The sequence below is a fragment of the Streptomyces sp. NPDC056480 genome (assembly GCF_042795405.1).
Classification (GTDB): Bacteria; Actinomycetota; Actinomycetes; order Streptomycetales; family Streptomycetaceae; genus Streptomyces.
Map to the genome: position 1 here is coordinate 1 of NZ_JBHTSA010000003.1, position 111,643 is coordinate 111,643.

The following is a 111,643-nucleotide window of genomic DNA, read 5'->3' on the forward strand; positions in this document are numbered from 1 at the left end:
GCCTCACGCCAGAGCGTGGGCGGCCGGCGCCGTCGGAGGCGAGGGCCTGCCGCAGCGCGGCGCCGCCGCTACGCCCGGACCCTGCGCAGCGAGCCCTCCGCGCGAAGGTCGGCGAGCGTCGGATAGCCGTCGACAGCCATGATCAGGTCGGCCTCGGCGAGCAGGGCGCGGAGGACGTGGACGATGCCGTCGGTGCCGCCGAGAGCGAGTCCGTACGCGTACGGGCGCCCGACCCCCACGGCCGTGGCCCCGAGCGCGAGGGCCTTGACGACGTCCGCGCCGCTGCGGACTCCCGAGTCGAAGAGCACGGGGAGGCCGTCGGCGGCGGCGACCACGTCGGGCAGGGCGTCCAGGGCGGGCAGCCCGCCGTTGGCCTGACGGCCGCCGTGGTTGGAGCAGTAGATGCCGTCCACACCGCCGTCCCTCGCGCGGCGGACGTCCTCGGGGTGGCAGATGCCCTTGAGGACGATCGGCAGGTCGGTGAGCGAGCGGAGCCAGGCCAGGTCGTCCCAGACCAGGGGCTTGCCGAAGACGCCCACCCACTCCAGGACGGCGGCGCGCGGGTCCTCCTCGGGGCTCTTGGCCAGGCGGGCGCGGAAGACGGGATCGGAGGTGTAGTTCGCGAGCGCGTGTCCGCGCAGCTGGGGGAAGTTGCCGGTGGCGAGGTCCCTGGGCCGCCAGCCGGTGATCCAGGTGTCGAGCGTGACGACGATGCCCTTGAAGCCGGCGGCCTCGGCGCGGCGTACGAGGCTCTCCGCGAGGTCACGGTCGGTGGGCGTGTAGAGCTGGAAGAAGCCCGGTGTGTCGCCGAGCTCGGCGGCCACGTCCTCCATCGGGTCGACGGTGAGCGTGGAGGCGATCATCGGGACGCCGGTACGGGCGGCGGCGCGGGCCGTCGCCAGGTCGCCGTGCCCGTCCTGGGCGCAGAGGCCGATCACGCCGACCGGCGCCATGAACAGCGGGGACGGCAGACTCAGGCCGAACAGGTCGACGGTCAGGTCGCGCTGGGCCGCGCCGACCATCATGCGCGGCACGAGCCCCCAGGTGCGGAAGGCCGTGGCGTTGGCCTCCTGGGTGGACTCGTCGCCCGCGCCGCCGGCCACGTACGACCGCAGCGAGGGCGGGAGCGCGGCCCGCGCCCTCGTCTCCAGTTCGGCGAAGGTCATCGGCTGGGTGGGCAGGACGCCGAAGAGCCCGTCGAAGTAGATCTCGTGCTGGTAGTCGCCGTAGTGCTGGGGCATGGGGTGACGTGTCCCTTCCGGTTTCTTCCGGCGCGCTCGGGGGCGCCCCGCCGTGGTGGCCCCCATCGTGCCCGCCCCGTGCGCCCGTGACCATGGAACGGCGGACGGGAACGGGCACGTACCGGTTGCGACCGGCCGGTGGTCAGGAGCGCGACGCGGTCCTGCACCCGTCGTCGGGGCTCGCCGGACCGTCGAACGCCGACGTGCTGCGGTCGTACGGGTCGACGGTCTCGCCGTCGGTGGAACCGCCGTCCGCCCCCTGCGTACCGAACTCCGGGGTGAAGTAACCGGTGTGGATGTCGCAGCCGCCGTTGGTCATGTCGACCTTGTACGAGACGAGGGACAGGGTGCCCGCCTCGGTGATGATCTTCGAGGGGTCGTCCCAGTTCACCACGACCTCGCGCCGCGCGATCGTGCGCACGACCTCGTCACCGCCGGCCCCGGCCCGTACGACCGGGTAGACGTAGGTGACGTCGGTGGTCACCTGGAGGGCTCCGCGATCGCCCTCCCGGAACGTCATCCGGCCCCGGGTCTTGACGATGTCGCCGGCCGGGCGGGCGTACGAGGGGTCGAAGCGGCTGAAGAGGAGGAGCGGGTCGTTCTCCTCCGTCGGCGTGCCGAACGCGGCGGCCAGATAGTCCTGGACGTCCTTCTGGTGCGGGTTGATCAGGGCGATCGCCCGGGTGGGACGCTCACCGCGCAGCACGGACGGGTCCAGGCTGGTCGCGACGAGGAAGTCGCGCGTCTGCCGGAGCGCCTTCTCCACCTGTTCCTTGCTCATCCACCCGGTCGCCCGGGCGGCGGGGACGGTGATGCCGGCCGTGCCGTCCGCCCAGCGCACGGCCGGCGAGCCCCTGAACGGTTCGGCGAGCGTGGGGCGTCGGGCCGGCTCCTCGGGCGGGGCGCCGGTCGGACGCCCCGACTCCTGGGCGAGCGGCGGTCCGGACGCCGCGCTCCCGCCGGAGGTGCCGATCATGTCCCACGGGTCCAAGGCCGCGACCAGCAGCGCCCCGGCGGCGAGCAGCCCGACCAGGTACCAGCCCTTCTTGCGCCGGGCAGGGGCGGCGGGCGTGTGGGTACGCCAGCCTTCGGTGCCCGCAGGCTCGTTGCGCAGTCGCTCCGTCACCACCCGGGCCCGCGCGGACGGCTCCTTGGGCGCGTCCGGGACGCCTTCCACGGAATCACGCAGGAACTGCTCCCACACGTCGTCCGGCACCGAGGAATCGCCCTGGTCCCCACCCGTTCTCACACCGCGCTCCTCACATCGCACACGCCCGCGACGGGCGGCCCACCCCCGGGGCAAACGCATGATCCCATGCCGGACTTCGGTGCGTTGAGGCAGGTCAGGCAGTCCACGACGCCCGGTGGCCGCCGCCCGGGCCAGGTTCGGGAGAGGGCGCCGCCGCTCGCGCGATCGGGGTGCCCGGGTGCGACTCAGGTGGTGGGGGCGGGCCAGGGGACGTCCGTCTCGACGGCGACGGTGTAGTCGACCCCGGGGACGGAGAAGCCGTAGAGGCGGCGGACTTCGTCGCTGAACCAGTCGAGGTCGGCGAGTTCGGTGATGGTGTCGCTGGTGGCGTCGTTCCAGCGTTCGGCGACGGCGTTCTGCACGGCGGGGTCGAGTTCCCAGCGGTCGAGGCGGACCCGGCCCTCGTCGTCGGTGTCGAGGGGGCGGGCGCCGGTCAGCTGGTCCCACAGCTCCACCAGTTGACCGATCGGGGCCGTCATGGCCTCGCCGAGGACGCCGCGCAGCAGCCCGACGTACAGGGCGATGCCCGGGATGGCGGTGGAGGACTGGGTGACGGCAGCGGCGTTGACCGAGGTCACGGCCCGACCGCCCAGGGTCTTGCCGAGGCGCTCGTCCAGCGTGCGTGCGGTGGCTTCCAGATGGGCCTTCGCGGCGCCGATGGTGCCCTGCCGGTAGATCGCCGCGGTGAGCGGCGAACCGATGTAGGACAGGGCGACGGTGGCGAACCCGTCGGCGAGCAGGGACCGGTCGGCCAGGAAGGTGATCCACCGTTCCCAGTCGGCGCCGCCCATCACCGCCGCGGTCTGCTCGATGTCGTCGCCCTCGGCCGGTGCCGTGGTGACGTCCTTGACCTCCGGGGCGCCGTGCTCGTCGAAGACGAGGGTCTTGGTGGTGTGGGGCGCGCCGACCGGCTTGAGGACGGAGGCGTACACCTCGCCGGTGTCAGGGTCGGTGCGGCGAGGCGCGGCCACCGAGTAGATCAGGTAGTCGAGTCGTCCGCCGAACCGTTCGGTGAGGAGGTCGGCGACCTGCTCCTTCATGGTGTCGCCGAACGCGTCGCCGTTGAGGAAGACCATGTCCCGCCCGTGCTGTCGGGCGAGCCGTGCGGTGGCGGCGGTGCGATACCAGCCGGCCGTGCCGGTGCGGCGCGCAGGTGCCTTCTCGAAGCACACGCCGATCCCGCGGATGCCGACGCGGGCCAGGCCCGCGATCGTCGCGGCCAGGCCGTACCCGGCGGACGAGCCGATGACCAGTGCCACCGGCCCTTCGCCTCCGGCGGCGGCCGGGGCGGGGACGGCCTCCCACATCTCGTCCACCAGCCGCCGGCAGCCGGCCGGATGGGAGTCGAGGAACAGAAAGCCCCGGTTCTTGGGCGTGATGACGCGTTCGCTCACGTGTGGTGTCCCAGGTGTCGATGCGGACGAGGCCGCGGCGGCGGCCTCGTCCTGCAAGTCTGCGGTCGCGCGGACGAGCGTGGTGATCTTGACCTGGCACAACGATGCGCAGCCCGGCTTGGAGGGTTTCCACTGCCTCAGACGGGGCCGGGACGACCAGGGCCGACAGACGTGAACCGGTCTGTCGGCCATCGGCCGCCGGGGCCCCGGGCCCCTGTCGGGTCAGGCGTACGGGTCGAAGGGGATGCCGGCCGGCTTGGCCTTGGCCAGGTGGGGGGCGAAGTTGCCGTCCTTCAGGCCGAACACCGCGCTGCCGAAGTCGGCCTGGCTGAGCTTGTCGCGCAGGCCGGCCGGGTAGCCGTTCCAGCCGACCAGGCTCGGGAACTGCCAGGCGTGCTGGTGGTTCTCCGGCGGCTCGTCGTTGGAGTTGGCGGGCCGGAAGCAGTGCGTGCCGATGCCGTCCTTGTGGTAGACGACCTTCGGGTGGGTGCCGTCCCAGCGGATCGCGTCCCGGCCGTAGGTGTTGAAGTTGCCGTGGGCGGACGTGGAGACGTACTGCGCCTGGTTGTTCTGCACCCAGACCACGACGTGCTCCCAGTCGTGGCGGTGTCCTCCGAGGCCGCTGCCCCAGACGGCCTGGTCCTTCTCGAAGTACAGGCCGTAGAGGATCGCGCACCAGCCGTTGTTGCACTTGGCGCGCGAGTAGCCGTTGGTCTGGGTGAGGTCCCAGGAGTCACGGCACTGGCCGCTGACGGTTCCGGACGGGTTGAGCCCGCCGTTGACAGTGCCGTCGGGTCCGATCGCGGCGGTGGAGTAACAGCCGTCCGTGTCGTAGTCGTAGGCCGGCTGGAAGGTCTGCTCCAGGCCGTCGGCGTTGGCCGGGAGCGGCGGGGGCGGCGCGGCGAACGCGCTGCCGGGCAGGGCGATGGTCATCGTGAGGGCGGCGGCGAGGGCGAGCGCGCCCCTGGTGGCGTACACCTGTGTCTTCACTGTGTCCCCTGGGTCGGGCGGCATGATTCGACAGGCGTCATCTTGGCATGGACAGTTCATCCCGAGTGGCGTCCGGCCATGAACTCGACGCGTCGCGACGGTGACCGGCCGCCCCGCTCACCGGTCGATGTGCGGCCCATGAGATAGACGAGACGTCTCGTCTCATCTAGAGTGGCCGTCATGACCACCACCGCGTCGCCCGCACACATCGCCATGTTCTCCATCGCCGCGCACGGCCACGTGAACCCGAGCCTCGAGGTGATCCGCGAGCTCGTCGCGCGCGGCCACCGGGTCAGTTACGCCGTCCCCGCCTCCTTCGCCGAGAAGGTCGCGGCGACCGGGGCCACTCCCGTCGTCTACACCTCGACCCTGCCGACCGACGACGACCCGGACGCCTGGGGGACGGAACTGATCGACAACCTCGAACCCTTCCTGAACGATGCCGTGCAGGCGCTGCCCCGGCTCGCCGAGGCCTTCGAAGGCGACCGGCCGGACCTCGTCCTCCACGACATCACCTCCTACCCGGCCCGCGTCCTCGCCCACGGCTGGGGCGTACCGGCGGTCTCGCTGTGGCCGAACCTCGTGCCGTGGGAGGGGTACGAGGAGGAGGTCGCCGAGCCGATGTACGCCGAGCTCAAGGCCTCACCGCGCGGCAAGGCGTACTACGCGCGGTTCGAGGCCTGGCTCGCCGAGCACGGGCTCGACACCGACCCGGACAGGTTCGTCGCCCGCCCGCGTCGCGCGCTCGTCCTCATCCCGAAGGCACTGCAGCCGCAGGCCGACCGTGTCGACGAGTCCGTCTACACCTTCGTCGGCGCCTGCCAGGGCGAGCGCGCCGAGCAGGGCGGCTGGGAGCGGCCGGCGGACGCGGAGAAGGTGGTCCTGGTCTCCCTCGGCTCCGCCTTCACCAAGCTGCCCGGCTTCTACCGGGACTGCGTGACGGCGTTCGCCGGGCTTCCCGGCTGGCATGTCGTCCTGCAGATCGGGAAGTTCGTGGACCCGGCCGAGCTCGGCGAGGTGCCGGCCAACGTCGAAGTGCACTCCTGGGTTCCCCAGTTGGCGATCCTTCGGCAGGCGGACGCCTTCGTGACCCACGCGGGCGCGGGAGGCAGCCAGGAGGGCCTGGCCACGGCCACGCCCATGGTGGCCGTTCCGCAGGCCGTCGACCAGTTCGGGAACGCCGACATGCTGCAGGCGCTGGGCGTGGGGCGGCACCTGCCGATGGACGAGGTCACCCCGGAGCGTCTGCGGAAGGACATGCTCGCGCTCCTCCACGATCCCGAAGTGCCGCGCCGCGCCCGGGAGATCCAGGAGGCGATGGCCCGCGAGGGCGGCACGCGCCGGGCCGCCGACCTGATCGAGGCCGAGCTCACGGGGTCCTGACCCGGGGACGGCCCGTCAGCCCTCGCACGGGGAGACCGTGCGAGGGCTCCGTACGGGAGACCGTGCGAGGACTCCGCGCTGAGAGGCGTACGAGCGCTCCGCACGGAGAGGCGGTACGAGCGCTCCGTACAGGAGACCGTACGAGGGCTCCGTACGGAGAGGCCGTACCGTGCGGGTGACGGGTCGCCGGCTCCGACGGAGGGACTCCGGACGCGCCGCTCGCTCCGCCCGGGTCAGACCACCGCGCCCGAGCGGTCCCGGTCCGCGCCCGCACCGCCCGCCCGCTGCCGCCTCCCGGAGCCGGAAGAGCCGCCCGCCGAGCCGGTCGCGGCCGGGGCCGGGTTCCTGGTCTCCAGGGCCACGGCCAGCGGCATCGCCGTGAACACCGTGGAGGCCATGCCGAGCACGACTCCGGCGAGCAGCGCGACGGAGAAGTCCGTGAGCGAGTCGCCGCCGAGGACGGCGAGCGCCACCAGGACGAAGAGCGCACCCATGCCGGTGTTGACCGTACGGGGCAGGGTCTGTGCGACGGCCCGGTCGGCGAGGTCCGCGAGCGGAACGCCCCCACCGCGCCGCCGCAGCTCCCGCAGCCGGTCGAGGACGACCACGGAGTCGTTGACCGAGTAGCCGACGACCGTCAGGAGCGCGGCGAGGAAGACGCTGTCGACCGGCTTGCCCAGCCAGGCGAACAGGCCGATCACGAGCAGCACGTCCTGGGTCATGGCGGCCACCGCCGCCGTCGCGTACGTCCAGCGGAACCGTACGGTCAGATAGAGGAGTTGGGCCGCGACCGCCAGTCCGAGCGCGAGCAGGGCGTGGGTGCGCAGCTCGCCTCCCAGGCTGGGGCCGATCAGGTCGTCGCGCTCCACCTCCACCGGGCCCGCGACCCGGGTGAGTGCCTCCCGGATCTCCCGCTGTTCGCCGTCCCCGCTCTCCCGGACGCGTACCGACACGTCGCTGTCGCCGGTCGTCTGGACGACGGCGTCGGGGAAGCCCGCCGACGTGATCGCCGCGCGCGCCGCGTCCGCGTCGACGGGCCGCTCGGCCGTGTACTGGACGACCCGGCCGCCGGTGAACTCGACGCCGAACTCCACGCCCCGGACGCCGATTCCGGCGAGGGCCGCCATCAGGAGTGCGGCGCAGGAGAGCAGCCAGCGGCGCCGGTGGGCCATCAGGCGCGGCACCCGGCGGGTCAGCCTGGTGCGCAGCCGGCCGAGTCCCGCCATGCCGGTGACCGCCGGCCGTCGGCGTACGGCGGGCAGACGCAGGGCGAGGTCGGCGAGGAGGCGGGTGATGACCATCGCGGTGAGGAGGGAGGTCACGACGCCGATCGCGAGGGTCACGCCGAAGCCCTTGACGGGGCCGGTGGCGAAGACGAACAGCAGGCCCGCCGCGAGCAGGGTGGTGACATGGGAGTCCGCGACGGCGCTCCACACCTTGCCGAAAGCCGTCGTCAGCGGCCGCCGCAGATCGCGCCCGGCCGTGCCCCTGCCCAGGGCCGCGTACTCCTCCCTCGCACGTTCGAAGACGAGGACGTTCGCGTCGACGGCGATGCCGATGGCCAGGACGAACCCGGCGAGGCCGGGGAGGGTGAGCGTGGCGCCGAGGGCGACGACGGCGGCGTACGAGATCAGGCCGTAGAGGAGGAGCGCGGCGGTCGCGAGGACGCCGAGGAGCCGGTAGACCACCATCACGAAGAGCCCGGTGCAGGCGAGGCCGATCACGGCGGCCCAGGCGCTGGCCCGGATCGCCTCGGCGCCGAGCGTCGGGCCCACGGTGCTCTGCTCGATCGTCGTGACGGGGACCGGCAGGGCGCCGCCCTGGACGAGGGCCGCGAGGTCGCGGGCGTCCTGCGCGGAGAATCCGCCGGTGATCTGCGCGGAGCCGCCGCCGATGCCGGAGCCGCACGGAACGCCGGTCTGCATGGCGGGCGCGGAGACGATGCGGTCGTCGAGGACGATCGCGACCCTTCGGGCCGGGTCCCCGGGCGCCGCGCAGGCGGCGGCGCCGGTCAGCCGGGCCCAGCTGTCGGCGGCGCCGTCGCGGAAGGAGAGGTCGACCGTCCAGCCGCGGCCGCTCGTGGTGTCGAGCACGGCCTCGGCGCTCTTGACTCCGTCGCCGGTGAGGACGGGTGCGGCGAGGTCGAGGAAGCGGCCGGGCGCGTCGGGGTCGGCGAGGACGCGCGGCGTCCCGCTCTTCGCGACCGTTCCGGCCTGCCCATCCGATCCGCTCGAACCGTGCGACGCATCCGGTCCGGCCGGGGGCTGCGCCTCGCCGGTGACGGCGTGGAAGGTGAGCTGGGCCGTACGGCCGATGACCTCGGCGGCCTGGCGCGGGTCGCGGAGTCCGGGGAGTTCGACGACGATGCGGCGTTCGCCGGAGCGGGCCAGCGAGGGTTCGGCGACGCCGAGCCCGTCGACGCGTTTGCGGAGCACCTCCAGGGCCCGGTCGGTGGCCGCGGCGTCGGCGCGGGCGGTGGGTCCGTCCTCGGTCTGGAGGACGATGCGGGTCCCGCCGCGGAGGTCGAGTCCGAGGCGGGGCGGGGTGGTCAGGGTGATCCAGAGGGACAGGGCGACGACGGCGAGCGCGAGCAGCGCACGCCAGAAGGCGGAACGAGAGGACACGGTTACTCCACGGGCGGCGCACGGCGACGGCACGCGTCCACGCGGAGGGTGGGAGCGCGCGCCGGCCGTGCCGGACGTACGGGTGGATCCGCGTCGTGGACCGGTCCGAGGGCATGCCGATGGCCCGGACGGCGACGCGGGGGAACGTCAGCTGTGCCGGGTGGAGGGAGGGCCGCGCGGGGCCCGCGGGTCGTGGGCCGTGCCGGGCGGTGCGCGCTCCCGGCGGGGGTCGCCTGCGAGGACGCCGCGCGCCGGGAGGGAGAGGTCGACGGGGACGACGGCCGTGCCCGCGGGCGTGACGGGGATCCGTGCGGGGTTCTCGACGGCGGCGGGGAGCCGTACGACGGCGGTGGGCGCGAAGTGCGGCTCGGGAGCCGAGGCGCGGGGTCCGGCGCCCTGGGACGCGGCGGGAGCCACGGTCCTGGTCGGGGCCGGTCCGGCCGCGGCCGTGCGGTCGGCCGGCTGCTCCGTCGCCGCGGGAAGGACGAGGAGGGACCAGACCGCGCAGAGCATCGCGGGCAGGAGGGCCACGAGCTGTCGTGTCGAACGTCCCACCGTCGCCCCCTCCCCTGCCGAGTCTGTCCGCGCCCCGGCGTCCCCGGGCCCGGCTGCCGGTTCATCAGAGTAGTCCGCCCCGCGAGGCGTCCCGCCACCGCTCCCCGCACTCATGCGCTTCGGGTACGGGAGCTGAGTACGCGTGCTCATGTGAGGGAACGCCCGGTCCCGCACGATGAGCGGGTCAGCGCCTCGTCCTCGGAGCCAGGGGGCCCTTCGTGCTCAGCCGTCTCGCCGCCCGCGTCGTCCCGTTCTTCGGACGACTGTCCGTCACCGCCGATCCCGGGGCACGTCTCGAACCCGGCAGCATCCTGGTCGTGAACCACACCTCGACGGCCGACCCCGCGCTCGTCCTCGCCGCGCTCCGCAAGCGGCTCGCCGTCGAGCCGGTGCTGCTCGCCACCGCGGGGCTGTGGCGGATCCCCCTGCTCGGCCGGGCCCTGACCCGCGAGGGCCATGTGCCCGTCCACCGCGGCTCGGCCCACGCCGCGGCCGCCCTCGACCACGCGGCCGTGGCCCTCGCCTCGGGGCGACACGTGATGCTGTACGCGGAGGGCCGCATCCCGACGCGTCCGGACTCCGCCGAGAACCCGCCGGAGGCGTTCCGTACGGGCCTCGCGCGGCTCGCCGGGGCCACGGGGCGTCCGGTCGTGCCGATCGGCCAGGCGGGTGCCCGTCGGATCACGTCGGGCGGGCGCGTGAAGCAGATCGCCGGCGTGCTCACCGCTCCGGTCCGCAGGCCGTGTCTGCACGTCCACATCGGGGCTCCGCTGCGGCTGCCCACCGATGTGACCGCCGCGACGGAGCTGGCCCACGGTGCCGTCACCGCGGCGTGGCGGACGGCGGCCGGGGCGCTCGGCGAGCCGGCGGCGACGGCGGACCGGCGGCTCTGACGAGGGACGCGGGTCCGGCCGGAAGGGGCGCGGGGCCCGGCGGAGGGGCGGGCGTTCACCTCCGGGTCCCCCGAGAGTGGCCCCGAGGACTCCCGTTGTCACCGATCAGCGCTCTACCATGCGGTGGTTGTGCGTGAGCACGCACAACGGGCGTCAGGGGGAGGCGCGATGGCGGTACGACCCGTACGACAGGCACGAGCGCAGGACCGGATACCGGACGACATACCGGACCGGGTCCCGAAGGATCTGCCCGGTGGGGTGGAGCTGTACCACCTGAGGCCCGACGGCGGCATTCTGCTCGCCGACCGGGAGGGCAGCCGGGAGCTCGGTCCCGAACGTGAGTTCCTGCGGTTCATCGACGACGGGCAGTTCGCGCACTATCTGGTCGGGGACGCGGGGACCTCTCCCGAACGGCCGTCGAACGCCACCGTCAAACTCGGGGTCGTGGGCCCGCGCAGCGCCTTCACCCCGCACGCGCACGGCGGCGAGCACTTCGTCCTCAGCCTCGGACATGCCTCCTGCGGGCTGTACGACGAGGCCCGCGGGCGCGTCACCGACGTCCCGCTCGCGCCGGGCATGCTGATCCGGATCCCGGAGATGATGCCGCACTCCTTCGCCAACCGCGGTGACTCCCCGCTGACGATCCTCGCCGCGAACACCGGCTACGGGATCGACCACGAGGACTACGCGATCACCGCGGCCGAGGCCGAACGGCGGGCCCAGTCCCCCGGCGGGCCGCCCGCAGGGGGCCGGACGGCCCTGGCCGCCGAGCCCGTCACGGACTACCGGGCCCTGGCCGCCGAACTCCGCGACATCGAGCGCGCCCAGCGGGTCCACGGCATCGCCGCCACCACGGTCCGCGAGCGGCTCGCCGCCCGGCTGCGCCGGGTGGCCGCCGCACTGGAGGTGCCCAGGTGATCTGTCCGCACTGCGAACGCAACCTGCTCCGCAAGGAGCGGACCGGCAACCGCTGCACCCACTGCAAGCGCTCCTACGCGCTGGACCCCAAGACCAACCCGCTCCGTCTCAACGACCTCCGGGTACGCCGGATCACCGCCGCCCTCACCGACGGGGGCCGGATCGGGATCGTCCCCGACCAGCTCTGGTACGCCCTCTCCCGCAAGCGCCTCAGGGACAGCGAGTTCGGGCAGGGCTGCATGGGCGCCGCGTTCGTCGTGGCCGGCTTCGTCACCGTCATCGCCTTCTTCGCCGAGGCACCCGTCCTGCTGATCGGCTCCGCCGTTCTGCTGCTCGTCGGTCTGGGCATCTCCGTGGCCCGGGCCCTGGGGGCGGGCAAGGGTGTCCCGCCGGTCGTCCGGGAGGGCTTCCCCGCCCTGGTGCTCTCCCCCTGGCGGTCGGTGTACGGGACGCTCCCGCCGGGTGTGCTCGACCCCGCCGGCCCCGAAGCCGGCCCGCCGGACCCGGCGGGTGCGGCCGGCCCGACCGGGGTGCTGGTCTGCCCCGACCGCGCCGTGGTCGCGTTCCTCGTCGCCGACGGACTGCCCGCCCGCCACGGCCTCGCGGTGGTCCGGAGCGCGGCCGAGGCCGCGGCGCTCCCGTCGAAGGGGCCGGTGCTCGTCCTCCACGACACCGACGCGGACGGAGAACTGCTCGTACGGGGCCTCAGGGACGCGCTGCCCGGCCGGACGGTCGTCGACGTGGGACCGCCGCTGCGCACCGTACGGGCCCTGCCTCAGGCCGTTCCCTACCGGGACCCGCGGCGGAGGCCGAGCCCGGCGGACATGCGGATCCTCACCGCACTCGGGACGTACACCCCCGAGGAGCTGAAGTGGCTCGGGCAGGGCTGGCGGTTCCCGCTCGTCGGACTGCCCCCGGCCCGGCTGCTCGCGGTCGTCGACCGGGTCGCCCGGCAGGTGTCGCACGGGGTCGACCCCGACCGGCGGCGCGCCGCCGACCTGGGTTTCCTCACCTGGCCCGAGGCCGCGGAACCGGACCCGGCGGGTGGCCGGTGATCTGCCCGCACTGCGCCGCCCAGCTGGCGGCCAAGGAACGGACCGGGCAGACGTGCTCGCGGTGCGAGAGCCGGTTCGCGCTCGACCCGAAGCTCCACGGCCGGGGCATGCACGACCTGCGGATCCGGCGGATCGCCGAGCGCGCCACCGACGGCGGACGACTGAAGGTGACCCTCACCCAGCTCTGGTACCTCTCCCGGGTGTCCACCTACGTCTGGGACGCGAAGCCCGCACGCGGGATCCGGCCCGGCGTCCGGTGGCTCGTCGCCGCGCCCCTCGCCGTTCTCCTCCTCGTCGTCGGCAATCTCGTCCACGGCGTGGTGGGCGCGATCTGCGTCCCCGCCGCGGTCGTCGTCGTGGTCGTGGCGTCGTCCCTGCGGTACAGGCCCGCGAGCAAGGCATGGTGGAGCATCACCCCCTCGGAGTCCGCGTTCCGGCAGGCGATGACCGGGCCCTGGCGAACCGTGTACAAGCGGCTGCCACCGGGTGTGGTGGACGACGACCCCCGCAGGCCCGCACCCCGGGAGTCCGCCGGCGGCCGCCGCGAGGCCGTCCTCCTCTGCACCGACCACGCGGTCGCCGAGTTCCTCCGGGTCAACGCCGTCCCCGCGCGGCTCAAGGCACGGCTCGTCGAGGCCGAACCGGCCGCCGCGCACGAGGCGCTGGCGGACGTGCCCGAGGGGCTCCCGGTGGTGGTGCTCCACGACGCGAGCGCTCTGGGGGCGCTGCTCGCCCCGCTGCTGCGCCTCGCCCACCCGGGCCGGGTCGTGGTGGACGCGGGCCTCCCGGTCTCGGCGGTCAGGACCCGCCTGGGTGCCGTGCACCGGGTCTCGACCACGTCCACGGTGGACGCCGCGGACCTCCGTTCCGTCGCCGGCCTGTCCGAGGAGGACGCCGCGTGGCTGGCCGGGGGCCGCTGGAGTCCGCTCGCCGCCGTCCCGCCCCCCGTCCTGGAATCGGTCGTCACGGCGGCCGTGGAACGTGCCCTGTCCGCCCGCCCCGCCGAACTCCGCTCCACCGACGGCTTCCTGACCTGGCCGGCCGAGGCGCCGGCGCGGGCCGGCGGCCCGTCCCGTACGAAAGGCGCCACGGCCGGATGAGCCAGCGACACCTCCCGTCCCCGCGCACCGGCCCGACCACCGGGACCGGACAGCACGCCGGACAGCACGCCGGGGTCAGCCGGGCCGCCGGCGACGGACAGGCCGCCCGCACCGGCGGTCGCCCCGTCCTGGGGTTCGCCGCCCGCACCACGGTCGGGGTGGCCGACCGGGCGATCACCGCCGCCGCGGCCCGAGCAGGGGCACCCGGCGGGCTGCGCTTCACCGAGCGCCAGCTGTACTACGAGACCTGCCGCGTCCTGAGCCCCGGCTCGACGCTCCTGAGGGGCCGGGTGCCCGGCACCCCCGCCCCGGTCCTGCGGCTGCCCGTGTTCACCCGCGCCCTGGAGGCGCGCGGCCGGGAGACCGTACCGGGACTGCTTCCGCCGCTGCCCGCGCGGGTGGACCCGCCCCGGTCGCACGGCCCGTCGGGGTCGTCGCGGTCGCCGGAGTCCTCCGAACCCGACCTCTACGCCTACGGGCTGCCCCGGCTGCTGCTGTGCCAGGACCGCTCGATCGCCGGGATGCTGCTCGCCAACCACGTCCATCTGGAGGCGGCCTGCCCGGTCTTCGCCGCCGCGGACGCCCTGCCTCTCGACCCGCTGCTGCTCGCCGCCCTGCAGCGGGCCGAGGGCGCCACCGTGTACGTCCTGCACGACGCGAGCCCGGCCGGGCTCGCGTTCCCCGCCCTGGTGCGGGCCGGTCTGGGACCGGTGCCCGGAGTGCGGGTGGTGTCCCTCGGCCTTGCGCCCCGCCACGCGGCAGCGCTGCGCCTGCCCACCGGGCGGGGCCGTACGCCCGGTCCCGCCGCCCTCGCCGCCCTGCCCGCCGCACTGCGGCCGCGGGAGGCCGACTGGCTGGCGGAGGGACGGTTCGCCGAGGTGGCGGCCGTGCCCCCCGACCGGCTGCTGCGCACGGTCCTGCGCCTGACGCGGGGGCCACGACCGCCCCGCGACTCCCTCTGGAGCGGACTGCGCGGACTGCGCGGAACCGGCTTCATGACCTGGCCCGCCGCGTGACCCGTCCCGGCGCTCCCTCCCACCGACCCGAGGTACGCACACCATGAACCGTCCCGAAGAGATCGGCTACGCGGACGAACTGCTCGCCGACGGCACCGTCCACCGCCGCTACGAGAACGGCCTGGAGGAGTGGCGCCGCCGCACCTCCGGCCACCCGCACCTGGTGCACTGGCACGACAACCGCGGCGCCTCCGGCACCGACGAGCTGCTCGGCGACCGCATCATCAAGCGCAGCCTCGCCGACGGCACCGTCACCTACGCCCGGGACATCGGCTACGGCCGCACCCTGTGGGCCCGCGGCGAGAAGGTCCTGGTCAACCGGAGCTCCTTCGGCGGCCGGATGGGCGTGCTGCTCGCGGGCCTCGGGGTGGCGACCCTCGCGATCACCGCCGCCCAGCTGCCGCCGCTGAGCATGTCCCCCGAGCAGGAGGAGGCGCTGCGGCAGCAGCAGGCGCAGGCCCAGCAGTCCGGCGGAGGCGGCGGCGACAGCGGTGGCTCGGGGTACTCCGACGACGGCTCGGAGGGGTCCGAGGGGTCCGGGGACGGGTCCGGGGACGGGAACGACTGGGACGCGAACTGGGACGGCGAGGGGGACGCCTGGAACGACGACGACTTCGGCTGATCCACGCCCCGGCGCCCCTTCGCGACCGGCACCACCGGCACCACCCGCACCACCGGCATCACCCGCGCCACCCGCACCACCCGCACGACCGGCAACACCAGGAGAAGGAGCAGTTCGTGGCACGTCTGTGCGCCTGTCTGGCCGCCACCACCGGGCAGGCCCGCGCCCATCTCGACACGATGGGCGCCCTCGGCCCGGGCCATGTCCCGGCCGAGGTCCCCGGCGCCGAGCTGTCGCTGCTCAGCGGTGAACACGGCCGCGCCGAGGGCCCGTTCACCGCGCACGGGCGGACGGCCGTCGGAGAGGTCACCCTGCACAACCGCCCGGTGCTCCTCGCCGCGCTCGCGAAGAGGGCCGCTCCCCCGCCGCCCGACTGCCCGGACGGCGAACTGCTGCTCCACTGCTGGGCGTTGCTCGGGGACGCCGGGGTGGCCCTGGCCGAGGGAATGTTCGTGCTGGCCGTACTCGACGGCCCCGACCTGGTCCTCATCCGTGACCACGTCGGTGCCCGCACCCTGTTCTACGCGCGGGCCGAGACCGCCTGGGCGGCCTCCACCTCGCTGCGTGCGCTGCGCCGCTGGCCCGCGCTCGGCACCTCGATGAACCTGTCGGCGGTCCGTTCCTTCCTCACCTTCGCGTACCTGCCGGGCGAGGAGACCCTGCTGACCGGCGTACGGGAGGTGCTGCCGGGCCGGGTGCTGCGGCTGCACCGGGACGGGACGTCGACCGAGACCGTGCACTGGGAGCCCCGGGAGCGGATCGAGGAGCCTCCGCCGGAGGACCCGAGCGGCCATGTCACCGCGTTGCGGGACCTGTTGGAACGGGCGACGGCGAGCCGGCTGCCCGCCGGCGAACCGGCCGCCGTGCTCCTCTCCGGCGGGATCGACAGCTCCCTGGTCACGGCCCTCGCGGCGAAGCTCCACAGCCACCCGGTGCACACCTACTCGATCAGCTTCGGCGACGACCTGCCGAACGAGCTGGGCTACTCGGGTCTGGTGGCCGCGCACTGCCACACCCGCCACCGGGTCCTGAACGTCTCGGGCGCGGCCGTGGCCGCCCGTCTCGCCGAGGCCGCCGCCCTGCTCGACAGCCCCGTCGGCGATCCGCTGACGGTACCGAACCTGATGCTCGCCGAGGCCGTGGCCGCCGACGGCGCCTCCGTGGTCCTCAACGGCGAGGGCGGGGACCCCGTCTTCGGCGGGCCGAAGAACCTGCCCATGCTGGTCCAGGAGATGCACAGGACTCCGGGCGCGCCCTGGGACGAGGACCGGGCGACCGCGTACCTGCGCGCGTACCGCAAGTGCTGGACGGACCTGCCGGACCTGCTGACGGCGCCGGCGCTCGACGCCCTGCGGGAGGCCCCACCCCTGGAGCGGCACGTGGCGCCGTATCTGACGGCCGCCGGCGGCAGCCCGTACCGGATGGGACACCTCCTCAACCAGCTGCTCCACTGCAACCTGCGGACCAAGGGCGCCCACCACATCCTCACCAAGGTGGAGCGGTTGACGTCCTCCCAGGGGGTGGAGGGCCGTTCGCCGCTGTTCGACCGGTCGGTCGTCGACCACGCCTTCGCGACCCCGCCGGCCTTCAAGCTCCGGGGCACGGCGGAGAAGTGGATCCTCAAGGAGGCGGTACGCGACCTGCTCCCGGGCACGGTGGTCGACCGGCCCAAGAGCGGGATGCGGGTGCCCGTCCAGCAATGGCTGACGGGCCCGCTGCGCGATCTCGGCCAGGACCTCCTCCTCGGTCCCAGGTCTATGGAGCGCGGTCTGTTCCGGCCGGAGACGGTCCGGGCCTGGCTGCGGGGCGAGGGCGCGCTGCTGCCCCGGCAGGGCGGCAAGTTGTGGCTGGTGCTCACCCTGGAGCTCTGGCTGAGGTCGTACGACGTGTGAACCCGCACCACCCCGATGGACGAAAGGCCCCCGCATGACCAGCGACGCAACCGGCACACCCGCCGTGTCCGAACTGACCGACCCCCGTACCGGGGCGCCGCGGGGTACGGCCGCGCTGTCCCGGCTGCCCGAGGTCCGGGCGGCCGTGACCGGCGCGCGTGCCGCCCTGCCCGGCTGGAGCGCCCTCACGCCCAAGGACCGGGGCCGGCGCCTCGACCGGCTCGCCGGTCTGATCGAGGAGCACGCGGCGGAGTACGCGGCCCGCGAGGGGGCCGGGACCGGCAAGCCGGTGGCGGAGACGGCGGGCGAGATCGAGCAGGTCGCGGACCTCTTCCGCTTCTTCGCGACGGCGGCCAGGACCCGCACGGCACCGGCCGCGGGCCTGCTGGTGGCGGGCCACGAGAGCTGGGTGCGCTGGGAGCCCGTCGGCGTGGTGGGTGTGGTCGTGCCGTGGAACTATCCGCTGCTCATGGCGGCCTGGCGGTGTGCGCCGGCCCTGGCGGCCGGGAACACGGTGGTGGCGAAGCCGGCCGAGACGACCCCGGACAGTCTGGAGCTCCTCGCGGAGCACGCCGTGCTCGCCCTGGGCCCCGGGGTCCTCACGCATCTCCCCGGCGACCGGGAGACGGGCCGGCTGCTCGTCGAGTCGGCGGTGGACATGGTGGCGTTCACGGGCAGCGGCCGGGCCGGGGCGGACGTGGCGGTCCGCGCCGGGACGCGGCGGGTGAGTCTGGAACTGGGCGGCAACGCTCCGGCGATCGTCCTCCCGGACGCGCCCGGCGACACCTGGGAGTCGCTCGCCGACGCCGCCACGTACAACGCGGGGCAGAGCTGCGCCGCTCCGGCACGGGTCATCACCCTGCCGGAGAACTACGAGGCCGCCGTCGCCGGACTGTCGGCGGCGATGGCCGCCCGGGTGGCCGGACGGGACTTCGGCCCGCTCAACAACCCCGGCCAGACGGAGCGTTACGACCGTCTCGTAGCCGCGTCCGACGCCAAGCGCGACATCGTCGCGGACATCGCCCCGGCGCCGGGCGAGGAGGCGGGGCACTGGCGGCCCGCGCGGGTGCTCGCCGACCTCCCGGACGACGACCCGGCGGTCACCGAGGAGGTGTTCGGCCCGCTCCTCACCGTGCAGCGGGCCGACGGGGTGGAGGCCGCGCTCGCCCTGGCGAACGGAGTCCCGCAGGCCCTCGCCGCGAGCGTGTGGACCACCGACCTGACGACCGGTCTGGAACTGACGGCCGCGCTGGACGCGGGCGAGACCTGGGTCAACTGCCATCTCGTGCAGACGGCGGAACTCCCGCACGGCGGCCGCGGCGCCTCCGGCCACGGCACCGACCTGAGCACGCTGGCACTCCAGGAGTACCAGCGGCCGAAGACGGTCACGGTCCGGGTGGGACGCCGGGCCTAGGAGTCGTACCACTCGGAGACCGGAGCCGTCCTTCCCGGAGACCGGAGTCGTCCTTCCCGGAGACCGGAGTCGTCCCTCGCAGAGACCGAAGCCGTCCCTCGCGGAGACCGGAGCCGTCCTTCTCGGAGACCGGAGTCGTCCCTCTCGGAGAAGACCGGCGATTCTGCCGATGCCCGTGGGACGTGGCGGCCGGACAGTGGCCGGGCCAGTTCACGGCGTGGCCGCCGTCCGGACGCCCGGGCGGCCGTCACCCCACGACACGAGAGGACGACTCCGTCGTGACACGACACTTCGGCGCGGCCATGGCCGCCGCCTGTCTGACCCTGCTGCTCGCCCCCGGCGCCCAGGCCGCCGGCTCCGCTCCCGCGAGCACGGCGGCGGCCGCGGGCAATCCGTACGAGCGCGGCCCTGCGCCCACCCAGTCGAGCATCGAGGCGCTGCGCGGCTCGTACACCGTCGGCGAGACGACCGTCTCCTCGCTCGCCGTCAGCGGCTTCGGCGGCGGAACCGTCTACTACCCGACGTCCACGAGCGACGGCACGTTCGGCGCCGTGGTGATCTCGCCGGGGTTCACCGCCTACCAGTCCTCGGTGGCGTGGCTCGGGCCGAGGCTGGCCTCCCAGGGCTTCGTGGTGTTCACCATCGACACCCTGACCACGGTCGACCAGCCCGACAGCCGTGGGCGGCAGCTCCTGGCGGCACTCGACTACCTGACCCAGCGCAGTGCCGTGCGGGGCCGCGTCGACGCGAGCCGGCTCGGTGTGATGGGGCACTCGATGGGCGGCGGCGGCACCCTCGAAGCTGCCAAGGCCCGGCCGTCGCTCAAGGCCGCCGTTCCCCTCACCGCGTGGAACACGGACAAGACCTGGCCCGAGATCACCACGCCCACGCTGGTCATCGGCGCGGACGGCGACACGATCGCCCCCGTCGCCACCCACTCCGAGCCGTTCTACGAGAGTCTGCCCGGCTCCCTCGGCAAGGCGTACCTGGAGCTCAACGGCGCCACGCACTTCACCCCGAACTCGTCGAACACGACGATCGCGAAGTACAGCCTCTCCTGGCTCAAGCGGTTCGTCGACGACGACACCCGCTACGACCAGTTCCTGTGCCCGCTGCCGCGGCCCGGTCTGACGATCGACGAGTACCGGGGCACCTGCCCGCTCGGTTCCTGACGCCCTGTGCACCGTCACAGAGCCCGGTTCCCGGGTCTGGGCCACTGCCCAGACCCGGGAACCTACCGCCGTTCCGTACGGCTCGGTAACGTGACCGCCGTGAGCGGAGCGACGCACCCCGCAGGCGGCCCGCGGCTCTACGACCGGACGGCCGAACTCGCCGCCGTGGCCCGCCTGTCGGCCCGTGCGGCGGCCGGACGGGGCGGCGTCCTGTTCGTCACCGGCAACCCCGGCGAGGGGCGCACCGCCCTCCTCGCCCGGGCGGCGTACGACTTTCCCGGCAGGGCGTACCGGGTCTCCGCGCCCCACCACCGGGGCCCGTGGAGCGCGGCGCGGGCGCTGTTCACGGAGCTCGCCGCCACCCCGGCGGCCGGACGCCGGGCCCTGCGGCTCGCGCGGAGCGAGGGCGGGTTCGCCCGGGCCGTGGCCGCCTTCGCCACCGAGGTGGAAGCCGTACTGATCTGTGTGGACGACCTCCATCTGTGGGACGCGCATTCACGGGCCGCCCTCGCCGCGGCCTGGCGGGAGACGGGCATGCGGAGGCCGGGCCGGGTGGGGTGGCTGGTGTCGGCCGCGCGCCACCACCGGTTCCCCGAGGTGTCGGCGGCGGAGACGGTACGGCTGGGCAGACTGACCACGTCAGGGGCGCGGGCGCTGCTCGACGACCTGTGCCCGGGGGCCGCCGCGGCGCCGGTCGGGGAGCGGCTGCTCGACGAGGCGGCCGGGCATCCCGGCGTCCTGGCCGCGGCGGTACGGCGCCTGACCGCGCCTCAGCTCTCGGGGGCCCGGCCCCTGCCGCGGCCGGCGGTCGACGACACGGTCCTGACCGAGGTGTACGGAGGACTCCTGGAGCGCCTCCCCGCGGCCTCGCGTCGTCTGCTCGCCACGGTCGCCGTGGTGGCCCTGGCGGGCCGCGCGGGGGCCGGGGCCGACGGTCTGAGCACGGTGGCGTACGGGGTCGGTGGCGGTGGCGGGTCGGCGCCCGTCGGGGCGCGCGGTACCCGTGCCCCGGCCGAGCCGCTGGAGGGGCTGGTGGCGGACGGGCTGCTGCGCCGCCGCAGGGGCGGGGCGGTCGGCTTCGAGGACCCTTTCCTCGGGCGTGCCGCGCTCGCCTCGGCCCGGCAGCCCCGGCGGGGCAGGACCGGGGGGGGGGGCGCCCGCGCGGCGGGGGGCGCGCCCCGCGGCCACAACGGCCGGGGGCACCGCCGAGATGCCTACGGCGGACGGCCCGGTCACGGGCGCGGCTCCCCTCTCGGCCCACCCGCCGGCAGGGGCTGCGCTCGCGCGGGGGGAGGGGCACCGTGCCGACCGGCTGGGGCCGTCCGCCGCCGTGCGCGCGCTCTCGCCGGTCGCCCTGGGCCGTGCGCAGCTGGTCCGGGGGCTTGCGGCGCTGGCCGGCGGCCCGGTCATGGACGCCCATGAGGCGCTGCTGCAGGCGGCGGAACTGCTGCGGGGGCGGGCGCCGGTGGAGGCCTCCGACGCCCGGTTCCTGGCGATGGAGGCGGCGTGGGCGGGCGGCGACGTGGAGGCGTGCCTGGCCGCCCTGGACGGCGGTGAGGACGTGAGTGGCCTGGAGCGCGACTTCGCCGACGGGCTGAGCGCCGCGTTGACCGTACGGCTGGACGACGCCCGTACGGCTCTGGCGCGGGTGGTCGCCGGCGACGGAGGCGCGGACGATCCCCGGCTGCTCCTCCGGGCCGGGGCGGCGGCGCTCGTCCTCGGCGACACCACCGCGGCGGCCCGGATCCATGCCCGCGCCCTGGTCCGGGCACGGGCGGAGCACCGTACCGCGCTGCTGCCCCACGCGCTCGAACAGCTCGCGTACGCCGAACTGCGGGCCGGCCGGTACAGCCGGGCCGCGCGAGCGGCGCGGGAGGGGCTGCGGACGGCGGAGGCGACGGGCCAGCACAACGTGGCGGCCCACCAGCACGCCGTACTTGCCCTGGTGGCATCGGTGGAGGGCGACGGGCCCGCGGTGACGGAGCACGCCGGCCGCGCGCTCGCGACGGCGGGACCGCACGGGCTCGTGCAGGCCGCGACGCTCGCGGAGTGGGCGCTGGCGCGGGCCGAAAGGGGCCGGGGTCTGGCCGCCCAGGCGGCCGCGCGGCTCGTGCCGTTGGTCCGGCCGGGTCCCCGGGGCGGTCACTTCGCGCTGCGCATGCTGGTGGTCCCCTGCTTCGTGGAGACCGCGGTCGCGGCCGGCCGGGACGCGGAGGCGCGGGACGCGGCCGAGGAGTACGCGGCGTGGGCCGCGCTGGGCGTCGACGGTCCCGCGCGGGCGCAGTCGGCACGCTGCCGGGCGCTGCTCGCGGAGGGCGAGGCGTCGGCGTACTGGTTCCGTGAGGCGGTGCGCCGCCACGACAGCTGCGGGAACGACTTCGAGCGGGCCCGCACGCTTCTCGCGTACGGCACGTGGCTGAGGCGCCGCCGTAGGCCCGGGGACGCGCGCGGTCCGCTGCGCGACGCCCTGGTGACCTTCGAGCGGGCCGCCGCCGAGGGCTGGGCCGAGCACGCGCGCTCCGAACTCCGTGCCACGGGAGGCGCATCGGGCGGGGCGGCGGACCCGGCGGCGCTGCGCGAGCTGACCCCGCAGCAGCAGCGCATCGTCCGCCTCGTCGCGCGGGGCGCCACCAACCAGGAGGTCGCCGACCATCTCTCCCTCAGCCCCCGCACCGTGGACCATCATCTCCGGGGCGTCTTCGCCCGGTTGGGCATCCGGTCCCGGGTCGAACTCCCGGGCGTGGTGGACGGGTGGGACGCGGACCGGGAGGACCCTGCGCCGGCGGCCGCGCGGCCGCCGGGCCGGTGACCCGGCCCCCGGCCGGGCGGCGGGTGATGATGAGGGGATGACACCCTCCTTCGAAGAACTCGTCGCGGAGGCCTCCGAGGCGTCCGTCGACGGCTGGGACTTCTCCTGGCTCGACGGCCGTGCGACGGAGCAGCGGCCCTCCTGGGGTTACCAGCGGATGCTCGGCGACCGGCTCGGGCGGGCCTCGGCCGGCCTCGACGTGCAGACGGGCGGCGGGGAGGTCCTCGCCGGTGTGCCGACGCTGCCGCGGACGATGGTGGCCACCGAGTCGTGGCCCCCGAACCTCGCGCGGGCCACCGCGCTGCTGCACCCGCGGGGAGCCGTCGTCGTCGCGGATCCCGACGAGCCTCCGCTGCCCTTCGCCGACGCCGCGTTCGACCTCGTGACCAGCCGGCACCCCGCCACGGTGTGGTGGGCGGAGATCGCCCGCGTCCTGCGGCCCGGCGGCACCTACCTCGCCCAGCACGTCGGTCCCGCCAGCGTCTGGGAACTGGTCGAGTACTTTCTGGGCCCGCAGCCGGAGGCGGCCCGGCACCGGCACCCCGACGACGAGAGCGCGGCGGCGCGCGGCGCCGGTCTCGAGATCGTCGACCTCCGCTCCGAGCGGCTGCGGATGGAGTTCCACGACATCGGCGCCGTCGTGTGGTTCCTGCGCAAGGTCGTCTGGATCGTGCCGGGGTTCACGGTGGAGTCCCACCTGCCGCGGCTGCGCGCACTCGACGCGCAGATCCGCGCGGAGGGCCCGTTCGTGGCGCACTCCGCGCGGACCCTGATCGAGGCGCGCAGGCCGGAGCAGGTCTAGCGCTCCAGGTACGCGGCGCGGGGGACGGCGCCGGACACCAGGGGGGCCATGTGCGCGCGGTAGCGGGGCGACAGGGTCTCGAGGGAGGTGATCTTCTCCAGCGGGATCCAGTCGAGGCCGATCTGGTCGATGTCCTGCTCGGTTCCTCCGACGAGTTCGGGGCTGCCGTCCACGGTGCAGAGGAAGACGACTTCGACCCGGTGGAAGTTCTCGGAGCTGAGCGTGCCGGGGTCCTCGGTCCAGCCCTCCAGGACCCAGAGCAGCGGGCCGACCCGCACGGTGAGCCCGGTCTCCTCGTGCACCTCGCGGCGGAGGGCGTCGGGCAGCAGCTCGCCGGTCTCCTGGCCCCCGCCGGGGAGGAAGTGGCACTCCCGGCCGTTCCAGAGGTTCCGGGTGAGCAGGACGGACCCCTCGTGCAGGACGACGGCCTTCGCGGAGGTGCGGATGCGGGTGGGGACGGTCATGGGGGTCTCCTCGGTCCGGGCGGTCGGCCACCCCGGCAGCATGCCCACCCCGGACGACGGCATGCCGCGCCCCGATCGGCCGCGGCGGCGGAGGCGCGCCGTCCGGGAGGGTCAGAAGACCGACAGGCCCGTGATGGTCGTGAAGCGGTCGAGGGCGGTCACGCCGGCCACCGAGTTGCCCCGGTCGTCGAGACCCGGGCTCCAGACGCAGAGCGTGCAGCGGCCCGGTACGACGGCGACGACCGCTCCGCCGACACCGCTCTTGCCCGGGAGGCCCACCCGGTAGGCGAAGTCACCGGCCGCGTCGTACGTGCCGCAGGTGAGCATGACGGCGTTGACCTGCTTGGCCTGGCTGCGGGTCAGCAGCCGTGAGCCGTCGGCGCGCAGGCCGTGGCGGGCCAGGAAGCCGGTGGCGAGGGCCAGGTCGGCGCACGACGCTTCGAGGGAGCACTGGCGGAAGTACTCGCGGAGCAGGTCGGGCACCGGTCCCGTGATGTTGCCGTAGGAGGCCATGAAGTGGGCGAGGGCCGCGTTGCGGTCGCCGTGGGCGGCCTCCGACGCGGCGACGCCGGTGTCGAAGGCCAGGTCCGGGTTGCCGCTCTCGGCGCGCAGGAAGGCGAGCAGGCTGCCCGACGCGTCGCCGGTCAGCCGGTGCAGGCGGTCGGTGACGACGAGCGCGCCGGCGTTGATGAACGGATTGCGCGGGATGCCGTTCTCGTACTCCAGCTGGACCAGGGAGTTGAACGGGTCGCCTGAGGGTTCCCGGCCGACGTGGGCCCAGAGCGTGTCGCCCTCTCCGGCGAGGGCGAGCGCGAGGGTGAAGACCTTGGTGACGGACTGGGTGGAGAAGGGCCGCCGCCAGTCCCCCACCCCGTAGACCGTGCCGTCGAGTTCCGCCACGGCCATGCCGAAATCGGCGGGGTCTCCGGCGGCGAGCGCGGGGATGTAGTCGGCCGGGGTGCCCCGGTCGGTGAGTGCGGCGATCTCCTCGGCGATGCGGTCGAGGACGGGCTGGAAGGAGGTGGTCGCGTTCGTGGTCACGCGCGGTCCCGTGGTCCCCGGGCCTCGGTGGCGGCCCGGAGGGAGGTCCCGTCGTCGGCGGCCTGCCCGGCGGCCTGCCGGTTCGCCTCGTCCTGCAGGGCGGCGGCGAGGCCGAGGTCGCCGCCTGCCGGTACGGCGAAGGCGCGGGCGACGGCCTCGTCCGTGACCTCGGGGAGCGTGGCCGGGGTCCAGCGGGGGTTCCGGTCCTTGTCGACGACCTGGGCGCGGATGCCCTCGACGAGGTCGGGGCCGGTCAGGGCGGCGCAGGAGACGCGGAACTCCAGGTCGAGGACCTCTTCGAGGGTCGCGAGGGCCCGCGAGCGGCGCAGGGTGGCCAGGGTCGTCTTGAGGGCGGTCGGGGACTTCGCGAGCAGGGTGGTGGCCGCCTCCTTGGCGGCGGGCAGGCCGGTGTCGAAGAGGCGCTCCACGACGGTCTCGACGGTCTCGGCCGGGTAGCAGGCGTCGATCCACGCCCGCTGCTCGGCGAGGACGCCGGGCGGCGGCGTGGCGGTGTGCCGGGCGACTGCCTCCGCGGCCGGGAGCCGGGCCAGGTCCCGGACCAGGGCGGGCAGTTCGGCGGAGGGGACGAAGTGGTCGGCGAGGCCGGTGAGGATCGCGTCGGCGGCGCCGACGTGGCCGCCGGTGAGGGCGAGATGGGTGCCGAGCTCGCCGGGGGCGCGCCCGAGGAGGTACGTACCGCCGACGTCGGGGACGAATCCGATGCCGGTCTCCGGCATGGCGACCCGGGAGCGCTCGGTGACGACACGGACGGATCCGTGCGCGGAGACGCCGACGCCGCCGCCCATGACGATGCCGTCCATGAGGGCGACGTACGGCTTGGGGTAGCGGGCGATACGGGCGTTGAGCCGGTACTCGTCGCGCCAGAAGGCCGCGGATGCGGAGCCGCCGGCGCGTGCGTCGTCGTGGATGGCGCGGATGTCGCCGCCGGCGCAGAGCCCGCGCTCGCCCGCGCCCTCGATGACGACGGTCGTGACGGCCGGGTCGTGCTCCCAGTCGGTCAGGGCCGCGTCGAGGGCGAGGACCATGGTGTGGGTGAGCGCGTTGATGGCGCGGGGGCGGTTCAGGGTGAGGAAGCCGGCCCGGCCCTCCGTCCGGAGGAGTACGTCGGCGGTTCCGGTCGGCACGTTCACTCGGTCCCTTCGCTGGCACGGGGCGCTGTCGCGATCACCGTACCGGGCGGGCCGGGAGGCGGCCCAGGTGGATCCGGGGATCACCGCTGGTCATCCGCCCCGGCGGACGCCCGGGGTGTCGTGCGGGCGGCGAGGACCGGCGGCGCGGTCCAGCCGGTGGCGCCGGCGAAGCAGACGTTGATCATGCCGGTCACCGCAGGCGCGGGGAGACGCCGGAAGCGGGAGGCAGGGGGACCCGCCGCGCGGAGGAGCGCAGGGGGGACGAGCGGGGGGGGACGAGCGGGGGGGGACGAGCAGGGGGGCAGGGCGCGGGAACAGGGGGCGGGAAGGACTCATCCGCTTCTCGCGGATCCTGATTGCACGGTGCGCGGTTATGTGACGGCCGCTACCCCGCGTCCTCATATGTCGAGTCCTCCCCGTCCCTTCCATGGAACCACCGCTCCGGCGGGGGCGCGAGCGCCCGCCGGAGCGGTGCCGGAAGGGGTTCAGGCCGGGAGCAGATCCTGCGGAACGCGCACCTGGCGGGGTGTGGACATGCGGAGTTCGACGATGTCCCGGACGGTCGGCCATTCCTCGTCGAGGATCGAGTAGAAGGCCGTGTCGCGGACGGCTCCGTCGAGCCCGCGGGAGTGGGCGCGGCGGACCCCTTCGCAGCTCGCTCCGAGGCGCTCGATCGCGATTCTGGAGCGGGTGTTGCGGGCGTCCGCGCGCATCGTGATGCGGCGCACGCCCCAGGCTTCGAAGGCATGCCGGAGCATGAGGTACTTGGCCTCGGTGTTGATGCCGGTACCCCGGGCGTCGCCGGCGATCCAGGTGTTGCCGATCTCGGCGGCGTCCGGCACGGAGGTCAGCGGATCTCCGTGGGGCATGCCGGGGGCGGGCGGCCAGACCAGCGGCCCCCGCCAATAGTCGAGTTCGAGGAACCGGGTCGAACCGATGACTCGCTCGTCGGCCGTACTGACCAGGGCGAAGGGCAGGGATCTTCCTGCCGCCTGATCGGTCAGGGCACGGGCGATGTAGTCGAGGGCCGATTCGAAGCCGTCGGGTACGGGGGTGAAGGCGTAGGCCGATCGGTCCGCCCCGCCGGCCCGGGCGAGGGCTTCGGCGTGCCGCATCGCCAGCGGCTCCAGGCGCACGGAGCGCCCGGTCAGGAGAACAGGTACTGGCACGGAACCTCGGGTCTTTCACGGGCAGGGAAAGCTTCCGCCGAGGGGTCGCCGCGGCGGCAGCAGGAGGGAGGTTCTCGCCGGTGCCGACCACGTCAAGAGAGCGACAAATGAGCAGGTAAAACGGTTCGTCACCGGTGGCGAGGAGGACAGTATGCAGCCACAAGCGCTCGGAGAACAGAACCTCCGGCGAACCCGGGTACACGCCTGGGTGAAGGCTGGCGCGCGCCCGGGTGGACCGGTCTCAAGCAACGGACGGAGCCGCCCGCCAGTCGGACGGCCGGAGGGTCCGGAAGGGGATCAGACGCAGGTGGGATGGCCCCAGCCGTCGGGGTTCTTCGCGATGGTCTCGCCCTTGTCGTAGGCCTTGCCGCAGCGGCAGCGGCCCGAGAATCTCGCCTTCAGCGTGCCGCCGGACGGGCGACTCCGGCGGGCGGCCGAACCGCCGCCCGCGCCACCGGAGGAGCCGGCCGTCGAGGCGTCGGCGGAGCCGGACGGCGCTGAGGAGCGCGCGCGGGGCGCGGAGGCGCGTGTCGGCGCTTCGGGGGGCGGCAGCGGGGCTCCGGCGGCGGAGCCGATGGGCTCCTGCGTCCGGGCGGTGTGGCTGGCCGCGCGGTCGGCCGCGTCGTTGAGGGGGTCGCCGTCGACCTGGTGCGCCGGGACGTAGACGAAGTCGACGTCCCGGCCGGTGAGGAGCGCGTCGATCCGGACGACCAGCTCCTTGTTGGCCACGGGGCTGCCGGAGGACGTCTTCCAGCCCTTGCGACGCCAGCCGGGCAGCCAGGTCGTGACGGCCTTCATGGCGTACTGCGAGTCCATCCTGACCTCGACCGGCACCGCCGGGTCGAGGGTTTCGAGCAGCCGTTCCAGGGCCGTGAGTTCGGCCACGTTGTTGGTCGCGCGGCCGAGCGGGCCGGCCTCCCAGCGGTCGATCGCTCCGTCGGCGCGGCCGATGACCCATGCCCAGGCCGCGGGCCCGGGGTTTCCCTTCGACGCGCCGTCGCACGCCGCGATGATCTTTTCCACCATCCCACGATCCTGACACGGCGGCGGGGGTGGGCGGTCCCACCCCCGCGACGCCGGCCGCCGTGGGTCAGAAGTCGCCGTAGTTGACCTGCCAGGTGGGCAGGCCCATCCGGCGCCAGAGGGCGACGACGCGGTCACGGTCGTCGAGCGAGACGCGGACGTTGTACCGGTGGCGCACCTGGGCGTCGAAGAGCTCGGCCTTCACGAGGTCGTCGCCGCGGCCGTCGCCGGACGCCCGCATCCACAGCTCGTCGTACGGCACCTCGTGGTGGGCGAGCCAGGACTCGGTGATCGCGCGGTGGTCCTCGCTCCGGCCGGACAGCAGCACGATCCGGTCCTGCTCGGTGTGGCGGAAGGCGCGCAGGGCGTCCCGCACCGGGACGTTGAGCAGGTCCTGGTCGCAGGACCTGAAGTCGTACGGGCCCCGGCTCACGCGCAGGGCGAGGGTGCCGTCGATGTCGCACATGACGGCGGTGGGGAGGCTCGGGTCGGGGACGTAGGGCTCGCCGACCGTGGGGCGGTCGTTGAGCCAGTCCGCGGTGAGCCGCCAGCCGCCCCGGGTGGCCTTGGCGTGCTTCTCGGCGAGGATGCGGATGATCTCCTCGCCGACGGGTCGCTCGCGGGCGGCGTCGCGGCGCACGCACTCGTCGACGGGGACGTCGGTGAAGTCGTGGACGGCGAAGGTGGCGAGGCCTCCCACGGCGGCCTTCAGCCGCTTCGGGATGTGCGGGGTCAGATGGGTGTTGTCGACGACGACGTCGAAGCCGTCGTCGACGGCGGCGCGGACGGCGGCGTCCTGGATGCCGAGCACGGTCTGCTCGTGCTTGTGGGAGCGGCCGCGGTCCGGCGAGGGGACGTCGAGCATGGAGCGGAGGTCGTCGAGGTTGACGCGGCGCACGCGTCCCTCGGCGGCCGCCTGGAGGGCGCGGGCGGCCGTCGTCTTCCCGGAGGCCGGGAGGCCGGTCATGACATGGACGACAGGCACGGTCAGTTCTCCTGGTCGTGGGCGAAGGGGTCGGTGGCCTCGGGGCGCAGCTGGCGCCAGAGGAGGAGGTCGGTGGGGCGCCCGTCGAGGCGCAGGAACAGGGCGGCGCGCAGGCCGCGGTCCGGCACCCCGGCCACGGCGCGGGCGAAGGCGCCCCGGTCGCCGGCGAGGTGGGCCAGGCCCGCGTACGCCTCGTCGACCGCCCGCTCGCGCTCGGCGGCCGCGGCCTCGAGGCCGCCGATCACCTCGCGCACCCAGGCGTCGAACTCGTCCGGCACCTGCTCCAGGAGGGCGTCGAGCGGCTTGCCGCCGTCGGCCTCGACCTCGGCCAGGGAGCAGCCGAGGCCCTTGGCGAGTTCGCCGGCCGGGAGGGCGGCGAAGCGCTGGATGCCGTGGCCGCGCCAGATGTCACGCTCGGTGACACCGGTGAGCACCTTGTGGAGGCGTACGTACTCGGCGAGCTTGGCCTTGGCGCGCAGGCCGGAGGCGAAGCGCAGGACGAAGCCCTCGGCGTCGGTGCCGGTGGCCCGGTGACCGCCGGGGAGGGTGTTGGACTCCGTCAGGGCGACGAGCTCGGCGATGCCCATGGCGGGCCAGGTGCGGACGACTGAGCCGACCGGCTGCCAGCCGGTGGCGGCCTCGGCGAGCGGGACCTCGGTGCCGTCCCGGCCGAAGGCGGCGAGCAGGACGAGGTCGCGGCGCTCGCCGTAGTTCACGACGATGCGGTTGCCCGGGTAGAGGATCTCGGCGAGGTACGTGACGCCGGGCGTCAGGCCCGCCGTGTCGGCCGCGTCGAGCCGGCGCTGCGCCCAGGTGGCCTGGGTGCTGGTGAAGGAGCCCTTGGAGGCGACGTGCCAGCGGCCGTCGTAGTGGAAGACCACGCCGAGGCTGCCGTCGACCTTGTCGTACACCTCGAACGGCTCGTCGGGCAGCGGCGGCGCGTAGGGGCGGCCGGCGGCGTGTTCGGAGACGTTGAAGAACTTGGGGAGGGGGAGCGCGACGATCCGTCCGGTGGCGTCGTCGGCGACGAGTCCGCGGCAGCGGGTGGTCGCCTCGTTCCAGTGCTGGGCGTATTGGCACGCGCGCGTGTACGTGTAGATCGACAGCGGCAGCCGAGGGTGCCGCTTGCGCGTGACGTGCCCGTCCGTGAGTGCGGCGGTGAGCTCGTCGGACGGCATCAGGTCGTGCAGAGTCAGGGTCGCCTGGCTCATGGGGTCCCTCCCGGGTGTTCGGTGATCCATTCTCTGTGGTGGGAGGCGTGGAGGACAGCGAATTTCCGGTGCGGCGGGGGTGGTGTGCGGGGACTCGCTCCGGGGGGTGTCGGTGGTGCCCCGTAGACTCGCCGTCTCCCCGTCGGTGACGTCACCGGCGCAGACGAAGGAAGCGAGCCCCATGAACCACGCGGACGGCACGGCACCGATCTACGCCGAGCTCATACGGGAGCGGGGGGATGTTCCGGGTGACGTCCGCCAGGTCGCCGAGGAGGTTCTGCGGGACCTGAGCCGGGTCATCCAGGTGCCGCCGCAGGGGGTCCAGGGACCGCAGCAGGGCGTCGTCGCGCACGCGGGGGCGGGCGCGCATCCGGGGGCGCACCAGGGCGCTGTCGCCGTCCATCAGGGGGCCCTCGCCCTCCACCAGGGTGCCGGCCAGCACTCCGGTGCCGGCCAGCACTCCGGCGTCGGTGGCCCGATGGGCGTCGGCGGACCGGCGGGTGTCGTGGGTCAGGCGGGCGCCGTCCTGCCGCACCGGCCGATGCGCTAGCCGACCGTTCCGGGGCCGTCCGTCACGCTTCCGGCCGGCCCCGGCCTCTCGGCCTCGTCCCCGATCCCGCTCGGCGCTCCGGCCCGTCCGCCCGTTTCCGGGCGTTGTCGGTGCCGTAGGTCATGCTGCTGCGATCGGCCCGTGCCGCAGTGGGGGCGGGCCACGTACGGACGACTGGGGATGACGACATGGCCGAGGTTCTGCTCTTCCACCACGCGCTCGGGCTGACCGAGGGCGTGGGCGCGTTCGCCGAGGAGCTGCGACGGGCGGGGCACACGGTGCACACGCCCGACCTGTACGGGGGCCGGACCTTCACCGATCTCGAGGCCGGCGTCGGGTACGCCCAGGAGATCGGCTTCGCCACCCTCGTGGCGCGCGGCGAGCAGGCGGCGGCGGACCTGCCCGAGGCCCTCGTCTACGCCGGGTTCTCGCTCGGCGTGCTGCCGGCCCAGAAGCTGGCGCAGACCCGGGCCGGGGCGCTCGGTGCCCTGCTGTTCAGCGCCTGCGTGCCGGTGTCGGAGTTCGGCGCGGCCTGGCCGGAGGGCGTCCCCGCCCAGGTGCACGGGATGGACGCCGACCCCTTCTTCGTCGACGACGGGGATCTGGCGGCCGCCCGCGCGCTGGTGGCGGACGCGGCGGACCGGAGACTCTTCCTGTACCCGGGGAGCACGCATCTGTTCGCCGAGCGCGGGACGCCGTCCTTCGCGCCGGAGGCGACCGCGCTGTGCCTGGAGCGGGCGGTCTGCCTCCTGGACGCCGTCAAGCGCTGAAGCGGCGGACGTAGCGGCGCTGCCACGGGGTCTCGACGGCGTGCCGGTCGTAGTGACGCCGGACGTGGTCGACGGCCTCGTCGGCCGGAACCCCGTCCAGGACGGCGAGACAGGCCAGGGCGGTGCCCGTGCGGCCCCGCCCGCCTCCGCAGGCGATCTCGACCCGCTCGTCCGCAGCGCGTTCCCAGGCGTCGGTGAGGACGGCTCGGGCCGCGTCACGGTCCGCGGGGAGGCGGAAGTCCGGCCAGCGGAGCCACACCGATTCCCACGGGACCTCGGACGGCCTCTTGCCGAGCAGATGGACGGCGTAGGTCGGCCGGGGTCCCCCGGGAAGCGGGCGGCGCAGGGCGCGGCCGCGCACCAGCAGTCCGGAGGGAAGTCTCAGGACGCCGGGGGCCGACTCCTGCCAGGGTTCAGTCATCCCGTCACGGTAGGGGCAGACGGGGCTCCCGGGGGCAGCATCGGGATCGCCGCGGCATCAGCCGATCGGTCGACCCCGGTGTCGTCCGTCCCGCCGTCGGGCCGGGGCCGGCTGTCGGACCGTGCACGGCCGTGTGCGGGCGGAGGATCGGTGCAGGGTGCGGCCCGTCCTCGGACGGGGCCGCCCGTGTCCGCCGTACCGAGGAGTCCGTCATGACGAAGTACCGCCGTGCGTCCCGTACCGCCCGGGTGCTCCTGCCCGGGGCCGTGGCCGTGGTCCTGCTCGCCGGGTGCGCGCAGGGGTCCGGAGGGGCGGCTTCCGCGGCGGGACCGACATCACCGGCCGGGGTGTCCCCCACCGGCGCGCCGCCCACCGCCGGCTCCTCCGGCACCGTGCCACCCGCCCCGACCGGCAGGCCGGCGCCGGGCACCCTCCTGGTCGCCGACTTCGGCTCCGACACGGTGACCTTCGTCGATCCCGCGCGGGGTGCCACCGGCTCGGTCGAGGTCGGCACCGCTCCGTACGGTCTCGTCCTCGGCGAGGACGGGCGGGCCTGGGTGGCGACCGCCGAGGGCGTCGCGGTGGTGGACACGAGGACCCGGCAGCGGCTCGCGCTCATCCCGTACGAGACGGACGCCGGTCCCGTGACCACGGGCGAGTACCGGGGCGGCGGCATGGGCATCGCCCTCGCGCCGGACGGCCGCCGGGTGTACGTGGGGGTCAACGTGCCCGGCGGGAACGGCACCCTGGAGGTGATCGACACGACGGCGCTGCGGGTCACGGACACGGTGCCGGTCGGCCGGCGCCCCTTCGACGTGGACGTCTCGCGTGACGGTGCCGAGGTGTACGCGACGAACCACGACTCATTCGACGTCACGGTCGTCGACGCGGGGACGTTGGAACCGCGCCGGGTGGAGGTCGCCCCGTACGGCACGGAGGGCGGGCTCGGCTCCTGGCTGAAACCGCACTACACGGCCGTGCGCCCCTCGGACGGCAGGCTGCTGCTGCCCTTCGAGGGCGAGCGGCTCGCGGTCGTCGACCCGCGGACCGGCCGGACGACCATCGAGCCGATGACCGCGAACACCCACCAGCACGGCACCACGGTGACCGACGACGGCACGCTCCTGACGGTGGGCACGGGACCGATCGACCCGGACGAGGACGAGGGGCCCTCCCTGACGGTCAGGACCCCCGGCGGCGCCGAGCGGGTGTATCCGCTGGAGGGGCCGCACGAGGACGTGGCGGTCTCCGCGGACGGGCGCACCGCCTATGTGACCGGCGGTTTCACCCGCGACGGGTACTGGGACGGCCTGAGCGTCGTCGATCTCGACACGGGTGACGTCCGCCGGCTGGAGGCGGGTTCGCGTCCGCTGGGGGTCGTGGTCCTCTGACCGCCGCGTACCCGTTCAGCGCTGGGGCAGGACGGTGAGGACCCGCTCGATGAAGGTCTTGAAGTCGGCCATGAAGTCGGTCAGGAACTGCTGGGTCGTCGGGTCGGTGACCTCGCCGTCCGGTGTGAAGAGCCCCGGGACGAACTGGATGTAGCCCTCGGGGGCGTTCATCTGCGGGGAGTTGCAGAAGCTCAGCACCGAGCGGAGGCTCTGCTGGGCGACGGCGGTGCCGATCTTGCCGGGCGAGGCGCCGATGACGGCCGAGGGCTTGTGGGTGAAGGAGTTGGTTCCCCAGGGGCGGCTGGCCCAGTCGATGGCGTTCTTGAGGCCGCCGGGGATGGAACGGTTGTACTCGGGGGTGACGAAGAGGACGGCGTCGACGGCGGCGATGGCGTCCTTGAGCGCGCGGCCCTCGGGCGGGTAGTCGGCGTCGAAGTCGTGGTTGTAGAGCGGCAGGTCCTTGATGGGGATCTCCTGGAACTCCAGCTCCGGCGGCGCCACGCGGAGGAGGGCGCGGGAGAGGGTCCGGTTGATGGAGTCCTTCGACAGGCTGCCGACGAAGTAGCCGACCTTGTACGTGGTCATGCGTGGTGTTCCGCCTTCCGGGAGGGGGTCCGGCCGCCGCGCCGGGCCTTCGGCAACGTAACCCGGCCGCGGCCGGGCTGCGACCGGAGTCCCGCCGCGGGCCTCAGAGCCCCACGATCAACTGGATGCAGACGATCTTGACGAGGATGGCCAGGGCGAACAGGGTCGCGTAGCCGGTGTTCACCCGGCTGTCGGAGACGCGGCTGTTGGCGTACGCGGTGATGGCCGGGTTGCCCACGTACCCGGCGAGGAGCCCCATGGTGCGGGGCCTGCTCTGGCCGAGGAGCCGGGCGACGAGCACCATCAGGGCGTAGCTGAGCACGGCGCCGATCACGAGCACCGCGAGGAGCTTGAGGCCGAAGAGGGAGAACGCCTCGCGGCGGAAGGCGTAGCCCGAGGTCAGGCCGACGCAGGCGAGGAAGATCAGCAGGCCGATCTGGCGGAGCGTGAGGTTGGCGCGGGTCGGCAGGACCCAGACGAGGGGGCCGGTGCGGCGCAGCCGGCCGAGGATCATGGCCATGACGAGGGGTCCGGCGGCGGTGCCGAGGGACAGGACGGTGGAGCCGATGGTCAGCTTGGGGATGCCGATGAGGAAGCCGGCGGCGAGGCCGAGGCCCATGCTGACGGCGCTGACCTCGCTGACCTTGGCCTCGGTGTCGCCGAGGAAGCCGGTGACCTCGGCGGTGCGTTCCCTGGGCATGGCGACGCGGACCCGGTCGTCGAGCTGGAGCAGCAGGTCGTCGTGGGCCAGGAGGTCCTGGTCGCCGCGGCGGACCCGGGTGGCCTTGGCTCCGTAGCGGTCGCCGAGGCCGAGTTCGGCCACGGTGTGTCCGGCGAGGTCGGGGTTGGTGAGCAGGATGCGGCGGTAGTCGACGATGTCGCGCCGGTCGAGGAGGTGGGTGGCGGCCTGGGTGCCGAGGGCGGCGATGCCGGCGGCGACGGCCTCGGGTCCGCCGACGAGGACCACCTGGTCGCCCGGGGCGAGGGCGTCGAGGTCGCGGGCGACACGGGGCGTGCCGCCCAGGGGCCGGTGGGCGCTGGCGAGGAGCCGTCCTTCGGCGGCGCCGGGGACGTCGGCCCAGCGGAGGGGCCGGGTGACGTCGACGGTGCGGGTGATCAGTTCCTTGGGGAGTCCGGAGCCGGGGTCGCGGCGGCCGGGCCAGTTGCGGGCGGCGGCGACGGCCGAGACGAAGAGGATGGTGAGGACGACGGCGAGGGGGTAGCCGATCGCGTAGCCGGTGGCGGGCTGGGCGGGGTCGGGCGAGGAGGCCTGGGCGGCGGCGAGGCCGGGGGTGGTGGTGCCGATGCCCGCGAAGCCGCCCGCGAGATACGGGCCGTCGATGTCGAAGGCCTTGCTGCCGAGGAGGCCGACGGCGACGGCGGTGACGACGAGGGCGGCGACGGCTCCGGTCATCACGGCGAGCTGGGGGCGGAGTTCTCGGAAGAAGGCCGGGCCCGCTTCCAGACCGACGGTGTACACGTACAGGGCGAGGCCGAGGACGGAGAGCCCCGCGGGCACGGCGGGGCCGATGTCGGGATCGAGCGCGCCCAGGAGCAGGCCGACGAAGAGGACGCCCGCGGGGCCGAGCTTCACCGGACCGAAGCGGACCATGCCGAAGAGCGATCCGGCCGCAATGACGATAAAAAGGGTGAACCACGGATAGTCAGCGAAAAATTGCCACATGCGGCTTACTCAGCCATATCCGATGGTTTCTTGCACGCTCATACGGAAGGGCGGACAGCGTGACGCGACCGAGGATTCTCGTGGTGGGCGCCGGATTCGCCGGAGTGGCCTGTGTACGGCGGCTCGAACGACGCCTCGCGGAGCGGGAGGCGCAGCTCGCGCTCCTCTCACCGTTCTCGTACCAGCTGTATCTGCCCCTGCTCCCCCAGGTGGCGGCGGGGGTCCTGACCCCGCAGTCCGTCGCGCTGTCGCTGCGCCGCAGCGAACGGCACCGCACCCGGATCGTGCCGGGCGGAGTGGTCGGCGTGGACACGGCGGCGAAGGTCTGCGTGGTGCGGACGATCGCCGGGGAGTACGTGACCGAGCCGTACGACCATCTCGTGCTCGCGCCCGGCAGTGTGACCCGCAGCTTCGACATCCCCGGGCTCGCGGAGCACGCGCGGGGGATGAAGACCCTCGCCGAGGCCGTGTACATCCGCGACCACGTCATCGCCCAGCTCGACCTGGCGGACGCGAGCACCGACGAGGAGGAGCGGGCCGCGCGGCTGCGGTTCGTGGTGGTCGGCGGTGGTTACGCGGGTACGGAGACGGCGGCCTGCCTCCAGCTGCTCACCCACAACGCGGCCAAGCGCTATCCCCGCATCGACCCGAAGCTCATCAAGTGGCACCTGGTCGACATCGCGCCGAAGCTGATGCCCGAGCTGGGCGACAAGCTGGGCGCCGCCGCGATGGACATCCTGACCAAGCGCGGCATCGAGGTCTCCCTGGGCGTGTCGGTGGCCTCCGTGGACGACGAGGCCGTGACGCTCACGGACGGGCGGGTGCTGCCGAGCCGGACGCTGATCTGGACGGCCGGGGTGGCGGCGAGCCCGCTGATCGGCACGCTCGGCGCGGAGACGTTCCGGGGGCGGCTCGTGGTCACGGCCGAGATGAACGTGCCGGGGCTCGACGGGGTGTGGGCCCTCGGGGACGCGGCGGCGGTGCCGGACCTCGCCAAGGGCGAGGAGGGCGCGATCTGTCCGCCGACCGCCCAGCACGCGATGCGGCAGGGCAAGGCGCTCGCCGACAACCTGGTCTCGACGCTGCGCGGCGAGCGGACCCATCCGTACACCCACAAGGATCTGGGTCTGGTGGTGGACCTCGGCGGGCTCGACGGGGTCTCCAAGCCGCTCGGTGTGGAGCTGCACGGGGCGCCCGCGCAGGCCGTGGCCCGCGCCTATCACTGGGCCGCGCTGCGGACCAATGTGGCGAAGACCCGGGTGATGACGAACTGGCTGCTGAACGCCGTGGCCGGGGACGACTTCGTACGGACCGGGTTCCTGGCGTCGAAGTCGGGCACGCTGCGGGACTTCGAGTACACCGACGCCTATCTGACCCCGGAGCAGGTACTCGCCCACACGGGCGCGTTCCGCGGGGCGGTCGGGACCGGCGGAGGGAACTGAGGCACACGCGCGCGTACGTGGCGGGAAGAGGGCCACGACGGGCGCACGGGGCCGGCGGCGACGGCGAGCACGGGGCCGGACGGCGAAAGCGCGTCCGGCCCCGTCGCTGTGCTGTCGGGCGTGCCCGGGGGGTGTGCCCGGGGGCGCGGCCGAGGACTATCCGGCCTCGTTCAGCGGGTCAGTTCGGGCGCCGGGCCCATGACGACGACGGGCTCCTTGGCCGGGTCGAGGGCACGGATGAGTTCGCGCAGCGGCTCGCGTTCGAGCGCGATGCAGGCCTGGGTGGGGCCGCCGTGGTCGACGTGGATCCAGACGCCGCCGCCCTTCTCGTCGCCGAGCGGGCGTTCCCTGTCGAGCGGGGTCCGGCCGGGGACCCGGTTGTAGTCGATGGCGACCACATGGTCGAAGGACCCTTCGAGGGGCTCGCCGAGGAAGCCGGTGCCGCTGATGGCGAACTGGTCGTCCTGGTCGTACGGGAGGCGGGAGCCCGGGTCGGGCAGCCGGCCGCCCGCGTCACCGAGCCGGAAGACCCCGATGGGGGTGCGCAGGTCGCCGGCCGTGTGGTCGGCGGTCCAGCCCCGGAGCGCGTTGCGGGTGGGCCACGGCCCCGCCGACTCGGTCCAGTGGCCGCCGGGGCCCTTCTCGTAGAGGGTCGCGGTGGAGTAGTTGTCGTCGGCGGTCGCGCCGGTGACGACCAGGGCCTGGGTGGTGCCGTCGGGGACGAAGGCCTGGGTGGCGGGGCCGACGCCGGGGAGTCTGGGCGCCGGAGCGGGCTCGGAGGCGATGCTGCTCGCGGGCTCCCCCGGCCCGGCGGCCCCGTGGGCGGCGCCGGGTGGGGCGCCCGCGGGGCGGGAGTCCCCGGCGGTCGCGGCGGCCGCGGCCGTCCCTGCGGGGGCGGCGGGGGCGGGGCGCGCGGTGTTCGCGCAGCCGCTGAGCAGCAGGGCCGCGCACAGCATGCCGGCGCTCAGCAGCGCGGGGGCGCCCTTGTGGACGGGCATGGAAGGATCCTCCTGGCCGGGGGGCAATGCGTGGATGCGTACCCGTTCGGCGGGCGGCGCTGCGGAGGTTCCGGTGGCCTCACCCGTACGGCCGCGTCCAGCGGTGGCGAAGGCCCTCGGCGGCGTACCCGTCCGAATGCGGTTGACCGGCCGGGCGGGGCACGCTTTCCTGCACGCATGAACGATCTTCACATCGAACCGGCCCGGGGCGAGGAGCGGCTCGCGCACTGGCGGGACGTCCACAACACGATCATCCCGACGGCCGTGCTCTCCCCCGACGAGGTGCGCGAGCGCGCGGGGCGGAACCGGCTCGAGGTCGCCTATCTCGGGGAGGTGGTGGTGGGCTGTTCGACGGTGCGGCCGCCCGACGAGGAGACCCCGGCGGCGACCGTCATCGCGCGGACGCTGCCGGAGTTCCGGGGGCGGGGCGTCGGGACGGCGCTGTACGAGCGGGGGCTCGCGCACGCGCGGACGCTGAGCGACGAGGGCGTGGAGACGGTGGTGCTGGCCTCGAACGAAGACGGGCTGCGGTTCGCGCTCGCTCGCGGTTTCGTCGAGGTGGAGCGGTACGTCCTGCCGGGTGACACGGTGCCGTTCGTGACGCTGCGGCTGGCCTGACCCGCCCGGACCCCGACGGTGATCTGACGATTCGTCAGATCATCGCGTCACGGGTCTGGGAACCTTCGGGGCCCGGCGCTACCCTCCGCGCATGATTCGGACGGTGGTGTGGGGTACCGGAAATGTCGGGCGCGCGGCGATCCGCGCCGTGGACGCCCATCCAGGGCTTGAGCTCTCGGCCGTGCTGGTCTCCGATCCGGCGAAGGTCGGACGGGACGCGGGCCGGCTCGCGGGGCTCGGCCACGACCTCGGGGTCGTGGCCGTGGACGATGTGGGCGCGGTGCTCGACGGGCGGCCGGGGGCGGTGGTGTACGCGGCTTCCGGCGACACCCGGCCCGACGGGGCGCTCGACGACGTGGCGCGCGCGGTGCGGACGGGCGCGGTGGTGGTCACCCCCGCGCTGTATCCGCTCTATGACCAGCGCAACGCGCCGCCCGAGTTCCGGGATCCGGTGCTCGCGGCGGTCGCCGAGGGCGGTGGTTCGCTCTTCGTGTCGGGGGTCGACCCGGGCTGGGGCAACGACGTGCTGCCGCTGCTCGTGAGCGGGCTCGGCAGCACGGTGGACGTGATCCGCTGTCAGGAGATCTTCGACTACTCGACGTACGAGCAGGAGGAGTCGGTCCGGGACCTGATCGGGATGGGCCGGCCGCTCGACTACGAGCCGCCGATGCTGCTGCCGTCGGTGCCGACGATGGTGTGGGGCGGACAGATACGCCTGATGGCCCGCGCGCTCGGCGCCGAGCTCGACGAGATCCGCGAGACGGTGGACCGGCGTCCGCTGGAGTCGACCGTGAAGACCCGGACGATGGGCGTCTTCGAGGCGGGCACGCAGGGCGCGATCCGCTTCGAGGTGCAGGGCGTCGTCGCCGGGGAGCCCCGCATCGTGATCGAGCACGTCACCCGCATCCATCCCTCGTGCGCGCCGGACTGGCCGGTGCCGCCGGACGGGGCGGGGGCGCACCGGGTGATCGTCGAGGGCAGTCCCCGGATCGAGGTGACGGTGGCGGCGACCGCCGAGGGCGAGAACCGCTCGGCGGGCGGGAACGCGACGGCGGTGGGCCGGCTGGTCGGGGCGATCGACTGGCTGGTGGCCGCGGAGCCGGGACTGTACGACGCGCTGGACGTGCCGTTGCGGCCGGCGGTCGGGAAGCTGGGAAGGAGACCACGGTGATCATCGACATTCCCGAGGGCCAGGAGCCGATCGGGTACGTGTGGGGCGACATGGTCCCGGAGATCGGGACTGCGGCGGCGAACTTCTCGCTGTCGGTGTACGCCCATACGACGCTGGGGCTGCGCGAGTTCGAGGCGGCGCGGCTGCGGATCGCGCAGATCAACGGCTGCGGTTTCTGTCTGGACTGGCGTACCGACCGGGACGGGGTGAAGGTCGAGGAGGGCTTCGACGAGGTCGTCGCGGCCTGGCGGGAGACGCCGGTCTCGGAGGGCTTCGACGAGCGGACGCGGCTCGCGGCCGAGTACGCGGAGCGGTACGCGCTGGACCATCACGGTCTGGACGAGGAGTTCTGGGAGCGGATGACGGCCCGGTACAGCCAGGCGGAGATCGTGGAGCTGACGATGAGTCTGGGCTCGTGGCTGGCGTTCGGGCGGCTCAACCGGGTGCTCGGGCTCGACGAGGTGTGTGTGCTGCCGACGCACTGACCGCGTGCGGAAGGGCCGGCCGGGTGGTTCCCGGCCGGCCCTTCCCCGTGCGGCGTGCGCGTGCCGCGCCGCGGGCTCAGAAGTCCTCGGCGACGATCCGCTCGATGTTGCGTTCGGCGAGGGCCGTGATGGTGACGAACGGGTTGACGCTGGCGTTGCCGGGGATCAGCGATCCGTCGATGACGTACAGCCCGGAGTAGCCGTGGAGGCGTCCGTGGTTGTCGGTCGCCTTGCCCAGGACCGCGCCGCCGAGCGGGTGGTAGGTGAGGTGGTCGCCCCAGATCTTGTACACACCGAAGAGGTCGGTGCGGTAGATCGTGCCCTCCTTGGAGTTGATCTTGTCGAAGATGGTCTTCGCGGCGTCGATGGACGTCTGCTTCCAGGCCCTGTCCCAGCTCAGGTCGACCTTGCCGGTGGCCGGGTTCCAGGTGAACTCGGCCCGGTGGGGGGTCTTGGTGATGGAGAGGTAGAAGGAGGCGTAGGTCTCGATGCCGGTGGGCAGCGGGGCGACCTCGGCGAAGGCGCCGCCCGCGTCCCAGTTGTCGATGCCCGCGGTGGGCATGGCGGACTGGAGCTTTCCGGTCGGGTCCCACATGTGGTTGGCGCGGCCGCACATGACGTTGCCGTTGTCGCCCCAGCCCTTGCCGATCTCGTTGTTGAGGGCGGGCAGCGCGCCGGTGGCCTTGAGGCGGGTGAGGAGCTTGCTCGTGCCGATGCTTCCGGCGGCGAAGAAGACCTTGTCGGCGGTGACGGTCTTGCTCGCGAGGGTGGCGCCCGTGGTGTCGATCTGGTCGATGGCGACCGTGTAGCCGCCGCCGGCCGCCGGGGTGACGGAGGTGACCTTGTGCAGGGCGGAGACGGTGACCCGGCCGGTGGCGGCGGCCTGGGCCAGATAGGTCTTCTGGAGGGTCTTCTTGCCGGCGTTGTTGCCGTAGATGACCTCACCGTCGAGGGCGGACTTCGGGACGGCCCCCGCGGCCTCCTGCTTCATGTAGTCCCAGTCGTAGACGTTCGGGACGAACACGAAGGGGAAGCCGGAGCGCTGGGCGTGCTTGCGGCCGACGCGCGCGTACTGGTAGCAGGCGGCGCTCTCCCACCAGGACCGGTCCACCTCGGTGACGCCGAGTCCCGCGTTGGCGCGCGGGTAGTAGGTGGCGTACATCTCGGCCGCGTCGACGGTCGGGAGGATGGCCGCGAAGTTCTCGCGGCGCGGGGTGACGGCCATGCCGCCGTTGACGAGGGAGCCGCCGCCGACGCCCCTGCCCTGGTAGACGGTGATGCCGGCGAAGTCCTCGGCGTCGAGGATGCCCGTGTGCCGCGGGACGTCCTTGTCGAGGGGGAAGCCGAGGAAGTTGCTCAGCGGCTGCTTGGTGCGGGTCCGCAGCCAGAAGGAGCGGTAGTCGGGCCGGGTGGTGTTGGCGAAGATCTTGCCGTCGGGTCCCGGGGTGTCCCAGGCCATGCCCATCTCGACCATGTGGACGGCGACGCCCGCGCGGGCGAGCCGGAGGGCGGCCACGGAGCCGCCGTATCCGGTGCCGATGACGAGGGCGGGCACGTGGGCGCCGGTGGGGATGGGGGTGTCGGCGAGGCGGGCTTCCGCGTGGGCCGGGGTGCCGTGGCCGACCAGGGCGGCAGCACCGAGAACAGAACCTGTTCCCGCGAGGAATCGGCGACGGCTGACGCCACCGATTCCCCTTGCGGGCAGGGGGAGTTCGCTCATGTGATGTCCCTCACTCAGGGGCGAATGGGAACATGTTCTACTGTCGGCCATCGGGGAAGTCACGAGAAACCGACGGGTAACTTCAGGTCGGGTACACCTCTCGAACGGATTCCGTCAGATACCGGGCGAGTGCACGGACTTCCGGCCGCCTTTCCGTCCAACTCCCGTACTCCCCCGCCACATAGAGCGCACGCGCCTCGGCGAGGGCCGGGCGGTGGATGGCCGGAAGGCGCTCAAGGACCCAGTCGGCGGCGGCGTCCTTCGAGCGGATCTCGCCGGTGGCGAGGGTGCTGAGGACCCGCGCCAGGGTCAGCAGGACGTTCCGGGTGTCATCGTCCAGGTCCTCGAGGAGCTCGGGGACCCCGGCGACGATCGCGGCGCGCAGGTCGTCCTCAGGGACCGGGTCGAAGACCTCCGCGGGAGGCGGACCGAAGAGCGGGGCGTTCCCGGCCCGCGCCATGGTGATCAGCGGAGCGAGATCCGGGCACGGCGCGGGCACGGGGGTGCCGCCCGCCTCGAACCCGTCGCGGAGCCACTCCCCGTAGAGGAAATCGCAGACCGGCGGGTACCGCCAGGGACGGACCTCGGAGTGCACCACGACGCTCAGCTCCACGGGCCGGGCCGGTCCCTCGTACGCCCGCTCCCCCGAGACGGCGAGCAACGCCTGGACGAGGGACCGCCGTTCGGCCCCGGTGGTGCCGCGGCGCACGGTCACGAGCACGTCGATGTCGCTGCCCGGCCGCAGTCCGCCGAGCACGGCCGAACCGTGAAGACAGGCGGCGAGCACCTCGGATCCGAGTACGTCACGGACCAGGCGTACGACGTGCTCGGCCCGGTCCCTTCCCTCCGCGTGGGTCATGCGTGGCCTCCTCGGCTCCGGATACGTCGGGCGTGAGCCCGTCACCGTACCCGGGGCCGAGGAGACGGAGAGGTCAGGCCAGGGCCGGGCCCGGGGCGCCGGTGAGGCGCTCGGGGGTGAGCAGCTCGGCGAGGCGCTCCGCGGGCAGCAGGCCCTTCTCCAGGGTGAGTTCGACGACGCCGCGCCCGGTGGCGAGCGCCTCCTGCGCGATCGCCGTGGCCGCGGTGTAGCCGAGGTGCGGGTTGAGCGCGGTGGCGAGACCGATGGAGTTCTCGACGGCCGCCCTGAGCGCCTCGGTGTTGGCGGTGATGCCGCTGACGCAGCGGTCGGCGAGGGTCAGACAGGCGGCGCGCAGGGAGAGGAGGCTCTTCGACAGGGCGTGGAAGATGACCGGCTCGAAGGCGTTGAGCTGGAGCTGCCCGGCCTCGGCGGCCATGGTGATGGTGATGTCGTTGCCGATCACCTCGAAGGCGACCTGGTTGACGACCTCGGGGATCACCGGGTTGACCTTGCCGGGCATGATGCTGGAACCGGCCTGGACCGGCGGCAGGTTGATCTCGTTGAGCCCGGCGCGCGGTCCCGAGGACAGCAGCCTCAGGTCGTTGCAGGTCTTGGAGAGCTTGACCGCGATGCGCTTGAGGACCCCGGAGAGCTGGACGAAGGCGCCGCAGTCCTGGGTGGCCTCGATCAGGTTGGCGGAGGTGACGAGCGGCAGGCCGGTCAGCTCGGCGAGGTTGCGGCGGGCGGTCTCGGCGTAGCCGGGCGCGGCATTGAGGCCGGTGCCGATGGCGGTGGCCCCGAGGTTGATCTCGTGGATGAGCTCGACGGCCTCGGCGAGCCGGCTGCGGTCCTCCTCCAGCATCACGGCGTAGGTGGAGAACTCCTGGCCGAGGGTCATGGGCACCGCGTCCTGGAGCTGGGTGCGGCCCATCTTGACGACGTCGCGGAACTCCAGGGCCTTGGCGGCGAAGGCGTCCTGGAGCACGGCCATGGCGAGGAGGAGTTCGCGGGCGGCGCCGATCGCCGCGATGCGGATGGCGGTCGGGTAGACGTCGTTGGTGGACTGGCCGAGGTTGACGTCCTCGTTGGGGTGGAGGCGGTCGTAGTCGCCCTTCGCGTGGCCGAGGAGTTCCAGGGCGCGGTTGGCGACGACCTCGTTGGCGTTCATGTTGGTGGAGGTGCCGGCGCCGCCCTGGACGACGTCCACGACGAACTGGTCGTGGAGCCGTCCCGTACGGATCTCCCGGCACGCGCCGGCGATGGCGGCGGCCTTGTCGGCGGGCAGCAGCCCCAGTTCCTCGTTGGCGCGGGCCGCGGCCTCCTTGACGGCGGCGAGCGCGTCGATCAGGAGCGGGTAGACGGAGATGGGCGTGCCGGTGACGGTGAAGTTCTCGGTGGCGCGCAGGGTGTGGACACCCCAGTAGGCGTCGGCGGGAACGTCCCGGTCGCCGAGCAGATCGTGCTCGCGGCGGACGGGGACGGGGTGCGGGGCCGGTGCGGGAGCCATGGGGTCCTTGGGGTGCGTGGCGCGCCCAGGGGGCCGCCGGGGTTGCGGTGGGGTGGGGTGTTGCCCGTGGGGTCCGGGCCGGGAGGTCGGCCCGGCCGCGTGCGCGGTGGGGCTCCGGCCGAGGGGGTGGCCGTCCCGCGTGCGCGGTGGGGGCCTGGCCGAGGGGGCGGCCGTCCCGCGTGCGCGGTGGGGGCCCGGCCGAGGGGGCGGCCGTCCCGCGTGCGCGGTGAGGGCCTGGCCGAAGGGGTGGCCGTCCGCGTGCGCCGTGGCCCGGCCGAGGGGGGCGGCCGTCCGCATGTCCCGTGGCCCGGCCGACTTCGTGGCCGTACGACGACGGGGGCGGGCGGCAGCGCCTCGCGAAGCTTGGCTCCGGCTCGCGGACGGGCGGGGGGGGTGCGCCGCCCGCGAGCCGGGGTTCTGTGGTGCGCCGGGTCAGGCGCGGGCGGCGACGGCCGAGGCCGAGCGGGAGCCGCCGGTGGCGAGGGCCGGTTCCGCGCGGACGGGCCCGTCGAGGAGGCGGCGCAGCAGGGCGGTGCTGCGGACGGGGTCGCCCGCGCCGTTGCCGCCTTCGGCGAGCAGCGTCGCCAGGACCGCGATCCGTGCCTGCGCGGCGCGGAGCGTGCCGGTGAGCAGCGCCCCGGCGGCGACGAGGTCGACGGCCCCGCCGCCGGTGTAGATCTCGGCGAGCGGCCCTGCGGGGACACGGGTGGTCACGGCGACCAGGACGCCCTGGGCGACCGCGTCGGCCACGGCGGCGGCGATCTCGGGGGTGGCGTTGCCCGCGCCGGTGGCGACGAGGACGACGCCCTGGGCGCCGGCGGCCACGGCCGCGTTCAGCAGGAAGGGATCGCCGTCGGAGTGGTGCGTGACAATGGCGACGCGGGGCACCGGGACGGCGTCGGGGAGGTCGGGGTCCGCCTTGTCCGCGGCGACGGGCAGCGGCAGTGGCGTCGGGCGCTCCGGCTGCCGCTCGATGTCGACACGGGAGAAGCCGACGCGGCCCAGGCGCTCGGCCGAGGGGTCGGAGAAGGCGTCGGCGGCGAGCGTCTGCGTCTTGACGGTGCCGCGGGCGGCGTGGACGCGTCCGTCGAAGACGACGAGGACACCGAGGTCGCTGACGGAGGAGGCGACCTGGAGCGCGTCGTACAGGTTGCCGGGGCCGTCCCCGTCGCCGGTGCCGAAGGGGCGCTGGGCGCCGGTGAGGACGACCGGGCGGGCGTCGCTGTGGTGGAGGTCCAGGAAGAAGGCGGTCTCTTCGAGGGTGTCGGTGCCGTGGGTGATCACGATGCCGTCGACGCCGGGGTCGGCGAGGGTCTCGTGGACCGTCCTGAGGAGGGCGAGCTGGTGCGCCGCGGTCACGCGGGAGCTGTTGACGTTGAAGAGGTCGACGACCTCGACGGTGACGCCCTCGGGAAGCGGTGCGGTGGCCAGTACGTCGTCGCCTGACGCGTCGGCGGCGTAGCCGGTGCCCTGCCAGCGGCTGGCGATCGTGCCGCCCGTGCTGATGACGACGATCCGGCGCGCTCCCCCGTCGTTCGTCCGCTTCATGCCTGCCGTCCTTACTCCGTGCCGAAATCGCCCTGCATCGCAACGATAGGACAGAAGGCACGCAAGGCGATTGCTAAATCAGCCGCCGTATCGTTTCAGCGTGGTAGATAATTGCGCCATGGACCGAATCGATCTCCACATCTTGCGCGAGCTCCAGAACGATGGCCGGCTGAGCAACCAGGAGCTGGCCCAGCGGGTGGGGCTGAGCCCGTCGCCCTGTCTGCGCCGGGTCCGTCAGCTGGAACAGGACGGGGTGATCCAGGGGTACCGGGCGATCATCGATCCGGAGGCGGTCGGGCGGGGCTTCGAGGTGCTCGTCTCGGTGGAGGTGCGACGGGACCGGGAGACGGTGGAGGCCTTCGAGGAGGCGCTCCAGGACGTGCCGGACGTCATCGAGGCGTACCGGCTGTTCGGGAGCCCCGGCTGCCTGCTGCGGATCGCGGTCGCCGACCTCGCGGCGTACGAGCGGCTGTGGATCGAGCGGCTGACCACCCTCACCGGGGTCACCGAGGTCAACTCGCAGATCATCATGAAGCGCATCAAGGAGCCGAAGGGGATGCCGGTGGACGTCCGGGGCACCTGAGGACACCCGGGACCGCCCCGATCCGACGGGGCGGTCTCCGCGACAGGCTCTGGAGCGGACCCCCCGTTTCGGCCATATGCGAACTCGTCATGGAACAGCCTTCTCCTCGTTACATGACAGGTACCTGCCGTGTGCCACTCTCCCGATGACACGAAGTCAACACGCGTAGACAGCGGAATCGTTGAGCCGACGCCCGCCGTCCCGCGCGTACCGTCCCCGGGAAAGGGCCCCCCATGTCCGTTGTGCGGATCGGCAGATGGAAGGTGTGGGCGGCGGCCGTCGCCGCCACCCTCGTCGGCGTCACGCTCCCCACGGTCGCCGCTACCCCCGCCGGCGCCACCACCACCGCGTACGACAGCACGTACTACAAGAACGCGATCGGCAAGACCGGCACGAGCCTCAAGTCCTCGCTGCACACCATCATCGGCAGCCAGAGCAAGATCTCGTACGACGCGGTCTGGAACGCGCTGAAGGTCGCCGACCAGGACCCCAACAACACCAACAACGTCATCCTGCTCTACAGCGGGACCTCGCGGAGCAAGAGCCTCAACGGCGGCGACGTCGGCGACTGGAACCGCGAGCACACCTGGGCCCAGTCCCACGGCAACTTCGGCACCTCGGCCGGCCCCGGCACCGACCTGCACCACCTGCGCGCGGCGGACGTCCAGGTCAACAGCATCCGCGGCAACAAGGACTTCGACAACGGCGGCAGCCCGGTCAGCGGCGCGCCCGGCAGCTACACGGACAGCAACTCGTTCGAGCCGCGCGACGCCGACAAGGGCGACGTGGCCCGGATGATCCTGTACATGGCCGTCCGCTACGAGGGGGACGACGCCTGGGCCGACCTGGAGCCCAACGAGTCGACGACCAACGGCAGCGTCCGCTTCCACGGCCGACTCTCGGTCCTGAAGCAGTGGAACGAGCAGGACCCGCCGAGCGCCTTCGAGGAGCGTCGCAACGACGTCATCTACACCACCTACCAGGGCAACCGGAACCCGTTCATCGACCACCCGGAGTGGGTCGAGGCGATCTGGTAGGCGGAACGCCGCACGAGGAAGGGAGCCGGGCCGGGGTCGTCGTACCCGGCCCGGCTCCGGCGCGTTCCGGACCGGGCGCGTCGGGGGCGGTTCACGGAAAGACCTCTACGCCTGACCGCTGAAGCCCCCTTCAAACGTGGAATGGCGGATGTTCTCACGCTCTTGGCGCGAAGGTCGAGCGCACCGCAGAGGCGTTATCCATCCGTTATAAACGGTGATTCTGCCCCGCTTTCGGCGTCTTTTCCGTGCGACTTGGCGCACATTTCCGCCCCCGGAGGCCGGCGCCTCATCTATCACGGCCGGGTGTCCGTAACAAGCCCTCCGGACCAGGAAGTTCCGAGATCCACTCGGTAGCTTCGGCGCCCATGACCCCGTTGACCACTGGCCTGACGACCACGACTCCCCGCACGACCCCCCCGACCCTCGCGGATGGCGCCGAGCTCTGGCGGATCGCACGCGGCTCGGGCGAACTCGACCTCAACTCGCCGTACAGCTATCTGCTGTGGTGCCGCGACTTCGCCGGCACGACCACGGTCGCCCGTGACGCCTCCGGACGCCCGATCGGCTTCGTCACCGGATACCTGCGCCCCGACGAGCCGGAGACCCTCTTCGTCTGGCAGATCGCCGTCGAGGGTTCGCACCGCGGAAGCGGGGTAGCCGGGACCCTGCTCGACGCTCTGTCCGCGCAGGTCGCGGCCGAGCACGGGATCAGCCGGATCGAGGCGACCGTCACCCCGGGGAACCTCGCATCCGACCGATTGTTCCGGTCGTTCGCACGCCGACACGGTGCGGAGGTGACGCAGGACGTCCTGTTCCCGGCCGCCGCGTTCCCGGCGGCGGGCCACGAGTCCGAGGTGCTGTACCGCATCGGCCCCCTCGGCCCGCCGGCCTCCTGAGCCGTCGAGCGCGCACGCCACACCCCCGAACAACACTCTGGAGAAGAGCTTCGTGACCCTGACCGACATCGCCACGCCCTCCGTCTTCGAGACCGTCGAATCGGAGGTCCGCAGCTACTGCCGCGCCTGGCCCGTCGTCTTCGAACGCGCCAGTGGCAGCAGGCTGTACGACGAGCAGGGGCGTCCGTACCTCGACTTCTTCGCCGGGGCCGGCTCGCTGAACTACGGCCACAACAACCCCGTGCTCAAACGGGCCCTCCTCGACTACCTCGGCAACGACGGCATCACCCACGGCCTCGACATGTCGACCACCGCCAAACGCGACTTCCTCGAGACCTTCCACACCACGGTCCTGGAGCCCCGCGCCCTGCCCTACAAGGTGATGTTCCCGGGGCCCACCGGCACCAACGCCGTGGAGGCGGCGCTGAAGCTCGCCCGCAAGGTCACCGGACGGCAGACGGTCGTCTCCTTCACCAACGCGTTCCACGGCATGTCGCTCGGCTCGCTCGCCGTCACCGGGAACGCCGCCAAGCGGGCCGGCGCGGGCGTCCCGCTGCACCACGCCATCCGCATGCCCTTCGACGACTACCTCGACGGGCAGCTCCCCGACTTCCTCTGGTTCGAGCGGCTCCTCAACGACGCCGGCTCCGGCCTCGACCACCCGGCGGCCGTGATCGTCGAGACCGTCCAGGGCGAGGGCGGCATCAACGTCGCACGGGCCGAGTGGCTGCGCGCGCTCGCCGAGCTCTGCCGCCGGCACGAGATGCTCCTCATCGTCGACGACATCCAGATGGGCTGCGGCCGCACCGGCGACTTCTTCTCCTTCGAGGAGGCGGGCATCACGCCCGACATCGTCACCCTGTCCAAGTCCATCAGCGGCTACGGCCTGCCCATGGCCCTCTGCCTGTTCCGGCCGGAGCTCGACGTCTGGCAGCCCGGCGAGCACAACGGGACCTTCCGCGGCAACAACCCCGCCTTCGTCACCGCCACGGCCGCCCTCGACGCCTACTGGCGCGACGGCGCCCTGCGCGGGCGCACCCTGAGCCGGGCGGACCGGGTGGAGCGCGCCCTCCTCGACCTGTGCGGGGGCGACAAGCGCAGCGGCCTGTCCGTTCGCGGCCGCGGACTGGTGTGGGGCCTGGAGTTCGCCGACGGGGAGCGCGCCGAGGCCGTGTGCCGGCGCGCCTTCGAGACCGGCCTCCTGGTCGAGACCTCCGGCCCGATCGGCGAGGTGGTCAAGCTGCTGCCGCCGCTGACCGCGACGGACGACGAACTCGACGAGGGCCTCGGGATCCTGGCCCGCGCCGTCCGTCACACCGCCTGACTCCCCCTCCCGAACCGGCGTTCCGACGCCGGCCGACCGACCGGCCCACTGACCGACTGGCCGACTGGCCGACCCGGCCGACCGGCCGGCCCGACGACCTGATGACCCGATGACCCGAAAGGCAGTCGTACCCCATGATCGTCCGTACCTTCGACGAGCTGGAGAACACCGAGCGGCACGTGAGGGCCGCCTCGGGCACCTGGGAGAGCAAGCGCATCGTCCTGGCCCGTGAGCGGGTCGGCTTCTCCCTCCACGAGACCGTGCTGTACGCCGGCACCGAGACCGCCATGTGGTACGCCAACCACGTCGAGGCCGTCGTCTGCACGGCCGGCGAGGCGGAGCTCACCGACCACGAGACGGGCCGCACGTACACGATCGTGCCCGGCACGATGTATCTGCTCGACGGGCACGAGCGCCACACCCTCAAGGTCAAGGCCGACTTCCGCTGCCTGTGCGTCTTCAACCCGCCCGTCACCGGGCGCGAGGACCACGACGAGAACGGCGTCTACCCGCTGCTGACGGAACCCGAGCCCGCGTCCGACGACGTCTGAGCCCGGCACGTCACCCGGCATCCCCACGCGAACCGACATCCTTACGCGAAAGGAAGCGCGCTCCCCCATGCCCTCCGCACCCACCCGCCCCGTCGACCTCTACCCCACCCGTGGCCCGAAGGAGGAACTGATCGGCCGCAAGGACCCCGTCGTGTGGTCCGGGCCCGGCACGGCGGGCCCCTTCTGGGCCCGCGAACTGGAGGAGTACGACCGCGACGGCTTCATCACCGTGGACGAGATCGTCACCCCGGACGAGGTCGACGTGCTCCGGGCGGAGCTGGACCGGCTCGTCTCCGACCCGGCCGTACGGGCCGACGAGCGGGCGGTCGTCGAGCCCCGTTCCCAGGAGATACGTTCCGTCTTCGAGGTGCACCGGATGAGCGAGGTCTTCGGCCGGCTCGCCGCGGATCCGCGGATCGTCGGGCGCGCCCGCCAGATCCTCGGCTCCGACGTCTACGTCCACCAGTCGCGGGTCAACGTCAAGCCCGGCTTCGGGGCCAGCGGCTTCTACTGGCACTCGGACTTCGAGACCTGGCACGCGGAGGACGGTCTCCCGAGGATGCGGACCGTGTCGGTGTCGATCGCGCTCACGCCGAACCACACCACCAACGGCAGCCTGATGATCATGCCGGGTTCGCACCGCACGTTCCTCGGCTGCGCCGGAGCCACCCCGAAGGACAATTACAAGAGGTCGCTCCAGATGCAGGACGCCGGTACGCCCTCCCACGAGGCGCTGACCACGTTCGCCGAGGCCTGCGGCATCCGCCACTTCACCGGCCCGGCCGGCTCCGCCACCTGGTTCGACTGCAACGCCCTGCACGGGTCGGGCGACAACATCACCCCGTACCCCCGGAGCAATGTGTTCCTCGTCTTCAACAGCGTCGAGAACCAGCCGGAGGCGCCCTTCGCCGCCCCGGTCCGGCGGCCCTCGTTCATCGCCGCGCCCTCATGGGATCGCACGTGACCGGCACGGCGCGCCTGGACCGACGAGGCTTCCTCGGCAGAACGGCGCTCCTCGGCGGCCTCGCCCTGACCCCGGGGCTCCTTTCGGCCTGCACCCGCACCCAGGTCGGCTCGGGCGCGCCCGAGGACGACGGCGCGCTCCTGGCCCGGCTGCGGAAACAGGGCTTCGTGCGGGTCGGGTTCGCCGGTGAGGCGCCGTACGGCTTCCAGGACGGCGGCGAGCCGGCCGGGGAGGCCCCGACGCTGCACCGAGAGGTGTTCACGGCGCTCGGGGTGCGCGAACTGCGTCCGACGCTGACCGAGTTCGGGGCGCTGATCCCCGGGCTCCTCGCCGACCGCTTCGACGTCGTGAGCGCGGGCATGTCGATCACGCCCGAGCGCTGCGCCAAGGTGATCTTCTCCGAGCCGGAGTTCGTCTCCCCCACCGCGCTGATGGTCCGCAAGGGCAATCCGAAGGGGCTGAGCGACCTGGCGTCCTGCGCGGCGAAGAACGTGACCGTCGGCGTGCTGACGGCCGCGGTGGAGGCTTCGTTCGCCAAGGCGGCGGGCGTTCCCGACGGGTCGGTGAAGACGCTGGCCAAGCAGCAGGACGGTCTCGACGCCCTGCTCGCCGGGCGGATCGACGCCTTCGCGCTGACCGCCATCTCGCTGCGCTGGCTGGCGCGGACGAACCGGGACGCCGCGGTGGAGGTGACCGAGGCGTTCGTGCCGGTGGTGGACGGCGTACGGCAGCTGGGCGCGGGCGGAGCCGTGTTCCGGCCCGGCGCGACCGGGCTGCGGGACGCGTTCGACAAGGAGCTCCTCAAAATCACCGGATCCCCGGACCGGTTCGTGGACCTCCTGGGCCGCTACGGCTTCACCGCCCGCGAGGTGCCGCCCCGTTCCCTGCGTACCGCCGACCTGTGCGCCGGGTGAGGGGCGGCACGGCTACGGGCGGGCCGGTGGTTGGCGTCACGGTTGCGGGCGGGCCGGTGACAAGCGGCGCGGTGACAGGCCGCGCGGTGACCGGCGGCGTGTCCGGGGGCGACCGGGTGGCGGGCCTGGGGCGGGAGGACGGCCGGAATGGCTGAGTTCCTGCCCGAGCTCCGCCGGGCGATGCCCCGGCTCGGCGAGGGCCTCCTGACGACGGTGGAGGCCACGGTGCTCGGCGCCGCGCTCGCCCTGCTCCTCGCGTACACCCTGGGCCTGCTGTCCCGCTCGACGCGGCTTCCGGTGCGCGGAGCGGCGCGGGTCGTCGTCGAGTTCTTCCGGGGCACCTCGCTGTACGTGCAGCTCTTCTGGCTGTTCTTCGCGCTGCCGATGGTCGGTTTCCGGCTGGAACCGCTGGCCTGCGGCGTGCTCGCGCTCGGCCTCAACTTCGGGGCGTACGGCTCCGAGGTCGTGCGGGGCGCGGTGACCGCGGTCCCCCGCGCCCAGACCGAGGCGGCGATCGCGCTCGGCATGGGACCGGTCCTGCGGCTGCGGCGGGTCGTCCTGCCCCAGGCGCACGCCCTGATGGTGGCGCCCTTCAAGAACCTGCTCGTCCAACTGCTCAAGGCGACGCCGCTGCTCTCTCTGGTCACGGTCCCCGATCTCACCTTCCAGATCGACCAGTTGCGCTCCTCGACGGGCGCGACGGCCGCCTCGTACCTGCTGCTCCTGGGGCTCTACTTCGGCATGGCCGTCGTCCTGAGCCTCCTCATGAACGCCCTGGAGCGGGCCGCGAAGGCCCGTCTCGGGCAGGAAGGCGGCGCATGATGTGGGACGGGGAGGCGGCCCGGGCCGCTCTGCCGACCGTTCTCGAGGGCTTCGGCGTCACCCTGGTCGCGACGGTGCTCGCCTTCGCCGTCGCGACGGTCCTGGGGCTCGTGCTCGCCCTCGTCCAGCGGACGGGTCCCGCGTGGCTGGCCCTCCCGTTGCGCGGGGCGGCGGGGTTCGTCCGCTCGACGCCGCTCCTCGTGCAGCTGTTCGCGGCCTGGGTGCTGATCCCGGGACTCGACGCGCCGACGCTCGGCGTCCTGGTCCTGGGCGTGCACTACGCCACGTACCTCTCCGAGGTCTATCGGACGGGCATCGACGCCGTGCCGAAGGGGCAGTGGGAGGCGTGCACGGCGCTGTCGCTGCCGCGCCGGCGGGTCTGGCGGGCGGTGGTGCTGCCGCAGGCCGTGCGCAACGTGCTGCCGCCGCTGGGCAACTACGCGGTCTCCATGTTCAAGGAGACACCCCTGCTCTCGGTGATCACGGTCCACGAGATGGTCCACGAGGCGAACACCTTCGGCAGCACCCACTTCGCCTATCTGGAGAGCTTCACCCTTGCCGCCGTGGTGTTCCTGCTCGCGAGCTGGCCGACCTCGGTGCTGATACGACGACTGGAGGCACGCCTTGCCCATTGAGGAGCTGTCCGAGGACCTCGCCAAGGCCCCGACCGCGCACCCGGCGGTCCGCTTCGACCGGGTCACGAAGCGGTTCGGGGACCACTCGGTGCTCGACGGACTCGACCTGGAGGTCGCCCGCGGGGAGCGTGTGACGCTGATCGGCCCGAGCGGCTCCGGGAAGACCACGATCCTGCGGCTGCTCATGACGCTGGAGCGGGTGACCGACGGCGTCATCCACCTGGACGGCGAGCCGTTCTCCCACATGCCGGGCCGGAAGGCCGGAACGCTGGTGCCGGCGAGCGAGCGTCATCTGGCCACGCGACGGCGGCGGATCGGCATGGTGTTCCAGCAGTTCAACCTCTTCCCCCACATGAGCGTCCTCGAGAACGTCGTCGAGGCGCCCGTGCACGTGCTCGGCGAGAGCCGGGAGGAAGCCGGGGGCCGGGCCCGGGACCTGCTCGACCTGGTCGGGCTCTCCGACAAGGTCGAGGCGCGGCCGACCAGGCTCTCCGGCGGCCAGCAGCAGCGGGTGGCCATCGCCCGCGCGCTGGCGATGCGGCCCGAGATCCTGCTCCTGGACGAGGTGACCTCGGCGCTCGACCCGGAACTCGTGGCGGAGGTGCTGGACGTGCTGCGGGACGTCGCCCGGCGGACCGACATCACGCTGCTCTGCGTGACGCACGAGATGGGCTTCGCCCGGGACGTCTCGGACCGGATCCTGATGTTCGACGGCGGCCGGATCGTCGAGTCGGGACCGGCGGACGAGCTCCTGGACGCGCCCGCGGAGGAGCGCACCCGGGCGTTCCTGAGCTCGGTCCGCTGACTCCACCGACGCGCGGCGCGTGCCGGGGCGGGCGTGCCTGGGCGGGGCGGACCGGGGCGAGGGCTGAGGGGGCCGCGCGTTCTCCCGGCCCCCTCAGCCCTCGTCACCGTCCCAGGCGCCCTCGTCATCGTCCTCGACCGTCGTCACCGTCCTAGGCCCTCGTCACCGTCCTCGACCATGCCGTCCCGCAAGCGGTCCAGGCTTCGGGCGAGCAGCCGTGAGACGTGCATCTGGGAGACGCCGATCCGCTCGCCGATCTCCGTCTGGGTGAGCTCCTCCACGAAGCGGAGGTGCAGCAGCAGCCGGTCGCGCGGGGCGAGTGCCTCGACGAGCGGGGCGAGGGTGTGGAACTCCTCGAAGAGGGCGAGCGCCGGGTCCTCCTGGCCGATGAGATCGGCCAGGGCCGCGTCCTCCTCCTCGCTGTCGCCGCCGGCCAGCCTGGCGTCCAGGGACGTGGAGTGGTAGCCGTTGGCGGCGACCTGAGCCTCGACCACCTCGTCCTCGGTCAGGTCCATGACCGGCGCAAGCTCGGAGAGGCGCGGGGCCCTGCCGAGCCGCGAACTCAGCTCGTCGGTCGCCTTGGCCAGCTCCACCCGCGCCTCCTGGAGGCGGCGCGGGACGTGCACGGCCCAGGTGGTGTCGCGGAAGAACCGCTTGATCTCGCCCACGATGTACGGCACGGCGAAGGTGGCGAACTCCACCTCGCGCGACAGGTCGAAGCGGTCGATCGCCTTGATCAGGCCGACCATGCCGACCTGGAGGATGTCCTCCCGCTCGTCGCCGCGCGACCGGAACCGCCCAGCCGCGTACACCACCAGTGACATGTTCATCTCGATGAGGGTGTTCCGGACGTACTGGTGCCCCGCGGTGCCCTCCTCCCGCGCCGCCAGCTCACGCAGGAACACCTTCGACAGGGCGCGCGCGTCCCGGGGCGGAATCGCGTGCGGAACCTCGGGAAAGGGCAATTCCTCTGCCACGCCGTTCGTCGCGTACGCCGTCGTCGCCTCGGCCGGATCGGTCCGCACAGGAACAACCTCCTCTGGCTCGCGGTCCGTTCAGCGGTCCCGGTTCACGTACCCCCGCTTTCCGGACGCACTCCTCGTCCTCTCCCGGCCGATTCCACCCGGAAGAGACGCATCACCCCGGTTCGAACGGGCAGACGAACCCCATCACCTGCTGAGGTACCGGCCAGAACAGGAAGAAAGGGATGCGCGATGAAGACCTGGAGCGACACCCGGCCCCCGGCCCCCGGGGCGGACCCGCGCGGCGCCTGGAGCGCCGGTGCGCCCCCGGTCCGTACCCCGGCCGACGCGCGGCAGCTCGTCCGCCACACCCTCGCGGCGCTCGGCCCCCTGCCGCCCGCCCAGGTCGAGGACCTGCTGCTCGTCACCTCGGAGCTGGTCACGAACGCGCACCGGCACGCGGGCGGCGTCACGGGCTTCGGGATCGGGGTCGACCGCGACCGGGTGACGGTGTCGGTGTCCGACGCCAGCGGGCAGGCACCGCTGTACGAACGCCACGAGGATCTGCGCCCCGGTGGCTACGGCTGGCCGATCGTGCTCCGTCTGTGCCGCGAGGTGACCGTGGACGCGGGCCCGGAGGGCAAGACCATCCACGCGGCCGTGACGGTCGACCGGCGACCGGTGACGTGCGACCGGTGACCGGCGAAGAGGCCCCCGAGGATGCCGGCGATCAGGCCGAGCTCGGCGGGCACGCCGGAGGCGACGGCCACGCCGGCGCAGAGGGGCGGCGCCACGAGGAAGACGACGAGGGACGCGGCGACGTCGTGCCGGAGGTGGGACGGGGAGGGCGGCCCGCTCGCCCGCGCCCGGCGGGGCGTGCGGCGCGCACCGGGCGCACGCCACGGCGGGGCCGACCTGTGGAAGGGTGAGCCGATGACCTCACGCTCGTACGACGTCCTCGCCGGCGCCCCGGACTCCCCCGTCATCCTCCATGTCCCGCACTCCTCCCGGGTGATACCCCCGGACGTGCGCGAAGGCATCCTGCTGGACGACGGGGAACTGGACCGCGAGCTCGACCACATCACCGACGCCCACACGGCGGAGATCGCGGCCGTGGCCGCGGCGGCCGCCGGCGCGCCTCCCTGGCAGTTCGTCAACCGGCTGTCGCGGCTGGTCGTCGACCCCGAGCGGTTCCCCGACGAGCGCGAGGAGATGCTGGCCGTCGGGATGGGCGCGGTGTACACGAGGACCACGCACCGGGCCGCGCTCCGGCCCGCCGGATTCGACCCGGCGCCGCTGATCGACCGGTACTTCACGCCGTACGCCGAGGGCATGGCGGCCGCCGTGGCGGAACGGCTGGAGGCGACGGGGCGGGCCGTGATCGTCGACGTCCACTCGTACCCGACCGGGCCGCTGCCGTACGAACTGCACGGCGAGGGCCCGCGCCCGCCGGTCTGCCTCGGTACCGACGCCTTCCACACGCCGCCGGCCCTGCTGGACGCGGCGCGGGAGGCGTTCGGCGGGTTCGGGGGCCTGGCGACGGACACGCCCTTCGCCGGGACGTACGTACCGCTGGCGTACTACGGCAAGGATCCACGGGTCAGCGCGCTCATGATCGAGATCCGGCGCGATGTCTACATGAGTGAGCCGGGCGGCGCGGCGGGACCGGGGGTACGGGCGCTCGGGGCCGCCCTCGCGGCCCTCGTCGACGCCGTGCCCCCGCACCCGGCGGCGTAGGGAGGACGTCGCGGTCCTGACGCCTGCTCATGCGTCGGTCGCGGTCGAGTGGCCCGGCCGCGAGGGCATGCACGGGCTGGGGAGCGGTCCCGCGAGGGGCCGCCCCCGTGCGTGAGGAGACCGTCGATGGCCGTGCCCGATTCCGCCGCGTACCGGTACGACGACCTCAGCGCGCTCTACCTCACCTGCACGCTCAAGCGCTCCCCCGAGGTCAGCAACACCGAGGGGCTGATCGGGCGCGGCCGGTCCGTGTGTTGTGCGGACCGATCTGATTCGGGGGCACGTGCCATCGGCGCGGGGCCATGCGGGTGATCGGGTGGCCGACCCCGTGACCGTAGGCGCGGCGTTCGATCATTCCGCCCGACGAGGCGAGACAGTGGACGGGATCTTCGGCCGGACCAACCCGGGCCCCATCGACGTCGGCAGCCGGGTGTCGCGCCGCCCGACCGCCCACTCGTCCGCAAGGGGACGCATCGATGACCGAATCCGGTACGTCCTACCGTGATCTCCGCGCCCTGGTGATCAACTGCACTCTCAAGCGGTCTCCGGAGCGCAGCCACACTCAGGGGCTGATCGACATCAGCACCGGGATCATGGAGCGCCAGGGCGTCGAGGTCGAGGTGCTGCGCGCGGTGGATGTCGACATCGCGACCGGTGTGTGGCCGGACATGACGGAGCACGGGTGGGAGACCGATGAGTGGCCCGTCGTCTACTCGAGGGTGATGGCTGCGGACATCCTTCTGTTGGCTGGACCTGTATGGCTGGGAGACAACTCTTCGGTCATGAAGAAGGTGATCGAGCGCCTGTACGCATGCTCCTCGATCCTCAACTCCGCGGGACAGTACGCGTACTACGGCCGGGTCGGCGGCTGTCTGATCACCGGTAACGAGGACGGCGCCAAGCACTGCGCGATGAACGTCATCTACAGCCTTCAGCACCTGGGCTACGTCATCCCGCCGCAGGCCGACGCGGGCTGGGTCGGCCCGGCCGGACCCGGCCCTTCCTACCTCGACGAGGGCTCGGGTGGTCCGGAGAACGACTTCACCAACCGCAACACCACGTTCATGACCTGGAACCTGCTCCACCTGGCCCGCATGCTCAAGGACACCGGCGGCATCCCCGCACACGGCAACCAGCGCGCCGAGTGGGACGCCGGCTGCCGCTTCGACTTCGAGAATCCAGAGCATCGCTGAACGACTGCTCCACTCAGAGACGGGGGCTTCCCCGCGAAAGCTTCGCGCCGATCCTGATGGTCGCATTGCGAACCATCAGTGGTCGATGCCGGTACGGGTCCGCTCGTGCTCGTCGCCGCCGCGCTGACTCGCTGCGATCAGGTGGTCTTCCCGAAGGGGTAGGCGGCGGGCGGGTTCGCGTACATCCACTGCCGGCGCATCACGTCGGCCTTGCGGACCATCTCCCGGGCCTGCCACACCCGTCGCTCGACGGCGTTCGCCTCGTCGCGCATCGCGTCCAGCTCGGCGCGGGTGAACAGCGCCGGATAGCTGTGCATGGCCGCGGCGTGGGTGTGGACCTGCTCCTCGATGCAGGCGAACGCCTCCTCCACGTCGGCAAGGGACTCACAGACGTTGCGCCACTGGGTCTCCACGTCGTTCATGGCGTGCCTACCGGCCTGAGCGGTTTCGCGTTCGGTGGCGCGCGCGGTGTGGGCGTCCTCCATCAGCGCCATCCGGTGTTCGGCCGCCGCGTGGCGGCCGAGTTCGCCGGTCAGCGGGGTGGTCGGCTCATGCCCGAGCGAGTCTCTCGATCACCGGATCAAGGGCCCTGGCCTCCAAGCGCTTTCAGGTGCTGCCCCCGGCTTCCCGAGCCCCGAACCCCGAGCACCGCTGACACCCCGGGACCGGCGCGGCGCGCCGCACGGTCTTCCCCCTTCCGGCGGCGTCTCAGGCTCCCGCACGGATCACGTCCCGGACCCCGGCTTCGACCGCGTCTCGGGCCCCGGCTCCGACCGCGTCTCGGGTCCCGGCGTCCACCCTCGTTTTGGATTGTCGGAGGATCATCAATACGATCCGGCGATGATCACGAGAAAACGGCTGGCGACCGGGGCCTGCGCGCTGCTCGCCGCCCTGAGCGTCGCGCTCCTGCCGACGGGCGCGACCGCGGACGCGCCGGTGGCGAAGGAATCCCCCAAGGTCGAGCTGGTCCTCGACGTGAGCGGCTCCATGCGGGCCAAGGACATCGACGGCAAGTCCCGGATGGCGGCGGCCAAGCAGGCCTTCAACGAGGTCCTCGACGCGGTGCCATCGGAGGTCCGGCTCGGCATCCGCACCCTGGGTGCCGACTACCCCGGGCAGGACCGCAAGCGGGGCTGCAAGGACACCCGGCAGCTCTACCCGGTCGGCCCGCTCGACCGGACCGAGGCCAAGACCGCCGTGGCCACCCTGGCCCCGACCGGCTGGACCCCGATCGGTCCGGCGCTGCTCGGAGCGGCCGAGGACCTGGAGGGCGGCGACGCCACCCGGCGGATCGTGCTCATCACGGACGGCGAGGACACCTGCGCCCCGCTCGACCCGTGCCAGGTGGCGCGCGAGATAGCGGCGAAGGGCATCCATCTCGTCATCGACACCCTGGGCCTGGTGCCGGACGCCAAGACCCGGCAGCAGCTCACCTGCATCGCGGAGGCCACCGGAGGCACGTACACCTCCGTCCACCGCACCGAGGACCTCTCCCGCCGGGTCCGGCAGCTGGTCGACCGTGCCGCCGACCCGGTGGTCACGCCCGTGGCCACCGAGGGTGCGCTGCGCTGCGCCGACGCTCCGCAGCTCAAGCCCGGCCTGTACACCGACCGCGAGGCCTTCGGCCAGCACCGCTGGTACCGGGTGGACCTGCTGCCCGGTCAGGAACTCCGCGCCTCCGTCAGCGTGTCGGCCGACCGCGCCGTCAACAACGACTACGGCGTGCTGCTGCGCGCCGTCACCCGCCACGGCCGGGAGATCGTCCGCGGCTCCGAGGCCGACGACGGACGCACCGACGTCGTCTCGACCGGCCTGCGCTACCCGAAGCCGGAGCTCGACGACGAGCCCGAGGACGGCAAGCCGGCCGCGGAGACGGTCTGTCTCCAGGTCAGCAACTCGTTCTCCGCTCCCCCGTCGGTCAAGACGACGCCGGGCATGCCCATCGAGCTGACGGTGGACGTCGTCGACGGCCCTTCGACCGCCTCGGACGTGGCGTCGTTCGGTCTCGGCCGCGGCTGGTGGCTGCTCGGCGCGCTGGTGCTCGTCGGCTTCGTGGCCGGTCTGCTCTGGGGCTGGCTGTCCCGCTGGCGCGTCGCTGTCTGGAGGACCCACTGATGCGTACCGTACGCACGCTCGCCACAGCCGCCCTCGTGGGCGCCGCTCTCCTCGGACTCGCGGCCCCGGCCGCCCTGGCCGACTCCCCCTCGCCCTCGACCGACCCGGGCAAGGACGGTTCGACCGCGGGGCCGACGGAAGCCGGCACCACGTTCCGTACGGCCGCCCGGTTCCTTCCCGGGCAGGAGGCCACCGCGCAGGCCGCCACGGGTGACTACCTGTACTGGGTGTTCCCGGCGGACACCGGGCAGCGGCCGACGGTGAACGCCACCGTCACCCTGCCCGACGCGGCCCTGCGGCACGGGCCCGCCACCTGGCGGGTCGACGTGTACGACGGGCTCCGGCGGCGCCAGCCGTGCATGTACGGGACCCAGTCCCGCGCCGCGGCGAAGGAGACCGCGACCGTGCGGCTCACCTGTGTGCTGCGCCCGGTCCGTGCCTCGGCCGACACCTGGTCGAACGACCCGCTGCCCGGCAGCTACTACGTGCGGCTGACCGCCACCTCGCTGCCGGACGAGGACCTCGGCCAGCCGTTCACGGCCCGGCTCGGGGTGAGCACCGTCGACAAGGGCGGCGCCTACGCGACCGACGGCTCGCTCGCCGCGCCGCTCGTCCCCGGCGCGACCACGGCCGACCAGGCGGAGGCCGACGAGGAGGCCGGCCGGCCCTCCGCCGTCGAGGCCGCGGCCCCGGAGGACGGCTGGTCCTCCGGCTGGTGGTCCGACCGCTGGCTCTGGACCGCGGCGGGCGGCATCCTCGCGGCCCTCGCGGGCATCGGCGGCTATGTGCTGACGCGCGGCGCCGGACGGCCGCCCCGGGTCCCGCCGGCCGTCTGACCGGTCCGCGGAACACGCGAAGGCCCCCACCGCAGCACCGCGGTGGGGGCCTTCGCGTGTTCCCGACGGACACGGTCCGCTGGTGCTCCGGTTCACCGGCGGGTGGCCGGGCGGGCCGGGAAGCCGTGGGCGCGGGCCCCGGCCACGATCGCCACCACGGGGACGAGGAGGACGAGCACGCTCCAGGACAGGGCGCCCGCGCCGAGCACGTCGAGCAGGACGCCACCGGCGATGCCGCCCGCCGCCATGGCGGCGTTCCAGAGGCTGACGAGCAGTGTCTGGGCGGTGTCGGCGTGCTCGCCGCCCGCGTCGGCGACGGCCGTCTGAAGGAGGGTGGGCGCGCCGCCCCAGCCGAACCCCCAGAGCGCGGCGGCCGCCAGGGCGAGCGCGATGCCGCCGGCCGGGACGGCGAGCACGGCGGCCGCCACGGCCACGAGGACCGTGCCGGCGAGGGTCAGGATCCGGAGCCTGCGGTCGATCTGCCGCCCGGTGAACCAGATCCCGGCGAGCGAGGCGGCACCGAAGACCAGCAGGACGAGGCCGGTGGAGCCGGCCAGGCCGCGATGTCCGAGGTGGGCGGCCACGTAGGTGTAGAGGACGGTGTGGGCCAGGACGAGGGTGAACGTGACGGCCAGGACCGGGAGTACGCCGGGCACCCTCAGGGTCCGGGCGACCGGGGCGCGCCCGCCGTGTGCCTCGCCCGGCAGGTCGGGGACGGCGAGGGCGATCCAGCCGAGGAGCGCGACGGCGATCACGGTCATGGCGGTGAAGGCGACGCGCCAGCCCACGGCCTCACCGAGGAAGGTGCCGGCCGGGACGCCGAGGGAGAGCGCCAGGGGGATGCCGGTCATGGCGACGGCGACGGCCCGGCCCTGGAGACGCGGCGGGGCGATGCGTCGGGCGTAGCCGGCGAGCAGGGCCCAGGCGACGCCCGCGGCGACCCCGGCGAGGAACCTGGCGCCCATCGTGAGGGCGTACGAGGAGGAGAAGGCCGTCACGGTGTTGGCGGCGGCGAACCCGCCGACCGAGGTGAGGAGCAGGCGCTTGCGGCGCCACGCGGCGGTGCGGGCGGCCAGCGGGACGGCGGTGAGGGCGGTGCCGAGGGCGTAGACGGTGACCGCCTGCCCCATGGCCGCCTCTCCGACGCCGAGGTCGGCGCTCATGCCGGGCAGGACGCCGGCGGGGAGGGTCTCGGTGAGGCTGGTGACGAAGACGGCGGTCGCGAGGGCGAGCAGCGCGAGGAGCGGCAGTCGGCCGGAGGGGGTCTCGGGGGTGGCGGGCTTCGCGGGGAGGGAAGAGTTCTCAGGGCTGGCGGGCGCGGCGGAACGGGCCGCCGCTGTCGTGTCGTTGGCCATGGATCTATGCTCGAACCCTCACATTGATGTGAAGGTCAAGCCAGTCCCTGGAGGGGGCGTCCATGCGGATCGGGGAACTGTCGGAGCGCACCGGAACACCACGCCGGCTGCTGCGCTACTACGAGGAGCAGGGTCTCATCGTCGCGGACCGGCTGCCGAACGGCTACCGGGTCTACGACGAGTCGAACCTGGACCGGGTCATGCAGATCCGGGGCCTTCTGGACGCCGGTCTGCCGACCCGGATCATCAAGCAGATCCTGCCCTGTCTGAACAAGCCCCGGATCATCCATTTCCCGGACGCCACCCCGGAGATGCTGGCCACCCTGGAGGACGAGCGGGACCGGATGACCGAGCGGATCCGCTGCCTCACCCGGAACCGGGACGCGGTGGCGGAGTATCTGGACGCGGTACGGGAGAAACTGGAGCCGTCCGTCCGACCTCCCTCCGAGCCGTCCGTACGCTCCAGCGCCCTCCCTGCCGTTCGAGCGTGAGCGGCAGCCCGAAGCACGCGCCGAGGAGCTCGCCGGTGAGCACCTCGTCGACGGGCCCTTGAGCGAGGGCCCGTCCCTGGCGGAGCAGGAGGGCGTGGGTGGTGCCGGAGGGCGGCTCCTCCAGGTGATGGGTGACCAGGACCGTTGCGAGTGACGGGTGTTCGCCGCCGAGGACGTCGAGCGCGTCGAGAAGCTGTTCCCTGCCGGGCAGGTCGAGACCGGTGGCCGGTTCGTCCAGGAGCAGCAGCCGGGGCGCGGGCCGCTGGGCCGGCGGGCGACCCTCCGGTCGCCGGGCCCGAGGGTGGCGATCAACCGGTCGGCCCGCTCCCCCTGTTCGCGGGTCGGAGTCCAACGGGGCGGGCGCGCGACGGAGTTGGTGGCCCCGGTCAGGACGACGTCGCGGACCTGTTCGTGGAGTTCGCGCCGGTGCTGCGCCAGGGCCTGATCGACCTCCTGGACCTGCTCGACCTGCGGGGCCGGGACCCGCGTCACGGTGAGGCGGCCCACGTGGCGCTGGTCGCGGCGGTGGGGTCGGGCGACGGGGAGGAGGCCGCCCGACTCGCCCGTACGGAACTGGAGTCCACGCTCGCACCGCTCAGGGCCCCCGGCGCGGCGCCCGGGGACCTCGGTCTGATCCCGAAGCCGGAAAGCCGGAAAGCCCGAAGTCCGAGGGCCCGAGTCCGAAGGCTTGCGGGCCTTCCGCCCGCCAGGCCGTCAGGTCAGGTCATCCTGCGCGCGCCGTCCAGGACGGCCTGCCGGATGCGGTGGTAGGTCCCGCACCGGCAGATGTTGCGGATCGTGTCCAGGTCCGCCTCGGTGATCTCGCGCCCGGCCTCCCGGGCCCGGCGCACCTCCGCGACCGCGGTCATGATCTGGCCCGGCTGGCAGTAGCCGCACTGGGCGACGTCGAGGTCGAGCCAGGCCTCCTGCATGGGGTGGAGGTCGCTTCCCACGGTGTCGGGGAGTCCCTCGATGGTGGTGACCTCGTCGCCCGGAGCGAGGTCCTCGACGGGCACGGCACACGGCGTGAACGCCTTGCCGTTGAGGTGGCTCGTACAGGCCCGGCAGACGCCGACCCCGCAGCCGTACTTGGGTCCGGTGACGCCCAGGACGTCCCGGAGGACCCAGAGGAGGCGGACGTCGCCCTCGACGTCGGCGGTGACGGCCTTGCCGTTCAGGATGAAGGTGTGCTGCGGCACGGATGCTGCTCCAGGTCTCAGAGGGCGCGGTCGCGGCCGTCGGTCGGCGAGGCGGGGACGGGCGGGACGGTCGGCAGGGGCGTGAAGGCGAGCGGATCGGCGTGGTTGACGGGGAAGACCGTCGGCATGGTGCCGGTGGCCCGGCCGTAGGCGCAGGCGACGGCGGCCATGGCGCCGGCGACCGCGAGTTCGCCCGCGCCGCCCGGCTTGTCGCCGGTCGAGGGCATCACGATGATCTCGAGCTCGGGCGGGGTGTTCCACTGCCGGGTGTAGAAGTACTGGTCCCAGCTGCCTTCGAGGCAGGAGCCGGCCGCGGGCGACGGCGGCGGCGACGCGCAGGGGGTGGTAGGTGGAGTAGGTGGTGTTGGAGCCGCCGGTCAGCTGGTTGAAGAGGAGCTCGGGCCGCGCGTCGGCGAGCGTGACCTCGACCTTGTCCAGGGGGAGGTCGAGTTCCTCGGCGACGATCATGGCGCTGGAGGTGGTGATCCCCTGGCCGACCTCGGCGCGGGGCAGCGCGAAGTGGGCGGTGCCGTCCTCGTCGAGACGGATGGTGATGAGGTGGCTGGTGGGCAGGGCCGCGAGGGTGAGCAGTTCGTTGAGGTCGAGAAGTTCGGCGGGTCCGGGGAGCGAGGGGATGAGCGCCGGAGCCGCGGCGGCGGCCTGCCGGGGCGCGAGCGCCTCGACGCCCAGCTGCGCGGCGACGGTGAGGGTGGGGGCGGCGAGGACGTACCCGAGGAACCGGCGCCGGCTGGTGCCGCGCGGCGCGTCGCCACCGTCCTCGGAACGCACGGTTCCGTCCCCGCTGTCGCTCGTGGGGTGGTCGTCCCGCACGGGGTGCCGCCTCGCCATTCGGTGTGCCCTTCGTCATGGCCTCGGGGCTGACGCCCGGGTGCCTCCTCGGATGTGGTGATCATCGCTCATGTGGGTGCCGGCCGGGAGTCGTTCGACCCGGCGAGTGTCAGGTTACCGTCAACCTGCTTCTCGCCCTGCTCGCCTTCAAGGTGGCGAACGAGCGCGTACGCCTCCAGCAGGCGTACGGCCACGAGGTCACGCTCGAGGTGGGCCGCTGGTCACCGGACCGCGTCGCCGCGCGTCTGGCGGCGGCCGGCAGACCGTCGCCGCTGCGCCCCGTCGAGTCGGCCCGGCTGGTGCGTGAGTCGCACCCCCGGGAGAAGGCGCCGCAGGGCTTCCTCCTGGCGCGCGAACCGCGCGGCCGATCCGGCCCGGCGCGGCAGCGGAGCCGTACGGGAGAGACGGCGGATCGATGCCGTACGGGCGCCGCGGGGCGGGCGGGCGGCCCCGTGCGTCGCCCGGAAGCGGAGTCGTGCGCCCGAGCGACGCAGAGCACCCGAGCGGAGCTGGGCGGACGAGATCCTGGCGCGCTGACCGCCGCCGGCGATCAGGGCGTTGACGGATGCCATCGGATCGCCGCCCACCGACCGGGCGAGCAACGCACCGACGACCACCGGACCGAGGGCGACGGCGAGTGCCGTGCCGGTGGCGGTGACGTGCTGGAGGGAGCGGGTGCGCCGGACGTCGAAGGTCATGGTCACAGTCCAGCAGGGCACGGGCGGCGCCGAATCGGTCCGGATACTCAGACGGGCGCAGACCGCTACTCAGACGTGATCGCGCAAGAGCCCTCCAGGGGTCCCGCACAAACGTTTCTTCCGCGATCCTCGGGTTCGGCGAACGCGACGAGGCGTTCCCGGGCGGGCCTTGGGAGGCGACCAACCGTGACGGCGGAGACGATGGAGACGACAGAAGCGACGGGGACGGCAGGGGCGCCGGAGACAGGGGCAACGGACGCGGCAGAGGCGGCGGAGCCGCACGCGGCGGATGCGGACGCGGCGGCGGACGCGGCGGAGGTCCCCGGGAGCCGGGCCCCGGCCGGCACCGCACGCGTGACCGCCGCCGTACTCGTGGTGCAGCACGAGGAGGACGCGGGCGCGGGGCTCGTCGGCGAGCGCCTCGCCCGGGCCGGCCTCCGGCTCGACGTGGTGCGCGCCTGGGAGGGCGAGACGCTGCCGGCCGGCCTGGGCGGCCACGCGGGGCTGTTGGTCCTCGGTGGGGCGGTGAACTGCGAGGACGACGAGGCCGCTCCCTGGCTGCCGGGCGTCCGCGCCCTCGTCCGCGAGGCCGTGACCGAGGCGATACCGCTGCTCGGGATCTGCCTGGGCGGCCAGATCGTCGCCCACGCCCTGGGCGGCTCGGTCGCGACACGCCCCCAGGGGCCGGAGTTGGGCGCCGTGCCGCTCCGGAGGCTGCCGGCCGCGTCGGAGGATCCGGTGCTCGGACGAGTGCCGGACGGCGCCCTCGCGGCACAGTGGCACTGGGACGACGTGGAGCGACTGCCGCACGGCGCGGTCCCATTGCTGACGGGCGACGACTGCCCGCACCAGGCGTTCCGGGTCGGGAACGCCTGCTGGGCGGTGCAGTTCCATCCGGAGGCGGGCGGCGACACGGTGGCGGAGTGGGCGGCCGAGGACGGTGAGCGGCTCCGGGAGTCGGGTACCGACCCGGAGGCCCTGGTGACCGCGGTGCGGGACGCGGAGCCCGAACTCCGCACGGTCTGGGGCGAGGTGGCGGAGGCCTGGGGCACGGTGGTCCGGGCCCACGCGGACGCGAGGCGGCGGTAGCGTCCACCGCCGGACCGGCCCGGGAATGTCGTGTCGATCAGGCCGGCCGCGAGCCCGCGCCTGGGCGGCGAGACACCCCTAGGGCCAGTCGACCAGCCCCAGGAAGAGGAGAGAGAACAGCAGGACGGAGACCGGGGCCAGGGCGGCCGCCGTGAGGCGGCGGACCGTGTGGCGGCGGCGCCGCGGCAGGGCCCAGCTCGTGACGAGCAGCGCGAGTGCCAGCACCAGGCCGACGAGGAAGGTCCAGAAGGCCGGCACGAAGTCCGCGCTGAACTCCGCGCTCCTCGCCCCGGAGCAGGGGTTGCAGGCCATCGGGGAGAGCGCGACGCCGATGAACGCGACGAACGCGAGCGGCAGGGTGAGGACGGTGGCGACGGTCGGAGCGATCCAGGCGTGCGGGGTGTGCTCGTCACCCACGGGGGCGTCGGGCTCCGGGTCGGTGTGCTCGAGGCCCGTCGTCTCCGGGCCGGTGGCGGGACGGCCCGCGGACTCCGGGCCGGTGGCGGGACGGCCCGTGGCGACGTGGGCGTCGGAGGCCGGAGGGGTGCGGTGGGGCATGGCCCCATCCCATCCCCCGGGGCCGTGCGCGCGCATGAGTCCCGGTACTCACCTCTCCGATGAGTGCCGCTCGGCGCGTCCGCTTGGCAGGGCGGGGGCGGTGGGGTTGCTTGACCGGGGCGCCGTACCGTACGAGCACGCACCCCAGAACGAAGGAGACCGCCGCCATGGCCGACTACCGGATCGAGACCGTCCGCACCGGGTACCGGAACTGGACCGCCCGGAACGACCGGGGCGCGGAGGTCCGGATGGCCGCCGCCGACGACGCCGACGCGCAGCCCTCGTTCACCCCGGTCGAGCTGCTGCTCGCGGCGATGGGCGGCTGTGGCGGGCTCGTCGTGGACCGGACCGCGCGGGCCGTGGAGCACGACGACCTGAAGATCGTGGTGGAGTCGGTCTCCGGGCCCGAGGACGACGGCCGGGTGGGCCGTATCCGGGTCAGTTACGAGTTCGAGCTGCCGGACAGCAACCCGAAGGCGGCGGAGGTGTTCGCCCGGGGGGTGCGTCTGACGCACGAGAAGTTCTGCACGGTGAGCCGCACCGTGGAGCACGGCGCGCGCGTGGAGGCGATCCTGCCGGACGGCACGGTCGGCTTCGAAGGCTGATCCTCCGCCACGCCTCCCTGCGCGCACCCCGCCGAGCTCCCCGGTCCACTCCCCGGTTCACTCCTCGATCGCACCGCCGATCCGGCGCAGATGCTGCCGGAAGGTGTACGTGGGGTCCTCGGCCCGGGCCGCCAGATAGGCGTCGAACCCGGTCTGGGCGCGGAGGGTCTCCCCCGCCCTGATGCGGCGCGCCTGTTCCCGCTCCGTGCGGAACAGCGTGCGGGCCACCTCGAGGACGGCGTCCACCCGGGCGGCCGGCACGAAGAGCACACCGTCGTCGTCGGCGAGGACGACGTCGTCGGCGGTCACCGCGTGGTCGCCGAACCGGGCCGTGGTCAGCGCGTCGGGGTCCCGGGGGTCGGCACGCACGGGGCCGGGCGCGTGCCGTCCGTACGAGAAGACGGGCAGCCCGATCTCGACGAGGTCGGGCGTGTCCCGGTGCAGGCCCCAGACGACGACCCCGGCGACACCCGCCGCCTCCGCCTCCAGGACGGCGAGGTCGCCGATGCAGGCCTCGTCGCGGCGGCCCGCGTTGTCGATGACGAGGACGTCGCCGGGCCCGGCCCGGGTGAACGCCTCCAGGAAGACGTCGACGCTGCCGTAGTGGCGTACGGGCAGCGCCCGCCCCGCGACCCGCAGCCCCGCGACGACGGGAAGGATCCCGGCGGGCGCGGCGCGCAGCGGCTCGCCGAGGCGCACGCAGGCGTCGGCGACGAGAGGGGTGGAGAGTTCCGCGAAGTCGTCCAGGTCCTTCGGCATCAGGCGCTCCGTTCGGTGACGGGTACGGTACGGCGGGCTGCGCGATGCTACCGGGTGACCGTGCGCGACCGGCCGACGTCCTCCGTTCGGCCCACGCCCCCGACTCCGCTGCACGCCCCCGGTCGGCCCACGCCCCCCGGCTCGGCTCCACGCCCCCGCTCGGCCCACGCCCCCGGCTCGGCTGCACTTGCCCCGGTCGGGCCGCTCCCTCCTCGGCTGCACGTCCCCCGGTCGGCCCACGCCCCCCGGTCGACTCTCGAAGTCCCCGGTCTGCTCACGATCCCCCTTCGGCTCACGGCCCGAAGGCGCCCGACGGCCCGCCCCGCGCCCGGCCGACGACGTACGGCAGGTCCGTCCCCCGCGCCCGGCCGACGTACGGCAGGTCCCGCCCCCGCGCGCACGGCCGGCGTACGCCGCGCGCTCCTGGCGTGCAGCCCCGGCCCGCCCTCCCTACGATGAAGGCATACCTCTCCAGAGCGAGGCACCATGGCCGCAGAGGATCCCGCCTCACCCGCCGGTCGCCCCGCGGGTCTGAAGGCGAATGCGATCGGGTTCGTCGACGCCCTCGTCATCGGACTCAACTCCACTTCCCCCGCGTACTCGCTGGCCGCCGTCATCGGCCCGATCGTCGCGCTCGCCGGAATCTACGCGCCCGGCGTCATGTTCGCGTCGTTCGTCCCGATGCTGCTCATCGCGTCCGCGTTCTACTACCTGAACAAGGTCGACCAGGACTGCGGTACGACGTTCTCCTGGGTCACGCGCGCGATGGGCCCGTGGGCCGGATGGCTCGGTGGCTGGGCCATCGCCATGACCGGCGTCCTGGTCGTCGGCTCGCTCGCGGACGTGGCCGTGAGCTTCGCGCTGCTCTCCTTCGGCCTCGACAGCTGGGTGGACAACGCCTTCGTACGGCAGTCCCTCACCGTGCTCCTGATCCTGGTGATGACGGCCGTCTGTGTCATCGGCACCGAGCTGTCGGCCCACGTGCAGAACGTCCTCATCCTGGCGCAGGTCGCCTTCCTGCTGATCTTCGTGGGTGTGGCGCTGTACAAGGTGTACGACGGCACGAGCGCCTACGACTCCGTCGAACCCGCCCTCAGCTGGCTGAACCCCTTCGGCGCCGGAGGCGCGGCGCTGACCGGCGGGCTGCTGCTCGGCGTGTTCATCTACTGGGGCTGGGAGTCCGCGGTCAATCTCACCGAGGAGGTCAAGGACTCCGCGACCGCCCCCGGCAAGGCAGGCCTCTGGTCGACCGTCATCCTGCTGGTCACGTACGTGTCGGTCGGGTTCGCGGTCGTCGCCTACGCCGGTCCGACGTTCCTCGCGGAGAACGCGGGCGAGGAGGAGTTCATCTTCGCCCAGCTCGCCACCGATGTGCTGGGGGGCTGGGACTGGATCCTGCTCCTGGCCGTCTCCACGTCCGCCATCGCCTCCACCCAGACGACGATCATCCCGGCCTCGCGGACCGCGCTCTCCATGGCCCGGCGGCGGGCGCTGCCCGCGCACTACGGCCACATCAGCCCCCGCTTCCGTACCCCCGACGTGAGTACGTGGTGGGTCGCCGGCATCGCCATCGCCTGGTACCTGGTGGTGAACCAGATCAGCGCCAACGCCCTCTTCGACTCGCTGACCGCGCTGTCGCTCCTGATCGCCTTCTACTACGCGCTCACCGGCATCGCCTGCGCCGTCTACTACCGGCGTCATCTCCTGGAGAGCGTCCACAACTTCCTGCTGATCGGCCTCGGTCCGGTCGTCGGTGCCGGGCTCCTCACCTGGCTCCTGGTGAGGTCGGTCTCCGACATGTCCGATCCCGCGAACTCGTACAGCGGCACCTCGTGGTTCGGCCTCGGGCCGCCGCTCGTCATCGGTATCGGCATCGCCCTCACCGGGGTGGTCGTCATGATCGTGTGGCGGCTGCGGTCGCCCGTCTTCTGGGAGGAGCGGCCGAGCGTGGCCGACCCCGACCTGGTGCACGGCAAGGAGCACTGAGATGGCGGTCGTGCTCGGTTACGACGAATCCCCCGGCGCCGCCCGGGCGCTGCGGATCGCGGTCGAGGTGGCGGCCGCCTTCGACGAGCGGCTCGTGCTGGTCTACGGCGCGGCGGCGCCCGGTCCGCTGGGCGAGGAGTACCGGTCCCACTACGAGGCCATCCGCCAGACCGGCCGCGCCGGCCTCGAACACGCGGTCACGGAGGCCGACCGGGCGGGTGTGCCGACCGTCGTCGAGGTGCTCGACAAGAACCCTGCCCAGGCACTCATCGACGCGGCGACCCGTCACGCGGCCCGCGTCATCGTGGTGGGCAGCTGGGGCGAGAGCCCGATGCGGGGCGCGCTCCTGGGCTCCACACCCCACAAACTGCTGCACATGTCGACCGTGCCGGTGCTGTGCGTGCCGCCGGAGGAGTGACCAGGCGGGATCCGGCGCCGACCCGCCCGCCGCTCATGGGCGCGGGAGGACCGTGACGCGGGCCAGGGCCCAGGAGGTGTGGTCGAAGGAGGTCTTGGCGTTGGCGTCCGTGACTTCCAGGCGCAGGACGCGGACGCCCCGCACGTCGACGTCCACCGGGACGGGGCCGCCGGCGGCGGTCAGGACGGGGGTGGTGAACAGGACGCGGTCGTCGCCGTACACCGTGGCGCGGGTGGCGCCGACGGAGCTCTGGCGGGCCGAGAAGTCGTCGATGCCGACCAGGGCGGTGAACCGCTCTCCGGCGCCGCCCAGGTGGTAGGCCACGTCGCTGTGGGCGTGGACGCCGAGCCCCTTGGCGTAGGTGGTGCCGCCGAAGGCGATCGGGGTGCCGTCGCCGCCGGCGTTCTTGCCGTTGGACGTGTCGCGTTCCACGGGTCCCCAGCCGTTGACGGCGTGGATCCAGGTGAGGTCGGAGAGGTAGGCGTCCCGGGTGGGCGGCGAGGGCGGGGTGGTGACGAGGCCCGTGTCCTCGTACCGCACGGGACCGCCCGCGGCGAGGGCCGTGCCCTCGGCGGTGAGGGTCCACGGGGCGGAGGCGGGGGCTCCTGCGCGCGGGGTGACCTGCCAGCCGACGGTGAGCGCGGCTCCCGGGGCGAGCTGCCCGGCGGTGGTGGGTGTGACGGCCTGTACGGTCCAGCCCGCGGGCGCACGCAGGGCGAGGGCCGCGGAGTTCCAGGGCCGTGACGAGCCGTTGGCGAGCGCGGCGGTGACGGTGAAGGCCTGGCCGGGGACGGCGAGGGACGGCACGGTGAGGGTCGTGCCGAACGCGGCACGGGGGTAGCTGTCCTGCCAGGAGGAGCGCATCAGCGCGACGAGTTCGGCGGCCCGGGCGGGGTGGCGGGACGCGAGGTCCGAGCTCTCGCCGAGGTCGGTGGCCAGGTCGTACAGCTCCACCTGCCACTGGTCGTCCGGCAGTGTGCGGTCGCGGACGGGGGCGAACCTGACCGCCTTCCACCGGTCCTTGCGGAGCGCCTCGGCGAGCCAGGTGGCCCGCTGCTTGTCCTGGGCGTTCGCGCGGGAGGTGACGCCCCGCTCGTCGCGGAACCAGTACAGGTGGTCGTGGAGCGCGGCCTCCGTGCCTCCGGCGAGCAGCGGCGCGACCGAGAGTCCGTCGACGTCGGAGGGCGCGGGGGCGCCGCCGAGTTCCGCGAGGGTGGGGAGCAGGTCGGTGAGCGGGGTGGGCCGGTCGCTCGTGCCGGTCCGGACCCGGCCGGGGCCCCAGGCGACGAGGGGGACGCGGACGCCGCCCTCGTACAGGTTGCGCTTGTAGCCGCGCAGCGGTCCGTTGGAGTCGAACAGGTCGGGGTTGACGCCGCCCTCCTCGTGGGGGCCGTTGTCGCTGGTGACGAGGAGGATGGTGTCGTCCGCGAGGCCGAGGGCGCTCAGCCGGTCGACGATGTCCCCGACGAGGGCGTCGAAGAGGCTCACCTGGGCGGCGTGGCCCTTGTCGGCGGCGCTCCACGTCCGGGAGGCGTACGCGCCGTGGTCGGGGATGTCGCTGGGGGCGTGGGGCACGGTCGGGGTGAGCAGGAGGAGGAACGGTTCGGCGGCGTGGCGGTCGAGGAAGTCCAGCGCCCGCTGCCGCAGCAGGTCCGGGGCGTAGGCGCCCTTGGCGCCGCCCGCGTTGGCGGCGATCGGTTCCTTGACCCCGTTGTGCCAGAGGTAGGCGGGGTAGTACTGGTGGGCGTGACCGTGGTCGATGTAGCCGTGGAACTCCTCGAACCCCCGGGCGTTGGGGTGGCTCTCCTGCCCGGCGCTCTCCGGCCCGAAGCCCCATTTGCCGATCACCCCGGTGCGGTAGCCGCGGGCCCTGAGCACCTGGGCGAAGGTCGTGTCGGCGGCGGTGAGGGAGCCCTGCGCCCCGGACGGGTTGGCCCGGACGGTCGCGTGCCCGGTGTGCAGACCGGTGAGGAGCGAGCAGCGGGAGGGGGCGCAGACGGCCGCCGTCGCGTACGCGTCCGTGAACCGCAGCCCTTGCGCGGCGAGTCCGTCGAGGCGCGGGGTGGCGATGAGCTTCTGGCCGTACGCGCCGAGTTCGCCGTGGCCGAGGTCGTCGGCGAGCACGACGACGAGGTTCGGCGGGCGGGTCGCCGCCGCGCTCCCGCTCCCGGTCCCGGCCGCAGCCGGTGCCGGTGCCGCCTGGGCGTCGGCCTCTGCGGCGACGGCGGTCGCGGGCAGGGCGCCGAGGCCGACAGTGGCGGCGGACCCGGCGATGAAGCGGCGGCGACTGGACATGGTGGGGGCTCCTTGGGCGGGGAGTCGGACGCGGCGCGCGCGGGCACGCCGGGAACGGCTGGATGCCAGGGGCGGGCAAGGGCCTGTCGTCCGCCCCCGGCATCCAGCCGAGCATGGCGTCACCCGCCCCCGGCGGACCATGCACGGCGTATGAAAAGCATGTGACACAGGCCGGTCGGCCCGGTCCGCCCCCGCCACGAGCCGGCCCGGGCCCCACCCCGAGGCCCGCTCCCCCCTGGGCCTGTCCCGTGCGCGGCGCCGGACAGCGCGTGGACCAGGCGCACGGGCCCGCACGCACAGCCCGGCGCGCGGGCCTGCACCGCGGCGCGCGGGCGCGCACCGCAGGGACGAGACGCACGGGCCCGCACCGTGAAGTCCGGCGCGCGGGCCCGCACCGCAGGGACCAGACGCACGGGCCCGCACCGTGAAGTACGGCGCACGAGCCCGCATCTGAGGGGTTCACCGCTCTGGTCGGCTGCCGCGCGGGCCCCCACCGGCCGCGCCCGCCGCCCCCGCTCAGTCCAGGCGTCCGGATCCGTCCGGCGGTCCGGCCAGCCAGAGTTCGCGGACCCGGTGGACCGGGTCGGCGGCGATCCGGGGTTCGGTGTCCCAGATCTTCGTGGCTCGTCCGGCCTCCGTGTAGCGGGGCCAGTCGGCGCCCGGGTCCTGGTCGGTCACGAAGGCGACCCAGGCCCGGTGCATGGCGTCGGCGAGCGCGCGCGGCGGCGCGTCCCCTGCGACGGCCGGGACTCCCTCGGCGTCGAGGAGGTCGAAGGCGAAGGGCAGGTCGACGCAGTGGAAGGCGAGGTCCGCGGCGGGCGAGCGCCAGACGAACTCGTAGAGCCAGGTGGGTCGTTCGCGGGCGGCGCGGGCGTCTGCGACGGCGAGGTTCGGGGCGCGGAAGGTCGCGTCGGTCAGCGCCTGACCGAAGATCCGCTCCGGGCCGCCGGCACCGTACGCCTCCGTGAGGGCGTCGGCCTGCGCGGGGTCGAGCCCGAGGCCGCCGAGGAGGACGGGCAGCGGCGGGCCCTCCGGGCCGGGTGCGGGGAACATCGTGAACTCGTGCTCGGTGAAGCCGAGCATCAGGGGCACGTCCGCGCCCGCCTCGCCCGTGGTGAGCGCGTCGAGGACGGGCAGCGGGATGAGCTCGCCGTCGGCGAAGGGGGCGAAGGACAGCATCGGGGGCAGGCCCTCGCGGTCGGGGCCCGGTTCGTTCATGCGGTCCTGGAGGGCGAGGATCTCGTCGTCCCGGAGGTCGCGGAGGGCGGCGGCGGTGGCCGGTACGCCGGTGCGGGCGGTGAGGAGCCGGGAGGCGGCGCGGGCGGCCTCGGGGCCGTCGGGCCGCGGGACGGCGCCCGAGACGGAGAGCGCGCCGCGGAACAGGCCACGGGCGGCGGGGACGGCGAGCAAGGTCTGGACGGCGCCGCCGCCCGCCGACTGTCCGGCGACGGTGACCTTGGCGGGGTCGCCGCCGAAGGCCGCGATGTTGTCCCGTACCCACTCCAGGGCGGCGACCCAGTCGCGTACGCCCCGGTTGTCGGGGGCGTCCTCCAGGTGCAGGAAGCCCTCGATGCCGAGGCGATAGCCGACCGAGACGAGGACGACGCCGTCCCGGTTGAAGGCGGCTCCGTCGTACCAGGGACTGGCGGCCGAGCCGGCGACGTAACCGCCGCCGTGGATCCAGACGAGGACGGGCAGCGGGGCTTCGGGGGCGGTGCCGGGGGTGAAGACGTTGAGGTTGAGGATTCCGGCGCCGGGGACGGAGGGCTCGGGGATGGTGGTGATCTCGGCGAAGGGACGGCGCTGGGCCGTCGGGCCGTACTCGGTGGCGTCCAGCGGCTCGGTCCACGGCTCCGGGGGCACCGGCGCGGCGAACCGCAGGTCGCCGACGGGCGGCTGCGCGTACGGGATGCCGAGGAAGCGCAGGCTGCCGTCGGAACGGAGTTCGCCGCGGACGGGACCGCGGTCGGTGGTCACGGTGATGCCTGGGGCCGCAGGGCCGCCCGGGGCCGCAGTGCTGCCGGCGGCGGCTGTGTTCGTGCCGGTGGTGCTCATGGGTGCTGCTCCTTCTGCGCGGGGGCACACGAAGCCCGGGGCAGGAGCCTGCCACCGGTCACTTACACGTGTCAACGTCCGTCGCCCCACGCCTCCTCCCTGGGCAGCAGCAGCGGTGTCGCCAGCAGCAGGACGCCCGCGAGACCGATCGCCGCACGGGGTCCGACAGCGGCCGCGAGAAGCCCCCAGAGCGCGGTCAGGGCGGCGAGGGAGGCCTTCGCCGTGACGGACCAGGCGGTGAGGGTACGGGCGACCCGGTCGGTCGGTGTCAGGTCGAGGCGATGGGCGGCGAGCACCGGGGTGAACACGGCGGCGCAGGTGATCAGCGCCAGCTCGACCACCATCACGAGCACGAGCCCGCTGACACCGGGGTGGACCAGGACGAGACCGACGGGCCAGCACGCCCGCGGTCCGCAGGACCCGGTGCCGGCCGTATCGCGCGACAAGCGGCCTGGAGAGCCGCGAGCCGATGAGCCCGCCGGCACAGGGCACCGCGAAGGCGAGCCCGTACTGCCAGGGGGCGAAGCCGAGCGGCCCCAGCATGAGGACGGCGAGGAGGGGCGCGGTCGCCATGATGAGCCCGTTGACCAGGACGGAGTTGAGGAACAGGGGGCGCAGAACGGGCTGGGCGAGGATGTGCCGCCACCCTTCGAGAAGGTCGCCCGCCCTCATCGCCACCCCTTCCCGGCGCGCCGGGCGGGGCTCACGCCCCTTGATCGCGCGGATGCCCGCCGCCGAGAGCAGATAGCTCAGTGCGTCGACCAGTACGGTCGCCACCGGGCCGGCGAGAGCGACCAGGGCGCCGCCGAGCGGCGGTCCGACGACGGTCGCGGTCCAGGTCGTGGATTCGAGCCGGACCTGGGCGACGAGCCGCCCCTCTGCCGGCACGAGCGCCTTCAGGCAGGCACCGGAGGCGGCCCCGAAGGTGATGTCGGCCGCGGCGACGACCACGGAGACGACGAGGAGCTGGACGAAGCCGAGCCGGTCCAGCGCGTACGCGGCGGCGACGCTCAGCATCGCCCCGCACCGCACGAGGTCCATGGCGACCATCACGGGCCGCTTGCGGCGGAACTCCACCCAGGGGCCGAGCGGCAGCGCCACCGCCGCGCCGACGGCGGCTCCCACGGCGGCCAGCGCGGCCACCTCGGCGGAGCCCTTGTGGAGCACGGTGATCGCGAGCAGAGGGAAGGCGTTGAAGGCGACCCAGGTGCCCAGGGTGCCGGCCGCGTACGCCGCCCACAGCCACCCGAAGTCCCGTCCGAGGGACACCTCTCCCGCCATGCCCGTACCCCTCTCGCCGACCGGCCGCACAACCGCGGACCGTCCGACGCCATCCAAGCGAGCCGAGGATGCGCAGATCAAACAACCGGGGTGCGCATACGGCACAACCCTCGGTTGTAGGTCTAGGCTGCGGGGCGTGGATCTCGAAGCCGTACGCACCTTCCTGGCCGTGGTCGACTCGGGCCGGTTCCGGGAGGCGGCCGCCGAGCTCGCGGTCACCCAGCAGGCCGTCTCCAAGCGGGTCGCCGCGCTGGAGAGGGAGCTCGGCGTGCGGCTGCTCGCCCGCACCGCACGCGGGGCGGAGGTGACGATCGACGGGCAGGCGTTCCTGCCGCACGCGCGCGCCCTGCTGGACGCCGAGGCGCGGGCGATGGCCTCCGTACGGCCCGAGCGGCGGGCGCTGCGCGTGGACGTGATCGGCCGGCGGGCGGCGCCCGGGGGGCTGCTGCGGGGGTTCCACCGGGCGCATCCGGAGATCGAGCTGAACGTCGTGACGCTCTTCGACGTCGACACGGCCGTCGCCGCCCTCGTGGCCGGCACGATCGACGCGTCCTTCCGGGCGGTCACCATGCCCGGCAGCCGGCTTCCCGAGGGCATCGAGGCGCTGCCGGTCCTGGACGAGCCGCTGCAGCTCCTGACGGGTCCCCGGCACGCGCTCGCGGGCGCGCGTTCCGTCCCGCTCGCGCGGCTCGCCGGGCACCGGATCTGGATTCCCGGCATCGTCGGCGGGACCGAGTGGGCGGCCTACTACGCGGACCTGGCCTCCCGGTTCGGGCTCACCATCGAGGTGACGGGCCCGGATTTCGGCCCCGAGGCGCTGTTCGACACCATCGCGGACTCCCCCGAGCTCGCGACGCTGGTCGGCGAGGGCACCCGCATCGTCTGGCCGCAGGGGCACGACCTGCGGCGCGTCGCCGTGCACGATCCGACTCCGGTCTATCCGCACTCACTTCTGTGGGCCGCGGACAACCCGCACCCCTCGCTGCTCACCCTTCGCGACCATCTCGCCGCCTCTCCCGGGGCCCCGGGGTCACAGGGAGCGGCCGGGCGGCGGACCGACATCTGGACACCCGCCTGGGCGCGGCCACGGGATCATCGTCCCGGGCTCTAGACTCTCCACGCCCGGGGGACGGGCGGTTCCAGGGGAAGGCGGCCCATGATGCGGTGGACGCATGACGCTGTGGGGGGCGTGCTCGTCCTCCTGCTCGGTGCGGGGCTCATCACCGCCGGCGTGCTGTGGAAGGGGCGGGCGGTGCGGCCGTTCGCCGCGTCCCGCGCGCGTTCCGTGGCCCAGCGGGAGTACGCCCGCGATCTGCTGCGGGCGGCCGACCATGTGATCGCGCTGGCCCGCCGCTCCGCAGGCGAGGGCGAACCGGCGATCGTCACCGTCGAGGCCGTGGTGCGCACGACGCAGGAGCGTTACGGGTACGCCGGGGTGGAGCGGATACACGCGGCGGCCGCGCTGCGTCGCCGGTTCGAGCACTGGCGCTGCGCGGTCGACTGCGTGACCGACGCCTACGGCTGAACATCCGCCTCGGGTACGGGTGTTGCCTGGTGGTAGTACATCCGCAGGCCGGTGCCGGCCGGCGCGGCGGGGTCGCGGCGCCAGAGCGAGCTGCGCCTGGCCCGGTGCCCGTCGAGGAGCGTCTCGTAGGTGAGGTGGACGACGCCGGGGGCGAGCAGGGCCGCCGAGAAGGCGGTGGGCTCGTAGCGGGGTCCGTCCGCCGTCGCCCCGGTCATCTCGGGGAGCTCGGCGAGCATCTCCTGGTACGTCCAGCGCCGTCCGGAGGCGCCGACCTCGACGAAACCGGGGTCGAGCAGTTCGGCGGCCCGCGCCCTGGAGACCCGCACGGCCGGGTCCAGGAGCGCCAGTTCGCCGGCGACGGCCGCGGCGAGGTCGGGATCGTCGGTCGTTCCGAAGGCGGTCACCGTGTCACTCCCCCGTCGTGCCGTCGAGCCGTTCGCGCAGCAGGTCGGCGTGGCCGTTGTGGCGTGCGTACTCCTCGATCATGTGGGCGAGGACGTAGCGCATGGAGTACGTCTCGTCCTCGTGGGTTCCGGCGACGTCGAGGGAGTCGGCCGCGGCCACGATCGCGCGGGCGCGGGCGCACTCCTCGCGCCAGACGGCGAACGCCTCGTCGACGTCGGCGTCGTCCACGTCGAAGTCGGCCCAGTCGGTGGAGCCCGGCGGTGTCCAGGGGCTGCGGCTCCGCTCGCCGTTGAGCGTGTTCCGGAACCAGCCTCGCTCGACCTCGGCGGCATGGCGGACGAGACCGAGGAGGGAGAGCCCGGAGGGGTCGACCGCCCGCGTCCGCAGCTGCTCGGGCGTGAGTCCCTCGCACTTCAGGGCGAGGGTGTCGCGCTGGAAGTCGAGCATGGCCGTGAGGACGGCGCGTTCGTCCCCGGTGTACGGCACGGACGTGCGGTGATCTTGGATGGTCATACGGGCATTGTGCCGCCCTCCTCCGGGAGCGGCCCGGGATTTTCCCGGCCGCCCCGGACGGGCAGGTCTACTCGAAGGCGGCGGCCGCCTCCTTGAGCACGGCGGCGACGGCTTCGGGCGCGTCGGGGCCGAGGGCTCCGGGCCGGTAGGTGACGGACCTCAGCCGGCCGGTGTAGCGGAAGGACCGGTGGCGTTCGAAGAGCGGCCAGGAGACGGGGGACTTCCGGTCGACGCCGACGCTGATGCCCTGGAACGGGGCCATGCCGATGAGTTGGTGCACGCTGTCGGGGGCGGCGCGGTGCTCGCCGTCCACGGTGATCGTGAACCGCCAGCGCAGTCCCTCCTCCGCCGTGGCGGCGAGGAGGATCTCGTGCGGGCCGGGGGCGAGGGGGCCGGCGTCGGTCTCGTGGAGGGTTCCGTACTCGTTGTAGGCGAGGGCGAGCCGGCCGTTCTCCACGTAGAGGCTGTAGCCGCCGCCCTGGTCGCCGTGGGAGACGAGGACGCCGTCCCCGGTCTCGTCGACGGCCACGGCGATCTCGAAGGAGCGCAGCGAGACGAGCCGGGAGGAGCGGTAGCGCTCCAGTTCCGGGGTGCCGGGCAGCAGGGTGAGGGGGCGGCTGAGGCGCTCCTCGGCGGGGTTGCGGCGGGCGAGGGCCCCGCTGTGGTCGGGCAGCGGGAAGACGCCGTTGCGCCAGGCGGCTTCCTCCCAGGCCGCGGAGAGTTCCTTGACGAGTTCGGGACGGGCGGCGGCGAGGTCGTGGATCTCGGTGGGGTCGGTGCGGATGTCGTACAGGGCCCATTCGGAGTCGTCGTAGGGGGCCCCGGGCCGGTGGAGGGTGACGAGCTTGTGGCCGTCGCGGTAGTGACTGCGGTTGCCGGTCATCTCGCAGTACTGCTCGGGGTGGGTGGACGCGTGGGCCGCGTCGGCGAGAACGGGGCCGAAGCTGGTGCCGTCGGGGTCCTGGAGCGGGACGCCCCTGCGGCTCTCGGGCCGGGCGAGACCGGCGAGTTCGAGGAGGGTGGGGGCGATGTCGGTGACGTACTGGTACTGGGGCCGCAGCCCGGTGGCGAGGCGGCCGTTCCTGACCCCCTCGAGCCAGGAGAGCACGAAGGGCACGCGGACGCCGCCCGCGTAGGTGTGGCCCTTGTAGAGGCGGAAGGGGGTGTTGGAGGCCATGCCCCAGCCGCGGGGGTAGTGGACGAGGCTGCGGGGGCCGCCGATGAGCTCGGGGTCGCGGTCGACGTCGGGGTCCCAGTCGCCGGGGAGGCGGGGGTGGTGGACGAAGCGGCTGAAGTACGAGCGGGTGCCTTCGGCACCGCCCTCGCCGGTGCCGCCGTTGTCGGAGGTGAAGACGATGAGCGTGTTGTCGAGTTCGCCGAGGGCGGCGAGGGTGTCGGTGAGCCGGCCGAGGTTCTGGTCGATGTTGTCGACGAGGGCCGCGTACACCTCCATGTAGCGGGCGTAGAGCTTCTGCTGATCAGTCGTCAGGGAGTCCCACGCGGGGACGTCGAGCCCGGCCTCGCTGTTGCGGGCGGGCAGTTCGGTGCCGGGCGGGAAGAGCCCGGCGGCGAGCTGGGCGGCGAAGCGCCGCTCGCGCAGGACGTCCCAGCCCTCGTCGTAACGGCCGCGGTGGCGGGCGATGTCCTCGGACTTGGCCTGGAGGGGTCCGTGGACGGCGTTGTGGGCGAGGTAGAGGAAGAAGGGCTTGTCGGGCTCGTGGGCGCGCAGCGACTTCACCATGGAGATCGCCTGGTCGGTGATGTCGTCGGTGTAGTAGTAGTCGTCGGCGAACTCGTCGATGTCCAGGGGGCTGTTGTCCCGGACGAGCTGGTGCGGGTGGTAGAGGCTGGTGAGCCCTTCCAGGACGCCGTAGTACTGGTCGAAGCCCTTCTGCAGGGGCCAGTTGACGCGGTCGTTCGCGGCGTTGGAGGCGGAGTCGCGGACGAGGTGCCACTTGCCGACGGCGTAGGTGGCGTAGCCGGCGTCGTGGAGGAGTTCGGCGAGGGTGGGGATGTCGTCGGCGATCTCCATCCCGTAGCCGGGGAAGCCAGGGTCGGAGTTGGCGACCATGGCGTAGCCGACGCGGTGCGGGTTCAGGCCGGTGAGCAGGGCGGCCCGGGCCGGTGAGCACAGCGGCATGGTGTGGTAGTTGGTGAGCCGGACACCCGCGTCGGCGAGTCCGTCGAGGACGGGCGTGGGGATCTCGGAGCCGAAGGGTCCGATGTCGCTGAAGCCCATGTCGTCGACGAGGACGACGACGATGTTGGGTGCCTCGGGGGGCGGGGCGGTCCGGGTGGGCCAGGCGGGTTCGGACTCCGCGAAGGTACGGCCGACGCGCCCGGCGAAATCCTCGTAGGGGTCGCGCCGGGTGGCGGTGGGCCGAGCGGCTTCGCGTGGGGTGCCGGTGGTCATGCGGGGGCTGGTCTTTCCGGGGGGAGCGAGCGGGCCACGCGGAAGCCGCCGTGGCCGGTCGAGGAGTCGGGCGTGTTGTGGGAACGGGCGGCGACCCGGTAGCGGTTGCAGTAGGAGGCGTGGCAGAGGTACGACCCGCCGCGGATGACGCGCTCGGGGACGTGCCCGGGCGTCGCCGCCTCGACCGGGCCGAAGGGGTCGGCGCACCACTCCCAGACGTTGCCGGAGGTGTTGTGGAGCCCGTATCCGTTGGGTGCGTACGCGGTGACGGGCACGGTGCCGACGCGTCCGCCGGGCCGCTCCGAGCGGTGCGGGAAGGTGCCGAGCCAGGTGTTGCACATCTCCCGGCCGCCGGGGGTGAGTTCGTCGCCCCAGGGGTAGCGGGCGCCGTCGAGGCCGCCGCGGGCCGCGTACTCCCATTCGGCCTCGGTGGGCAGCCGGACACCGGCCCAGGCGCAGTAGGCGAGGGCGTCGTCGTGGCTGATGTGGACGACGGGGTGGTCGGCGCGGCCCTCGAGGTCGGAGCCGGGGCCCTCGGGGGTGTGCCAGGCGGCGCCGCCGACGCCGAGCCACCAGGGGGCCTGCGGGACGGCGCCGAGGACGTGGCGTTCGGCGGCGGGGTGGAGCAGCAGGTGGAAGACGAAGGAGGAGCCGAAGCGTTCGGCGTCGGTGCGGTGTCCGGTGGCCTCGACGAACGCGGCGTACCGGGCGTTGGTGACGGCGGTGGCGTCGATCGCGAAGGGGGCGACGGTCACCTCCCGGGCGGGTCCCTCGCGGTCGGCGGGGTAGCCCTCGTCGAAGGCGTCGCCCATGCGGAAGGTGCCGCCCGGCAGCTCCACCAGGGGGTGGGGCGGCGGGGCGGTCCGCACGGTGGGCGACGGGAGGAGCGCGGGGGCGTCCTGACGGCCGCTGCCGGCGGTGCAGCCGCGTCCGGGGGTGCAGCAGGCGCTCATGCGGACACCGCCTCGGCCGCGCGCGGCAGGGGCTGACGGGCCGCGACGGGTACGGGCTCGGGCGCGGCGGCGAGCAGCGCGCGGGTGTAGGGGTCGCGAGGACGCTCGCACAGTTCGTCGGCGCCGCCGGTCTCCACGATCCGTCCGTCGTGCATCACCGCGATGCGGTGGCTGACCTGGCGGACGACGGCCAGGTCGTGGGCGATGAAGACGAGGGCGAGGCCCAGGTCGCGCTGGAGGTCGGTGAGGAGGCCGACGATCTGCGCCTGGACGGAGACGTCGAGCGCGGATACGGGTTCGTCGCAGATGAGGACGGCGGGCTCCGGGGCGAGGGCGCGGGCGATGCCGATGCGCTGTCGCTGGCCGCCGGAGAACGAGCGGGGGTGCCGGTCGGCGGCGGCCGGGTCGAGGCCGACGAGGCGGAGGAGTTCCGCGACGCGGGCGGGGCGCTCCGCGGGGGTCCCGATGCCGAAGGCGCGCAGCGGCTCGGCGACGATCTCCCCCACGGTCATGCGGGGGTTGAGGGAGGCGTACGGGTCCTGGAAGACCATCTGCACACGGCGGCGTACGGAGTGCAGCTCGGCGCGGCCGGGGCGCGTGACGTCCCGGCCGTCGAGGACGATCCGGCCCGCGTCGGCGGGGTGGGCGTGGGCGAGGACCCGGGCGAGGGTCGACTTGCCGGAGCCGGACTCGCCGACGATCCCGAGGGTCTCCCCCGCCGCGAGGGTGATCGAGACGTCGTCGAGGGCGGTGAGGCGGCGGCGACGGCTCCGGTAGGTCTTGTGCAGTCCCTCGGCGGCCAGGACGACGGCTCCGGGGGCCGGGCGGTCGATCCGCGCGGGCGGCGGGGCGGGCGGCAGCGGGGCGGCGAGATCGGCGGCGGGGAGGCAGGCGGCGCGGACGGTGCCGTCGGCGCCGTCGCCGGCGGCGACGAGCGGCGGGGCGGTGGTGAGGCAGCGGTCCTCGGCCAGCGCGCAGCGGGCGGCGAAGGCGCAGCCGGCGAGCGGGAGGCTCAGGTCGGGCGGGCTGCCGGGGATGCCGGTCAGCCGGGTGCCGGAGGGGGCGGAGAGCCGGGGCACGGCGGCGAGGAGGCCGGCGGTGTAGGGGTGGCGGGGGCGGGTGAGGACCTCGGCGGTGGGGCCGTCCTCGACGACCGTGCCTCCGTACATCACGAGCACGCGCTCGCAGGCGCGCGCGACGACGCCCATGTTGTGGGTGATGAGGACGACCGCGGTGCCGGTGGTACGGGTGAGCTCGCCGAGGAGGGTGAGGATCTGGTCCTGGACGGTGGCGTCGAGGGCGGTGGTCGGCTCGTCGGCGAGGAGGACGTCGGGTTCGCCCGCGAGGGCCATGGCGATGAGGATCCGCTGGCGCTGGCCGCCGGAGAACTGGTGCGGGTGGTCGTCGAGGCGCCGCTCGGGCTCGGGGATGCCGACGAGGCGGAGCAGCTCGACGGCCCGGGCGCGCCGGGCGGTCCTGCCGCGTCGGACGGGAGCGTCTCCCGCGCGGGCGTCATTCGCCGGGTCGTGTCCCACCCGGGCGTGTCCCGGGTGGGCGTGTCCCGGGTGGGCGTGTCCCGGGTGGGCGTGTCCCGGGTGGGCGTCCTTCGCCCGGTCGTGTCCCGGCCGGTCGTGTCCCGCGTGGGCGCGGAGGACCTCGTCGAGGTGGCGGCCGATCGTGAGGACGGGGTTGAGCGCCGTCATCGGGTCCTGGAAGATCATGCCGAGACGGGCGCCCCGTACGGCCCGCAGCCGGTCCTGCCCGGCCGTGACGAGGTCCTCCCCGTCGAGCAGGACCGAGCCGCCGCTGACCCGGCCGCTGCCGGGCAGCATCCCGAGCAGGGCGAGGGCGGCGGTGGACTTGCCGGAGCCCGACTCGCCGACGACGGCGAGCGTCTCGCCCCGGCGGAGGGTGAACGACACGTCCCGGACGGCGTGCAGCCTCCCTCCGTCGGGAGTGGTGAACTCCACGTCGAGGCCCTGGACTTCGAGGAGCGGTGGGGTGGTCATCGGCGTATCTCCCGGTTCAGTGCCTCGGCGGTCAGGGAGAGGCCGAGGACGAGCACGGTCACGGTCACGAGCGGTCCGGCGGCGAAGTGCGGGGCCTGGGCGAGATGGGGCATCGACTGGCTGAGGACGGCTCCGAGGGTGGGTTCGGGGGGCCGGACGCCCACGCCGAGGAAGCTCATCGCGCCTTCGATGAAGACGGCGACGGTGAGGGAGACGGCGACCTGGACGACGAGCGGGTCGGCGGCGTTGGGCAGGATGTGACGGGTGAGGATCCGGCCGCCCGATGTGCCGCCGACCCGGGCGGCCGTCACGTACTCCCGGCCGCGCTGGACGAGGATCCCGGTGCGCAGGAGCCGTCCGAAGACGGGGATCTCGGCGAGCGCGATGACGAGGATCACGGGGAGCCGGCCGGGGCCGAGGACGGCGGTGACGGCGAGCGCGAGGATCAGTCCGGGGAAGGCGAGGATCAGGTCGAAGGTGCGCTGGACGACGGTGTCCGCGATCGGGTGGACGGCCGCCGTCAGGGCGAGGAGGCAGCCGAGGGCGGCGCCGAGCGGCACGGCGACGACGATGATGCCGAGGTCCGCGCGGATGCCGTGGAGCAGCCGGGCGAGGAGGTCGCGGCCGAGGTCGTCGGTGCCGAGCGGGTGGCCGGGGGTGCCGGGCGGGGCGAGCGCGAGGCCGCTCTGGTCGGTGGGCCCGTGGCCGGCGAGGAGCGGCGCGAGGAGTCCGGCGAGGACGACCAGGCCGACGAGGACGAGTCCGGTGCGGCCGCGGGCGGTGGCGAGGGCGGCCCGGTAGGGATGGCGGCGGCGCGCGAGGGGCGGCGCGGCCTTCGTGAGGGTGGTGGTCATGGCGGTCACTCCCACCTGATCCGGGGGTCGAGCCAGGCGTGGACGAGGTCGGTGAGCAGCTGGACGAGGACGAAGACGGTGACGAGGAGCAGCAGCAGGTCCTGGACGACGGGGTAGTCGCGGCGGACCAGGGCCTGTTCGGCGAGCTGGCCGAGGCCCGGCCAGGCGAAGATCGCCTCGACGAGGACGGCGCCGCCGAGGAGGTGGCCGGTCTGCATGCCGAGGAGGGTGACGACGGGCGGGAGGGCGTTCGGCAGGGCGTGCCGCCAGAGCAGGCGTCGTGGGGCGATGCCGGCGGCGGTGGCGGTGCGGACGTAGTCCTCGGCGAGGGCGCGTTCGATGCCGTCCTTGAGGTAGCGGCCGAGGACGGCGGCGCTGGGCAGGGCGAGGCAGAGGGCGGGCAGCAGCAGGTACTGGACGCCGAGGTCGGGTGCGGTGAGGAGCGGGACGCGTCCGCCCGGGGGCAGGACGCCGAGGACGACCGCGAAGAGGAGGACGAGGAGGACGCCGGTGACGAAGGGCGGCACGGCGAGCGCGGTGGTGGTGAGGGTCCGTACCGTTCCGCTGATCCAGCGGTTGCGGGAGGTGGCGCCGAGGATGCCGAAGGCCCCGCCGAGGACGGCGACGAACAGCAGGGCACCGAGGGTGAGTTCGACGGTGGCGCCGAGTCCCTCGCCGATGAGGTCGGCGGTCTGTCCGCCGATCGCGTAGGACGGTCCGAGGTCTCCGGCGAGGAGGTCTCCGATCCACCGGAGGTACTGGGTGTGCAGCGGGGCGTCGAGTCCGAGGCGGGCCCGGATGGCCGCCTCGGTCTCGGGGCTCGCGTCGGGTCCCGCGAGCACGGCCGCGGGGTCGCCGGGGACGAGCCGGAGGACGGCGAAGGCGACGAAGGAGGCGACGAGGAGGACGAGGAGGGCGGAGGGGAGTCTCCGCAGCAGGTAGCCGCGCATCTCAGCCCGCCAGGTAGGCGTCGTCGAGGTTGAGGTAGGAGAACTTATTGAGGGTGACGCCGTGCAGCTTCTTCGCGGCGACCTGGACGGCGCCGCGGATGACGAGGTCGATGATGAACGCCTCGTCGAGGAGGGTGTCGGTGATCTGCTGCCGGAGGGCGTTGGCACGCGCGCCGGTCCCCGGCGTGGTCCAGGCCTCGCGGACCACCTTCGTGTAGGCGGCGGAGCGGAACTTCGAGGTGTTCTTGGCCTCGTTGAAGGGGTACGCGCTGACGGCGAGGGTGGAGGGCTGGACCTGGGCGAAGCCGTGGCTCATGGCCCAGAGACCGGGCATCTTCTGGGAGATGAGGTTCTTCTGCGCCGTGGCCGGGTCGGTGGGCTGGAGGGTGACCTGGACGCCGATCTGCTTGAGGTCGTACTGGATCGCCTCGGCGACCGCGGTGTCGCCGGGCAGGTTGATGTGGAGGAGGGGCAGGTCGAGCCGGGTGTGACCGGCCGACTTGAGGAGTTCGCGGGCCTTGCCGGGGTCGTACGTGTAGTGGGTGCGGCCGGCCTCGGTGAAGGCGGGTGAGGACTTGGGCCAGGGGGTGGCGGAGGCGAGCCCGTAGCCACCGAGGACCTGCTTGAGGATCCGTTCGCGGTCGATGGCCCGGGCGAGGGCCTGCCGGACGGTCTTGTCGTTCAGCGGGGCGACGGTGGTGTTGACGCCCAGGTAGTACGCGCCGCCTCCGGTGGTGTACTCGCTGATGGCGAGCTCGGGGGTGGAGGCGACGACGGCGAGGTTCTTGCCGGGGACGCTGAAGGAGAGCTGGGACTGGCCGGTGCGGAGCGAGGAGAGCAGGGCGTCGGCCTGGGGGACGACGCGGAGTTCGACACCGTCGAGGTAGGGGCGGTCGGGCTGCCAGTACTTCTCGTTGCGGGTGAAGGCGAGGCCGGTGCCGGGGCTCCACTTGGTCAGCCGGAAGGGCCCGGTGCCGTTGAGCCTCTTGCCGGTGACGGCGTCCTCGACGCTGTTCCGATCGGCGATGATCATGAATTCGAAGAGGTCGAAGAGGTTGTTCACAGGATGGGCGAGCCGGAGCACGAGCTCGTGGTCGCCGCGCTTCTCGAAGCCGGTGACGGCGGCCGCCGTGGCCCTCAACTGGGCTGCTCTGAGCGGGTTCTGAAGGTTCTTCACCGCGAAGATCACATCGTCGGCGGTGAAGGGACGGCCGTCGTGGTAGGTGACGCCGGTACGGAGCTTGAGGGTGATGCTGCGGCCGTCCTCGGCGTAGTCCCAGGAGGTGGCGAGCTCGGGCTGGGGCTTCAGCCCGTCGTCGTAGCGGGTGAGCGTGTTGTAGATCAGCCGCTGCTGGAGCGACTGGCCGCTCTGGGCGAAGAGGAGGCTGGGCGTGAAGTCGCTGTTGACGGCGACGGTGACGGTGCCGCCGCGGCGGGGCCCCGCACCGGCCTTTCCGGCGGGCGCCTCGGCCCCGGAGACCGCCGAGCGGCAGCCGGCGAGTCCGAGACCGAGCAGCAGGGTGCCGCCGCCCGCGGCGCGCAGGGTGGTGCGCCGGGAGGGGGCGGAGGGTGTGGAGGAGTACAGCTCGGTCATCGATGCCTGCCTGTGGAAGGGGTCGGAGGCGCGCGGGACGTACGGATTCGTTCCGCTGCGGAAGAAAGGAGGGAAGCGGAGAGGGGAGGACGGCGCGCCGGACCCTTGGGGTACGGGGTTCCGGCGCGGCGCGCGAGGATGCGGCGACGCGGTGAGGGCGTACTTGGGCGAGGGCGTGTCGTGGCGAGGGTGTGCCGTGGTGAGGCGTGACGCGGCCCGGCCGGCGTTCAGTACCTCGGGGGGCGCGGCCCGTCAGCGGAGTGACGGCGGGCGACCCGCCGTCGGCAGGGCCGGAGCGGAACGGGTGGGGCCGGTGCGGTGGCCGGCGCCTGGGTCAGACGCGGACGGCACAGAGCGCGCCGGCCTGTCGACAGAGGTCGACGTGCCTGCGGCAGATGAGGCTCATGTCCGGATTCACGGGAGCAATATGGCAGTGGCTTCGCGGGGTGGTCAACCGGGCTTGACCGCATTCTGAGACGACATCAGCTGCCACCCTCCATGGGGAACAGCTCGGCGATGGTCTCAATGGGCCTCCTGAACAGGGGATTCAGCAGAACCGTGCCCGCCGCGACGGGCAGCGTGGCCGGTCCAGCATGCGGACTGACGATGCGTTCGGGATCGTCGCAGACGTGCGAGAGGTCGATCGCGGCCCCCCGGATCTCCTCCAGGTACTCCGGTGCGAGGACGCTCGCCTGCTCGGTCACCACGACCAGATCGGGGTTGACGACGTCGAGCAGGAGGGCGACGGCGCGGCCCACCGCACGGGCCCGCTCGCGCAGCAGCCGGTCGGCCCGCCGGTCCCCCGCCGCCGCGGCATCCACCACGAGGGAGGTGTCGGGCTCGGGCACGATCCCACGGCGTACCGCGGTGCGGCCCAGCGCGGTGTTCGAGGCGGTCGCCTCCAGGCACCCGGAACGTCCGCACGGGCAGGGAACGGTGGAGTCCGGCACGGGCAGGTGCGCCACGTCACCGGCCGCGGCCCCGGGCCCCTGATGGACGACCCCGGCGAGTCCGACGGCCGCGTCGACGACGTTGCCGATGAACAGGTGGACCAGGCTCCGCCGGGCGGCGGGCCGGCCGAAGAGGATCTCCGACTGGGCGATGGAGCGGGCGTGGTTGTCCACGCGCACGGTGTGCCCGCCGAGGCCACGGGCGAGTTCGGCGGCGAGCGGCCGGCGGCGCCACCCCAGGGCCTGGTGGCGGACGACCACCCCCTCGGCGGGATCCACCCAGCCGCCGACCGCGGCGCCGACCCCGAGCAGCGGCCGGCCCCTCGTGTGCGCGTCGAGGAAGCCACGGAGTTCGTCGGCGACGGCAGCGGGCAGCCCGTCCGGCGTGATGCCGTCGTGGGGGTACGAGTGCCGGGCCAGGACCTGTCCGCGCAGGTCGACGAGGGCGAAGGTCGAACCGGGGACGCCCAGATGGACCCCGCCCGCGACGGGTCCGCCGGAGGCACCGATGTGCAGGTCGACGGGGATCTGGGGCCGCCCGACTCCCCCGCTGCCGGCCGGTTCGGGCAGCTCGCGCAGGAGACCCAGCCGGGTGAGGTCGGTGGCCTGGCGCGAGACGGCGGCGGGGCTGAGGCCGGAGAGCCGGGCGACGGCGCTGCGGGCCACCGGTCCGTGGTCGAGGACGGTCCGCAGGACGGTGGCGGCGTTGGCCTCGCGTCGGCCGTCGCCGGCCATCCGGGGACCGTGCGGAGTGTTCCTCGTCATGGGTGCCTCTCTGGTCTCTGTTGCGGTGGTGTGAAATCCCGTGGTGCTCGCCACGGGCACCGCCGGCCTGCCGTCGGCGCTCCTCCCGCTCCCGCCGCGACGGGAAGTCACCACAGGTCAAAGGCGGTTCGACGGGACGAGTCAGGCCGGTTCGGCAGCGCCGGGCCGGCGCCGATTCAACCATCGGGGGCGGCCGTTCGGGGAGTCGACCGGTGCTTGACGCCCCCAGGCGGGCGCTGCGAGTCTCCGGGACATGTTCGCGACCTCCTCCTGTCCCGCCGTCTCCGGCGTCTGATCCTCGCGACCCCTTCCTGTGAGCGGTACGCCGCTCCGGCTCTCGCACGTCGCATCCCGCCCCGAGGCCCGTCGGCCCGCCGCCCGGCCCGTCGTGGCGCTCGAAGGACGCGTGAGACCCCGGTGGGACCTCTTCGGCCCTCGCCGGGGCTTCCCGCCTCCTCATTACTTCCGCTCCGAGATTAATCGGGCCCAGAGCCTGCCCGGGCCCCCTCCGACACCCGTCCGGGCCTCGTCCGACACCCCGCCCGGCCCTCGTCCGACACCTGTCCGGAACCCGTACCGGACCCATGAAAGGACCCACCATGTCGACCGCGACCACCACCGAGTCCGTCACCGTCCAGAAGGTCGGCGGCCGCCTCGGCGCCGTCATCTCCGGCGTCCGCCTCGGCGGCGACCTGCCCGCCGAGACCGTGGCCGAGATCCGCTCCGCGCTCCTCGCGCACAAGGTCGTCTTCTTCCGCGGCCAGGACCACCTCGACGAGGAGGCCCACGAGGCCTTCGGCCGGCTCCTCGGCACACCCGTCGCCCACCCCACCGTCCCCTCTGCCGACGGCCGTTACTCCTTCCCGATCGACTCGGACTACGGCGGCCGCGCCAACCAGTGGCACACCGACGTGACCTTCGTGCCCGCCTACCCCGCCTTCTCGATCCTGCGCGCGGTGGTCATCCCGCCGTACGGCGGCAACACCCTGTGGGCCAACACCGCCACCGCGTACAAGAACCTCCCCGAACCGCTGCGCGCCCTGGCCGACAGCCTGCGCGCGGTGCACTCCAACGACTACGACTACGCGGCCCTGCGCCCCGGTGCCCTCCCGGAGCAGCTCGCCCGCTTCCGCGAGATCTTCGCCTCCACGAAGTTCCTCACGGAGCACCCGGTGGTACGGGTCCACCCCGAGACCGGCGAGCGGACCCTGCTCCTCGGCAACTTCGTCCAGCGGATCAGCGGTCTGACGGGCGCCGACTCCCGCGCCCTGCTGGGCCTCTTCCAGTCGCACGTCGAGCGCCCGGAGAACACGGTGCGCTGGCAGTGGCAGGTCGGCGACGTGGCGATCTGGGACAACCGCGCCACCCAGCACTACGGCGTGGACGACTCCGACGACCACGTGCGCAAGCTGCGCCGCGTGACCATCGACGGCGACGTGCCGGTCGGCGCGGACGGACGCTCCTCGGTGCTCCTCGCGCCCGAGTCCGTCCCGGACCCGGCGTTCGGCATCGCCTCCGGCGACTCGACGGAGGAGCCCGCCGCCGTATGACCGGCGTCCCGCCCCGGGTGATCGTGGTCCTCACCGACCAGCAGCGGTGGGACACCACGGGCGCCCACGGCAATCCGGCCGGGGTGACGCCCGAGTTCGACCGGCTGGCCCGCGAGGGCACCCTGGTCGAACGGGCGATCACCCCCAATCCGGTCTGCGCGCCCGCCCGTTCGGCGCTGCAGACCGGCCGCTGGCCGACCTCCACCGGGGTCTTCCGCAACGGCCTCCCGCTGCCGGCGGACACGCCCACCCTCGCCTCGGTCCTCGGCGCGGCGGGCTATGTCACGGGGTACATCGGCAAGTGGCACCTGGCGGGCGAGGCCTCGCCCGACGGGCCGGTGCCGCCCGGAAGGCGGGGCGGCTACACCCATTGGCTGGCCTCGGACCGGCTCGAGTTCACCTCGGACGCCCACCGCACGGTGGTGTTCGACGAGGACGGCGAGCCGGTCCGGTTGCCGGGCTACCGCTCGGACGCGCTCGTCGACGCGGCGATCCGCTTCGTCGCCGACCATCACGACCGGCCGTTCCTGCTCTTCCTCTCCCTTCTCGAACCCCACCACCAGAACGCGACGGACGACTACCCCGCGCCCGCCGGATACCGGGAGCGGTACGAGGGCCGGTGGCTGCCGCCGGACCTCGCGGCGCTGAGCCCGTCCGCTCCGCAGGGCGGAGCCCATCGGCATCTCGGCGGCTACCTCGGCCAGGTCAAGCGGGTGGACGAGGGGGTGGGGCGGCTGCGTGACGCCCTGCGCAGCCTGGCCGTCGAGGACGACACCGTGCTCGCCTGGACCGCCGACCACGGCTCCCACTTCCGCACCCGCAACTCCGAGTACAAGCGCTCGGCGCACGACGCCTCGGTGCGGGTGCCGTGGGTCCTGACCGGCCCGGGCTTCCGGGGCGGCGGGCTCGTCCGGCAGCCCGTGTCCACGGCCGACCTGATGCCGACCCTGGTCGAGGCCGTGGGACTCGACGTACCGGAAGGAGTGCAGGGCCGGTCGCTGCTGCCGCTGGTCGGCGGCGGGACCGACCCGGGCCGGCCGGCATCCGCGTTCGTCCAGATCAGCGAGGACCAGGTCGGGCGGGCGGTGCGGACCGAGCGGTGGAAGTACGTGGTGTCGGCGCCGCCCGGGGTGGACCCCTGGCGGGAGGCGGCCGCCGACGTCTACCGGGAGACGGAGTTGTACGACCTGGCGGCCGATCCCTACGAGCTGGAGAACCTGGTGGGTCTCGCCTCCCATCGCGAGGTGGCCGACGGCCTGCGCGACGCGCTGACCGAGTGGCTGCTGCGGGTCGAGGGGACCGTGCCGGTGATCGAGGCGGCCCCTTCACGGAGTCTGGACCAGCGGCGTCCCGAGTCGTTCCCGGACGGCCGGGTTCCTTGGGAGGGGGTGCGGTTCGGCCATCGCTGACCGGGGGCGACGACGGTCACGCGGGGAGACCGAAGGGCTCGCCCGGTCAGCCCGACGGCTTCGCGTAGTCGCCGAAACCCGTCCAGTCCAGCGCGACGCAGGCCTCGTCACCGAGGACCCACGCGTCGTGCCCGGGCTGGACCTCCATGTAGTCCCCGGCGCCGTACTCGGTCGTCTCGCCGTCGTCCATGACGACCTTCATCCGGCCGCTGACGATGTATCCCACGTGCGACGCCTGGCAGCTGTCGGTGCCGGCGATCGGTTTGACGTGCTTGGTCCACTGCCAGCCCGGCTCGAACACGGCGCGGCCGACCGCGCCGCTCCTGCCGCTGACCAGGTCGAGCCTGCCCTTGCCGTCCTCGAAGGGGCGGGTCTCGTCCGCCGCGTCGAAGCTCTTCTTGACGATGCCGGTCATCATTCGCTCCCGGCGATGGAAGGACGGAATCCCCGAGTCCACTTCCAGGCTACGCGGGGGCATTCCGGCAGGCACCTCTGCATACGGACGCATACCCATGCCACAGGTCGTTCATATGTGCATTGAATTTTTGTTGAACGGGGATCGCCATTTGGTGGATCCACGCATATCCGCAGGTCAAATTCTGTGCGCATCCCTTACCGGGCAGACCTACACATAAAGGCCAGATAAGAGCACAATGAAGCAGCGGCAGCATGTGCCGCACATGCGGTCAGACGTGCACGACGCCAGAAGGAGGCGAGTCGTATGGCCGACGTCTCTCACCGTCCTGGTGATATCGCAGGACACCCCGATGCGCCGGAAATGCGGGACCGATATGCCCGTATGCTCCAGACCCGAGGTGTCGCGGCGGTCGAGGAACTCGTGATCCTCGCCGGTATCTACGCCGCGATCTCCGCGTGGACGGTCCACTTCTCCGCCACCCAGCCCGCGCTCGCCATCAGCAACCTGGTCGTCGGCATCGCCCTCGCGGTCCTCGGCCTGTGCATGTCGATGGTTCCCGAGCGGTCCCAGGACCTCAACTTCGTCGTCCTGCTGATGGGTGCGTGGCTGATCGTCGCCCCGTGGGTGGTCGGGTCGAGCCCCGACACCGGCACCATCCTCAGCAACGTCATCACCGGCGCGTGCGTCTGCCTGTTCTCCCTCACGGCCGGCGGACTGCTCATGACCAAGCGAAGGACGTGACCCACTGATCCTCTCCCGGAACGGCGGCCCCTCCACCCCCGGAGGCGCCGCCGTTCACTGTTTTCCGCCCCGGAACGGCCACCGCCCGGTAACGAATTGACCCACATGGTTTCAGCCACCTAAGTTCTGCGTAAAGCTTGCTCCACAGGGACAGGCTCCCGCTCGCATACCCAGTCCTTGGGGGGACAAAGTGAACTGGTACCTCGATGTCATCAAGAAGTACGCGGTCTTCAACGGCCGGGCGCGCCGCCAGGAATTCTGGATGTTCGAGCTGTTCAACTTCATCATCGCGGTCGTGCTGATGATCATCGGCTTTGCTCTCGACTTCACGCTCCTGAGCACGCTTTACTCGCTCGCCGTCTTCCTGCCGTCCCTCGGTGTGATCGTCCGCCGTCTGCACGACACGGGCCGCTCGGGCTGGTGGGTCCTCATCGGCCTGGTGCCGATCGTCGGCTTCATCGTCCTCATCGTCTTCGCGGCCACCGAGGGCGACCAGCACGAGAACGCGCACGGCCCGAACCCGAAGCTGGCCCCGGCCTACTGACGGTCCCCCCTCGCGGCGGGTCCCGACCCGCCGAAGGCATCGGCCCGCTGAAGGTCCGGCCCGTCGACGGTCCGGCCTGTCGCAGGCCTCGTCACGCGCATGCGGCCCCCGGAGGAATCCTCCGGGGGCCTTCCGCATGCCGGGGGGCCTTCCCCCGTACCGCTCGGGGCACGTCGTCGCGCGCCACGGTGCCGCCGCATAGAGCCGCCGCGGCGCGTTCGCCCGGGCCGCCTTGTGCAGGATGGCGCACGACCGGGACCGAAGGACCCGCCTAGCCTCGCCGCAACGGCACCAACGAGGGGCGGTACCACCGGTGAACTGGCACATCCACGACTACCGCGAGAGCGATCTCGCCGCCGTCGTCCATCTGATCGACACGACCGCGGAGCTCGGTCAGGAGTCCGTGTTCTCGCTGGCCGAGTGCATCGGCGCCCTGACCACCCGCCAGCCCGCCGTGGTGGCCGTCCACCAGGGCGTCCCCATCGGCGCCGCCCTCGCCTCCGTCTCCGGCGAACGGGCCTGGGTCATGCGGATCGCGATCTCCTCCGCCTGGCGCGGCCGCGGTCTCGCCAGCGCGCTCCTCGTGGAGCTGGAGCGGCGGCTGGTGGCGGCCAGGGTCGGGCGGATCGCGTACGTCCTGCCTGAGGAGGAGCTGCTCGGCGAGGGTCTCCTCAACGCCGGGTACACACGCCAGCCGGCCGTCGCGTACTTCGAGAAGGTGGAGCCGCTGCACGGCCCCGCCGCCGGACTCCTCGACGATCTGGGCGGCCGGCTCCTGCCCGGTGACCTGTGGGCCAAGGTCGCCGGCATGGAGCGGGAGAAGGATCTGATCGAGCGCCGGGTGGTGCTGCCGCTCGCCGAGCCGGAGCGCGCCGGCCGGCACGGGGTGCGGCCGCCGCGCGCGGTCTGTCTGTTCGGACCGCCCGGTACGGGCAAGACGACGTTCGCCCGCGGGGTCGCCTCCCGGCTTGGCTGGCCGTTCGTGGAGATCCTGCCGTCCCGCCTCGCCGACGAGGGGAATCTCGCCGCCGCCCTGCGGTCCGCGTTCGCGCGGATCGCGGAGCTGGAGCGGGTGCTCGTCTTCATCGACGAGGTCGAGGAGATCGCGCCCGTCCGCTCGGAGCCCGCGCAGCCCGGTGGCATGCACGGGGTGACGAACGAACTCCTCAAGCTGATACCGGGGTTCAGGGAGCGGGACGAGCGGCTGCTCGTCTGCGCCACCAACTCGATCCGCTCACTGGACCCGGCGTTCCTGCGGCCCGGCCGCTTCGACTACCTCATCCCGATCGGTACGCCGGACAAGGCCGCGCGTGCGGCGATCTGGTCCCGGTACACCGACGGCAGGACGGACGTCGACATCGACGAACTGGTCCTGGCGAGCGACCTGTTCACCCCGGCCGACATCGAGCACGCGGCCCGGATCGCCGCCCAGGCCTCCTTCGAGCGGGATCTGCTCGCCGTCGGCGGGCGGGGCGTCGAGGGTCCGGTGCCCGGGGCGAGCACCGCGGACTATCTGGCGGCGATCGGCGAGTGCCGGCCGACGGTCACTCCGGAGATGGTCGAGCAGTTCGCCTCGGACATCACCACGCACGCACGGATCTGAGTGCGAACGTCTCGCGGGCGGCGTCCAGTTCGGCCCGGTCGGGCGGCCGGGCGCCGGACCGGGAGACGGTGACGGCCGCTGCCGCGCCCGCCCTTGCCAAGAGGCTCGCGAGGTCCTCGGCGCCGAGTGCGCCGAGGGCGTCCCGATCCCGCCCGGCGAGTGCGTCGAGAACGGCGGACATGAAGGAGTCGCCCGCGCCGACCGTGTCGACGACGGTGACCGGCTGCGCCTCGGCGGCGATCGTGCGGTGGCGGGTGACGGCGAACGATCCGGCCGCCCCCAGGGTGACGAGGACGACGGCCGGGCCGAGGGCGAGCCAACGGGCGGCGACCGTACGCGGATCCTCGCCCGGGTACAACCAGGCGAGGTCCTCGTCGCTCGCCTTGACCAGGTCGCTGAGGGCGACACAGCGCTCGACCCGGGTCACGGCCGAGCCGTGCTCGCCCATCAGTGCGGGCCGCACGTTGGGGTCGTAGCTGACGGTGGCACGCTCCCGCAGCCGCTCGGTCTCGGCGAGGACGGCGGCCGCGCCGGGCGCGGTGACGGCGGCGATCGAACCGATGTGCACATGGCGGGGCGCCAGGTCGGCCGGCGCCCCGCCCTTCAGCGTCCACGCGATGTCGAAGGTGTACGAGGCATGGCCGCGCGCGTCGAGACCGACGACCGCCGACGGGGTGCGTGCGGGCACGTCGCCGACCTCCACCCGTACGCCCGCGCTCTCGAGGTGGGCCTCGATGAGCCGGCCGGTCGGATCGTCGGCGAGCTGGGTGAGCAGGGTGACGTCCCTGCCGAGCCGCCCCAGGCCGTAGGCGACGTTCGCGGGGCTGCCACCGGGATGGACGCGGTCGGCGGCGTCGGAGCCGGCCGGGGCGCGGACGATGTCGGCGACGCATTCGCCGATCACCAGGAAGGACATGGGTCAGATGGTACGGGGCTCCGCACCGCACCGGGCGGGGGACCGGGCGAGCGCGCCGCGGAGCAATATCGTGGTCGTGCGCGCTCCCGTACGACGTCGGGGAGCGACGAGCGACGCGGAACGACGACGACGGGTGACGGCCGGCGAAGGCCGCGAGGGCAGGGCGACGACAGGGGGACCGCTCCGGTGGAGCAGTACGAGGGACTCGAGCTGATGACCGTCACGCGGACCGAGGAGCTGGAGGCGTGGCTGGAGGGCCACCACGCCGACCGGCCCGGGGTCTGGCTGAGGATCGCCAAGAAGGGCAAGGGGGGCGAGTCGCTGACGAATCCGGAGATCCTCGACTGCATGCTGTGCTTCGGCTGGATCGACGGCCAGCGCAAGGGCGGCGACGGGGCCTACTACTTCCAGAAGTACACGCCGCGCCGGTCCCGGAGCCTCTGGTCGCAGGTGAACGTCCGCAAGGTCGCGGTGCTCACCTCGGCGGGCCGGATGCGTGAGCCGGGCCTCGCCGAGGTGCGGGCCGCACAGGCGGACGGCCGGTGGGAGTCCGCGTACCCGTCGCAGGCGGAGGCGACCGTACCGGACGACCTCGCGGCGGCCCTGGCGGCCGACGAGGCGGCGCGGGCCTTCTTCGAGGGGCTCGGGAAGACCGATCGGTACCTGGTGATCATGAGGCTGTGGCAGGCCCGCACCGAGAAGGGCCGGGCACAGCGTCTCGAGCGCATGGTGGCGAGGCTGGCGGCGGGCGAGAAGGTCCGGTGACGGCCGCGCCGTGAGCGACGGAGGCCGGGGCGGCGATCAGCGGCTGCGGCGGTAGAGGACCTGGTGGGCGTCGTACTCGACGAACGAGGAGACATGGGTCATGCCGACGGCCTCCAGGAGCCGCCGGGAGCGGTGGTTCGCCTCCTGGGTCAACGCGACCACACCGGGGGTGTCGAGGAGCGTGGCCTCGACGACGGCGGCGACCGCCTCGCGGGCGTAGCCGTGTCCCCAGTGCTCCGGCAGGAACTGGTACGAGACCTCCGTCTCCCCGTCCCGTGCCTCGGGTTCCACCGTGACGAGGCCGAGCAGGACCTCGTCGGCCGTCCGCACCACCGCGTACACGCCGGGCGCCCCGACGACCCGCCGCTGCCGGATCCGTACGACCTGCTCGGTGACGGGCCCACCCAGATGACGCCTGACCTCGGGGTCCGTCCACAGCCGGGTGACCGCCGGCACGTCGGCGGCGCGAACGGGGCGCAGCAGGAGCCGCTCCGTGGCGAGGGGGGCGGTTCCCGGTGTCGGGGCCGGGATCGACGAGGTGGTCATACGTCCGATCATCTCAGCCCCGCCACCCGTCCGTCGGATCCGGCCGTCGATGCGGCCTAGGACGAGGGGCGGACGAGGGTACGGTCCCCCGGCCGAGGTGCGGGCGGGGGCGGCGGCACCAGGATGACGCTCATGCGAATCGGAATTCTCGGTACGGGAAACGTAGGACAGGCGCTCGCCTCGGCGTGGGCGCGGACGGGCCACGAGGTGGTCCTCGGATCACGTCGGCCGGACGACCCTGAGCTGCTCGCGCGGCTCGAGGAACTCGCCGAGTCCGGATTACGGGTCGACAGCCCGGCGGGAGCGGCGGCGCACGCCGAGGTGCTGGTGAACGCCACCCCGGGTACGGCCTCCGTGGCGCTGCTGCGGTCGATCGGCGCGGAGGTGCTCGCGGACAGGATCGTTCTCGACGTCGGGGTCGGCTTCCTGGAGGACGGATCGCTCTCGCATCCGGGCGTCAGCCTGGGCGAGGAGATCCAGCGGGCGTTCCCGGAGACACGGGTGGTGAAGACGCTCTGCACCGTCGACCGGAAGGTGATGATCGCGCCGGACTCCCTGGAGGGCCCGGCCACGGTGTTCCTCTCGGGGGAGGACGCGGAGGCGAAGAAGGTGGTGCGCGGTCTGGTCGGCGATCTCGGCTGGGCCGACGACGCCCTGCTCGACCTGGGCGGGATCGCGACGGCACGGGGTCAGGAGAACTTCGCCCTGCTGTTCATCGGGATCGCGGTGGCGACCGGGACCTACGAGTTCGGAGTGCGGGTCGTTCTGCCCACCTCGGGCGGGAGCGGCCCCGGCCACTAGCCGATCCTCCCGCCGGCCGCCCCACCGCCCCGCGCGTCCCTCAGGGAGGCCTCGATCGTCGCCCAGTCCGCGGCCATCGGCGCGTACGTCTCCCGTGCGGTGGCCACGTCCTTGTAGCCGCCGGAGGTGACCACGCACACCACCGGACCGTCGTCCTCGCGCGGCCCGTGGGCGCGCAGTCCGGCGAGGCCCGCGGCCGCCGAGGTCTCGCACCACAACCCCTGCGCCGCCAACTCCGCTCGGGCCGCCGCCATCTGTTGGTCCGTCACCGTGCGGGCCCCGCCTCCGCTCTCACGGACGGCGAGGACACCGCGGTAGCTGTTGAACGCGCAGTCGATGGCGTACGCGGTGGTCGGGCCCACGGGGACCCGCGCGACGGGTGCGCCGATACGGAGCGCCTCCGTGAGGGCGCCAGCCGCGGCGGGCTCGGTGGCGTACAGGCGGGGCACGGAGTCGGTGACCCCGAGTCGTACGAGCTCCTGAAAGCCCTTGGCCACGCCGAAGAGCAACTCGCCGTATCCCGTGGGGACATGGACGGCTGCGGGCGCGCGGCCGAGGTCGAGGGCGATCTCGTACGCGAGCGTCTTGTACCCCTCGGGTCCGAAGGGGTGCCCGGTGTGGCCGGTCTCCGTGACGCTGCTGACGTTCTGGAAACCGAGTTCGTCGACGATCCGCCGCATCAGGGGCCGTACCGACTCGTACGGGACGGTCAGCACCGTCGCTCCGTAGGCGCGGAGGTGGGAGGCGACTGCGGGCGGGGCGTACGGGGAGGTGAACACGGCGCAGGGCAGTCCGGCGCGGGCGGCGTACGCGGCGGCGGCCGCGCCGTGGTTCCCCGAGGAGGAGACGACGATGCCCCGGGCGCCGGAGGTGACCGCGGCGCTGACGGCGACCCGGTTGAGACGGTCCTTGTGGCTCCAGGTCGGGTTGCGGGACTCGTCCTTGATCCAGACGCCGTCGGGGAGTGCGACCAGCGGGGTGTTGCCTTCACCGAGCCCGGGTGCGGCCAGCGGAGGAAGGAGCGGGGACCACCGTTCGAGGCCGTGGGCGGCGGGGCGGGTGAACAGGTCGGCGGGGACCTCGTCGTAGGCATAGTCGACGTCGAGGGGGTAGGCGACCTCGTCGGTCGAGGTGATCGGGCAGCCCTCCGTGAGCGGGGGCCAGAGCGGATGGCGCACGGTCGGGTCGGCGAGCGAACGCTGAGTGGTGGCGAGCGAGGTCACGGGGGCCTTTCGGATGGGGACGAGCGCGTACGGGATTCTCTCGCGGGCTCAGTCCGTCATGCGTCGCGTCAGTGCGGCCAGGGCTCCGGGCCGGCGGCCCGGCACCCGCTGCCGCAGGGCGATGAGCAGCGGGCCGAGGGCGCGGGCCCGTGCCCGGTCGCCGATCCGTTCCCACTGGTGGTGGGCCCGGTCCACGGCCCCTTCGACGTCGGTGTCGTCCGTGCGCTGCCCCAGCGCGAGCCGGGCCTCGGCGGCGACGAGCCACAATTCGCAGCTGCGGGCGGGTTCTCCCGCGAGACGGGCGAGGTCGGCCCGTACCTCCGTCCAGTGGACGGCCTCCGCGGACCGGGGCCCGTGGCGGCGCAGCGCCTCGCGCTCCCAGGCCGCGGCCACCGCCGCCGCCTCGCCGTGACGCCCGGCCGCCGCGGCGGCCAGGATCGCGGGGTGCGGGTCCTGTTCGACGACCGGTACGGGGGCGGGGGCGGGAGCCAGGAGGAGGGCCCCCGTCGCGGTCGCGGCGGCCTGGGCGGCGGACTCCGCGTGGAGCGTGGCGTACGGGAGGCGGGCTCCCGAGCGCCAGAGCTCCGCCCAGGACCGCAGGTAGGTGGGAGCGAGGGGCTCGCCCCTGCGCGGGGCGGGGGTCACCCTCCCGTAGAGGGTCGGCCCGGGTCCCAGGTGCAGGAAGCCGGGTGCGGTGGTGAGGCGTTCCCATACGGCGGGGTCGGCCGCGAGGTCGGCGACGACCGTCGTGGTGCCGGGGGCACGGGCGGCGAGTTCGACGGCGAGCCAGTGCCAGGGCAGCGCCGTGTAGCGGAGGGTCGCCGGGGTGGTGCGGGCGAGGGCGAGGTGGGGCAGCTGCTGCCGACGGTCGAGATGGAGCTGCCCCGCGAGGCAGAGCACCAGCGGACCCGGGCTCGCGGCGGCGGCACGCAGGCGGGTGAGGACGGTCTGCGGGTCGAGCGGATCGGCGAGTTCGACGAGCGTGGCGGTGCCGGTTCCGGTGAGGACCCCGGGCGGCACGGCCGCGAGGGCCGGCAGCACGGAAGCGGCGTCCATGGCGCGCCCGCGCCCGGCGGGCGCCGCGGCGAGCAGAAAGGCGGTGCCGGTGGCGGCGGCAGCGGTGGCAGCGGTGCCGGTGGCAGCGGTGCCTGTGCCGGTGGTTCCCGGCGCGCCGACACCAGCCTGAGGCGTCATGCCCACCCCTCCGGCACGAGCCTGAGGCGTCACGCCCACAGCTCCGGCACGAGCCTGAGGCGTCACACCCGCCGCGCCGGTCACTCCTGCCGCTTCCGTCCTCCTCGTACGCACCCCATCCGTCACACCCGTAACTGCCGTACCAGAGGCTCCCGTCGTGCCCTCTTCCGTCCCCGTGCCCGCCCCGCCCGTGACCGCTCTGCGCGTGCTCACCGTGCCGATTCCGTCGTCGTTCACCACCCCCGCACCGTAACCCGTCGCGCCCTGGCCGATAATCGCTGGGCCTTTGACATATGCCGGAAGCACCACCGGATCGAGTGTTGCCAAATCCCTTACGGGTCGTCCCGGGCTGTGCAACAGTCGTATGCGGGCCTCACTTTCACACCTGGCCTGGCCGTGCCGCGCCTGTATCGGAGTACGACATGCCGTCCCCACTGTTCGCGGATCACCCCGCCCAGCAGCCGGAGCCGGGCGCGGTGGACGCGCTGATCTCACAGACCCGCCGCCTGCGCGGCGAGCTCGTCGCCGTGCGCCGGGAAGCCGTGGTGAACGACGACGACCCCCAGCAGCGCTGGCAGCGCGCCCTGTGCGACCTGGCCGTGCATCAACTGGACGACCTCGGGGCCCACTTGGGCCAGCTCCGCGCGGGCGCCCCCGAGCAGCTCGTCACCGAGGAGCCCGCGGAGACGGTCCCCGACACCGCGCTCCCCACCGACCCCGGCACCGCGTACGGCGAGATCTCCCCGCAGCGCACCGGTTCCCTGCTCTCCCGCGTAGGCAGTGCCGAGTGGAACCTCCTGACCGACGAGGTCAGCTGGTCCGAAGAGCTGTTCCAGATCTTCGGACGTACGCGCGAGAGCGGCCCGATGTCGCTGGACGAGATGCCGACGATGGTCTTCGTCGAGGACCAGCCCCTCCTCCAGGGCATGGTGACGGACTGCCTGATCGACGGAAAGCCGATCGACGGCGAGTTCCGGATCGTGCGGACCGACGGCTGCGTGCGCACCGTGCACATGACGGGCGAGCCCGTCCTCGACGCCGACGGCTGCACCGCATCGATGTGGGCCGTGCTCCGCGACGTCAGCGAACTGCGGCGCAGCGAGCGGGCGGTCCGGGAGAGCCGGGACAGCCTGGAGCGCAGCCGCCACATCGAGCAGACCGAGCGGCGGGTCGCCGTCGAGCTCCAGGAAGCGGTGCTCCCCCCCTGGCGCGGCTCGCTCCGCTTCGCCCACGACGGCCCCGCCCCGCTCGACGTGGCCGCACATTACCTCCCGGCCGCCAGCACCGGTCTGATCGGTGGCGACTGGTACGACGCGCTGGCCCTGCCCGACGGGGACGCGCTCCTCACCGTCGGCGACCTGACGGGCCACGGGGTCGCCGCGACCTCCTCGATGGCCATGCTCCTCGGCGCCCTGCGCGGCATGGCCGTGGCCGGGATCCGGCCCGCCGCCCTGATGGGTCATCTCAACCAGCTCCTGGAGACCTCCGTCCAGCCGGCGCTCGGCAGTGCGATGTGCTGCCGCTACGACCCGGTGGCCCAGACACTGACCTGGGCGCAGGCCGGCCACCCCGCCCCGCTGCTGTTCCGCGACGGGACGGGGCACGTCCTCCGGCGGCCCGAGGGCGTCCTCCTCGGAGCCACGACCGGGGCCGTGTACGGCGAGGCCGAAACCCGGCTGGTCCCCGGTGACCTGCTCGTCCTGCACACCGACGGGCTCACCCGTGGCAGCGGTCCCGACGACGACACGGGCACGCGGCGCCTGCTCGCGCTCGGCCGGCGGCTCATCGGGGCGAGGGACGCCCAGGACGGTGTCCGCGCGGTGGTCGAGGAGTTCGGAGAGGAGCAGCGTGCGGACGACGCCTGTGTGATGGTGGTCCGGGTCGGACACTGAACCACGGGACGACCACCGGAGGACCGCCGGAAGACGACCGGACGCGGGGCGCGTCGTAGGACCGCGAGCCCTGGCACGGTCTAGCGCACCGGCGCGCCACGACGCTGTGGCACGGCAGTGCGACCGCAGGGAATCGCCCCTGTCATCGACGGCCCTGAACGCGGTGAACCCGGCCTCGGCGGACCCGACTTCGACCGCACACATCCCCGACTGCCGCTCAGTGGCAGCCCGTTGACGATCGCGCGCTTGGACCGCACGTGAGGCTCCCCGACCCGGCCCCCGGCGTTCGGTCCCCTCAGGCCTGCCCCGTCCTCGGTCGGTTGACCGGGGACCTCGGCAGAGCCAGCTCGATCTCCTCGCGAAGGTGCTCGATCCTCGCGTACCCGGCGTACTGCCCGGTCAGCCGGTACATCTCGCGGAGCCGGTCCCATGTGCGGTGGGACGAGGTCTCTCCCATGGACATCAGGGCGAGCCGGGCGTACCGGTCGGCCTGCTCGGGATCGTCGGCGATGAAGCAGGCCGAGGCGAGCGAGATGTGGTCGAAGAGCTTCGAGCGGTCGTGGCCGCCGCGCCGCAGTTCGAGCGCCAGCTTGGCGTGGCGCTGGGCGGGCACGGCCGCGGCCGGGTCGTGATCCGCCAGGGTGCGGTACGCGAGGGCCTGCATGCCGTGCATGTCGGCCTCGTCGAAGTTCTGCATCCAGCTGGGGTTCTCCTCGTCGCGCCGGTCGGACACGAAGAGGTCCTCGGCCTCGCCGAGGGTCCGGCGCATGGCCTGGCCCCGGCCCATCGAGGCCTGCGCCCAGGCCTCGATGGTGTGGAACATGGCCCGGGTCCTGGGCAGGACGCGTTCGCCCGAGCCGTCCTTGGCGAGCTTCATGAGGTCGAGGGCGTCGTCGGGCCTGCCCAGGTGCACCATCTGCCGGGCGGCACGGGACAGCGCCTCGCCGGCCCTCGGCCGGTCGCCGCCCTCGCGGGCCGCGTGGGCGGCGATCACGAAGTACTTCTGTGCCGTGGGTTCGAGACCCACGTCGTGGGACATCCAGCCGGCCAGGACAGCCAGGTTGGCGGCGACGCCCCAGAGGCGTCGCTGAAGGTGGTCGGCGTGGCGGTAGGCGAGCATGCCGCCCACCTCGTTGAGCTGGCCCACCACGGCCTTGCGCTGGAGTCCGCCACCCCGGGAGGCGTCCCAGGCACGGAACACCTCCACTGAGTGCTCCAGCGCCTCGATCTCCTCCGACCCGATGGGGGCGGCCTCGTAGCGGTCGAACCCAGCGGGGTCGGCGTGGAGGGGATCGGTGGCCCGTGGGGGGGTTCCCTGGCGAGCGGGGTCGGTCTGCAGCCAGTCGTGCATGGCGTTGCTGAGTACGGAGCCGGCGGCAAGCGCGGCACCCGCGCCCACCAGGCCGCGTCGGTTGAGCATGAGGTCCATTCCCGTGAATTCGGTGAGGACCGCCGCCGTACGATCGGGTGCCCAGGGCAGCCCGTCAGGGTTCTCCGTCTTCCTGACGTCCTGCCGCTTTCCGCTGCGCCCGTGTCGTACGAACCCGAGGTCCTCGATGGTCACGACACGGCCGAGTCGCTCGGTGAACAGTGCTGCCAGCACCCGGGGGACGGGATCACGCGGGGTCTCGCCCCGGTCGATCCACCTCCGCACCCGCGAGGTGTCGGTCGCCAGCTGGGGGTGGCCCATGGCCGCCGCCTGCCGGTTGACGAGTCTCGCGAGTTCGCCCTTGGACCATCCGGCCAGGCCGAACAGGTCTGCCAGGCGGGTGTTGGTTTGTCCGGTCACGTCTAAGCCCCCAGGTTCTCGGCTGAGTTGACAGTAGCCCTCTGTCATAGGCCTGGCGACAATTCGCCAGGCTTCGCCAGGGTGCGCGAGATGTTCCGCCACCCGCGCCCGGGTGTCAGGTAGGAACGCGCCACCCCGCCCCGCCGACCGGCCCTCATTCCCCAGGGTGCGGACCGGGGGCGGGCGGGGCGACGCATGCAACTCGTCGGCACACGAAGGGATCTGTCACCTCCATGTACACAGCATCGTCCTCCGTGTCCGCCCCGCCCCGGCCGCAGCACCGGATCGTCCCGGCCGGCGCCGGACCCTACCTCGCACCCGCCCCGCAGGCCGTACGGCCGAGGCGCTGGGCGGCCGGCACGGGTACCCAGCCGATCAGCGGGAGAATCGATCTCTCCGGCCCCCAGGGGGCGCAGCTGAAGATCGCGATCGCCTCCGTCCACCGCATCTGCCCGGAGTTCAACCCGGTCCAGGTGCTGCGGCGCAGCGGGCGTTCCGTACTGATCGTCGGAACGACCGGGCGGACCACGGCGGTCGCGAAGTGTTTACTGGACCACTCCCCCGCGTGGGTCGAGCGGTTCCGGCACGAGATAGCTTCCTACCGCTCCTTCGTCCGCCACCGTCCACCGGTGCGGGCGCCCCGGCTGATCGCGGCCGACCCGGAGAACTGCACGCTGGTGATCGAGCGGATGCCCGGACGGGCGGCGGCGCTCTCGCGCCACCCCGTCGAGGCTCCGCCCCGCGCCGATGTGCGGGCCGCGCTCGGCGCGGTCGCCCGGCTCAACGCCTGGCGACCGCCGGCCGGGACGTTCGACGCGCCGCTGGACTACGGCGCCCGGATCGCCCGCTACCACGAGCTCGGTCTCTTCACCGACCGGGACCGGGACGACCTGCAGAAGCTGCTGCACGGTCTGGCGCACGCGGGCGGCCGCCAGGGCATGGGCCAGTTCTGTCACGGTGACGCCCTGCTCTCCAACATCCTCCTCTCCCCCGCCGGACCGGTCCTCGTCGACTGGGAGCACGCCGGCTGGTACCTGCCCGGCTACGACCTGGCGACCCTGTGGGCCGTGCTCGCCGACGCGCCGCTCGCCCGGCGCCAGATCAGTCAGCTCGCCCAGCAGGCGGGCCCGGCCTCCCGGGACGCCTTCCTGGTGAACCTGATGATCGTGCTGACGCGGGAGATCCGGACCTACGAGACGGCGGTGCAGCGCACCATGAAGGAGGCTCCGCCGGCCGGTTCCGTACCGGTGCCCACGGGCGCGCTCGCGCCCGGCGAGGAACAGCGGCTGCTCCTGAGGCGGCTGCACGACGACTGCGCCATGGCACGGCGGGCCGTGCGCGCGGCGGTCGGGACGCGCTGAACTGGCGGGCCCGACCGACGACACGGGGGGTGCGCCGTGTGCCCGGTGCCGACACACCGGGACGCGGCGCACTGGCACCTCCGCCCTCGGCGGGGCGAGCCATTGGTCCACTCCACTGACGCGTCCCAGGCCCGGGACCTGTCTTCGCGAAACTCTGCCAGTTGGCCTCCATTCCCGCTCTGACGTGGGAACTTCCGTGCGCGTGTGCGTGATTGACGGATCGTCCGGGAGCCGATACCCCTGTACGGGTTCGGTCCCGCACGCCCCGGTGTCACCCCCCGCCCCTGGAGGCTGCCTTGCTCCGTGCCGCGTCTCTCAGACGTACGCCGTCTCGTCGTCTGCCGAAGACCCTGGGCGCCCTCGCGTCCGCCGCCCTGTTGCTCCCGCTGTTGTCCAGCGCCCCGCCGGCCGGTGCCGAGGTGCCCGAGGCGGGTGTCCTCCAGGAACAGTTCGCGCGGGCGGCCGCCCGGCACGGCGTACCGGAGAGCGTGCTGCTCGCCGTGTCGTACCTCCAGTCGCGCTGGGACGCCCACGGCGGCGCGCCGAGTGTGACCGGTGGCTACGGGCCGATGCATCTGACGGACGCGGTGACGGCGCTGGCCGAGGCGCCCCCGCACCACTCGGAGGGAGCGGAGGACCCGCGCGGGGACGCCTCGCGCGCCGTGCGCTCCGGCGCGCGGGCGCCCGAGCCCGCCGCCCTCCCGGCGGCCGGTTCGCTGCCCGCGCGGCTGCGCACCCTGGCGCGGGCGTCCGAGCTGTCCGGGATTCCGGCCGAGGAGCTGCGGACGCGTACGGCCGCGAACATCGAGGGCGGGGCGGCGCTGCTCGCCGCAGCGCAGCGGGAGTCCGGACGTCCGGCGAGCGCGGACCCGGCCGACTGGTACGGGGCGGTGGCGCGGTACTCGGGCGCCGACGACTCGGCGACCGCCGCCAGGTACGCGGACGACGTGTTCGACGTGATCCGGTCCGGCGAGTCCCGGACGACGGACAGCGGGCAGGAGGTGACGCTCGCGGCCGCCCCGGCGGTCACGCCCGACACGGCACAGGTCGCCGGTCTCGGCCTGCGCCCGCCCGCCGACGGTCCCGTGGAGTGCCCGCGCACGGTGGCCTGCGAGTGGATCCCGGCGCCCTACGAGGAGTTCGGCGACGGCGACTACGGCAACCACGACAAGGCGAACCGGCCCGTCTCCCAGTCGATCGACTACATCGTCGTCCATGACACCGAGGCCACCTGGGACGTCACCCTGAAGCTGGTGCAGGACCCGACGTACGTCTCGTGGCAGTACTCGCTGCGCTCCTCCGACGGGCACGTCGCCCAGCACGTGGCGCTCGAGGACGTCGGCTGGCACGCGGGCAACTGGTTCGTGAACGCCAAGTCCGTGGGCCTCGAGCACGAAGGCTTCCTCACCGCGCCGGACTCCTGGTACACGGAGGCGATGTACCGGTCGTCGGCGCGGCTCGTGCGGTACCTCGCCGTCCGGTACGGCATCCCGCTCGACCGGCAGCACATCCTGGGCCACGACAACGTGCCGGGGACGGTGACGTCCACGATCAAGGGCATGCACACGGACCCGGGGCCGTACTGGGACTGGGCGCACTACTTCACGCTGCTCGGCAGGCCGATCACGCCGAGCGCCGGTCCCCGGGCGGGTGTGGTGACGATCCGGCCCGACTTCGGGTCCCACAGGCCGGTCTACACGGGCTGTGTCGCGGCCGGCGAGGCGTGCGCGCCGCACGGCAGCGGGGCGGTGCGCCTGCACACCGGGCCGAGCGCCGACGCGCCCCTGGTGAAGGACATCGGTCTGCGACCGGACGGGCAGGAGTCGACCACCGGGGTCAACGACACCGGGGCGCGGGCGTCGACCGGGCAGAGCTACGCGGTGGCGGAACGCCGGGGCGACTGGACCGCGGTCTGGTACCTCGGACAGAAGGCCTGGTTCCACAATCCGGCGGAGGAGCCGACCGCGGTGAACGCGCGGGGGCTCGTCCTGACGCCCCGCGAGGGGCTGGCGTCGGTGCCGGTGTACGGGCGGGCGTATCCGGAGGCCTCGGCGTATCCGGCGGGTGTGCCGGTGCAGGCGGTGTCGCCGCTGCCGTACCGGCTGCTCGCGGGGCAGCGGTACGTGGTGGGCGACCGGACCCCGGGCGAGTACTACTTCGCGCCGGTGTTCGACAGCAGCGGCCACACGGTCGTCCGGGGGCAGGAGCAGTACTACCAGATCCAGTTCGGCCATCGAGTGGCCTTTGTGAAGGCCGCTGACGTGCGGGTTTCCCAGTCCTGACGAAAGCATGGCCGAAAGGCGAAGGGTGGTGCCGGATGAACGATCCGGCACCACCCCTTCGGCGTTCATAGGACTATTCGGAAGATCGCGTGCGCCGTACGGGCGACGGGTAAAGGTGGGCCCGACACAGCCCATGCTCACCGGAAGGCCCCTCAGCAGATGCCTCAGCCCTTCGTTATGCCGGACTTCTATGTTCCGTATCCGGCGCGGCTCAATCCCCACCTGGAGGCCGCCCGCACGCACACCCGTGACTGGGCGCGGGAGATGGGGATGCTGGAGGGTTCGGGGGTCTGGGAGCAGCACGACCTCGACTCGCACGACTACGCGCTGCTCTGCTCGTACACCCATCCGGACTGCGACGAGGAGGCCCTCAACCTCGTCACCGACTGGTACACCTGGGTCTTCTTCTTCGACGACCACTTCCTGGAGGTCTTCAAGCGGCCCCAGGACCGGGCGGGCGGCAAGACCTATCTGGACCGGCTGCCGCTGTTCATGCCGGCGGACCCGGCGGCGGGCATGCCCGAGCCCACCAACCCCGTCGAGGCGGGACTGGCCGACCTCTGGCTGCGGACCGTCCCCTCGATGTCGGAGGGCTGGCGGGTGCGGTTCGCCGAGGCGACGGAGCACCTGCTGTACGAGTCCCTCTGGGAGCTCGACAACATCAACGACGGGCGGATCGCCAACCCCGTCGAGTACATCGAGATGCGCCGCAAGGTGGGCGGCGCGCCCTGGTCGGCGGGGCTCGTCGAGTACGCGGCGGGGGCGGAGGTCCCGGCCCAGGTGGCGTACTCCCGGCCGCTGCGGGTCCTCAGGGACGCCTTCTCGGACGCCGTCCATCTGCGCAACGACCTGTTCTCGTACCAGCGCGAGGTGGAGGACGAGGGCGAGAACAGCAATGGCGTGCTCGTCCTCGAGAAGTTCCTCGGCTGTACGACCCAGGAGGCGGCGAACGCCGTCAACGACCTGCTGACCTCACGGCTCCAGCAGTTCGAGAACACCGCCCTCACCGAAGTGCCGCTGCTCGACGCCGAGAAGGGCCTCGACGCCGCCGAGTGCGCGGCCGTCGCGGCCTACGCGAAGGGGCTGCAGGACTGGCAGTCGGGTGGCCACGAGTGGCACATGCGCTCCAGCCGGTACATGAACGAGGGCATGGTCGGCGGCCCTTCGCACCTCGAAGGGGTCCTCGGCACCTCCGCGCTCGACATCCGCACCCTCTTCGGCCGCCCGGCGGCGTCGCGGCTGCGGGCGCTCACCCATGTGCCGCACCAGCAGGTGGGCCCGTCGCTGCTGCCGGAGTTCGACCTGCCGTACCCGCTCACCGTCAGCCCGCACCACGCGGAGGCACGCCGGCTGTCGCTCGACTGGGCCGAGCGGTTCGGTCTCCTGGACGACCTCTGGGACCGGCCGCTGGCGGAGGGCTTCGACCTGGCGCTGTGCTCGGCCGGGCTCGATCCGGACGCCACCCTGGAGGAGCTGGAGCTCAGCGCCGAGTGGCTGACCTGGGGGACCTACGGGGACGACTACTACCCCGCCGTCTTCGGCCGCTCGCGCAACCTGCGGGGTGCGAAGGAGCAGACCGAACGGTTCAAGTCCTGCCTGCCGCTGGAGGATCCGGCCGCGGGCGCGGCGCTCGCCGTGAACCCGCTGGAGCGCTCGCTCGCCGACCTCTGGGCCCGGACCGCGGGCCCCATGGCACCGGAGGCCCGCGCCCAACTGCGGTACGCGCTCGACGTGATGCTGGACAGCTGGCTCTGGGAGCTGCACAACCAGGCGCAGCACCGGGTTCCCGACCCCGTCGACTACATCGAGATGCGCCGCAGCACCTTCGGCTCCGAACTGACCATGCTGATGGCCCGGTTGCGGCACGACGAGGTGCTGCCGCCGGAGCTGTTCCGCTCGGGGACCGTGCGCGCCCTGGAGAACGCGGTCATGGACTACGGGACGCTGATCAACGACCTGTTCTCGTACCAGAAGGAGATCGAGGTCGAGGGCGAGGTGCACAACGGCGTTCTGGTGCTGCAGAAGTTCTTCGACTGCGACTACCCCACGGCGGTGGCCATGGTCGACGACCTGATGCGGGGCCGGCTGCGCCAGTACGAGCATCTCAAGACGCGTGAAGTCCCTTTGATGTACCAGGACTTCGGGCTCGACGAGACGGCCCGAGCGGCCTTCGGAGCCTATCTGCGGGAGCTGGAGGACTGGCTCGCGGGCATCCTGAACTGGCACCGGAAGGTGCGGCGTTACGCGGCGGAGGACGTGCACGCGGGCAGCGGTACGGCGCTGCTGCGGAGCGGGCCGACCGGTCTCGGCACCTCGGCGGCCCGGATGGCGGATCTCCTTGGTCCGGTCAGGGTCTGAGGCTGAGGGCGGAGCGGCCGCGCAGGCCGCTCCACGCTCCGGCGATCAGCTGTGCCGGCCGCGCAGCTCGTCGAGTTCGCGGCGGTCCCGCTTGGTGGGGCGTCCGGCGCCCCGGTCCCGTACGGCGGCGACGGCCACGTGCTCGCGCGGCGGCGGGGGCGGGCTGTTGTCCACGTACGCCTCGACGGCGACCGGCGGACCGACCCGCTTGGTGTGGAGTTCCTTGACCTCGACGATCCGTTCCCGCCCGCCGTGGAAGACCCGGACCTCGTCGCCGGGCTTCACCGCCTGGGCGGGCTTGGCGCGTTCGCCGTTGACCTTGACGTGTCCGGCCCGGCAGGCCGCGGCGGCCTGGGCACGGGTCTTGGTGAGGCGGACCGCCCAGA

General features: G+C 73.4%; 101 protein-coding genes and 5 pseudogenes (1 of these 106 cut by a window edge). 55 read left to right on the forward strand and 51 right to left on the reverse strand.

What is annotated here, in order from left to right:
* Positions 1–68: 68 nt before the first annotated feature.
* The 4 genes from ACFQ79_RS02370 to ACFQ79_RS02385 all read right to left on the reverse strand — a co-directional run bounded on the left by ACFQ79_RS02370 (position 69) and on the right by ACFQ79_RS02385 (position 4,817).
* Positions 69–1,241 (reverse strand): alpha-hydroxy-acid oxidizing protein, encoded by a 1,173-nt coding sequence (locus ACFQ79_RS02370; protein WP_383578950.1) that lies wholly within the window; start codon positions 1,239–1,241, stop codon positions 69–71.
* A gap of 142 nt (positions 1,242–1,383) precedes the next feature.
* Entirely contained in the window at positions 1,384–2,490 is a 1,107-nt protein-coding gene (locus ACFQ79_RS02375; protein WP_383578951.1) for a hypothetical protein, read from the reverse strand.
* A 185-nt stretch (positions 2,491–2,675) separates the two neighbouring features.
* Positions 2,676–3,884, reverse strand: a complete 1,209-nt coding sequence (gene fabV, locus ACFQ79_RS02380) for an enoyl-[acyl-carrier-protein] reductase FabV (RefSeq protein ID WP_383578952.1) — start codon at positions 3,882–3,884, stop codon at positions 2,676–2,678.
* A 222-nt stretch (positions 3,885–4,106) separates the two neighbouring features.
* The gene (locus ACFQ79_RS02385) at positions 4,107–4,817 is read right to left on the reverse strand and encodes an NPP1 family protein (RefSeq protein WP_383579098.1); all 711 of its coding nucleotides are present in this window, start codon (positions 4,815–4,817) and stop codon (positions 4,107–4,109) included.
* A gap of 237 nt (positions 4,818–5,054) precedes the next feature.
* Here ACFQ79_RS02385 and mgt point away from each other — a divergent pair, with 237 nt between their 5' ends.
* Positions 5,055–6,257, forward strand: coding sequence for a macrolide-inactivating glycosyltransferase (gene mgt / locus ACFQ79_RS02390; RefSeq protein ID WP_383578953.1), 1,203 nt, complete (start codon positions 5,055–5,057; stop codon positions 6,255–6,257).
* 233 nt (positions 6,258–6,490) lie between these two features.
* Here the strand turns inward: mgt and secD are convergent, their stop codons facing one another.
* The gene (secD, locus tag ACFQ79_RS02395) at positions 6,491–8,881 is read right to left on the reverse strand and encodes a protein translocase subunit SecD (protein WP_383578954.1); all 2,391 of its coding nucleotides are present in this window, start codon (positions 8,879–8,881) and stop codon (positions 6,491–6,493) included.
* 147 nt (positions 8,882–9,028) lie between these two features.
* Entirely contained in the window at positions 9,029–9,436 is a 408-nt protein-coding gene (locus tag ACFQ79_RS02400; RefSeq protein WP_383578955.1) for a hypothetical protein, read from the reverse strand.
* A gap of 218 nt (positions 9,437–9,654) precedes the next feature.
* On the opposite strand from ACFQ79_RS02400, the gene ACFQ79_RS02405 reads away from it, so the two are divergent.
* From ACFQ79_RS02405 to ACFQ79_RS02460, 12 genes are all read left to right on the forward strand, one after another.
* Positions 9,655–10,329 carry a lysophospholipid acyltransferase family protein gene (locus ACFQ79_RS02405; protein WP_383578956.1) on the forward strand — a complete coding sequence of 225 codons (675 nt, stop codon included), beginning with the start codon at positions 9,655–9,657 and terminating at the stop codon, positions 10,327–10,329.
* A 168-nt stretch (positions 10,330–10,497) separates the two neighbouring features.
* Positions 10,498–11,247, forward strand: coding sequence for a cupin domain-containing protein (locus ACFQ79_RS02410; RefSeq protein WP_383578957.1), 750 nt, complete (start codon positions 10,498–10,500; stop codon positions 11,245–11,247).
* Entirely contained in the window at positions 11,244–12,302 is a 1,059-nt protein-coding gene (locus ACFQ79_RS02415; protein ID WP_383578958.1) for a hypothetical protein, read from the forward strand. The genes ACFQ79_RS02410 and ACFQ79_RS02415 overlap by 4 nt, the downstream gene beginning before the upstream one ends.
* A complete protein-coding gene (locus tag ACFQ79_RS02420) occupies positions 12,299–13,402 on the forward strand; it encodes a hypothetical protein (RefSeq protein WP_383578959.1) in 1,104 nt (367 codons plus the stop codon). Before ACFQ79_RS02415 ends, ACFQ79_RS02420 begins: the two co-directional genes overlap by 4 nt.
* Complete coding sequence (locus ACFQ79_RS02425; RefSeq protein WP_383578960.1) at positions 13,399–14,418, forward strand: hypothetical protein; 1,020 nt, start codon at positions 13,399–13,401, stop codon at positions 14,416–14,418. Before ACFQ79_RS02420 ends, ACFQ79_RS02425 begins: the two co-directional genes overlap by 4 nt.
* A gap of 43 nt (positions 14,419–14,461) precedes the next feature.
* The gene (locus ACFQ79_RS02430; RefSeq protein ID WP_383578961.1) at positions 14,462–15,040 is read left to right on the forward strand and encodes a hypothetical protein; all 579 of its coding nucleotides are present in this window, start codon (positions 14,462–14,464) and stop codon (positions 15,038–15,040) included.
* 116 nt (positions 15,041–15,156) lie between these two features.
* Positions 15,157–16,932, forward strand: a complete 1,776-nt coding sequence (locus ACFQ79_RS02435; RefSeq protein ID WP_383578962.1) for an asparagine synthetase B family protein — start codon at positions 15,157–15,159, stop codon at positions 16,930–16,932.
* 34 nt (positions 16,933–16,966) lie between these two features.
* Positions 16,967–18,346: an aldehyde dehydrogenase family protein gene (locus ACFQ79_RS02440; RefSeq protein ID WP_383578963.1), complete on the forward strand. Its 1,380-nt coding sequence runs from the start codon at positions 16,967–16,969 to the stop codon at positions 18,344–18,346.
* Positions 18,347–18,648: 302 nt separating this feature from the next.
* A complete protein-coding gene (locus ACFQ79_RS02445) occupies positions 18,649–19,518 on the forward strand; it encodes an alpha/beta hydrolase family protein (protein WP_383579099.1) in 870 nt (289 codons plus the stop codon).
* A gap of 99 nt (positions 19,519–19,617) precedes the next feature.
* Positions 19,618–20,940, forward strand: coding sequence for an ATP-binding protein (locus tag ACFQ79_RS02450; RefSeq protein WP_383578964.1), 1,323 nt, complete (start codon positions 19,618–19,620; stop codon positions 20,938–20,940).
* On the forward strand, positions 20,849–22,327 hold the full coding sequence (locus ACFQ79_RS02455; protein ID WP_383578965.1) for a LuxR C-terminal-related transcriptional regulator: 1,479 nt from the start codon (positions 20,849–20,851) through the stop codon (positions 22,325–22,327). The genes ACFQ79_RS02450 and ACFQ79_RS02455 overlap by 92 nt, the downstream gene beginning before the upstream one ends.
* Positions 22,328–22,364: 37 nt before the next feature.
* A complete protein-coding gene (locus ACFQ79_RS02460; protein ID WP_383578966.1) occupies positions 22,365–23,129 on the forward strand; it encodes a methyltransferase domain-containing protein in 765 nt (254 codons plus the stop codon).
* On the opposite strand, the gene ACFQ79_RS02465 is transcribed toward ACFQ79_RS02460, so the two are convergent.
* The 7 genes from ACFQ79_RS02465 to ACFQ79_RS02495 form a co-directional block, all read right to left on the reverse strand.
* A complete protein-coding gene (locus tag ACFQ79_RS02465; protein WP_383578967.1) occupies positions 23,126–23,593 on the reverse strand; it encodes an NUDIX domain-containing protein in 468 nt (155 codons plus the stop codon). The two genes, ACFQ79_RS02460 and ACFQ79_RS02465, sit on opposite strands and share 4 nt — an antisense overlap.
* Before the next feature lie 111 nt (positions 23,594–23,704).
* Positions 23,705–24,634: a glutaminase gene (locus tag ACFQ79_RS02470; protein WP_383578968.1), complete on the reverse strand. Its 930-nt coding sequence runs from the start codon at positions 24,632–24,634 to the stop codon at positions 23,705–23,707.
* Positions 24,631–25,785, reverse strand: a complete 1,155-nt coding sequence (locus tag ACFQ79_RS02475) for an enoyl-CoA hydratase/isomerase family protein (RefSeq protein ID WP_383578969.1) — start codon at positions 25,783–25,785, stop codon at positions 24,631–24,633. The genes ACFQ79_RS02470 and ACFQ79_RS02475 overlap by 4 nt, the downstream gene beginning before the upstream one ends.
* Positions 25,786–26,270: 485 nt before the next feature.
* Positions 26,271–26,954: a GNAT family N-acetyltransferase gene (locus tag ACFQ79_RS02480; protein ID WP_383578970.1), complete on the reverse strand. Its 684-nt coding sequence runs from the start codon at positions 26,952–26,954 to the stop codon at positions 26,271–26,273.
* 297 nt (positions 26,955–27,251) lie between these two features.
* Complete coding sequence (locus ACFQ79_RS02485) at positions 27,252–27,980, reverse strand: ribonuclease H (RefSeq protein ID WP_383578971.1); 729 nt, start codon at positions 27,978–27,980, stop codon at positions 27,252–27,254.
* Positions 27,981–28,044: 64 nt separating this feature from the next.
* Complete coding sequence (locus ACFQ79_RS02490) at positions 28,045–28,962, reverse strand: AAA family ATPase (protein ID WP_383578972.1); 918 nt, start codon at positions 28,960–28,962, stop codon at positions 28,045–28,047.
* A gap of 2 nt (positions 28,963–28,964) precedes the next feature.
* Positions 28,965–30,173 carry an RNA ligase gene (locus ACFQ79_RS02495; protein WP_383578973.1) on the reverse strand — a complete coding sequence of 403 codons (1,209 nt, stop codon included), beginning with the start codon at positions 30,171–30,173 and terminating at the stop codon, positions 28,965–28,967.
* A 181-nt stretch (positions 30,174–30,354) separates the two neighbouring features.
* Here ACFQ79_RS02495 and ACFQ79_RS02500 point away from each other — a divergent pair, with 181 nt between their 5' ends.
* On the forward strand, positions 30,355–30,723 hold the full coding sequence (locus ACFQ79_RS02500) for a hypothetical protein (protein WP_383578974.1): 369 nt from the start codon (positions 30,355–30,357) through the stop codon (positions 30,721–30,723).
* 188 nt (positions 30,724–30,911) lie between these two features.
* Positions 30,912–31,493: a dienelactone hydrolase family protein gene (locus ACFQ79_RS02505; RefSeq protein WP_383578975.1), complete on the forward strand. Its 582-nt coding sequence runs from the start codon at positions 30,912–30,914 to the stop codon at positions 31,491–31,493.
* On the opposite strand, the gene ACFQ79_RS02510 is transcribed toward ACFQ79_RS02505, so the two are convergent.
* The gene (locus tag ACFQ79_RS02510) at positions 31,483–31,914 is read right to left on the reverse strand and encodes a protein-tyrosine phosphatase family protein (protein WP_383578976.1); all 432 of its coding nucleotides are present in this window, start codon (positions 31,912–31,914) and stop codon (positions 31,483–31,485) included. The genes ACFQ79_RS02505 and ACFQ79_RS02510 overlap by 11 nt on opposite strands.
* Positions 31,915–32,126: 212 nt before the next feature.
* Here ACFQ79_RS02510 and ACFQ79_RS02515 point away from each other — a divergent pair, with 212 nt between their 5' ends.
* Positions 32,127–33,305 (forward strand): hypothetical protein, encoded by a 1,179-nt coding sequence (locus ACFQ79_RS02515; RefSeq protein WP_383578977.1) that lies wholly within the window; start codon positions 32,127–32,129, stop codon positions 33,303–33,305.
* 15 nt (positions 33,306–33,320) lie between these two features.
* On the opposite strand, the gene ACFQ79_RS02520 is transcribed toward ACFQ79_RS02515, so the two are convergent.
* Together ACFQ79_RS02520 and ACFQ79_RS02525 are read right to left on the reverse strand one after the other, a co-directional pair.
* Entirely contained in the window at positions 33,321–33,890 is a 570-nt protein-coding gene (locus tag ACFQ79_RS02520) for an NADPH-dependent FMN reductase (protein WP_383578978.1), read from the reverse strand.
* A gap of 103 nt (positions 33,891–33,993) precedes the next feature.
* Positions 33,994–35,574 (reverse strand): aspartate:alanine exchanger family transporter, encoded by a 1,581-nt coding sequence (locus ACFQ79_RS02525; RefSeq protein ID WP_383578979.1) that lies wholly within the window; start codon positions 35,572–35,574, stop codon positions 33,994–33,996.
* A gap of 59 nt (positions 35,575–35,633) precedes the next feature.
* Between ACFQ79_RS02525 and ACFQ79_RS02530 the strand changes: the two genes are divergently transcribed.
* On the forward strand, positions 35,634–37,016 hold the full coding sequence (locus tag ACFQ79_RS02530) for an NAD(P)/FAD-dependent oxidoreductase (RefSeq protein WP_383578980.1): 1,383 nt from the start codon (positions 35,634–35,636) through the stop codon (positions 37,014–37,016).
* 170 nt (positions 37,017–37,186) lie between these two features.
* Here ACFQ79_RS02530 and ACFQ79_RS02535 read toward each other — a convergent pair whose 3' ends face one another.
* Positions 37,187–38,014 carry a hypothetical protein gene (locus tag ACFQ79_RS02535; protein WP_383578981.1) on the reverse strand — a complete coding sequence of 276 codons (828 nt, stop codon included), beginning with the start codon at positions 38,012–38,014 and terminating at the stop codon, positions 37,187–37,189.
* A gap of 177 nt (positions 38,015–38,191) precedes the next feature.
* Between ACFQ79_RS02535 and ACFQ79_RS02540 the strand changes: the two genes are divergently transcribed.
* The 3 genes from ACFQ79_RS02540 to ACFQ79_RS02550 all read left to right on the forward strand — a co-directional run bounded on the left by ACFQ79_RS02540 (position 38,192) and on the right by ACFQ79_RS02550 (position 40,288).
* Complete coding sequence (locus tag ACFQ79_RS02540) at positions 38,192–38,632, forward strand: GNAT family N-acetyltransferase (RefSeq protein WP_383578982.1); 441 nt, start codon at positions 38,192–38,194, stop codon at positions 38,630–38,632.
* A 91-nt stretch (positions 38,633–38,723) separates the two neighbouring features.
* Positions 38,724–39,803 carry a dihydrodipicolinate reductase gene (locus tag ACFQ79_RS02545; protein ID WP_383578983.1) on the forward strand — a complete coding sequence of 360 codons (1,080 nt, stop codon included), beginning with the start codon at positions 38,724–38,726 and terminating at the stop codon, positions 39,801–39,803.
* Positions 39,800–40,288 (forward strand): carboxymuconolactone decarboxylase family protein, encoded by a 489-nt coding sequence (locus tag ACFQ79_RS02550; protein WP_383578984.1) that lies wholly within the window; start codon positions 39,800–39,802, stop codon positions 40,286–40,288. Before ACFQ79_RS02545 ends, ACFQ79_RS02550 begins: the two co-directional genes overlap by 4 nt.
* Positions 40,289–40,364: 76 nt before the next feature.
* On the opposite strand, the gene ACFQ79_RS02555 is transcribed toward ACFQ79_RS02550, so the two are convergent.
* The 4 genes from ACFQ79_RS02555 to ACFQ79_RS02570 form a co-directional block, all read right to left on the reverse strand.
* Entirely contained in the window at positions 40,365–42,008 is a 1,644-nt protein-coding gene (locus tag ACFQ79_RS02555; protein WP_383578985.1) for a GMC oxidoreductase, read from the reverse strand.
* Between the two features lie 82 nt (positions 42,009–42,090).
* A complete protein-coding gene (locus tag ACFQ79_RS02560; protein WP_383578986.1) occupies positions 42,091–42,867 on the reverse strand; it encodes an aminoglycoside adenylyltransferase family protein in 777 nt (258 codons plus the stop codon).
* Positions 42,868–42,940: 73 nt separating this feature from the next.
* Positions 42,941–44,374, reverse strand: coding sequence for an aspartate ammonia-lyase (locus ACFQ79_RS02565; protein ID WP_383578987.1), 1,434 nt, complete (start codon positions 44,372–44,374; stop codon positions 42,941–42,943).
* Between the two features lie 432 nt (positions 44,375–44,806).
* On the reverse strand, positions 44,807–45,922 hold the full coding sequence (locus ACFQ79_RS02570; RefSeq protein ID WP_383578988.1) for an asparaginase: 1,116 nt from the start codon (positions 45,920–45,922) through the stop codon (positions 44,807–44,809).
* Between the two features lie 118 nt (positions 45,923–46,040).
* Here ACFQ79_RS02570 and ACFQ79_RS02575 point away from each other — a divergent pair, with 118 nt between their 5' ends.
* From ACFQ79_RS02575 to ehuA, 10 genes are all read left to right on the forward strand, one after another.
* The gene (locus ACFQ79_RS02575) at positions 46,041–46,505 is read left to right on the forward strand and encodes an Lrp/AsnC family transcriptional regulator (RefSeq protein WP_383578989.1); all 465 of its coding nucleotides are present in this window, start codon (positions 46,041–46,043) and stop codon (positions 46,503–46,505) included.
* A gap of 233 nt (positions 46,506–46,738) precedes the next feature.
* On the forward strand, positions 46,739–47,542 hold the full coding sequence (locus ACFQ79_RS02580) for an endonuclease I family protein (RefSeq protein ID WP_383578990.1): 804 nt from the start codon (positions 46,739–46,741) through the stop codon (positions 47,540–47,542).
* 365 nt (positions 47,543–47,907) lie between these two features.
* A complete protein-coding gene (gene ectA, locus ACFQ79_RS02585; RefSeq protein ID WP_383578991.1) occupies positions 47,908–48,438 on the forward strand; it encodes a diaminobutyrate acetyltransferase in 531 nt (176 codons plus the stop codon).
* A gap of 52 nt (positions 48,439–48,490) precedes the next feature.
* A complete protein-coding gene (ectB, locus tag ACFQ79_RS02590; protein ID WP_383578992.1) occupies positions 48,491–49,762 on the forward strand; it encodes a diaminobutyrate--2-oxoglutarate transaminase in 1,272 nt (423 codons plus the stop codon).
* A 134-nt stretch (positions 49,763–49,896) separates the two neighbouring features.
* Positions 49,897–50,313, forward strand: a complete 417-nt coding sequence (locus ACFQ79_RS02595; protein ID WP_030314862.1) for an ectoine synthase — start codon at positions 49,897–49,899, stop codon at positions 50,311–50,313.
* A 67-nt stretch (positions 50,314–50,380) separates the two neighbouring features.
* The gene (gene thpD, locus ACFQ79_RS02600) at positions 50,381–51,277 is read left to right on the forward strand and encodes an ectoine hydroxylase (RefSeq protein WP_383578993.1); all 897 of its coding nucleotides are present in this window, start codon (positions 50,381–50,383) and stop codon (positions 51,275–51,277) included.
* On the forward strand, positions 51,274–52,191 hold the full coding sequence (ehuB, locus tag ACFQ79_RS02605) for an ectoine/hydroxyectoine ABC transporter substrate-binding protein EhuB (protein WP_383578994.1): 918 nt from the start codon (positions 51,274–51,276) through the stop codon (positions 52,189–52,191). The genes thpD and ehuB overlap by 4 nt, the downstream gene beginning before the upstream one ends.
* Before the next feature lie 147 nt (positions 52,192–52,338).
* Positions 52,339–53,013 (forward strand): ectoine/hydroxyectoine ABC transporter permease subunit EhuC, encoded by a 675-nt coding sequence (gene ehuC / locus ACFQ79_RS02610; protein WP_383578995.1) that lies wholly within the window; start codon positions 52,339–52,341, stop codon positions 53,011–53,013.
* Positions 53,013–53,648 (forward strand): ectoine/hydroxyectoine ABC transporter permease subunit EhuD, encoded by a 636-nt coding sequence (gene ehuD, locus ACFQ79_RS02615; RefSeq protein WP_383579100.1) that lies wholly within the window; start codon positions 53,013–53,015, stop codon positions 53,646–53,648. Before ehuC ends, ehuD begins: the two co-directional genes overlap by 1 nt.
* Positions 53,638–54,453 carry an ectoine/hydroxyectoine ABC transporter ATP-binding protein EhuA gene (gene ehuA / locus ACFQ79_RS02620; protein ID WP_383578996.1) on the forward strand — a complete coding sequence of 272 codons (816 nt, stop codon included), beginning with the start codon at positions 53,638–53,640 and terminating at the stop codon, positions 54,451–54,453. Before ehuD ends, ehuA begins: the two co-directional genes overlap by 11 nt.
* A 143-nt stretch (positions 54,454–54,596) precedes the next feature.
* On the opposite strand, the gene ACFQ79_RS02625 is transcribed toward ehuA, so the two are convergent.
* The gene (locus ACFQ79_RS02625) at positions 54,597–55,478 is read right to left on the reverse strand and encodes an RNA polymerase sigma factor SigF (RefSeq protein WP_383578997.1); all 882 of its coding nucleotides are present in this window, start codon (positions 55,476–55,478) and stop codon (positions 54,597–54,599) included.
* Between the two features lie 189 nt (positions 55,479–55,667).
* Here ACFQ79_RS02625 and ACFQ79_RS02630 point away from each other — a divergent pair, with 189 nt between their 5' ends.
* Positions 55,668–56,114: an ATP-binding protein gene (locus tag ACFQ79_RS02630; protein ID WP_383578998.1), complete on the forward strand. Its 447-nt coding sequence runs from the start codon at positions 55,668–55,670 to the stop codon at positions 56,112–56,114.
* On the opposite strand, the pseudogene ACFQ79_RS02635 reads toward ACFQ79_RS02630, so the two are convergent.
* Positions 56,114–56,350: pseudogene (locus ACFQ79_RS02635) on the reverse strand (hypothetical protein); the annotation flags it as partial. The gene ACFQ79_RS02630 and the pseudogene ACFQ79_RS02635 overlap by 1 nt on opposite strands.
* Here ACFQ79_RS02635 and ACFQ79_RS02640 point away from each other — a divergent pair.
* From ACFQ79_RS02640 to ACFQ79_RS02650, 3 genes and pseudogenes are all read left to right on the forward strand, one after another.
* Positions 56,349–57,152, forward strand: a complete 804-nt coding sequence (locus ACFQ79_RS02640) for an N-formylglutamate amidohydrolase (RefSeq protein ID WP_383578999.1) — start codon at positions 56,349–56,351, stop codon at positions 57,150–57,152. The pseudogene ACFQ79_RS02635 and the gene ACFQ79_RS02640 overlap by 2 nt on opposite strands.
* Before the next feature lie 126 nt (positions 57,153–57,278).
* A pseudogene (locus ACFQ79_RS02645) lies at positions 57,279–57,404 on the forward strand (flavodoxin family protein); the annotation flags it as partial.
* A 224-nt stretch (positions 57,405–57,628) separates the two neighbouring features.
* Positions 57,629–58,345 (forward strand): flavodoxin family protein, encoded by a 717-nt coding sequence (locus tag ACFQ79_RS02650; protein WP_383579000.1) that lies wholly within the window; start codon positions 57,629–57,631, stop codon positions 58,343–58,345.
* A 137-nt stretch (positions 58,346–58,482) separates the two neighbouring features.
* Here ACFQ79_RS02650 and ACFQ79_RS02655 read toward each other — a convergent pair whose 3' ends face one another.
* Positions 58,483–58,830, reverse strand: a complete 348-nt coding sequence (locus tag ACFQ79_RS02655; RefSeq protein ID WP_383579001.1) for a hypothetical protein — start codon at positions 58,828–58,830, stop codon at positions 58,483–58,485.
* Positions 58,831–59,185: 355 nt separating this feature from the next.
* On the opposite strand from ACFQ79_RS02655, the gene ACFQ79_RS02660 reads away from it, so the two are divergent.
* Both ACFQ79_RS02660 and ACFQ79_RS02665 read left to right on the forward strand, forming a co-directional pair.
* Positions 59,186–60,460 carry a VWA domain-containing protein gene (locus ACFQ79_RS02660; protein ID WP_383579002.1) on the forward strand — a complete coding sequence of 425 codons (1,275 nt, stop codon included), beginning with the start codon at positions 59,186–59,188 and terminating at the stop codon, positions 60,458–60,460.
* The gene (locus ACFQ79_RS02665) at positions 60,460–61,296 is read left to right on the forward strand and encodes a hypothetical protein (RefSeq protein WP_383579003.1); all 837 of its coding nucleotides are present in this window, start codon (positions 60,460–60,462) and stop codon (positions 61,294–61,296) included. Before ACFQ79_RS02660 ends, ACFQ79_RS02665 begins: the two co-directional genes overlap by 1 nt.
* A 92-nt stretch (positions 61,297–61,388) precedes the next feature.
* Here the strand turns inward: ACFQ79_RS02665 and ACFQ79_RS02670 are convergent, their stop codons facing one another.
* Entirely contained in the window at positions 61,389–62,651 is a 1,263-nt protein-coding gene (locus ACFQ79_RS02670; protein ID WP_383579004.1) for an MFS transporter, read from the reverse strand.
* 62 nt (positions 62,652–62,713) lie between these two features.
* Between ACFQ79_RS02670 and ACFQ79_RS02675 the strand changes: the two genes are divergently transcribed.
* Positions 62,714–63,142 carry a MerR family transcriptional regulator gene (locus ACFQ79_RS02675; protein ID WP_383579005.1) on the forward strand — a complete coding sequence of 143 codons (429 nt, stop codon included), beginning with the start codon at positions 62,714–62,716 and terminating at the stop codon, positions 63,140–63,142.
* Here the strand turns inward: ACFQ79_RS02675 and ACFQ79_RS02680 are convergent.
* Positions 63,093–63,550 (reverse strand): annotated as a pseudogene (locus ACFQ79_RS02680) (ABC transporter ATP-binding protein); the annotation flags it as partial. The gene ACFQ79_RS02675 and the pseudogene ACFQ79_RS02680 overlap by 50 nt on opposite strands.
* Positions 63,551–63,553: 3 nt before the next feature.
* Between ACFQ79_RS02680 and ACFQ79_RS02685 the strand changes: the two are divergent.
* Positions 63,554–63,913: a hypothetical protein gene (locus ACFQ79_RS02685; protein ID WP_383579108.1), complete on the forward strand. Its 360-nt coding sequence runs from the start codon at positions 63,554–63,556 to the stop codon at positions 63,911–63,913.
* Here ACFQ79_RS02685 and ACFQ79_RS02690 read toward each other — a convergent pair.
* The 3 genes and pseudogenes from ACFQ79_RS02690 to ACFQ79_RS02700 form a co-directional block, all read right to left on the reverse strand.
* Entirely contained in the window at positions 63,862–64,341 is a 480-nt protein-coding gene (locus ACFQ79_RS02690) for a (2Fe-2S)-binding protein (RefSeq protein WP_329275215.1), read from the reverse strand. The two genes, ACFQ79_RS02685 and ACFQ79_RS02690, sit on opposite strands and share 52 nt — an antisense overlap.
* A 300-nt stretch (positions 64,342–64,641) precedes the next feature.
* Positions 64,642–65,190 (reverse strand): annotated as a pseudogene (locus tag ACFQ79_RS02695) (molybdopterin cofactor-binding domain-containing protein); the annotation flags it as partial.
* A 221-nt stretch (positions 65,191–65,411) separates the two neighbouring features.
* Positions 65,412–65,888: a hypothetical protein gene (locus ACFQ79_RS02700; RefSeq protein ID WP_383579006.1), complete on the reverse strand. Its 477-nt coding sequence runs from the start codon at positions 65,886–65,888 to the stop codon at positions 65,412–65,414.
* A gap of 201 nt (positions 65,889–66,089) precedes the next feature.
* On the opposite strand from ACFQ79_RS02700, the gene ACFQ79_RS02705 reads away from it, so the two are divergent.
* The gene (locus ACFQ79_RS02705) at positions 66,090–66,977 is read left to right on the forward strand and encodes a type 1 glutamine amidotransferase (RefSeq protein ID WP_383579007.1); all 888 of its coding nucleotides are present in this window, start codon (positions 66,090–66,092) and stop codon (positions 66,975–66,977) included.
* A gap of 78 nt (positions 66,978–67,055) precedes the next feature.
* On the opposite strand, the gene ACFQ79_RS02710 is transcribed toward ACFQ79_RS02705, so the two are convergent.
* Complete coding sequence (locus ACFQ79_RS02710; RefSeq protein WP_383579008.1) at positions 67,056–67,535, reverse strand: hypothetical protein; 480 nt, start codon at positions 67,533–67,535, stop codon at positions 67,056–67,058.
* A gap of 167 nt (positions 67,536–67,702) precedes the next feature.
* Here ACFQ79_RS02710 and ACFQ79_RS02715 point away from each other — a divergent pair, with 167 nt between their 5' ends.
* Entirely contained in the window at positions 67,703–68,140 is a 438-nt protein-coding gene (locus tag ACFQ79_RS02715) for an OsmC family protein (protein ID WP_383579009.1), read from the forward strand.
* 57 nt (positions 68,141–68,197) lie between these two features.
* Here the strand turns inward: ACFQ79_RS02715 and ACFQ79_RS02720 are convergent, their stop codons facing one another.
* Positions 68,198–68,899 carry an RraA family protein gene (locus tag ACFQ79_RS02720; RefSeq protein ID WP_383579010.1) on the reverse strand — a complete coding sequence of 234 codons (702 nt, stop codon included), beginning with the start codon at positions 68,897–68,899 and terminating at the stop codon, positions 68,198–68,200.
* Positions 68,900–69,385: 486 nt separating this feature from the next.
* Here ACFQ79_RS02720 and ACFQ79_RS02725 point away from each other — a divergent pair, with 486 nt between their 5' ends.
* Together ACFQ79_RS02725 and ACFQ79_RS02730 are read left to right on the forward strand one after the other, a co-directional pair.
* Positions 69,386–70,885, forward strand: coding sequence for an APC family permease (locus ACFQ79_RS02725; protein ID WP_383579011.1), 1,500 nt, complete (start codon positions 69,386–69,388; stop codon positions 70,883–70,885).
* Position 70,886: 1 nt separating this feature from the next.
* On the forward strand, positions 70,887–71,303 hold the full coding sequence (locus ACFQ79_RS02730) for a universal stress protein (RefSeq protein WP_383579012.1): 417 nt from the start codon (positions 70,887–70,889) through the stop codon (positions 71,301–71,303).
* Between the two features lie 33 nt (positions 71,304–71,336).
* Here ACFQ79_RS02730 and ACFQ79_RS02735 read toward each other — a convergent pair whose 3' ends face one another.
* The 3 genes and pseudogenes from ACFQ79_RS02735 to ACFQ79_RS02745 form a co-directional block, all read right to left on the reverse strand.
* Entirely contained in the window at positions 71,337–73,598 is a 2,262-nt protein-coding gene (locus ACFQ79_RS02735) for a sulfatase-like hydrolase/transferase (RefSeq protein WP_383579013.1), read from the reverse strand.
* Between the two features lie 516 nt (positions 73,599–74,114).
* The gene (locus ACFQ79_RS02740) at positions 74,115–75,653 is read right to left on the reverse strand and encodes a carboxylesterase/lipase family protein (protein WP_383579014.1); all 1,539 of its coding nucleotides are present in this window, start codon (positions 75,651–75,653) and stop codon (positions 74,115–74,117) included.
* Positions 75,654–75,724: 71 nt separating this feature from the next.
* Positions 75,725–76,934: pseudogene (locus ACFQ79_RS02745) on the reverse strand (MFS transporter).
* Between the two features lie 136 nt (positions 76,935–77,070).
* Between ACFQ79_RS02745 and ACFQ79_RS02750 the strand changes: the two are divergent.
* On the forward strand, positions 77,071–78,045 hold the full coding sequence (locus tag ACFQ79_RS02750; RefSeq protein WP_383579015.1) for a LysR family transcriptional regulator: 975 nt from the start codon (positions 77,071–77,073) through the stop codon (positions 78,043–78,045).
* A gap of 45 nt (positions 78,046–78,090) precedes the next feature.
* Positions 78,091–78,459: a hypothetical protein gene (locus tag ACFQ79_RS02755; protein WP_383579016.1), complete on the forward strand. Its 369-nt coding sequence runs from the start codon at positions 78,091–78,093 to the stop codon at positions 78,457–78,459.
* Here ACFQ79_RS02755 and ACFQ79_RS02760 read toward each other — a convergent pair.
* The 10 genes from ACFQ79_RS02760 to ACFQ79_RS02805 form a co-directional block, all read right to left on the reverse strand.
* Positions 78,450–78,863, reverse strand: coding sequence for a DUF4440 domain-containing protein (locus tag ACFQ79_RS02760; RefSeq protein WP_383579017.1), 414 nt, complete (start codon positions 78,861–78,863; stop codon positions 78,450–78,452). The two genes, ACFQ79_RS02755 and ACFQ79_RS02760, sit on opposite strands and share 10 nt — an antisense overlap.
* A gap of 4 nt (positions 78,864–78,867) precedes the next feature.
* Positions 78,868–79,377, reverse strand: coding sequence for a DinB family protein (locus ACFQ79_RS02765; protein WP_383579018.1), 510 nt, complete (start codon positions 79,375–79,377; stop codon positions 78,868–78,870).
* Positions 79,378–79,444: 67 nt separating this feature from the next.
* The gene (locus ACFQ79_RS02770) at positions 79,445–81,790 is read right to left on the reverse strand and encodes an arylsulfatase (protein WP_383579019.1); all 2,346 of its coding nucleotides are present in this window, start codon (positions 81,788–81,790) and stop codon (positions 79,445–79,447) included.
* Positions 81,787–82,743, reverse strand: coding sequence for a formylglycine-generating enzyme family protein (locus ACFQ79_RS02775; RefSeq protein WP_383579020.1), 957 nt, complete (start codon positions 82,741–82,743; stop codon positions 81,787–81,789). Before ACFQ79_RS02775 ends, ACFQ79_RS02770 begins: the two co-directional genes overlap by 4 nt.
* Positions 82,740–84,752 carry a dipeptide ABC transporter ATP-binding protein gene (locus tag ACFQ79_RS02780; protein ID WP_383579021.1) on the reverse strand — a complete coding sequence of 671 codons (2,013 nt, stop codon included), beginning with the start codon at positions 84,750–84,752 and terminating at the stop codon, positions 82,740–82,742. The genes ACFQ79_RS02775 and ACFQ79_RS02780 overlap by 4 nt, the downstream gene beginning before the upstream one ends.
* A complete protein-coding gene (locus ACFQ79_RS02785; RefSeq protein WP_383579022.1) occupies positions 84,749–85,606 on the reverse strand; it encodes an ABC transporter permease in 858 nt (285 codons plus the stop codon). The genes ACFQ79_RS02780 and ACFQ79_RS02785 overlap by 4 nt, the downstream gene beginning before the upstream one ends.
* 5 nt (positions 85,607–85,611) lie before the next feature.
* Positions 85,612–86,556, reverse strand: a complete 945-nt coding sequence (locus tag ACFQ79_RS02790; protein ID WP_383579023.1) for an ABC transporter permease — start codon at positions 86,554–86,556, stop codon at positions 85,612–85,614.
* A 1-nt stretch (position 86,557) separates the two neighbouring features.
* A complete protein-coding gene (locus ACFQ79_RS02795) occupies positions 86,558–88,150 on the reverse strand; it encodes an ABC transporter substrate-binding protein (protein ID WP_383579024.1) in 1,593 nt (530 codons plus the stop codon).
* Between the two features lie 334 nt (positions 88,151–88,484).
* Positions 88,485–88,556 carry a putative leader peptide gene (locus ACFQ79_RS02800; RefSeq protein WP_383579101.1) on the reverse strand — a complete coding sequence of 24 codons (72 nt, stop codon included), beginning with the start codon at positions 88,554–88,556 and terminating at the stop codon, positions 88,485–88,487.
* Between the two features lie 76 nt (positions 88,557–88,632).
* Complete coding sequence (locus ACFQ79_RS02805; RefSeq protein ID WP_383579025.1) at positions 88,633–89,865, reverse strand: ROK family protein; 1,233 nt, start codon at positions 89,863–89,865, stop codon at positions 88,633–88,635.
* A 599-nt stretch (positions 89,866–90,464) separates the two neighbouring features.
* Between ACFQ79_RS02805 and ACFQ79_RS02810 the strand changes: the two genes are divergently transcribed.
* Both ACFQ79_RS02810 and ACFQ79_RS02815 read left to right on the forward strand, forming a co-directional pair.
* Positions 90,465–91,415: a TauD/TfdA dioxygenase family protein gene (locus tag ACFQ79_RS02810; RefSeq protein WP_383579026.1), complete on the forward strand. Its 951-nt coding sequence runs from the start codon at positions 90,465–90,467 to the stop codon at positions 91,413–91,415.
* Positions 91,412–92,824 carry a sulfatase-like hydrolase/transferase gene (locus ACFQ79_RS02815; protein ID WP_383579027.1) on the forward strand — a complete coding sequence of 471 codons (1,413 nt, stop codon included), beginning with the start codon at positions 91,412–91,414 and terminating at the stop codon, positions 92,822–92,824. Before ACFQ79_RS02810 ends, ACFQ79_RS02815 begins: the two co-directional genes overlap by 4 nt.
* 46 nt (positions 92,825–92,870) lie before the next feature.
* Here the strand turns inward: ACFQ79_RS02815 and ACFQ79_RS02820 are convergent, their stop codons facing one another.
* A complete protein-coding gene (locus ACFQ79_RS02820; RefSeq protein ID WP_383579028.1) occupies positions 92,871–93,239 on the reverse strand; it encodes a cupin domain-containing protein in 369 nt (122 codons plus the stop codon).
* Between the two features lie 384 nt (positions 93,240–93,623).
* Between ACFQ79_RS02820 and ACFQ79_RS02825 the strand changes: the two genes are divergently transcribed.
* The 3 genes from ACFQ79_RS02825 to ACFQ79_RS02835 all read left to right on the forward strand — a co-directional run bounded on the left by ACFQ79_RS02825 (position 93,624) and on the right by ACFQ79_RS02835 (position 96,130).
* Complete coding sequence (locus ACFQ79_RS02825; RefSeq protein WP_231076223.1) at positions 93,624–93,983, forward strand: SPW repeat protein; 360 nt, start codon at positions 93,624–93,626, stop codon at positions 93,981–93,983.
* Between the two features lie 190 nt (positions 93,984–94,173).
* Positions 94,174–94,527, forward strand: a complete 354-nt coding sequence (locus tag ACFQ79_RS02830) for a DUF805 domain-containing protein (RefSeq protein ID WP_383579029.1) — start codon at positions 94,174–94,176, stop codon at positions 94,525–94,527.
* 313 nt (positions 94,528–94,840) lie between these two features.
* Entirely contained in the window at positions 94,841–96,130 is a 1,290-nt protein-coding gene (locus tag ACFQ79_RS02835) for an ATP-binding protein (protein ID WP_383579030.1), read from the forward strand.
* Here ACFQ79_RS02835 and ACFQ79_RS02840 read toward each other — a convergent pair.
* Positions 96,108–97,046: a carbohydrate kinase gene (locus ACFQ79_RS02840; protein ID WP_383579031.1), complete on the reverse strand. Its 939-nt coding sequence runs from the start codon at positions 97,044–97,046 to the stop codon at positions 96,108–96,110. The two genes, ACFQ79_RS02835 and ACFQ79_RS02840, sit on opposite strands and share 23 nt — an antisense overlap.
* Before the next feature lie 213 nt (positions 97,047–97,259).
* On the opposite strand from ACFQ79_RS02840, the gene ACFQ79_RS02845 reads away from it, so the two are divergent.
* Positions 97,260–97,811, forward strand: a complete 552-nt coding sequence (locus tag ACFQ79_RS02845) for a YdeI family protein (RefSeq protein WP_383579102.1) — start codon at positions 97,260–97,262, stop codon at positions 97,809–97,811.
* 36 nt (positions 97,812–97,847) lie between these two features.
* On the opposite strand, the gene ACFQ79_RS02850 is transcribed toward ACFQ79_RS02845, so the two are convergent.
* Positions 97,848–98,357: a GNAT family N-acetyltransferase gene (locus ACFQ79_RS02850; RefSeq protein WP_383579032.1), complete on the reverse strand. Its 510-nt coding sequence runs from the start codon at positions 98,355–98,357 to the stop codon at positions 97,848–97,850.
* A gap of 123 nt (positions 98,358–98,480) precedes the next feature.
* On the opposite strand from ACFQ79_RS02850, the gene ACFQ79_RS02855 reads away from it, so the two are divergent.
* On the forward strand, positions 98,481–99,158 hold the full coding sequence (locus ACFQ79_RS02855; protein ID WP_383579033.1) for an NADPH-dependent F420 reductase: 678 nt from the start codon (positions 98,481–98,483) through the stop codon (positions 99,156–99,158).
* On the opposite strand, the gene ACFQ79_RS02860 is transcribed toward ACFQ79_RS02855, so the two are convergent.
* Both ACFQ79_RS02860 and ACFQ79_RS02865 read right to left on the reverse strand, forming a co-directional pair.
* A complete protein-coding gene (locus tag ACFQ79_RS02860) occupies positions 99,155–100,396 on the reverse strand; it encodes a pyridoxal-phosphate dependent enzyme (protein ID WP_383579103.1) in 1,242 nt (413 codons plus the stop codon). The two genes, ACFQ79_RS02855 and ACFQ79_RS02860, sit on opposite strands and share 4 nt — an antisense overlap.
* A 33-nt stretch (positions 100,397–100,429) precedes the next feature.
* Positions 100,430–101,575 (reverse strand): hypothetical protein, encoded by a 1,146-nt coding sequence (locus ACFQ79_RS02865; protein ID WP_383579034.1) that lies wholly within the window; start codon positions 101,573–101,575, stop codon positions 100,430–100,432.
* A 422-nt stretch (positions 101,576–101,997) separates the two neighbouring features.
* Between ACFQ79_RS02865 and ACFQ79_RS02870 the strand changes: the two genes are divergently transcribed.
* On the forward strand, positions 101,998–103,467 hold the full coding sequence (locus tag ACFQ79_RS02870; RefSeq protein WP_383579035.1) for a PP2C family protein-serine/threonine phosphatase: 1,470 nt from the start codon (positions 101,998–102,000) through the stop codon (positions 103,465–103,467).
* Positions 103,468–103,762: 295 nt separating this feature from the next.
* Here the strand turns inward: ACFQ79_RS02870 and ACFQ79_RS02875 are convergent, their stop codons facing one another.
* Positions 103,763–105,256: a hypothetical protein gene (locus tag ACFQ79_RS02875; protein WP_266974490.1), complete on the reverse strand. Its 1,494-nt coding sequence runs from the start codon at positions 105,254–105,256 to the stop codon at positions 103,763–103,765.
* 233 nt (positions 105,257–105,489) lie between these two features.
* Between ACFQ79_RS02875 and ACFQ79_RS02880 the strand changes: the two genes are divergently transcribed.
* From ACFQ79_RS02880 to ACFQ79_RS02890, 3 genes are all read left to right on the forward strand, one after another.
* Entirely contained in the window at positions 105,490–106,617 is a 1,128-nt protein-coding gene (locus ACFQ79_RS02880) for an aminoglycoside phosphotransferase family protein (RefSeq protein WP_383579036.1), read from the forward strand.
* A 350-nt stretch (positions 106,618–106,967) separates the two neighbouring features.
* A complete protein-coding gene (locus tag ACFQ79_RS02885; RefSeq protein ID WP_383579104.1) occupies positions 106,968–108,899 on the forward strand; it encodes an N-acetylmuramoyl-L-alanine amidase in 1,932 nt (643 codons plus the stop codon).
* A gap of 159 nt (positions 108,900–109,058) precedes the next feature.
* Positions 109,059–111,257: a germacradienol/geosmin synthase gene (locus tag ACFQ79_RS02890; protein ID WP_383579037.1), complete on the forward strand. Its 2,199-nt coding sequence runs from the start codon at positions 109,059–109,061 to the stop codon at positions 111,255–111,257.
* Between the two features lie 45 nt (positions 111,258–111,302).
* Here ACFQ79_RS02890 and ACFQ79_RS02895 read toward each other — a convergent pair whose 3' ends face one another.
* A protein-coding gene (locus ACFQ79_RS02895) for an RNA-binding S4 domain-containing protein (RefSeq protein WP_030314775.1) crosses the window boundary here: on the reverse strand, positions 111,303–111,643 show its 3' portion. The gene runs 25 nt beyond the window's last position; the window shows 341 of its 366 coding nt (coding positions 26–366); its start codon lies beyond the right edge, outside the window — the gene reads right to left on this strand; the stop codon is at positions 111,303–111,305.

Excerpts from the sequence above, each read along its gene's own strand:
- ACFQ79_RS02370 (WP_383578950.1), bottom strand. The coding sequence starts at position 1,241 with ATGCCCCAGCACTACGGCGACTACCAGCACGAGATCTACTTCGACGGG.
- ACFQ79_RS02385 (WP_383579098.1), bottom strand. The coding sequence starts at position 4,817 with ATGACCATCGCCCTGCCCGGCAGCGCGTTCGCCGCGCCGCCCCCGCCG.
- mgt (WP_383578953.1), top strand. The coding sequence starts at position 5,055 with ATGACCACCACCGCGTCGCCCGCACACATCGCCATGTTCTCCATCGCC.
- ACFQ79_RS02410 (WP_383578957.1), top strand. The coding sequence starts at position 10,498 with ATGGCGGTACGACCCGTACGACAGGCACGAGCGCAGGACCGGATACCG.
- ACFQ79_RS02425 (WP_383578960.1), top strand. The coding sequence starts at position 13,399 with ATGAGCCAGCGACACCTCCCGTCCCCGCGCACCGGCCCGACCACCGGG.
- ACFQ79_RS02430 (WP_383578961.1), top strand. The coding sequence starts at position 14,462 with ATGAACCGTCCCGAAGAGATCGGCTACGCGGACGAACTGCTCGCCGAC.
- ACFQ79_RS02440 (WP_383578963.1), top strand. The coding sequence starts at position 16,967 with ATGACCAGCGACGCAACCGGCACACCCGCCGTGTCCGAACTGACCGAC.
- ACFQ79_RS02445 (WP_383579099.1), top strand. The coding sequence starts at position 18,649 with ATGGCCGCCGCCTGTCTGACCCTGCTGCTCGCCCCCGGCGCCCAGGCC.
- ACFQ79_RS02460 (WP_383578966.1), top strand. The coding sequence starts at position 22,365 with ATGACACCCTCCTTCGAAGAACTCGTCGCGGAGGCCTCCGAGGCGTCC.
- ACFQ79_RS02465 (WP_383578967.1), bottom strand. The coding sequence starts at position 23,593 with ATGACCGTCCCCACCCGCATCCGCACCTCCGCGAAGGCCGTCGTCCTG.
- ACFQ79_RS02485 (WP_383578971.1), bottom strand. The coding sequence starts at position 27,980 with ATGGTGGAAAAGATCATCGCGGCGTGCGACGGCGCGTCGAAGGGAAAC.
- ACFQ79_RS02495 (WP_383578973.1), bottom strand. The coding sequence starts at position 30,173 with ATGAGCCAGGCGACCCTGACTCTGCACGACCTGATGCCGTCCGACGAG.
- ACFQ79_RS02500 (WP_383578974.1), top strand. The coding sequence starts at position 30,355 with ATGAACCACGCGGACGGCACGGCACCGATCTACGCCGAGCTCATACGG.
- ACFQ79_RS02505 (WP_383578975.1), top strand. The coding sequence starts at position 30,912 with ATGGCCGAGGTTCTGCTCTTCCACCACGCGCTCGGGCTGACCGAGGGC.
- ACFQ79_RS02510 (WP_383578976.1), bottom strand. The coding sequence starts at position 31,914 with ATGACTGAACCCTGGCAGGAGTCGGCCCCCGGCGTCCTGAGACTTCCC.
- ACFQ79_RS02515 (WP_383578977.1), top strand. The coding sequence starts at position 32,127 with ATGACGAAGTACCGCCGTGCGTCCCGTACCGCCCGGGTGCTCCTGCCC.
- ACFQ79_RS02520 (WP_383578978.1), bottom strand. The coding sequence starts at position 33,890 with ATGACCACGTACAAGGTCGGCTACTTCGTCGGCAGCCTGTCGAAGGAC.
- ACFQ79_RS02525 (WP_383578979.1), bottom strand. The coding sequence starts at position 35,574 with ATGTGGCAATTTTTCGCTGACTATCCGTGGTTCACCCTTTTTATCGTC.
- ACFQ79_RS02535 (WP_383578981.1), bottom strand. The coding sequence starts at position 38,014 with ATGCCCGTCCACAAGGGCGCCCCCGCGCTGCTGAGCGCCGGCATGCTG.
- ACFQ79_RS02540 (WP_383578982.1), top strand. The coding sequence starts at position 38,192 with ATGAACGATCTTCACATCGAACCGGCCCGGGGCGAGGAGCGGCTCGCG.
- ACFQ79_RS02545 (WP_383578983.1), top strand. The coding sequence starts at position 38,724 with ATGATTCGGACGGTGGTGTGGGGTACCGGAAATGTCGGGCGCGCGGCG.
- ACFQ79_RS02555 (WP_383578985.1), bottom strand. The coding sequence starts at position 42,008 with ATGAGCGAACTCCCCCTGCCCGCAAGGGGAATCGGTGGCGTCAGCCGT.
- ACFQ79_RS02560 (WP_383578986.1), bottom strand. The coding sequence starts at position 42,867 with ATGACCCACGCGGAGGGAAGGGACCGGGCCGAGCACGTCGTACGCCTG.
- ACFQ79_RS02565 (WP_383578987.1), bottom strand. The coding sequence starts at position 44,374 with ATGGCTCCCGCACCGGCCCCGCACCCCGTCCCCGTCCGCCGCGAGCAC.
- ACFQ79_RS02570 (WP_383578988.1), bottom strand. The coding sequence starts at position 45,922 with ATGAAGCGGACGAACGACGGGGGAGCGCGCCGGATCGTCGTCATCAGC.
- ACFQ79_RS02575 (WP_383578989.1), top strand. The coding sequence starts at position 46,041 with ATGGACCGAATCGATCTCCACATCTTGCGCGAGCTCCAGAACGATGGC.
- ACFQ79_RS02580 (WP_383578990.1), top strand. The coding sequence starts at position 46,739 with ATGTCCGTTGTGCGGATCGGCAGATGGAAGGTGTGGGCGGCGGCCGTC.
- ectA (WP_383578991.1), top strand. The coding sequence starts at position 47,908 with ATGACCCCGTTGACCACTGGCCTGACGACCACGACTCCCCGCACGACC.
- ACFQ79_RS02595 (WP_030314862.1), top strand. The coding sequence starts at position 49,897 with ATGATCGTCCGTACCTTCGACGAGCTGGAGAACACCGAGCGGCACGTG.
- thpD (WP_383578993.1), top strand. The coding sequence starts at position 50,381 with ATGCCCTCCGCACCCACCCGCCCCGTCGACCTCTACCCCACCCGTGGC.
- ehuC (WP_383578995.1), top strand. The coding sequence starts at position 52,339 with ATGGCTGAGTTCCTGCCCGAGCTCCGCCGGGCGATGCCCCGGCTCGGC.
- ehuD (WP_383579100.1), top strand. The coding sequence starts at position 53,013 with ATGTGGGACGGGGAGGCGGCCCGGGCCGCTCTGCCGACCGTTCTCGAG.
- ACFQ79_RS02630 (WP_383578998.1), top strand. The coding sequence starts at position 55,668 with ATGAAGACCTGGAGCGACACCCGGCCCCCGGCCCCCGGGGCGGACCCG.
- ACFQ79_RS02640 (WP_383578999.1), top strand. The coding sequence starts at position 56,349 with ATGACCTCACGCTCGTACGACGTCCTCGCCGGCGCCCCGGACTCCCCC.
- ACFQ79_RS02650 (WP_383579000.1), top strand. The coding sequence starts at position 57,629 with ATGACCGAATCCGGTACGTCCTACCGTGATCTCCGCGCCCTGGTGATC.
- ACFQ79_RS02655 (WP_383579001.1), bottom strand. The coding sequence starts at position 58,830 with ATGGAGGACGCCCACACCGCGCGCGCCACCGAACGCGAAACCGCTCAG.
- ACFQ79_RS02660 (WP_383579002.1), top strand. The coding sequence starts at position 59,186 with ATGATCACGAGAAAACGGCTGGCGACCGGGGCCTGCGCGCTGCTCGCC.
- ACFQ79_RS02665 (WP_383579003.1), top strand. The coding sequence starts at position 60,460 with ATGCGTACCGTACGCACGCTCGCCACAGCCGCCCTCGTGGGCGCCGCT.
- ACFQ79_RS02670 (WP_383579004.1), bottom strand. The coding sequence starts at position 62,651 with ATGGCCAACGACACGACAGCGGCGGCCCGTTCCGCCGCGCCCGCCAGC.
- ACFQ79_RS02675 (WP_383579005.1), top strand. The coding sequence starts at position 62,714 with ATGCGGATCGGGGAACTGTCGGAGCGCACCGGAACACCACGCCGGCTG.
- ACFQ79_RS02700 (WP_383579006.1), bottom strand. The coding sequence starts at position 65,888 with ATGACCTTCGACGTCCGGCGCACCCGCTCCCTCCAGCACGTCACCGCC.
- ACFQ79_RS02705 (WP_383579007.1), top strand. The coding sequence starts at position 66,090 with ATGGAGACGACAGAAGCGACGGGGACGGCAGGGGCGCCGGAGACAGGG.
- ACFQ79_RS02710 (WP_383579008.1), bottom strand. The coding sequence starts at position 67,535 with ATGCCCCACCGCACCCCTCCGGCCTCCGACGCCCACGTCGCCACGGGC.
- ACFQ79_RS02715 (WP_383579009.1), top strand. The coding sequence starts at position 67,703 with ATGGCCGACTACCGGATCGAGACCGTCCGCACCGGGTACCGGAACTGG.
- ACFQ79_RS02720 (WP_383579010.1), bottom strand. The coding sequence starts at position 68,899 with ATGCCGAAGGACCTGGACGACTTCGCGGAACTCTCCACCCCTCTCGTC.
- ACFQ79_RS02725 (WP_383579011.1), top strand. The coding sequence starts at position 69,386 with ATGGCCGCAGAGGATCCCGCCTCACCCGCCGGTCGCCCCGCGGGTCTG.
- ACFQ79_RS02730 (WP_383579012.1), top strand. The coding sequence starts at position 70,887 with ATGGCGGTCGTGCTCGGTTACGACGAATCCCCCGGCGCCGCCCGGGCG.
- ACFQ79_RS02735 (WP_383579013.1), bottom strand. The coding sequence starts at position 73,598 with ATGTCCAGTCGCCGCCGCTTCATCGCCGGGTCCGCCGCCACTGTCGGC.
- ACFQ79_RS02740 (WP_383579014.1), bottom strand. The coding sequence starts at position 75,653 with ATGAGCACCACCGGCACGAACACAGCCGCCGCCGGCAGCACTGCGGCC.
- ACFQ79_RS02755 (WP_383579016.1), top strand. The coding sequence starts at position 78,091 with ATGATGCGGTGGACGCATGACGCTGTGGGGGGCGTGCTCGTCCTCCTG.
- ACFQ79_RS02765 (WP_383579018.1), bottom strand. The coding sequence starts at position 79,377 with ATGACCATCCAAGATCACCGCACGTCCGTGCCGTACACCGGGGACGAA.
- ACFQ79_RS02770 (WP_383579019.1), bottom strand. The coding sequence starts at position 81,790 with ATGACCACCGGCACCCCACGCGAAGCCGCTCGGCCCACCGCCACCCGG.
- ACFQ79_RS02775 (WP_383579020.1), bottom strand. The coding sequence starts at position 82,743 with ATGAGCGCCTGCTGCACCCCCGGACGCGGCTGCACCGCCGGCAGCGGC.
- ACFQ79_RS02780 (WP_383579021.1), bottom strand. The coding sequence starts at position 84,752 with ATGACCACCCCACCGCTCCTCGAAGTCCAGGGCCTCGACGTGGAGTTC.
- ACFQ79_RS02785 (WP_383579022.1), bottom strand. The coding sequence starts at position 85,606 with ATGACCACCACCCTCACGAAGGCCGCGCCGCCCCTCGCGCGCCGCCGC.
- ACFQ79_RS02790 (WP_383579023.1), bottom strand. The coding sequence starts at position 86,556 with ATGCGCGGCTACCTGCTGCGGAGACTCCCCTCCGCCCTCCTCGTCCTC.
- ACFQ79_RS02795 (WP_383579024.1), bottom strand. The coding sequence starts at position 88,150 with ATGACCGAGCTGTACTCCTCCACACCCTCCGCCCCCTCCCGGCGCACC.
- ACFQ79_RS02805 (WP_383579025.1), bottom strand. The coding sequence starts at position 89,865 with ATGACGAGGAACACTCCGCACGGTCCCCGGATGGCCGGCGACGGCCGA.
- ACFQ79_RS02810 (WP_383579026.1), top strand. The coding sequence starts at position 90,465 with ATGTCGACCGCGACCACCACCGAGTCCGTCACCGTCCAGAAGGTCGGC.
- ACFQ79_RS02815 (WP_383579027.1), top strand. The coding sequence starts at position 91,412 with ATGACCGGCGTCCCGCCCCGGGTGATCGTGGTCCTCACCGACCAGCAG.
- ACFQ79_RS02820 (WP_383579028.1), bottom strand. The coding sequence starts at position 93,239 with ATGACCGGCATCGTCAAGAAGAGCTTCGACGCGGCGGACGAGACCCGC.
- ACFQ79_RS02825 (WP_231076223.1), top strand. The coding sequence starts at position 93,624 with ATGCTCCAGACCCGAGGTGTCGCGGCGGTCGAGGAACTCGTGATCCTC.
- ACFQ79_RS02840 (WP_383579031.1), bottom strand. The coding sequence starts at position 97,046 with ATGTCCTTCCTGGTGATCGGCGAATGCGTCGCCGACATCGTCCGCGCC.
- ACFQ79_RS02845 (WP_383579102.1), top strand. The coding sequence starts at position 97,260 with ATGACCGTCACGCGGACCGAGGAGCTGGAGGCGTGGCTGGAGGGCCAC.
- ACFQ79_RS02850 (WP_383579032.1), bottom strand. The coding sequence starts at position 98,357 with ATGACCACCTCGTCGATCCCGGCCCCGACACCGGGAACCGCCCCCCTC.
- ACFQ79_RS02855 (WP_383579033.1), top strand. The coding sequence starts at position 98,481 with ATGACGCTCATGCGAATCGGAATTCTCGGTACGGGAAACGTAGGACAG.
- ACFQ79_RS02865 (WP_383579034.1), bottom strand. The coding sequence starts at position 101,575 with ATGACGCCTCAGGCTGGTGTCGGCGCGCCGGGAACCACCGGCACAGGC.
- ACFQ79_RS02870 (WP_383579035.1), top strand. The coding sequence starts at position 101,998 with ATGCCGTCCCCACTGTTCGCGGATCACCCCGCCCAGCAGCCGGAGCCG.
- ACFQ79_RS02880 (WP_383579036.1), top strand. The coding sequence starts at position 105,490 with ATGTACACAGCATCGTCCTCCGTGTCCGCCCCGCCCCGGCCGCAGCAC.
- ACFQ79_RS02890 (WP_383579037.1), top strand. The coding sequence starts at position 109,059 with ATGCCTCAGCCCTTCGTTATGCCGGACTTCTATGTTCCGTATCCGGCG.